Origin of the sequence: Paraburkholderia sp. JHI869, assembly GCF_038900775.1 — a bacterium.
Taxonomy (GTDB): Bacteria; Pseudomonadota; Gammaproteobacteria; order Burkholderiales; family Burkholderiaceae; genus Paraburkholderia.
This window is the reverse complement of the sequence record NZ_JAYMSC010000002.1, coordinates 227770-343112: the sequence shown is the minus strand read 5'-3', so window position 1 is coordinate 343112 and position 115343 is coordinate 227770. Positions and strand designations below refer to the sequence as shown.

At 64.6% G+C, this 115343-nt stretch carries 100 protein-coding genes (2 of these 100 only partly in view); 55 read left to right on the top strand and 45 right to left on the bottom strand.

Translation table 11 applies throughout. From position 1 onward, the window contains the following. Nucleotides 1–93: the 3' end of an NADP-dependent malic enzyme gene (locus VSR72_RS04825; RefSeq protein ID WP_342951275.1), read on the top strand. The gene continues 2193 nt to the left of window position 1, outside the view; only the last 93 of its 2286 coding nucleotides appear in the window; its start codon lies beyond the left edge, outside the window; the stop codon is at nt 91–93. Between the two features lie 85 nt (nt 94–178). Here the strand turns inward: VSR72_RS04825 and VSR72_RS04820 are convergent, their stop codons facing one another. Beyond that, nucleotides 179–448: a hypothetical protein gene (locus tag VSR72_RS04820; RefSeq protein ID WP_342951274.1), complete on the bottom strand. Its 270-nt coding sequence runs from the start codon at nt 446–448 to the stop codon at nt 179–181. 354 nt (nt 449–802) lie between these two features. Between VSR72_RS04820 and VSR72_RS04815 the strand changes: the two genes are divergently transcribed. Then, on the top strand, nt 803–1156 hold the full coding sequence (locus VSR72_RS04815; protein ID WP_342951273.1) for a hypothetical protein: 354 nt from the start codon (nt 803–805) through the stop codon (nt 1154–1156). 21 nt (nt 1157–1177) lie between these two features. Here VSR72_RS04815 and VSR72_RS04810 read toward each other — a convergent pair whose 3' ends face one another. From VSR72_RS04810 to VSR72_RS04795, 4 genes are all read right to left on the bottom strand, one after another. Further along, the gene (locus tag VSR72_RS04810; RefSeq protein ID WP_342951272.1) at nt 1178–1726 is read right to left on the bottom strand and encodes an N-acetyltransferase family protein; all 549 of its coding nucleotides are present in this window, start codon (nt 1724–1726) and stop codon (nt 1178–1180) included. Between the two features lie 53 nt (nt 1727–1779). Next, nucleotides 1780–2370, bottom strand: a complete 591-nt coding sequence (locus VSR72_RS04805; protein WP_342951271.1) for an XRE family transcriptional regulator — start codon at nt 2368–2370, stop codon at nt 1780–1782. A gap of 101 nt (nt 2371–2471) precedes the next feature. Next, nucleotides 2472–3863 carry a uracil-xanthine permease family protein gene (locus VSR72_RS04800; protein ID WP_342951270.1) on the bottom strand — a complete coding sequence of 464 codons (1392 nt, stop codon included), beginning with the start codon at nt 3861–3863 and terminating at the stop codon, nt 2472–2474. Nucleotides 3864–3943: 80 nt separating this feature from the next. Beyond that, the gene (locus VSR72_RS04795; RefSeq protein ID WP_342951269.1) at nt 3944–4384 is read right to left on the bottom strand and encodes a hypothetical protein; all 441 of its coding nucleotides are present in this window, start codon (nt 4382–4384) and stop codon (nt 3944–3946) included. 86 nt (nt 4385–4470) lie between these two features. Here VSR72_RS04795 and VSR72_RS04790 point away from each other — a divergent pair, with 86 nt between their 5' ends. The 9 genes from VSR72_RS04790 (at nt 4471) to VSR72_RS04750 (ending at nt 14753) form a co-directional block, all read left to right on the top strand. Further along, nucleotides 4471–5250, top strand: coding sequence for a DeoR/GlpR family DNA-binding transcription regulator (locus tag VSR72_RS04790; RefSeq protein WP_342951268.1), 780 nt, complete (start codon nt 4471–4473; stop codon nt 5248–5250). Between the two features lie 225 nt (nt 5251–5475). Continuing rightward, nucleotides 5476–7026, top strand: a complete 1551-nt coding sequence (gene glpD, locus VSR72_RS04785) for a glycerol-3-phosphate dehydrogenase (protein ID WP_342951267.1) — start codon at nt 5476–5478, stop codon at nt 7024–7026. 91 nt (nt 7027–7117) lie between these two features. Further along, entirely contained in the window at nt 7118–8620 is a 1503-nt protein-coding gene (glpK, locus tag VSR72_RS04780) for a glycerol kinase GlpK (protein WP_342951266.1), read from the top strand. A gap of 111 nt (nt 8621–8731) precedes the next feature. Further along, a complete protein-coding gene (locus VSR72_RS04775; RefSeq protein WP_028203061.1) occupies nt 8732–9448 on the top strand; it encodes an MIP/aquaporin family protein in 717 nt (238 codons plus the stop codon). 219 nt (nt 9449–9667) lie between these two features. Further along, nucleotides 9668–10531 (top strand): fumarylacetoacetate hydrolase family protein, encoded by an 864-nt coding sequence (locus tag VSR72_RS04770; RefSeq protein WP_342951265.1) that lies wholly within the window; start codon nt 9668–9670, stop codon nt 10529–10531. Further along, entirely contained in the window at nt 10528–11280 is a 753-nt protein-coding gene (locus VSR72_RS04765) for an SDR family NAD(P)-dependent oxidoreductase (protein WP_342951264.1), read from the top strand. Before VSR72_RS04770 ends, VSR72_RS04765 begins: the two co-directional genes overlap by 4 nt. A gap of 146 nt (nt 11281–11426) precedes the next feature. Further along, the gene (locus VSR72_RS04760) at nt 11427–12725 is read left to right on the top strand and encodes an MFS transporter (protein ID WP_342951570.1); all 1299 of its coding nucleotides are present in this window, start codon (nt 11427–11429) and stop codon (nt 12723–12725) included. A gap of 24 nt (nt 12726–12749) precedes the next feature. Continuing rightward, complete coding sequence (rhmD, locus tag VSR72_RS04755) at nt 12750–13928, top strand: L-rhamnonate dehydratase (RefSeq protein ID WP_201696319.1); 1179 nt, start codon at nt 12750–12752, stop codon at nt 13926–13928. Nucleotides 13929–13970: 42 nt separating this feature from the next. Then, nucleotides 13971–14753 carry an SDR family NAD(P)-dependent oxidoreductase gene (locus VSR72_RS04750; RefSeq protein WP_342951263.1) on the top strand — a complete coding sequence of 261 codons (783 nt, stop codon included), beginning with the start codon at nt 13971–13973 and terminating at the stop codon, nt 14751–14753. A 16-nt stretch (nt 14754–14769) separates the two neighbouring features. Here the strand turns inward: VSR72_RS04750 and VSR72_RS04745 are convergent, their stop codons facing one another. Next, entirely contained in the window at nt 14770–15762 is a 993-nt protein-coding gene (locus VSR72_RS04745) for a LysR family transcriptional regulator (RefSeq protein WP_342951262.1), read from the bottom strand. Nucleotides 15763–15964: 202 nt separating this feature from the next. Here VSR72_RS04745 and rhaM point away from each other — a divergent pair, with 202 nt between their 5' ends. The 6 genes from rhaM (at nt 15965) to rhaS (ending at nt 21938) form a co-directional block, all read left to right on the top strand. Beyond that, nucleotides 15965–16279 carry an L-rhamnose mutarotase gene (gene rhaM, locus VSR72_RS04740; protein WP_321909459.1) on the top strand — a complete coding sequence of 105 codons (315 nt, stop codon included), beginning with the start codon at nt 15965–15967 and terminating at the stop codon, nt 16277–16279. 20 nt (nt 16280–16299) lie between these two features. Next, nucleotides 16300–17205, top strand: a complete 906-nt coding sequence (locus tag VSR72_RS04735; protein WP_342951261.1) for an amidohydrolase family protein — start codon at nt 16300–16302, stop codon at nt 17203–17205. A 28-nt stretch (nt 17206–17233) separates the two neighbouring features. Further along, on the top strand, nt 17234–18775 hold the full coding sequence (locus VSR72_RS04730) for a sugar ABC transporter ATP-binding protein (RefSeq protein ID WP_342951260.1): 1542 nt from the start codon (nt 17234–17236) through the stop codon (nt 18773–18775). Further along, nucleotides 18772–19827: an ABC transporter permease gene (locus tag VSR72_RS04725; protein ID WP_342951259.1), complete on the top strand. Its 1056-nt coding sequence runs from the start codon at nt 18772–18774 to the stop codon at nt 19825–19827. Before VSR72_RS04730 ends, VSR72_RS04725 begins: the two co-directional genes overlap by 4 nt. Beyond that, complete coding sequence (locus tag VSR72_RS04720) at nt 19820–20839, top strand: ABC transporter permease (protein ID WP_342951258.1); 1020 nt, start codon at nt 19820–19822, stop codon at nt 20837–20839. The genes VSR72_RS04725 and VSR72_RS04720 overlap by 8 nt, the downstream gene beginning before the upstream one ends. Before the next feature lie 91 nt (nt 20840–20930). Beyond that, a complete protein-coding gene (rhaS, locus tag VSR72_RS04715; RefSeq protein WP_342951257.1) occupies nt 20931–21938 on the top strand; it encodes a rhamnose ABC transporter substrate-binding protein in 1008 nt (335 codons plus the stop codon). 580 nt (nt 21939–22518) lie between these two features. Here the strand turns inward: rhaS and VSR72_RS04710 are convergent. Further along, nucleotides 22519–23454 (bottom strand): LysR family transcriptional regulator, encoded by a 936-nt coding sequence (locus VSR72_RS04710; protein WP_342951256.1) that lies wholly within the window; start codon nt 23452–23454, stop codon nt 22519–22521. 275 nt (nt 23455–23729) lie between these two features. Here VSR72_RS04710 and VSR72_RS04705 point away from each other — a divergent pair, with 275 nt between their 5' ends. From VSR72_RS04705 to VSR72_RS04695, 3 genes are all read left to right on the top strand, one after another. After that, nucleotides 23730–25067 carry an MFS transporter gene (locus VSR72_RS04705; protein ID WP_342951255.1) on the top strand — a complete coding sequence of 446 codons (1338 nt, stop codon included), beginning with the start codon at nt 23730–23732 and terminating at the stop codon, nt 25065–25067. A gap of 73 nt (nt 25068–25140) precedes the next feature. Continuing rightward, the gene (locus tag VSR72_RS04700; protein WP_342951254.1) at nt 25141–26457 is read left to right on the top strand and encodes a DUF1214 domain-containing protein; all 1317 of its coding nucleotides are present in this window, start codon (nt 25141–25143) and stop codon (nt 26455–26457) included. A 14-nt stretch (nt 26458–26471) separates the two neighbouring features. Next, entirely contained in the window at nt 26472–27803 is a 1332-nt protein-coding gene (locus VSR72_RS04695; protein WP_342951253.1) for a DUF1254 domain-containing protein, read from the top strand. Nucleotides 27804–27876: 73 nt separating this feature from the next. On the opposite strand, the gene VSR72_RS04690 is transcribed toward VSR72_RS04695, so the two are convergent. Further along, nucleotides 27877–28995 (bottom strand): porin, encoded by a 1119-nt coding sequence (locus VSR72_RS04690; RefSeq protein ID WP_342951252.1) that lies wholly within the window; start codon nt 28993–28995, stop codon nt 27877–27879. A 161-nt stretch (nt 28996–29156) separates the two neighbouring features. Next, nucleotides 29157–29837: an SOS response-associated peptidase family protein gene (locus VSR72_RS04685; RefSeq protein WP_342951251.1), complete on the bottom strand. Its 681-nt coding sequence runs from the start codon at nt 29835–29837 to the stop codon at nt 29157–29159. 80 nt (nt 29838–29917) lie between these two features. Here VSR72_RS04685 and VSR72_RS04680 point away from each other — a divergent pair, with 80 nt between their 5' ends. The 3 genes from VSR72_RS04680 to VSR72_RS04670 all read left to right on the top strand — a co-directional run bounded on the left by VSR72_RS04680 (nt 29918) and on the right by VSR72_RS04670 (nt 31679). Continuing rightward, nucleotides 29918–30244, top strand: a complete 327-nt coding sequence (locus tag VSR72_RS04680) for a hypothetical protein (RefSeq protein WP_342951250.1) — start codon at nt 29918–29920, stop codon at nt 30242–30244. A gap of 205 nt (nt 30245–30449) precedes the next feature. Further along, nucleotides 30450–31295, top strand: coding sequence for an alpha/beta hydrolase family protein (locus VSR72_RS04675; protein ID WP_342951249.1), 846 nt, complete (start codon nt 30450–30452; stop codon nt 31293–31295). Between the two features lie 219 nt (nt 31296–31514). Then, entirely contained in the window at nt 31515–31679 is a 165-nt protein-coding gene (locus VSR72_RS04670) for a DUF1328 family protein (RefSeq protein ID WP_028203076.1), read from the top strand. 139 nt (nt 31680–31818) lie between these two features. Here VSR72_RS04670 and VSR72_RS04665 read toward each other — a convergent pair whose 3' ends face one another. From VSR72_RS04665 to VSR72_RS04635, 7 genes are all read right to left on the bottom strand, one after another. Next, nucleotides 31819–32613 (bottom strand): SDR family oxidoreductase, encoded by a 795-nt coding sequence (locus VSR72_RS04665; protein ID WP_342951248.1) that lies wholly within the window; start codon nt 32611–32613, stop codon nt 31819–31821. A gap of 145 nt (nt 32614–32758) precedes the next feature. Beyond that, nucleotides 32759–34891: a phospholipase C, phosphocholine-specific gene (locus VSR72_RS04660; RefSeq protein ID WP_342951247.1), complete on the bottom strand. Its 2133-nt coding sequence runs from the start codon at nt 34889–34891 to the stop codon at nt 32759–32761. Between the two features lie 123 nt (nt 34892–35014). Further along, nucleotides 35015–35524 carry a PRC-barrel domain-containing protein gene (locus VSR72_RS04655; RefSeq protein WP_342951246.1) on the bottom strand — a complete coding sequence of 170 codons (510 nt, stop codon included), beginning with the start codon at nt 35522–35524 and terminating at the stop codon, nt 35015–35017. Nucleotides 35525–35657: 133 nt separating this feature from the next. After that, nucleotides 35658–35864, bottom strand: coding sequence for a hypothetical protein (locus VSR72_RS04650; RefSeq protein ID WP_342951245.1), 207 nt, complete (start codon nt 35862–35864; stop codon nt 35658–35660). A 255-nt stretch (nt 35865–36119) separates the two neighbouring features. Beyond that, a complete protein-coding gene (locus tag VSR72_RS04645; protein WP_342951244.1) occupies nt 36120–36470 on the bottom strand; it encodes a response regulator in 351 nt (116 codons plus the stop codon). Nucleotides 36471–36625: 155 nt separating this feature from the next. Further along, entirely contained in the window at nt 36626–36916 is a 291-nt protein-coding gene (locus VSR72_RS04640; RefSeq protein WP_342951243.1) for a DUF2795 domain-containing protein, read from the bottom strand. Nucleotides 36917–37018: 102 nt separating this feature from the next. After that, nucleotides 37019–37321, bottom strand: coding sequence for an antibiotic biosynthesis monooxygenase (locus VSR72_RS04635; RefSeq protein ID WP_342951242.1), 303 nt, complete (start codon nt 37319–37321; stop codon nt 37019–37021). A gap of 288 nt (nt 37322–37609) precedes the next feature. Between VSR72_RS04635 and VSR72_RS04630 the strand changes: the two genes are divergently transcribed. Further along, nucleotides 37610–38779 carry a GGDEF domain-containing protein gene (locus tag VSR72_RS04630; RefSeq protein ID WP_342951241.1) on the top strand — a complete coding sequence of 390 codons (1170 nt, stop codon included), beginning with the start codon at nt 37610–37612 and terminating at the stop codon, nt 38777–38779. Between the two features lie 72 nt (nt 38780–38851). Here the strand turns inward: VSR72_RS04630 and VSR72_RS04625 are convergent, their stop codons facing one another. Then, nucleotides 38852–39001, bottom strand: coding sequence for a hypothetical protein (locus tag VSR72_RS04625; protein ID WP_342951240.1), 150 nt, complete (start codon nt 38999–39001; stop codon nt 38852–38854). Nucleotides 39002–39383: 382 nt separating this feature from the next. Here VSR72_RS04625 and cqsA point away from each other — a divergent pair, with 382 nt between their 5' ends. Continuing rightward, nucleotides 39384–40685, top strand: a complete 1302-nt coding sequence (gene cqsA / locus VSR72_RS04620) for an alpha-hydroxyketone-type quorum-sensing autoinducer synthase (protein WP_342951239.1) — start codon at nt 39384–39386, stop codon at nt 40683–40685. Between the two features lie 113 nt (nt 40686–40798). Here the strand turns inward: cqsA and VSR72_RS04615 are convergent, their stop codons facing one another. From VSR72_RS04615 to VSR72_RS04600, 4 genes are all read right to left on the bottom strand, one after another. Further along, the gene (locus VSR72_RS04615; protein ID WP_342951238.1) at nt 40799–41824 is read right to left on the bottom strand and encodes a response regulator; all 1026 of its coding nucleotides are present in this window, start codon (nt 41822–41824) and stop codon (nt 40799–40801) included. After that, a complete protein-coding gene (locus VSR72_RS04610; protein ID WP_321962395.1) occupies nt 41821–43182 on the bottom strand; it encodes a HAMP domain-containing sensor histidine kinase in 1362 nt (453 codons plus the stop codon). The genes VSR72_RS04615 and VSR72_RS04610 overlap by 4 nt, the downstream gene beginning before the upstream one ends. Nucleotides 43183–43468: 286 nt before the next feature. Next, on the bottom strand, nt 43469–44290 hold the full coding sequence (locus VSR72_RS04605; RefSeq protein WP_342951569.1) for an alpha/beta fold hydrolase: 822 nt from the start codon (nt 44288–44290) through the stop codon (nt 43469–43471). Nucleotides 44291–44304: 14 nt separating this feature from the next. Continuing rightward, a complete protein-coding gene (locus VSR72_RS04600; protein ID WP_342951568.1) occupies nt 44305–45888 on the bottom strand; it encodes a benzoate-CoA ligase family protein in 1584 nt (527 codons plus the stop codon). Between the two features lie 168 nt (nt 45889–46056). Here VSR72_RS04600 and VSR72_RS04595 point away from each other — a divergent pair, with 168 nt between their 5' ends. From VSR72_RS04595 to VSR72_RS04575, 5 genes are all read left to right on the top strand, one after another. After that, complete coding sequence (locus VSR72_RS04595) at nt 46057–47013, top strand: helix-turn-helix transcriptional regulator (RefSeq protein ID WP_342951237.1); 957 nt, start codon at nt 46057–46059, stop codon at nt 47011–47013. A gap of 120 nt (nt 47014–47133) precedes the next feature. Next, nucleotides 47134–48810, top strand: a complete 1677-nt coding sequence (boxC, locus tag VSR72_RS04590; protein ID WP_342951236.1) for a 2,3-epoxybenzoyl-CoA dihydrolase — start codon at nt 47134–47136, stop codon at nt 48808–48810. A 27-nt stretch (nt 48811–48837) separates the two neighbouring features. Further along, on the top strand, nt 48838–50265 hold the full coding sequence (gene boxB / locus VSR72_RS04585) for a benzoyl-CoA 2,3-epoxidase subunit BoxB (protein ID WP_342951235.1): 1428 nt from the start codon (nt 48838–48840) through the stop codon (nt 50263–50265). A gap of 52 nt (nt 50266–50317) precedes the next feature. After that, the gene (boxA, locus tag VSR72_RS04580; RefSeq protein ID WP_342951234.1) at nt 50318–51577 is read left to right on the top strand and encodes a benzoyl-CoA 2,3-epoxidase subunit BoxA; all 1260 of its coding nucleotides are present in this window, start codon (nt 50318–50320) and stop codon (nt 51575–51577) included. A 143-nt stretch (nt 51578–51720) separates the two neighbouring features. Further along, entirely contained in the window at nt 51721–52170 is a 450-nt protein-coding gene (locus VSR72_RS04575) for a PaaI family thioesterase (RefSeq protein WP_342951233.1), read from the top strand. Between the two features lie 31 nt (nt 52171–52201). On the opposite strand, the gene VSR72_RS04570 is transcribed toward VSR72_RS04575, so the two are convergent. Further along, a complete protein-coding gene (locus VSR72_RS04570; RefSeq protein ID WP_342951232.1) occupies nt 52202–53113 on the bottom strand; it encodes a 2-dehydropantoate 2-reductase in 912 nt (303 codons plus the stop codon). A 55-nt stretch (nt 53114–53168) separates the two neighbouring features. Further along, entirely contained in the window at nt 53169–54026 is an 858-nt protein-coding gene (locus VSR72_RS04565) for an NADPH-dependent oxidoreductase (RefSeq protein WP_342951231.1), read from the bottom strand. A 265-nt stretch (nt 54027–54291) separates the two neighbouring features. On the opposite strand from VSR72_RS04565, the gene VSR72_RS04560 reads away from it, so the two are divergent. Then, a complete protein-coding gene (locus VSR72_RS04560) occupies nt 54292–55152 on the top strand; it encodes an oxidoreductase (RefSeq protein WP_342951230.1) in 861 nt (286 codons plus the stop codon). Between the two features lie 9 nt (nt 55153–55161). Here VSR72_RS04560 and VSR72_RS04555 read toward each other — a convergent pair whose 3' ends face one another. Both VSR72_RS04555 and VSR72_RS04550 read right to left on the bottom strand, forming a co-directional pair. Beyond that, complete coding sequence (locus VSR72_RS04555) at nt 55162–55803, bottom strand: hypothetical protein (protein WP_342951229.1); 642 nt, start codon at nt 55801–55803, stop codon at nt 55162–55164. Between the two features lie 14 nt (nt 55804–55817). Next, the gene (locus tag VSR72_RS04550) at nt 55818–57212 is read right to left on the bottom strand and encodes a selenium-binding family protein (RefSeq protein WP_342951228.1); all 1395 of its coding nucleotides are present in this window, start codon (nt 57210–57212) and stop codon (nt 55818–55820) included. Nucleotides 57213–57465: 253 nt separating this feature from the next. On the opposite strand from VSR72_RS04550, the gene VSR72_RS04545 reads away from it, so the two are divergent. The 3 genes from VSR72_RS04545 to pbpC all read left to right on the top strand — a co-directional run bounded on the left by VSR72_RS04545 (nt 57466) and on the right by pbpC (nt 66627). Beyond that, nucleotides 57466–57801 (top strand): DUF4148 domain-containing protein, encoded by a 336-nt coding sequence (locus VSR72_RS04545; protein WP_342951227.1) that lies wholly within the window; start codon nt 57466–57468, stop codon nt 57799–57801. A 532-nt stretch (nt 57802–58333) separates the two neighbouring features. Next, nucleotides 58334–64354, top strand: coding sequence for an MG2 domain-containing protein (locus tag VSR72_RS04540; protein WP_342951226.1), 6021 nt, complete (start codon nt 58334–58336; stop codon nt 64352–64354). Beyond that, nucleotides 64351–66627 (top strand): penicillin-binding protein 1C, encoded by a 2277-nt coding sequence (pbpC, locus tag VSR72_RS04535; RefSeq protein ID WP_342951225.1) that lies wholly within the window; start codon nt 64351–64353, stop codon nt 66625–66627. Before VSR72_RS04540 ends, pbpC begins: the two co-directional genes overlap by 4 nt. 12 nt (nt 66628–66639) lie before the next feature. Here pbpC and VSR72_RS04530 read toward each other — a convergent pair whose 3' ends face one another. The 9 genes from VSR72_RS04530 to VSR72_RS04490 all read right to left on the bottom strand — a co-directional run bounded on the left by VSR72_RS04530 (nt 66640) and on the right by VSR72_RS04490 (nt 77991). Continuing rightward, the gene (locus VSR72_RS04530) at nt 66640–68157 is read right to left on the bottom strand and encodes an efflux transporter outer membrane subunit (RefSeq protein ID WP_342951224.1); all 1518 of its coding nucleotides are present in this window, start codon (nt 68155–68157) and stop codon (nt 66640–66642) included. Continuing rightward, nucleotides 68154–69146: an HlyD family secretion protein gene (locus VSR72_RS04525; RefSeq protein WP_342951567.1), complete on the bottom strand. Its 993-nt coding sequence runs from the start codon at nt 69144–69146 to the stop codon at nt 68154–68156. The genes VSR72_RS04530 and VSR72_RS04525 overlap by 4 nt, the downstream gene beginning before the upstream one ends. A gap of 7 nt (nt 69147–69153) precedes the next feature. Next, a complete protein-coding gene (locus tag VSR72_RS04520) occupies nt 69154–69363 on the bottom strand; it encodes a DUF1656 domain-containing protein (protein ID WP_342951223.1) in 210 nt (69 codons plus the stop codon). A 37-nt stretch (nt 69364–69400) separates the two neighbouring features. Further along, a complete protein-coding gene (locus VSR72_RS04515; RefSeq protein WP_342951222.1) occupies nt 69401–71536 on the bottom strand; it encodes an FUSC family protein in 2136 nt (711 codons plus the stop codon). A 17-nt stretch (nt 71537–71553) separates the two neighbouring features. After that, nucleotides 71554–72018 (bottom strand): MarR family transcriptional regulator, encoded by a 465-nt coding sequence (locus VSR72_RS04510; RefSeq protein ID WP_342951221.1) that lies wholly within the window; start codon nt 72016–72018, stop codon nt 71554–71556. Nucleotides 72019–72182: 164 nt separating this feature from the next. After that, nucleotides 72183–72869 (bottom strand): HAD family phosphatase, encoded by a 687-nt coding sequence (locus tag VSR72_RS04505; protein ID WP_342951220.1) that lies wholly within the window; start codon nt 72867–72869, stop codon nt 72183–72185. 237 nt (nt 72870–73106) lie between these two features. Next, on the bottom strand, nt 73107–74150 hold the full coding sequence (locus VSR72_RS04500; RefSeq protein ID WP_342951219.1) for a sugar ABC transporter substrate-binding protein: 1044 nt from the start codon (nt 74148–74150) through the stop codon (nt 73107–73109). A gap of 120 nt (nt 74151–74270) precedes the next feature. Next, the gene (locus tag VSR72_RS04495; protein WP_342951218.1) at nt 74271–76682 is read right to left on the bottom strand and encodes a glycoside hydrolase family 31 protein; all 2412 of its coding nucleotides are present in this window, start codon (nt 76680–76682) and stop codon (nt 74271–74273) included. A gap of 40 nt (nt 76683–76722) precedes the next feature. Then, nucleotides 76723–77991, bottom strand: a complete 1269-nt coding sequence (locus VSR72_RS04490) for an MFS transporter (protein ID WP_342951217.1) — start codon at nt 77989–77991, stop codon at nt 76723–76725. A gap of 414 nt (nt 77992–78405) precedes the next feature. Here VSR72_RS04490 and VSR72_RS04485 point away from each other — a divergent pair, with 414 nt between their 5' ends. Together VSR72_RS04485 and VSR72_RS04480 are read left to right on the top strand one after the other, a co-directional pair. After that, nucleotides 78406–79575 (top strand): porin, encoded by a 1170-nt coding sequence (locus tag VSR72_RS04485; RefSeq protein ID WP_342951216.1) that lies wholly within the window; start codon nt 78406–78408, stop codon nt 79573–79575. A gap of 69 nt (nt 79576–79644) precedes the next feature. Beyond that, complete coding sequence (locus tag VSR72_RS04480) at nt 79645–80400, top strand: class I SAM-dependent methyltransferase (protein WP_342951215.1); 756 nt, start codon at nt 79645–79647, stop codon at nt 80398–80400. Nucleotides 80401–80442: 42 nt separating this feature from the next. On the opposite strand, the gene VSR72_RS04475 is transcribed toward VSR72_RS04480, so the two are convergent. After that, nucleotides 80443–81588, bottom strand: a complete 1146-nt coding sequence (locus VSR72_RS04475; protein WP_342951566.1) for an alanine--glyoxylate aminotransferase family protein — start codon at nt 81586–81588, stop codon at nt 80443–80445. Nucleotides 81589–81934: 346 nt separating this feature from the next. Between VSR72_RS04475 and VSR72_RS04470 the strand changes: the two genes are divergently transcribed. Next, on the top strand, nt 81935–82330 hold the full coding sequence (locus VSR72_RS04470) for a PaaI family thioesterase (protein ID WP_342951214.1): 396 nt from the start codon (nt 81935–81937) through the stop codon (nt 82328–82330). Nucleotides 82331–82434: 104 nt separating this feature from the next. On the opposite strand, the gene VSR72_RS04465 is transcribed toward VSR72_RS04470, so the two are convergent. The 3 genes from VSR72_RS04465 to VSR72_RS04455 all read right to left on the bottom strand — a co-directional run bounded on the left by VSR72_RS04465 (nt 82435) and on the right by VSR72_RS04455 (nt 85280). Next, nucleotides 82435–83229, bottom strand: a complete 795-nt coding sequence (locus VSR72_RS04465) for an ABC transporter ATP-binding protein (protein ID WP_342951213.1) — start codon at nt 83227–83229, stop codon at nt 82435–82437. Nucleotide 83230: 1 nt separating this feature from the next. Further along, nucleotides 83231–84127 carry an ABC transporter permease gene (locus tag VSR72_RS04460; protein ID WP_342951212.1) on the bottom strand — a complete coding sequence of 299 codons (897 nt, stop codon included), beginning with the start codon at nt 84125–84127 and terminating at the stop codon, nt 83231–83233. Nucleotides 84128–84290: 163 nt separating this feature from the next. Further along, nucleotides 84291–85280 carry an ABC transporter substrate-binding protein gene (locus VSR72_RS04455; RefSeq protein WP_342951211.1) on the bottom strand — a complete coding sequence of 330 codons (990 nt, stop codon included), beginning with the start codon at nt 85278–85280 and terminating at the stop codon, nt 84291–84293. Between the two features lie 1011 nt (nt 85281–86291). Between VSR72_RS04455 and VSR72_RS04450 the strand changes: the two genes are divergently transcribed. The 5 genes from VSR72_RS04450 to VSR72_RS04430 all read left to right on the top strand — a co-directional run bounded on the left by VSR72_RS04450 (nt 86292) and on the right by VSR72_RS04430 (nt 91225). Then, entirely contained in the window at nt 86292–87407 is a 1116-nt protein-coding gene (locus VSR72_RS04450) for a branched-chain amino acid ABC transporter substrate-binding protein (protein ID WP_342951210.1), read from the top strand. 144 nt (nt 87408–87551) lie between these two features. Beyond that, complete coding sequence (livH, locus tag VSR72_RS04445; protein ID WP_158760308.1) at nt 87552–88478, top strand: high-affinity branched-chain amino acid ABC transporter permease LivH; 927 nt, start codon at nt 87552–87554, stop codon at nt 88476–88478. A 7-nt stretch (nt 88479–88485) separates the two neighbouring features. Further along, nucleotides 88486–89757, top strand: coding sequence for a high-affinity branched-chain amino acid ABC transporter permease LivM (locus VSR72_RS04440; protein ID WP_342951209.1), 1272 nt, complete (start codon nt 88486–88488; stop codon nt 89755–89757). Then, the gene (gene livG / locus VSR72_RS04435; RefSeq protein ID WP_133180235.1) at nt 89754–90524 is read left to right on the top strand and encodes a high-affinity branched-chain amino acid ABC transporter ATP-binding protein LivG; all 771 of its coding nucleotides are present in this window, start codon (nt 89754–89756) and stop codon (nt 90522–90524) included. The genes VSR72_RS04440 and livG overlap by 4 nt, the downstream gene beginning before the upstream one ends. Beyond that, nucleotides 90524–91225 (top strand): ABC transporter ATP-binding protein, encoded by a 702-nt coding sequence (locus tag VSR72_RS04430; protein WP_342951208.1) that lies wholly within the window; start codon nt 90524–90526, stop codon nt 91223–91225. Before livG ends, VSR72_RS04430 begins: the two co-directional genes overlap by 1 nt. A 97-nt stretch (nt 91226–91322) precedes the next feature. Here VSR72_RS04430 and VSR72_RS04425 read toward each other — a convergent pair whose 3' ends face one another. Beyond that, nucleotides 91323–92534: a helix-turn-helix transcriptional regulator gene (locus VSR72_RS04425; RefSeq protein WP_342951207.1), complete on the bottom strand. Its 1212-nt coding sequence runs from the start codon at nt 92532–92534 to the stop codon at nt 91323–91325. A gap of 360 nt (nt 92535–92894) precedes the next feature. On the opposite strand from VSR72_RS04425, the gene VSR72_RS04420 reads away from it, so the two are divergent. Beyond that, nucleotides 92895–93497: a DUF4337 domain-containing protein gene (locus VSR72_RS04420; protein ID WP_069266055.1), complete on the top strand. Its 603-nt coding sequence runs from the start codon at nt 92895–92897 to the stop codon at nt 93495–93497. Nucleotides 93498–93531: 34 nt separating this feature from the next. Here the strand turns inward: VSR72_RS04420 and VSR72_RS04415 are convergent, their stop codons facing one another. Continuing rightward, complete coding sequence (locus tag VSR72_RS04415; protein ID WP_342951206.1) at nt 93532–94017, bottom strand: hypothetical protein; 486 nt, start codon at nt 94015–94017, stop codon at nt 93532–93534. A 135-nt stretch (nt 94018–94152) separates the two neighbouring features. Beyond that, nucleotides 94153–94620 (bottom strand): DUF2501 domain-containing protein, encoded by a 468-nt coding sequence (locus VSR72_RS04410; RefSeq protein WP_342951205.1) that lies wholly within the window; start codon nt 94618–94620, stop codon nt 94153–94155. A 664-nt stretch (nt 94621–95284) separates the two neighbouring features. Here VSR72_RS04410 and VSR72_RS04405 point away from each other — a divergent pair. After that, entirely contained in the window at nt 95285–96514 is a 1230-nt protein-coding gene (locus VSR72_RS04405; RefSeq protein ID WP_342951204.1) for a transposase, read from the top strand. A 56-nt stretch (nt 96515–96570) separates the two neighbouring features. Here the strand turns inward: VSR72_RS04405 and VSR72_RS04400 are convergent, their stop codons facing one another. Further along, nucleotides 96571–98091, bottom strand: a complete 1521-nt coding sequence (locus VSR72_RS04400; protein ID WP_342951203.1) for a mannose-1-phosphate guanylyltransferase/mannose-6-phosphate isomerase — start codon at nt 98089–98091, stop codon at nt 96571–96573. A 498-nt stretch (nt 98092–98589) separates the two neighbouring features. Between VSR72_RS04400 and VSR72_RS04395 the strand changes: the two genes are divergently transcribed. The 10 genes from VSR72_RS04395 to VSR72_RS04350 all read left to right on the top strand — a co-directional run bounded on the left by VSR72_RS04395 (nt 98590) and on the right by VSR72_RS04350 (nt 111490). Further along, nucleotides 98590–99969 carry an undecaprenyl-phosphate glucose phosphotransferase gene (locus VSR72_RS04395; protein ID WP_342951202.1) on the top strand — a complete coding sequence of 460 codons (1380 nt, stop codon included), beginning with the start codon at nt 98590–98592 and terminating at the stop codon, nt 99967–99969. A 77-nt stretch (nt 99970–100046) separates the two neighbouring features. Continuing rightward, nucleotides 100047–101462 carry a UDP-glucose/GDP-mannose dehydrogenase family protein gene (locus VSR72_RS04390; protein ID WP_342951201.1) on the top strand — a complete coding sequence of 472 codons (1416 nt, stop codon included), beginning with the start codon at nt 100047–100049 and terminating at the stop codon, nt 101460–101462. A 53-nt stretch (nt 101463–101515) separates the two neighbouring features. Then, nucleotides 101516–101965: a low molecular weight phosphotyrosine protein phosphatase gene (locus tag VSR72_RS04385; protein ID WP_342951200.1), complete on the top strand. Its 450-nt coding sequence runs from the start codon at nt 101516–101518 to the stop codon at nt 101963–101965. Continuing rightward, nucleotides 101962–103137: a polysaccharide biosynthesis/export family protein gene (locus tag VSR72_RS04380; protein ID WP_342951199.1), complete on the top strand. Its 1176-nt coding sequence runs from the start codon at nt 101962–101964 to the stop codon at nt 103135–103137. The genes VSR72_RS04385 and VSR72_RS04380 overlap by 4 nt, the downstream gene beginning before the upstream one ends. A 60-nt stretch (nt 103138–103197) precedes the next feature. Further along, complete coding sequence (locus VSR72_RS04375; RefSeq protein WP_342951565.1) at nt 103198–105444, top strand: polysaccharide biosynthesis tyrosine autokinase; 2247 nt, start codon at nt 103198–103200, stop codon at nt 105442–105444. A gap of 40 nt (nt 105445–105484) precedes the next feature. Beyond that, on the top strand, nt 105485–106411 hold the full coding sequence (locus tag VSR72_RS04370) for a glycosyltransferase (protein WP_342951198.1): 927 nt from the start codon (nt 105485–105487) through the stop codon (nt 106409–106411). A 34-nt stretch (nt 106412–106445) separates the two neighbouring features. Beyond that, nucleotides 106446–107591, top strand: a complete 1146-nt coding sequence (locus VSR72_RS04365; RefSeq protein WP_342951197.1) for a glycosyltransferase — start codon at nt 106446–106448, stop codon at nt 107589–107591. A gap of 89 nt (nt 107592–107680) precedes the next feature. Next, complete coding sequence (locus VSR72_RS04360) at nt 107681–109084, top strand: glucose-6-phosphate isomerase (RefSeq protein WP_342951564.1); 1404 nt, start codon at nt 107681–107683, stop codon at nt 109082–109084. Beyond that, nucleotides 109081–110301, top strand: a complete 1221-nt coding sequence (locus tag VSR72_RS04355; protein ID WP_342951196.1) for a glycosyltransferase family 4 protein — start codon at nt 109081–109083, stop codon at nt 110299–110301. Before VSR72_RS04360 ends, VSR72_RS04355 begins: the two co-directional genes overlap by 4 nt. A gap of 31 nt (nt 110302–110332) precedes the next feature. Beyond that, nucleotides 110333–111490, top strand: a complete 1158-nt coding sequence (locus VSR72_RS04350) for a glycosyltransferase family 4 protein (protein WP_342951195.1) — start codon at nt 110333–110335, stop codon at nt 111488–111490. A gap of 87 nt (nt 111491–111577) precedes the next feature. Here VSR72_RS04350 and VSR72_RS04345 read toward each other — a convergent pair whose 3' ends face one another. From VSR72_RS04345 to VSR72_RS04335, 3 genes are read right to left on the bottom strand one after another with little or no spacing between them, the layout of a single operon-like run. Then, nucleotides 111578–112534, bottom strand: coding sequence for a GDP-mannose 4,6-dehydratase (locus VSR72_RS04345; protein ID WP_342951194.1), 957 nt, complete (start codon nt 112532–112534; stop codon nt 111578–111580). Next, nucleotides 112521–113564: a GDP-mannose 4,6-dehydratase gene (gene gmd / locus VSR72_RS04340; RefSeq protein ID WP_342951193.1), complete on the bottom strand. Its 1044-nt coding sequence runs from the start codon at nt 113562–113564 to the stop codon at nt 112521–112523. The genes VSR72_RS04345 and gmd overlap by 14 nt, the downstream gene beginning before the upstream one ends. Before the next feature lie 37 nt (nt 113565–113601). After that, nucleotides 113602–114696 carry an acyltransferase gene (locus VSR72_RS04335; RefSeq protein WP_342951192.1) on the bottom strand — a complete coding sequence of 365 codons (1095 nt, stop codon included), beginning with the start codon at nt 114694–114696 and terminating at the stop codon, nt 113602–113604. A 410-nt stretch (nt 114697–115106) separates the two neighbouring features. On the opposite strand from VSR72_RS04335, the gene VSR72_RS04330 reads away from it, so the two are divergent. Beyond that, nucleotides 115107–115343, top strand: the beginning of a protein-coding gene (locus VSR72_RS04330; RefSeq protein WP_342951563.1) for a hypothetical protein. 1944 nt of this gene lie beyond the right edge of the window; only the first 237 of its 2181 coding nucleotides appear in the window; the start codon lies at nt 115107–115109; its stop codon lies off the right edge, out of view.

Sequence of the window (115343 nt, the reverse complement as noted above, 5' to 3'; positions counted from 1 at the left end):
AACGCGCCGGTGAACGTGCTGACGTCGAGCTCGACGGTGCGACGCATCATCAACATGGCCGCCCTGACCGTGTTGCAGGCGAACCGCGACTGAGCGTAGACGGAGGGCGCACGCAGTGCGTCCTGACGAAAAAACGCGCGATGGCTTCTGGCTGTCGCGCGTTTTTTGTTTTGGTGGGTCAGGTCGGCGTGTCGGAGAGCTGTTCGTCGATCAGGCGGCGCGCCTCGCTGTAGCCGCCCATCAAGGCGTCGATATCGGAGCTGAAGGGAAGGCCGGCGGCGGTGTCGATTCTCAGAGCCGAAGGCAACGCGCGCTCGTCGACGGCCGCGATGCTCACTACGGCTGCATAACGAGGACGTCCGATTTCGGGGCGCTCGAGCGGGACTGTGCCGTTCGCTTCGACGCCAACGCGGATTGCATAGCCGCGATATTCATAGGTGCGATTCATGACTGCTTTGCCGTACGGATTACAACGTGCAAGGGTACGGCGCGCAAGCTTAAGTCAACCTTAGGTAAGCACTGACTGAATGCGAGAAGACCTTCTCACGCTGCGCACGAATTGAGGCAAGGCGAAAGGCGTTGAAAGGCATTGGTTGGTAAGGTGCGAAAAGGATTATCGTCCGATGAAATAAAGCGTAATCGCACGCGCCTTCGCTTAAGGTTCTCTTCAGCTTGGTGCAGGCACGATCTCAAAACTCTGCCCCGCGTCGTGCGTTGCCATGCGCGTGAAATGCGCGAGGCGTAGGGTAGAACCAGTCAGACTGGATATCGTTGTCCGCGCAACTTTCTGGAGTGCAGCCCCATGAAGCCGCCGACCGATCGCCTGCACGCATACCTGTACGTTGCTTCGCTTTCGGCGATCCTCATTCAGGTCGCCGTGTTCATTTCCATTCTGTTGCTTCACGTGCCGGTGCGCGCCTTCGAGTCGACGCCGTTTCGCGTAGCCGTGGTGGCGGCAATCTGCTGTGTGCTCTTCGTGGTGCGCAGGCAAGCGCGGCGCGCCACGCGCGAGGCCGAGTTCCGCAACCGCAGTCAGGCGAAGCTGCGCGCTACGCGCGCAGCGTGCGCCTCGAAGCGCGCGGCCCGCGCTCCGCTGCGCGCACGCCACATCCGCGGTGCCATGACGGCGGCTGCGGCGCGCTCGAGCGCACGCTAAAGCGCGAATCACGTGTGAACTTCAGCCGTCCACAGGCGGTTCGGGCATCTCGAGGTTGAGCTGGTAGAACGCAGCGTCGAGCCAGTGCCCGAACTTGAATCCCGCTTCCTTGATCGTGCCCGAGTGCGTGAATCCCAGCTTCGTATGCAACGCGATGCTTCCGGCATTGGTGGCGTCGATGCAGCCTACGACCACGTGAATCTGCTTTTCACGCGCACGGCGGATCAACTCCACCAGCAAACGCTCGCCGAGGCCACGGCCGCGCTGGTCGCGGTGCACATAGACGCTGTGCTCGACCGTGTACTTGTTGGCGGGAAACGCGCGAAACGTTCCCCAGCTCGCGAAGCCGAGCAGCGTGCCGGCTTCGTCCACGGCGCCCACTACCGGAAAGCCGTTCGCGCGCTTGGTGCCGAACCACGTGGCCATGGCTTCGGGCGGGCGCGGCTTGTAGTCGTAAAGCGCGGTTGAATTGACGATCGCATCGTTGAGGATCTCGAGAATCGCCGACGCATGGTCCGCTTCGTTGCAATCGATGAAGCGCACGCCATCGCTCTGTGAGTTCGAATTCATTGGGAATCCTCTTTAAATGAAAAGGGTGGCAGATTGAGGCGCATTGAGCGGGTTCAGATACCGCTTGCGTCGCAAATAGCAACGACGTAGTGCGCGGCTTCCGAGCCGGGATTGCTGAAGATCAGCGGCTGATCGAGCCGCATGGCGAGGCAATCGCCCGCATGGAGCGAATGCCGTTCATTGCCCAGCTCCACGTCGATGCGTCCTTCCAGCACCCAGACCTGCTGGTGGATCACGTTCTCGCGGCCGCCCGTTTCATAGGCTACGCGCGCGCCGGCGGGGAAATCCACTTCAACGAGTTGAATCGGCGAAGGCCAGTTCGGCGGCGACACGCTCCGGCGCGTATAGCCCGACTGCGGGTCGCGCCACTGCGCCTGCTGTTCGCGGCGTACGAGGGGCTCGGCGGGCGTGCTCTCGCCGCTTGCGCCGAAAAGGCTCGCCATCGTGACAGAAAGTCCCGCCGCGAGCTTTTCGAGCACCACCGCGGTGGGGCTGGCGGCGCCGCGCTCGATCATCGAGATCATCGAGCGGCTCACGCCGCTGCGCGTAGCCAGCGCGTCCAGCGTCAGGCCGCGCGTGGCGCGCAGGTCGCGCACGCAGCGGGCGATGCGCTCGTTGATACCGGCGTCGGTCGGGCTGTCCATTTGACTCGTTTCCAAGATGATGGAGTCATTATCCAGTAAATTGGAAATCGAGGTCAATAAAAAAGCGCGTGGCCCGCCATCAGGGCCGCGCGCTGTGCGCGTTACTTCCTTTCCGGCAGGAACCAGTTCATCACGAGCGCGCAGATGCCGCCCGTCGCAACGCCCGACTCCAGCACGTTCTTGAGCGCATGCGGCAGGCTCGTCAGGATCTCCGGCACCTGCGAGACGCCAAGGCCCAGCGCGAGCGACACCGCGATGATGAGCAGCGCGCGGCGATCGAGCCGGGTGCCCGCGAGGATGTTGATGCCCGAGGCGGCCACCGCGCCGAACATCACCATGGCCGCGCCGCCCAGCACCGGCTCGGGCACGGCCTGCAGCACGCCGGCCACGGGCGGGAAGAGGCCCAGCACGACGAGCATGCCCGCGATCCAGAGGCCCACGTGGCGGCTGGCAATGCCGGTGAGTTGAATCACACCGTTGTTCTGCGCGAACACGGAGCTCGGAAACGTGTTGAAAAAGCCAGCGAGCAGCGAATTGAACCCGTTCACGAGCACGCCGCCCTTGATCCGCTGCATCCACACGGGACCTTCCACCGGCTCTTTCGACACCTTGCTGGTGGCCGTGACGTCGCCGATCGCTTCGAGCGAGGTCACGAGGTAGATGATCAGCATGGGCACGAAGAGCGACCACGAGAAGCCCAGGCCGAAATGCAGCGGGGTCGGAATCTGGAACAGGGCGGCTTCGCGCGCGCCGGTGAAGTCGAGCCGACCCATTGCGCCCGCAACGATATAGCCGATGGCGAGCGCGATGACGAGCGCCGTGCTGCGCACCCAGACAACGGGCACACGGTTGAGCACGATGATGGTGCCGAGCACGAGGCCCGAGAGCGTGAGATTCTGGACGCTCGCGAAGTTGCCCTTGGCAATGGCGCCATAGCCGCCGCCCATGCTGATGAGGCCGACCTTGATGAGCGTGAGGCCGATGAGCAGGACGACGATGCCGGTGACGAGCGGCGTGATGAGGCGCTTGATGAAGGGCAGGATACGCGACACGGCCATTTCGACGAACGAGCCGGCAATGACGACGCCGAAGATCGCGGCCATCACGGTTTCGACGGGCGTGCCCTGTTTGACCATCAAGCTGCCGCCCGCGATGAGCGGGCCGACGAAGTTGAAGCTCGTGCCCTGCACGATGAGCAGACCCGCGCCGAGCGGCCCGACGCGCTTGCATTGCAGGAACGTGGCGATGCCGGAAATGACCAGCGACATCGAGACGATCAGCGTGGTGTCGCGGCTGGAAACGCCCAGCGCCTGGCAGATCAGTAGGCCCGGCGTGACGATGGGCACGAGGATCGCCAGCAAGTGCTGGAGCGCGGCCACGAAAGCGATGGTCGGCGCGGGGCGGTCGTTGGGGCCGTAGACGAGGTCGTGGGTGGGTTCGGTGTCGTCGGCGCCGTGGGTAGCGGCGCGTGGGGTCGATGAGGCGGATTGCATCGGGAGCGGCGGGTGAACAAGGAAAGGGCAGCATTTTAGCGGAAGCTCAGGGGGAACCCTGGGCGCGCTCGCCGCCGTCATTACTTGCCGTTGCGCGCGCGTGCCTCTTCGGCAAGCGCCTTGTAGTCGTAGGTGGGATAGAACTCGGTGTGATAGCCGCCCCACGCGGTTTGCTCGATCGCGCGATTCACCTCGCGCAACCGGTCGGCAGGCACGCGCAGCGTCACGACCTGGCCGATCCCCATCATCACGTACCACGAGACCACTTCGATGCCGGGCGGCGGAAAGGCCTTGTAGAAGCCCTGTTCCGCGAGTTGCTGATTGATCTTCGGCAGCGGTTTCGACTCGTCGTGCTTCAGGAAGATCGTCAGGAGGAAGGTGCCGTCGCCAGCGGGCCGGGCGGGAGCGGCTTGGGGCGTATCGCCTGGGTTCGTTTGCGCGGCGGCGGGAAGCGGGGTTAACAGCGGAACCAGCACAGCGATCACGGCAGCGCCTGCCATCCATTTGCGTACGGCATGCATCGGCTTTCTCCTGAATCGGGTGGGCAAGCCCTTACAATAGGTCGGTCTTCACTTGCCTGCCAAACGCGCGAATGACCCGAGAGCCAATGACACGAGATCCTCGCCTCACCCTGAACGCGCGCCAGCAGGAAATGCTCGAATGGGTGCAACGCGACGGCTTCGTCACGGTCGACGATCTCGCCTCGCATTTCGACGTCACGCCGCAAACCATCCGCCGCGACGTGAACTGGCTCGCCGACATGAATCTGCTGCGCCGCTATCACGGCGGCGCGAGTCTGCCCACGAGCGCGGAAAACGTCTCGTACAGCGCGCGGCAGCACATGTTCCACGAGGAGAAGCGCCGTATCGCGGCGCTGGCGGCCCAGCACATTCCCGATCAGGCATCGCTCTTCATCAACCTCGGCACCACGACCGAGGAAGTCGCACGCGCGCTCAATCATCATCAGGGTCTGCGCGTCGTCACGAACAATCTCAACGTGGCGAGCGTGATGAGCGGCTATCCCGACTGCGAAGTGATGATCACCGGTGGTGTCGTACGGCCGTGGGACAAGGGCATCGTCGGCGAACACACCATCGACTTCATCCGCCAGTTCAAGGTGGATTACGCGATCATCGGAACCTCGGCCATCGAAACCGACGGCACGCTGCGCGACTTCGACACGCGCGAGGTGCGCGTGGCGCAGGCCATCATCGAGCATGCGCGCACGGTCTACCTCGTGGCCGATCATTCGAAAGTCGGCCGCCCGGCGCTCGTGCGCCAGGGGCATCTGAGCCAGGTTCACGCGCTCTTCACCGACCAGCCGCTGCCCGAGGACATGAACGAGGCGGTTCTCGCCGCGGGCACGCAGGTTCACGTCGCCGCGTAAGCCGCGCGGTTTCTCCATTTCCGGTCTGAAATCGGGCGCGTTCCCTCGCGGATACGCGCTCTCGCCCCGTTTTCATTCGCGCATAACGAACGTTCGATACCGGTTCGTTTACGCACTGCTTTCGTTCCTTTTCCCGTAAACCGAACCTTTACTTTTTCGTTCATGTTCGATAAATTTCGAATTCGAACATTTTGAGGTTCGTTTCTCTTTCAGGGACACAGCAGGGTGACTCAACAGAACCGGTACGATCTGCTCGTCGTGGGCGGTGGGATCAACGGCGCGGGCATCGCGCGCGACGCGGCCGGCCGCGGGTTGTCGGTGCTCCTTTGCGAGCAGGACGACCTCGCCTCGCATACCTCGTCGTCCAGCACCAAGCTGATTCACGGCGGGCTGCGCTATCTCGAGTACAAGGAATTCGGGCTCGTGCGCAAGGCGCTGCAGGAGCGCGAAACGTTGCTGCGCGCGGCGCCCCACATCATGTGGCCGCTGCGTTTCGTCATGCCGCACATGCCGAACCTGCGTCCCGCATGGCTCATTCGCATGGGCCTGTTCCTCTACGATCATCTGGCGAAGCGCGAATTGCTGCCGGGCTCGCGCGGCATCGACATGCGCCGCCATGCGGCGGGTGAGCCGCTCATCGATTCGATCCAGCGTGGCTTCGTGTATTCGGACGGCTGGGTCGACGACGCGCGCCTAGTCGTGCTCAATGCGCTCGACGCGCAAGAGCGCGGCGCGCAAATCCTCACGCGCACGAAGCTCGTTTCCGCCGTGCGCACGAATGCCACGAACGCTGCGGATAGCGAATGGCAGGCGCTCCTGCGCCGCCCGGACGGCAGCACCTTCGACGTGCGGGCTCGCGCCATCGCCAACGCGGCTGGCCCGTGGGTGGGCGAGGTGCTGCACGGTGCGCTCGGGCGCGGCGCGCAGCATAGCGTGCGGCTCGTGAAGGGCAGTCATATCGTCACGAAGCGCCTGTTCGATCACGACCACGCGTACATCTTCCAGAACCCGGACAAGCGCATCATCTTCGCGATTCCGTACGAGCACGACTTCACGCTCATCGGCACGACCGACGTGGAGTATCACAACGACCCCGCGAAGGTGTCGATCGACAGCGACGAAACGCGTTATCTGTGCGAGTCGATCAACCGCTATTTCAAACGCAAGATCTCGCCCGCCGACGTGCAATGGACCTACTCGGGCGTGCGTCCGCTGCTCGAGGAAGAGGGCGCGGAGAATGCGTCCGCCGTCACGCGCGACTACAAGCTCGAACTCGACGAAACCGCTGGCGCGCCGCTGCTTTCGGTGTTCGGCGGCAAGATCACGACTTTCCGCAAGCTCGCGGAAGAGGCTTCGGACATGCTGTGCCGCGTGCTCGGCCACGCCGCGCCTTCGTGGACCGCTGGCGTGCCGCTGCCCGGCGGCGATATCGCGCACGCGCGTTTCGAGCCCTTTGCACAGGACTTCGCGAAGCGCCATGCGTGGCTGCCTGCCGCGCTGGCGCGCCGCTACGCGCGTGCGTATGGCACGCGCGCCGAGCGTCTTTTGGGCAATGCGCAATCGCTCGCAGGCCTCGGCGCCGAAGTCGCACCTGGCATCTACGAAGCCGAATTGCGCTACCTGTGCGCCGCCGAATGGGCCACGCGCGCTGAAGACGTGCTGTGGCGCCGTTCGAAGCTGGGCCTCCATGTCGAACCGGGCACGCTCAATGGCGTGGCCGCCGCAATCGATCACTGGTTTGCCGCAACAAGCGCGACGGCGACCGCGCAGCACTGAAGTTCGCCGGCATCAAGCAACTTGAAGTACCCCCCCACGCGCTGTCCCCCGCGGCGCGTCATCACAACTAGTACAGACGGAGATGAGAGACATGCAGGAACAGTACATTCTTGCGCTCGACCAGGGCACCACGAGTTCGCGCGCCATGCTTTTCGACCGCCAGGGCAACATCGTTTCGATCGCCCAGAAGGAGTTCGAACAGATTTATCCGCAGCCGGGCTGGGTCGAGCACGATCCGCAGGAAATCTGGTCGACGCAGGCCGGCGTGGCCGCCGAAGCCGTCACGCGCGCGGGCATGAACGGCACCAACATCGCCGCGATCGGCATTACGAATCAGCGCGAGACGACCATCGTCTGGGACCGCGAGACGGGCCATCCCATCTATAACGCCATCGTGTGGCAGGACCGCCGCACGGCCGACTTCTGCGACGCGCTCAAGGCGCGCGGCCTCGAAGAGAAAGTGCGCGCGAAGACCGGCTTGCCGATCGATTCGTACTTCTCGGCCACCAAGATTCGCTGGATTCTCGACAACGTGCCCGGCGCGCGCGAAAAGGCTCGGCGGGGCTTGCTCGCGTTCGGCACTGTGGACAGCTGGCTCGTGTGGAACTTCACGAAGCATGAGCTGCACGTGACCGACGTGACGAACGCGTCGCGCACCATGCTTTTCAATATCCACACGCGCCAATGGGACGACGAGCTGCTCGACGCGCTCGAAATTCCGCGCAGCATGCTGCCCGAAGTCCGTTCGTCCTCCGAAATTTACGGTCCGACCAAGACCACGGTGTTCGCCTCGAAGATTCCGCTGGCCGGCATCGCGGGCGACCAGCAGGCCGCGATGTTCGGCCAGATGTGCACGAGCACGGGCATGGTGAAGAACACGTACGGCACGGGCTGCTTCCTGATGATGAACACGGGCACGAAGCCCATCGAGTCGAAGAACAACCTCGTGACGACGATCGCCTGGCAGATCGGCGACGAGGTGAACTACGCGCTCGAAGGCAGCATCTTCATTGCGGGCGCGGTGGTGCAGTGGTTGCGTGACGGCATGGGCATCATCAAGAGCGCGCCGGAAATCGAAGCGCTCGCCGCGAGCGTGCCGCATACGGATGGCGTGTACCTCGTGCCGGCCTTCGCGGGCCTCGGCGCGCCGCACTGGAACGCGCACGCACGCGGCACGCTGTTCGGCGTGACGCGCGGCACGACCTCGGCGCATCTCGCGCGCGCGGCGCTCGATTCGATCGCATACCAGTCGCTCGACGTGCTGGCGGCGATGGAAGCGGATGCGGGCATCAGCGTGGGCGAGTTGCGCGTGGACGGCGGCGCGAGCGCGAACAATCTGCTCATGCAGTTCCAGGCAGACTTGCTCGGCGTGGATGCGGTGCGCCCGAAGATCACCGAAACCACGGCGCTCGGCGCGGCCTACCTCGCAGGCCTCGCAACGGGCTACTGGCAGAACGTGGGCGAACTGCAGAGCCAGTGGAAACTCGACCGCCGCTTCGCTCCGTCAATGCCGGCCGCGCAGGTCGACGCCTGCCGCGCGGGCTGGCAGCGTGCGGTGCGCGCGGCCAAGGCCTGGGCGGACGACTCGCACTGAGCGGCGCGGTCAGCTTTTCAATAACCAAGCATAACTAATTAACATAACCCGCATCCGGATTGCATGCGCCTCGTGCGCGTGCACCGCGCGGGCAGAGAGACTACGACAATCATGTCACCCTATATTGCGGAATTCATCGGCACGGCCATTCTCGTGCTGCTAGGCAACGGCGCCGTTGCCAACGTGCTGCTTGCGAAAACGAAGGGCAAGGGCGCCGACCTCATCGTCATCGTGATGGGTTGGGCGATGGCCGTATTCGTGGCGGTCTACGTGACTGCCTCGTTCAGCGGCGCGCACCTCAATCCGATCGTGACGATCAGCCTCGCGCTCGCGGGCAAGTTCGCGTGGTCGAAGGTCGGCGGATATATCGCGGCGCAGATGCTCGGCGGCATGGCGGGCGCACTGCTCGTGTGGCTCGCCTATCGACAGCACTTCGCGAACGAAGCCGATCCGGATATCAAGCTCGCGGTGTTTTGCACGGCGCCCGCCATTCGCAGCAAGCGGCACAACGTGTTGACGGAGGCGATCTGCACCTTCGTGCTGATCCTCGGCGTGCTTTATCTGGCTTCGCCGCAGGTGGGCCTCGGCGCGCTCGACGCGCTGCCCGTGGGCCTGCTCGTGCTCGGCATCGGCATTTCGCTTGGCGGCCCGACCGGCTACGCGATGAGCCCGGCGCGCGATCTCTCGCCGCGCATCATGCATGCGCTGCTGCCCATTCCGGGCAAGCGTGACAGCGACTGGCGCTATGCCTGGATTCCGGTGTTCGGGCCGCTTGCTGGCGGCGCGGCCGCGGCCGGTCTCTATCATTACCTGCACGCGATGCACTGACCGATAGCGCGCTTTCAGCGAAGGCGCGTTGCACTGCACAAAACCCGCGAACGCCAAGGCGTTCGCGGGTTTTTGTTTATCTGAATACCCACGACGCATAACGCTACAAAGGGCGCGATCCGGTTTCGCTATCGCCCCATGCGGCTTTCGGATTGTTCGGCTATCGCGGCGCACCTATATTGGCTGTCAACGATCCATTCCAATATCAGGAGACGCCGCATGAAGCTGGTCCGTTGGGGCAGTAAGGGTGCTGAGAAGCCGGGCGCAATCGACAACGAGGGGCGCGTGCGCGATCTCTCCGGCGTCGCCCCGGATGTGGCAGGCATTGGCCTCGGCGCCGCCGCGCTGCGCGAAATCGCGGCACTCGATCTCGCCACCTTGCCGCTCGTTCCCGCCAATACTCGCCTTGGCCCCTGCGTGGGCAGCGTCGGCAAGATCGTCTGCGTGGGCCTCAATTATTCCGACCACGCCGCCGAATCGAACATGCCCGTGCCGAAGGAGCCCGTGCTCTTCCTCAAGGCAACGAGTTCCATTACCGGCCCCAACGACGACGTGCTGATTCCCCCGGGAGCTACGAAGGTCGATTGGGAGGTCGAGCTTGGCGTGGTGATCGGCGAAGAAGCGCGCAATGTGCCGCGCGAGCGCGCGCTCGATTATGTGGCCGGTTATTGCGTGGTCAACGATGTTTCCGAGCGCGAATGGCAGATCGAGCGCGGCGGCCAGTGGGACAAGGGCAAGGGCTACGACACCTTCGCACCGCTCGGCCCCTGGCTCGTCACGCGCGACGAAGTGGCCGACCCGCAGGCGCTCGACATGTGGCTCGAAGTCGACGGCAAGCGCTACCAGAACGGCAACACGCGCACGATGATCTTCGACGTGGCCACGCTCGTTTCCTATATCAGCCAGTTCATGAGCTTGCAGCCAGGCGATGTGATCTCGACAGGCACGCCGCCTGGCGTGGGCATGGGGCAGAAGCCCGAGCCCATCTATTTGCGCGCGGGCCAGACCATGCGGCTCGGCGTGAGCGGGCTCGGCGAACAACAGCAACGTCTCGTGGCGGAACAAGGAGGGCAGGCGCAATGAATCAACTGGATCTGAAGGGTCGCGTGATGGTCGTAACGGGCGGCGCGCGCGGTCTGGGTTATGCCGTGGCACAACGTGCACTGCGTTCGGGCGCGGCCGTCGCGCTGTGGGACATCGACACCGAGCGCCTCGAACGCGCACGCAGCGAATTGTCGGAGTTCGGCAACGTTTCGGTGGTAAAGGTCGAGTTGACCGATGAAGCCTCGGTCGAGGCCGCCGCGCAGCAAACCGTGAAGACGCACGGCGCGATTCATGCGCTCGTGAACAGCGCGGGCATTACGGGCGGCAACGGTCTCACGTGGGAGCTGCCCGTGGACGTGTGGCGCCGCGTGATCGAAGTGAATCTTATCGGCAGCTACCTTACCTGCCGCGCGGTGGTGCCGCGCATGATCGAGCAGGGGTACGGGCGCATCGTCAATATCGCCTCGGTTGCGGGCAAGGAAGGCAATCCGAATGCTTCGCACTACAGTGCATCGAAGGCCGGGCTCATCGGGCTGACCAAGTCGCTTGGCAAAGAGCTTGCCACGAAGGGCGTGCTCGTCAACGCCGTGACGCCGGCGGCTGCCAAGACTGAGATTTTTGATTCGATGTCACAGCAGCATATCGACTACATGCTCGCGAAGATCCCGATGAACCGCTTCCTGATGCCGGACGAGGCAGCCTCGATGATCGTGTGGCTCACGACGGAAGACTGTGCGTTCAGCACCGGCTCGGTGTTCGATCTTTCGGGCGGACGCGCGACGTATTGAGGCAGGAAGCATGACCCGCGTGCGTTGGCAGTCCGAAGCGCGCGGGATCGCGATAACGGCGCGGTGGTAAAAGAAGAGCGCCGGCACCGGAGACATCGATCTTGACCGAGGCACCCACATTGGCAGAAACCGCCGGCCGCAAGGCCATGCGCCGCCTCTTGCCCTTCCTGCTCCTGATGTACGTGCTCGCGTTTCTCGACCGCGCGAACATTGGCTTCGCGCAAAAGGCGCTCCAGCACGATACGGGCCTATCGGACGCGGCATTCGCGTTCGGCGCGGGCGTGTTCTTCGTCGGCTACGCGCTCTTCGAAGTGCCTAGCAATCTCGCGCTGCACCGCGTGGGCGCGCGGATCTGGATGTGCCGCATCATGGTCACGTGGGGCCTGATCTCCGCGGCGATGGCGTGGGTGCAGTCGCCCACCTCGTTCTACGTGCTGCGATTTCTGCTGGGCGTGGCCGAAGCGGGCTTCTTCCCCGGCATCATCTATTACCTCACGCAGTGGTTTCCGCAGTCCTCTCGTGCGCGTGCCATCGGCGTCTTCTATTTCGGCGCGCCGCTCGCGTTCATCTTCGGTGGGCCTTTGTCAGGACTTCTGATCGACATGCACGGCACCTTCGGCCTGGCGGGCTGGAAGTGGCTCTTTCTCGTTGAAGGGGCGCTGGCTTCAGCCGTGGGTGTGTGGGCCTTCTGGTATCTCGTCGATAAGCCCGAGGACGCGCGCTGGCTGAGCGCCGATGAACGACGCGCGCTCACCAGTGCAATCCAGCTCGATGCGCGTGAAGCAGCCGAGCACGGCCCGCGCGATGCGCTCGCCGCGTTGTTCGATCGCCGCGTGCTCGCCTATGCCGGCATCTATGCGCTGATCCAGATGAGCGTGTACGGCGTGATCTTCTTTCTGCCGCAGCAGGTGGCCTCGCTCGTGGGCGCGTCCGTTGGGTTGAAGGTGGGCCTGCTCGCGGCCGTGCCCTGGCTTTGCGCTGTGGCGCTTACATGGATCGTGCCGCGTCGTGCAGATCGTTTGGGCGGTCATCGCGCGTGGGCTGCGCGCCTGCTCGTGATGTCGGGTGTCGGCATCGCAGTCTCGGGCCTGGCCGGAGGCCTGGGCGGTACCGCGGGCGCAATCGTCGCGATGATCGGCCTATGTTGTGCGGCGAGCGGCTTCATTGCGGCGCAGCCACTCTTCTGGACCTTCCCGGCGCGCGACCTTGCAGGTGCGGCCTCGGCCAGCGGCATCGCGCTCATCAATTCGCTCGGCGGACTGGGCGGTTTCGTCGCACCGATGCTGCGCGCCGCCGCCGACCGCAATTTTGCTTCACACGCAGCGGGCCTCGAACTGCTCGGCCTTGCGAGCATTGCCGCCGCGCTGCTCATTCTTATCGTCGCGCCGCGCGCCGTTACGCCGGCGGCTCGTTCGTTCGAGCCGACCGTGCGGCGCGCGCGTTAATTCACTACACAGGAGCTACGTCACATGGCCATGCCAACCATCAAACACGTGCGAGCCTTCACCGTGCGCGGCGGCGGCGCCGACTATCACGATCAACCCGACGGCCACTGGATCGACGACCATATTTCCACGCCGATGGCGCGCTATCCCGAGTATCGCCAGAGCCGCCGCTCGTTCGGCATCGACGTGCTCGGCACGCTCGTCGTGGAAGTGGAGGCGAGCGACGGCACCGTGGGTTTTGCCGTGACCACGGGTGGCGAGATTGGCGCGTTCATCGTCGAGAAGCATCTCGCGCGCTTTCTCGAAGGGCAGCGCGTGACCGACATCGAAAAGATGTGGGATCAGATGTACTACGCCACGCTGTACTACGGCCGCAAGGGCGTTGTGCTCAACACCATTTCGGGCGTCGATCTCGCGCTGTGGGATTTGCTCGGGCAGATCCGCAAGGAGCCCGTGTATCAACTGCTAGGCGGCCCCGTGCGCGACGAGCTGATGTTCTATGCGACCGGCGCGCGCCCCGACCTCGCGAAGGAAATGGGCTTCATCGGCGGCAAGCTGCCGTTGCTGCATGGGCCGGCCGAAGGTGAAGAGGGCCTCAGAAAGAACCTCGAACTGCTCGCCACGATGCGCGAACGCGTGGGCGACGACTTCTGGCTCATGTACGACTGCTGGATGAGCCTCGACGTCCGTTATGCCACGCGCCTCGCCCAGGCCGCGAAAGAGTACGACCTCAAGTGGATCGAGGAATGCCTGCCGCCCGACGACTACTGGGGCTATGCCGAACTGCGCCGCAACGTGCCGCGCGGCATGATGGTGTCCACGGGCGAACACGAGGCCACGCGCTGGGGCTTTCGCATGCTGCTGGAAATGGGGTGCTGCGATCTGATCCAGCCCGACGTGAACTGGTGCGGCGGCATGACCGAACTCATCAAGATCTCGGCGCTCGCCGACGCGCACAACGTGCTGGTCGTGCCGCATGGCTCATCGGTGTACAGCTATCACTTCGTCGTGACGCGCCATAACTCGCCGTTCGCGGAATTCCTCATGATGGCGCCGAAGGCCGACAAGGTGGTGCCGATGTTCACACCGCTGCTGCTCGACGAGCCCGTGCCGGTGAAAGGACGGCTCAAGGTGCCGGACGCGCCGGGCTTCGGCGTGCGGCTCAATCCGGACTGCAAACTTTCGCGGCCTTACACGCACTAAGCGCACTAAGCGACGCTCATCGAAAGCTACGAGGAGAAACACGTGCTGCTCAAGGACAAGGTGGTGATCGTCACCGGCGGGTCGCGCGGCATTGGCCGCGCCATAGCGATTGCAAGCGCCCGCGAGGGCGCCGATGTCGCGATCAACTACTGGGGCGACAACGACGCCTCGTACGGCCGCCGCTCGGCGATCGACGAGGTGTTGGGCGAGATCGAGCGGCTAGGGCGCCGCGCGATCGCGCTGGAAGGCAACGTGGCTGCGCCGCAAACGGGCGTGGATCTCGTGCGCCAGACGGTGGAGCGCTTCGGCAAGGTCGATGTGCTCGCAAGCAATGCGGGCATTTGCCCGTTCCATTCGTTTCTCGACATGCCGCCCGCCGTGCTCGAACGCACGATCGGCGTGAACCTGAACGGCGCGTTCTACGTGACCCAGGCGGTTGCGCGGCAAATGAAGGAGCAGGGCACGGGCGGCGCGATCGTGGCGACGAGTTCGATCAGCGCGCTCGTGGGCGGCGGCATGCAGACGCATTACACGCCCACGAAGGCCGGCGTGCATTCGCTCATGCAGTCATGCGCGATTGCGCTGGGGCCCTATGGCATACGCTGCAATTCGGTGTTGCCGGGCACCATCGCCACCGACCTGAACGCCGAAGACCTGAGCGACACAAGCAAGCGCGAGTACTTCGAAACGCGCATTCCGCTAGGCCGGCTGGGCGCGCCCGAGGACGTGGCCGAATGCGTGGTGTTTCTCGCCTCGGACCGCGCACGCTATGTGACAGGCGCGGCGCTGCTAGTGGATGGCGGGCTCTTCGTGAATCTGCAGTGAGCCTTAAGTCAACGTATCAATGAGGAGCGAGCGCGGCTGCGTGCGAACCACCGTGAGCGATATCGTCCATCTTGAAGGGCTGCGAAAAACGCCGCAGCAGGCCGACGAAATGCTCGGCGGGCTCGGCAAGCGGCTCGTTCTTGCGCGTGAGCACGCCGTAGCCGGGCAGGCTCTTGCCAATTTCGAGCGGCAGCACGACGAGCAGCTTGCCGCGCACATGGTCGCGCACGACCGGCTCGGGAAGCATGGCCACGGCGTCGAAGCTTTCGAGCAGTTGCAGCGTGGCGAAGATCGAGGCCGACTCCGTGAGATTGGCGGGCGTGCCGAGACCGGCGCGCGCGAGTTCGCCTTCGAAGAGTTCGCGCGCGGGGCTCGTAATGGGCTGCGCCACCCACGGCCAGTCCATCAGCTCCGCGAGCGTGACGTGCTCTCGCCGCGCAAGCGGATGGCGCGCGCGCACTACGAGCACGAGCGTTTCGCGTGCGATCGGCTCGAAGCTGAAGTCGTTGTGCTGCAGCGGCGTGGTGAGGCGCCCGAGCGCGAGATCGACTTCGCGGCGATGCAGCAACTGCACGACCTGGTCGCTCGTTTCGCCGAGGATGCGCACGTGCAGCAGCGGCCGTTCGGTCTTGAGCGTGGCGACGGCTTGCGCGAGCAGGTCGGGCGCGGCGCCCATGATCGCGCCCACGGTGAGCTGGCCGTGGCCGCCGCGGCGCTTCACGTCGAGGTCTTCGGCAAAGCGCGTGAGTTCGGCGAGCGCGCGGCGCGCGTAGGCGAGCGTGACGACGCCGAGCGCGGTGGGCTGCATGCCGCGCGCGTTGCGCTCGAAGAGGCGGAAGCCGAACGCTTCCTCGATATCGCTCAGCATGCGGCTCGCGCTGGGCTGGGCCACGTTGATGGCATCGGCGGCTTGATGAACGTTGCGTGCGTCGTCGAGCGCGACGAGCAAGGCGAGGTGTTTGAATCTGAGCCGGTTGACGAGTGAGATGACGGCAGTTTGATGATTCATGGAGCGATCCGGTTTGTGCATCGCCCGATCCCAACATCGGATTGGTTGGCTATCGATGCGGGAATTATAGTCGGATCACAACGCAGCTAACTACGTAAAAACGCGTGCCGTTGTGTGCTGCGAAGCCAGGGCAAATACCGAGGCAACGCAGGCCACAACCCCAAAAGCGCACGCTGAAACAAGGCTGGACGGAGACACGATCATGGAGACAATTGCGTTTCGCATGCAGCTCGATCCCGGCAAACGGGACGAATACGAGCGGCGTCACCGCGAAATCTGGCCCGAGCTTGCGAGCGCGCTACGCGATGCGGGCGTGAAGAACTACCGCATCTTTCTCGACGAAGCGACACATCATCTTTTTGCCGTGCTCGAACGCCGCGACGATCACACCATGGACGCGCTGCCCGAGTTGCCCGTCATGCGTAAATGGTGGGATTACATGGCCGACATCATGCAGACGGATGCACACAACGTGCCGCTGCAACAGCCACTCGTGCAGGTCTTTCATCTGCCTTGAGCACACGCGAGGAACATGCCATGCAGGTCGTCGATCCGCACGTCCACTTCTGGAACCTCGATACGCATCATTACCCGTGGCTCGCGAATCCGGGTACGTCATTCGTATGCGATGCGCGCGAACTCAAGCATAACTATCTGCCCGCCGACTTGCTGCGCGAGGCCGGCGACATCGACGTGCTCAAGGTCGTGCACGTCGAAGCGAATCACGATCCGGACGATCCGGTCGAGGAAACGCGCTGGCTGGAGTCGATCGCGGACAACGCAGCGAACGCGGGCGAGGCGCGCGCTTTGCCGGATGCCATCGTCGCGGCCTGCGATCTGAGCGCACCCAACGCCGCAGCGGTACTCGAAGCGCACGCCGCGTTTGCGCGCACGCGCGGCATTCGCCAGATTCTTAACGTCCACGAGAACAAGCTCTACGACTATGTGGGGCGGCACTACATGCGGGAGGCCACGTGGCGTGAAAATTTCGCGCTGCTGGAAAAGCACGGTCTTTCATTCGACCTCCAGCTTTATCCCTCGCAGATGGAAGAGGCCGCCGCACTCGCCCGAGCGCATCCCGGCATTCAGATCGTGATCAACCATGCGGGTATGTTCGTCGACCGCAACAGCGTGGCGGGCTACCGCGCATGGCGCGAAGGGCTGCGCTTGCTCGCGGCATGCCAGAACGTGACCGTGAAAGTTAGCGGACTGGCGATGTTCGACCATGAGTGGAGCGTCGAAAGTCTGCGCCCTTATGTTCTGGAAACGATCGACGCATTCGGAGCGGACCGTGCGATGTTCGCCTCGAACTTTCCGGTGGACCGCCTGTTCGGCGGCTATTCGAAGCTTTGGCATGCGTACGCGCAGATCGTGAGCGGCGCAAGCGAGAGCGAGCAGGCGGCGCTATTTCGCGGCAACGCTGAACGTATCTACCGCATTTGAGTGTGCGCGCAACGACATGGAGACAGGCGTGGAAGCAGAAGCAAAATTCAGGGCCGGCGATACTCCGCGGCTCGAACTGCGTAACGCGAGCAAATCGTTCGGGCGCGTGCGCGCGCTCATCGACGGCAGCTTGAGGCTAATGCCCGGCGAGGTGCACGCGCTGCTCGGCGAAAACGGTGCGGGCAAGTCCACGCTCGTGAAGATCCTCGCGGGCGTACACCGGCCCGATGGCGGTGAAATGCATATCGACGGTGTGGCGTGCGAGTTCGCGACGCCCGCCCAGGCACGCGACGCCGGTATCGCGGTGATTTATCAGGAACCCACACTGTTCTTCGATCTGTCGATTGCGGAGAACATTTACATGGGGCGTCAGCCCGTGGATCGCGTGGGCCGCATCGACTACGCCACAATGCATCGCGAAGTGGCGGCGCTGCTCGCATCGCTCGGCGTCGATCTGAAGGCCGAGCGGCTCGTGCGCGGCCTTTCGATTGCGGACCAGCAGGTGATCGAAATCGCCAAGGCGCTTTCGCTGAACGCAAACGTGCTGATCATGGACGAGCCCACGGCCGCGCTTTCGCTGCCCGAAGTCGAGCGGCTCTTCACGATCGCGCGCACGCTGCGCGACCGGGGCGTGGCGATTCTCTTCATCACGCACCGGCTCGAAGAAGTGTTCGCGCTCACGCAGCACGTGACGATCATGCGCGACGGCGCCAAGGTGTTCGACGCGCCCACGGCCACGCTCAAGACCCAGGACATCGTCGCGAAGATGGTGGGGCGCGACCTCGCCACGTTCTACCCGAAGGCCGAGGTGCAGCCGGGCGAAGTGATGCTGCGCGTGCGCGGCCTCACGCGGCGCGGCGTATTCAAGGACATTTCGTTCGACGTGCGCGCGGGCGAGATCGTCGCGCTCGCGGGACTCGTGGGTGCGGGGCGCAGCGAAGTGGCGCGCGCGATATTCGGCATCGACCCGTGCGATGCGGGGCAGGTCCAGATCGCGGGCAAACCGCTCGCCTCAGGCATGCCCGCCGCCGCCGTGAAAGCAGGACTCGCGCTCGTGCCCGAGGACCGGCGTCAGCAAGGTCTCGCGCTCGAGCTGAGCATTGCGCGTAACGCGTCGCTCACGGTGCTCGGGCGGCTCGTGCGCTTTGGCCTCATCTCTACGGGGCGCGAAGTGCAGCTTGCCGGGCAGTGGGGCACGCGTCTGCGCTTGAAGGCGAGCGATCTGAATGCACCCGTGGGCACGCTTTCGGGCGGCAACCAGCAGAAGGTGGTGCTCGGCAAGTGGCTCGCCACGGGGCCGAAGGTGCTCATCATCGACGAACCGACGCGCGGTATCGATGTGGGCGCGAAGGCGGAAGTCTACGGCGCGCTCGCGGAACTCGTGAAAGAGGGCATGGCCGTGCTGATGATTTCGAGCGAGTTGCCTGAAGTGCTCGGCATGGCCGACCGCGTGCTCGTCATGCATGAAGGCCGCATCACCGCCGACATCGCACGTGCCGACGCCAACGAAGAGCGCATCATGAGCGCCGCGCTCGGCGAAACCAACATTCACCTGGGGCACGCCGCATGATGCGCCATTCCACTTCTCCTCATCCGCTGCACGGCGGCGAGCCGCGCCCGCAGCGGCGCAACGCGGGCGCGTTGGCCGAAGCGCTGGCGCGCAGCCGCGAGACCACGCTCTTCGTCGTGCTGCTGCTGATCGTGGGCGGCACGGCGCTCGCGCGGCCGCAATTCCTCAACCTGCAGAATCTGCGCGACGTGCTCCTCAACGTCTCCATCGTGAGCTTGCTCACGGCGGGCATGACGATCGTGATCTTGATGCGCCATATCGATCTCTCGATCGGTTCGACGGTTGGCATCAGCGCCTATGGCGTGGGCAGTCTCTACGTGGCGTTCCCGCATATGCCCGTGCTCGTGGCGCTGGTCGCGGGACTCGTCATCGGACTCGTTGCGGGCGCAATCAATGCGCTGCTCGTGGCGGTGGGGCGCGTGCCGTCGCTCGTCGCGACGCTCTCCACGCTCTACATCTTCCGGGGCGCCGATTACGCGTGGGTGCACGGCGGCCAGATCAACGCAACGAGCTTGCCCGACGCGTTTTCGCGTCTCGCCACGGGCTCCGTGTTCGGCATTCCGGTGCTGGCGCTCATCGCGCTCGTGTTGCTCGCCGCGCTCTCCGTGTATCTCAAGCAGTTCCGGCCGGGGCGAGAGTACTACGCGATCGGCTCGAACCCGGAGGCGGCGCGGCTTGCCGGTATCAACGTGGAACGCCGCGTAGCGACGGGATTTTTGATCAGCGGCGCGATTGCGGGCCTCGCGGGCGCGCTGTGGCTCGCCCGCTTCGGCACCGTGGATGCGAGCACCGCGAAGGGCATCGAACTGCAGGTGGTCGCGGCGGCCGTGGTCGGCAGCGTGGCGATCACGGGCGGCGTGGGCACGATACTCGGCGCGACGCTCGGTGCGCTCGTGCTGGGCGTGATCAGCATCGCGCTCGTGGTGCTGCACGTCTCGCCCTTCTGGGAACAGGCGATTCAAGGCGCGCTGATCGTGGCCGCCATCGCCGCCGATACGCTGCTCGCCCGCTCTGTGGCAAAACGCATGATGAGGAAACGCGACCATGGCTAAGAACGCCCCGAAACCCGACGCCGCGCTGCTCACGCGCAAGCCTGGCTTGCCCCTTGGCTGGGAAGCGCTGCTCGTCGTCATACTCATTGCATCGCTGGTCGTGGGGCGCGTGCTTTCGCCTGTGTTCCTCACGGGCGCGAACATCAGCAACGTGCTTGCGGACCTCACAGAAGTCGCGCTCATGGCCTTGCCGATGACGCTCATCATCGTCGCCGCCGAAATCGATCTTTCGGTGGCATCGGTGCTAGGCGCATCGAGCGCCTTGCTGGGCGTGCTCTGGCACATGGGCTTGCCGATGCCGGTTGCGATGGCGCTCGTGCTCGTGGCGGGCGGCCTCGCGGGCCTCTTCAACGGGCTCGTGATCGTGAAGCTCAATCTGCCTTCGCTCGCGGTGACGATCGGCACGCTCGCACTCTTTCGCGGGCTGGCGTACGTGCTGCTCGGCGACCAGGCGATTGCCGACTTTCCGCCGGGCTATACGCTCTTCGGCATGAGCAACCTGGGCAGCACGTTCATTCCGCTGCCGTTCCTGATCGTGGCGGCGTGCGCCATCGTGTTCACGATCTTGCTGCAAGCCACGGCTTTCGGCCGCAGTCTCTTCGCGATTGGTGCGAACAGCACGGCCGCGTCGTTCTCGGGCATCGACGTGCCGAAGATCAAGCTACGCCTCTTCGTGCTGTCGGGCGTGATGAGCGCGCTCGCGGGCATTGTCTATACGCTGCGCTTTACGAGCGCGCGCGGCGACAACGGCGAGGGCTTCGAGCTTTCGGTAATCGCGGCGGTGCTGTTTGGCGGCGTGAGCATTTTCGGTGGGCGCGGCTCGATGTATGGCGTGCTGCTCTCGCTCCTGATCATAGGTGTGCTGAAGAATGCGCTCACGCTCGTCGACGTGTCGAGCGAGACGCTCACGATCGTGACCGGGGCGCTGCTGCTCGCTTCGGTGCTGATCCCGAATCTCGCGGCGCGCTGGCGCACGCTGCGCGACCGGCGTGCGCTTGCGCGGGCCGCATGAACGTGGTGTGAAAGAAGGCAAGGAAGTAGAAGGGAAAAAAGCAGGCAGTCAATCGACCGGATGCGTCCGGTACCCATCGAGGAGACGATTCATGAGAAAGCCAGTACGTCACGTGTGCACGGCCTTGCTGTGCGCGATGCTAGTGGGAGGCGGTGTCGCGGCGCACGCCGCAGGCATCAAGGAGGGGCTGAAGATCGCGTTCGTGCCCAAGCAGATTAACAATCCCTATGAGGTGATCGCCGATAACGGCGGCATGGACGCCATCAAGGAGTTCAAGGGCGAGGGCAAGGTGGTTGGGCCATCGGACGCGGGCGCGTCCTCGCAGGTTTCGTACATCAATACGCTCACCACGCAGCACCAGAACGCCATCGTCATCGCGGCCAATGATGCGAACGCGCTCGTGCCGTATTTGAAGCGTGCGATGGACCAGGGCATCAAGGTCGTCACGTTCGACTCGGACACCGCGCCCGAAGGGCGGCAAATCTTCGTGAACCAGGCGAACGCGGAGAGCATTGGCCGCGGCCAGATCCAGCTCGTTTCGAAGCTGATGGGCGGCGAGGGCGAATTCGCGATTCTTTCGGCTACGCCCAATGCGACGAACCAGAACACCTGGATCAAGTGGATGCAGGAAGAATTGAAGAAGCCCGAGTATTCGAAGATGAAGCTCGTGAAGATCGCCTACGGCAACGACGACGATCAGAAGTCTTTCGTCGAAACGCAAGGCTTGCTGCAGGCGTATCCGAACCTGAAGGCAATCGTTGCGCCCACATCGGTCGGCATCGCGGCGGCGGCGCGTTATATCTCTTCTTCGCCGAGCAAGGGCAAGGTGGCGGTGACGGGCCTCGGCACGCCTAACCAGATGCGCGCGTTCGTGAAGAACGGCACCGTGAAGGCGTTCCAGCTTTGGGATCCGGGTGCACTCGGTTATCTCGCTGCGTATGCTGCGGCCAATCTGGCTTCGGGCACGATCACGGGCAAGGAAGGCGAGTCGTTCGAAGCGGGCAAGCTGGGTAAGCGCACGATCGGCAAGAGTGGTGAGGTGATTCTTGGGCCGCCCACCACGTTCGATGCTTCGAATATCGATAACTTCAACTTCTGATTCGCGTTGCTTGTCTGATTGGCGTGGCGTGCAAAACGACCCGGCTTTGCCGGGTCGTTTAAAGCCGACGCTTTATACGTTTTACTTTGCAACAGAGTTGGCCAGACAAAATAGAGGATTGCCGGGTAGCCATCGGTGCGATCCGGCGCTGCTTGCAATGGCAGCGCTGTTCCACGATATCGGAAAGCTCGATGTGCCCGAACGCATCCTGGATAAGCCGGCGCGTTTGACGCACGAAGAATTCCGCATCGTTCAAACACATACCGTTGCGGGCGCTGAGATGGTTTCGCGAATGACGCTGGATATGTCATCTACGGCGAAATGCATGCTGGAAGAGATCTGTTGCTTCCACCACGAAAGGTGGGACGGCTCCGGTTATCCGCAAGGTCGCAGGGGGGGCGATATACCGTATGGCGCGCGCGTTGTCGCGATCTGTGACGCCTACGATGCGATGGTCCATGATCGCGTGTATGCCCACGCACATTCGCATGAAGCGGCGCGCGAGATTATTGCCCGGGGCCGCGGCGTGCTGTTCGATCCGTATCTCGCGGACGATTTTCTTTCTATCCTTCCCAGCCTTTCAATCGTGTCGTGGACCGACGGCATTGGCCTCGTTGAGCATGCGTTCGGTGAGCGCCAGCGCGACTTCTCCGGCCGGAGACATGGTCCGCTCCGCAAGCGAGACGAGCGCGAATTCGAGGCCGGTACGCAACGCATCGGCCAGGGGCACGGCAGCGAGCGTCCCCGCTTCGAGCTCGCGCCGCGTCACCGACGCCGTAGCGAATAGCAAAGCATCGCTGGTTTCGACGTAGCCCTTCAGTACGCGAACGTCATTGCACTCGAGCTGGATCGGAACGGGCTCGTGTGAACGGATCTTCAGTAGCCGGCGCATTGCGTTGCGCATGTACTGCGGCAAAGGCACGGTCACGATCGGATAGTCGCGCAGCGCGCTCGACGCAACCGGTCCGCGCTGCATCAGCGGATGGCCGGGTCGCGCAAACCAGTTGCCGTTGTGCCGCGGCAGACGCCGTATGCACAGTGACGTGTCGTCGGGCAGCACACGCCGGTCGAGCACTAGGAAATCCAGTTGCTCCCTGAGCAACATGTCGATCATGACGTGCGCGTGATTGAGTTCGGCTTTCATCTGCACGTTCGGATAACTGGTTGCGAACGCTGTCAGCAGATCGGGCAACAGCAACGCCGCCGGATAGGGTCCCAGCCCGATGCGGACTTCACCGGCCTCATGTGTCTTCAGCAATTCGACGTCGCGCACGAGACAGCCGGCTTCGAACAGCACGCGGCGCGCGCGTTCGATGATCAGCTTGCCCGCCTGCGTGACCACGACGCCGCGCGTCGCGCGATCGAACAGGCGCAGCCCGAGTTCTTCCTCGATCGCCTGCACGCTGCGGCTGAGCGCGGGCTGGCTCAGATGGATGCGTTCGGCCGCGCGCGCGAAGCTGCCTTCCTCGGCGAGGACGACGATATGGTTCAGCCGGCGGACGCTGATTTCGCGCAACGTGAAGGGTCTCCGGAAAATGTCGACGTTCTGGGTGATGCCGCGGCAAGACGCGACACCGCAAGATAACGAAGATCGCGATCGCTGGCAACGCGGAGATTGCCCGAAATCGCGGCGCGGATGCGGCCCCGATATCGATGCACTTCATGCATCGATTCGATGCAAAGAATGCAGTGGTGTAATCGGTCGGCACGTCGTTCAATGTCGGGCACGCGGCAGCGGGGCGGCGATCGGTGTCGGCCGGCGCGACGACAAAGGCCGCGACAGGAGACACCATGACGTGTGACGCGAGCGGTAAGGGCCGGCGATGGATGATCGTCGCCGGACTGTTTTTCTTCCTGGCGATCAACTTCGCCGACAAGTCGCTCATCGGGCTCGCTGCCGGACCGATCATGCGCGACCTGCATCTCACCCACGCAGGATTCGGGCGCATCGCGGCAAGCTTTTATGCGTTTTTTTCGGTTTCCGCATTGCTGGTCGGGTTGCTCGCCAATCGCGTCAAAACGCGCTGGCTGCTGTTTGGCATGGCTGTGATCTGGTCGCTCTCGCAGGCGCCGCTGCTGGTGTACGCGACGCCCGCCACGCTGCTCGTGTCGCGCCTCTTGCTGGGCGCGAGCGAAGGGCCGGCGTTTCCCGTCGCCGTGCATGCGCTCTACAAGTGGTTTCCCGATCGCGAGAGAATGGTTCCATCTGCACTGCTGACGATTGGCGCGGCATTCGGAGCAGGCTTCATCGCGCCGGGAATCACGGCGGTGATTGCTGCCTACGGCTGGCATGCCGCTTTTAAGTTGCTCGCCATCGTCGGACTCGTCTGGAGCGCGGGATGGCTCTGGCTCGGCAAGGAGGGACCGCTCGATATGCACGCCGGCCACAGCGACATCGAATCACGCATCGAGAGTCCTGCGCTGCCAAAACGCGTTCCGCTGCGTGCGCTGCTCCTCGCGCGCACCTGTGTCGGCTGCGATCTCGGCGGATTCGCCGCCTACGCGATTCTCGCGGTCGCGACGGTCTGGCTGCCGAGTTACCTCGTGCGCGTGGGCGGCTATTCGATGGAGCAGGTTGGCTGGATCGTCGTGCTGCCCGCATTCGGTCAGATGATCGCCTCGCCGGCGTTGAGCGGCTGGTCCCAGTGGCTCTTGAAGCGCGGCGTTTCCAGCCGCCATGCGCGCGGAACGCTCGGCGCAGCCGCGGTCGTTGTGTCCGGCGCGGCGCTGGCGCTGATGCCGTTCGTGCCAGCCGGGCCGCTTCTCGTCGCGGCCGTGACTGTCGCGTTCTCGCTTGCTTCGTTCACGTTCGTCACCGGCGTCACGCTCGCCGGTGAAATCGTGCCGGGCGCGCAGCGCGGCGGCGTACTCGGCATCAACATCGGCATCACGACGCTCGCTGGTTTGATCACGCCTGCCGTGATCGGCCTCGTCATCGACCGGTCTGCGGACGTTGTCACGGGGTATCGCGTCGGCATGATGCTGGCCGGTGGATTCTCCGTGATCGCAGGTTTGCTTGCCGCCTGGCTGATCCATCCCGAGGCGGACCGTCTCCGCTTCATCGCACACGCCACGCGCGATGTCCAGACTTGCCATGGGCCGCATGGCGCGCGGCAAACCATCCAGTAACGCCGCACGGCGTCCTTGCGACGCTGCGGTTCCGGGCGGGCTTGCCGGGCCGCCGCCACACTCAGAAACCGACATGTACAACCCTACGATGAGCCTTGCCGAGGCAATGCCCGAACCCGTCGACGACCCGGTCGCGGCGCTGGTCAGTATGGCGGCCGGACCGCTTGCGCTGGCGCGCTATCCGGTGGTCGAAGTCATGCGCACATGCGCGTTGCACACGCTGGCGCAGTCGACAAGTCCGCTGCGTTCGTCCTTCAATACGATTCATGCGAGCGAGCGTTGCTGGACCCACGAAGATCGCGACATCGTCACGCCGGCGAACGACTTCCTTTATCTCAACGGCTGGATCGATCTCGGCGACGGTCCTGTGGCGCTCGAGATTCCGGAAGTCGAGGCGGACCGCTATTACGTCATCGAACTGCTCGACGCCTTCACGAACAACTTCGCCAATCTGAGCGTGCGCAATCCGCTCGCGTGCGGCGGCCGTTTCGTCCTGCACACGCATGGCCAGCGAACCGGCGAGTCCGGCATTCCGGTGGAATGTCCTACGCAACTCGTGTGGCTGCTCGGCCGCGTGCTAGTGCAAGGCGACGACGATCTGCCCGCTGCCCGGCGGATTGCGCGCTCGTTCAGCCTGCATGGTCCGCAGAGCACAGGGCCCGCGTGCGTCAGCCAATGGCCCGAGCGCGGAGATCGCGCGCTCGACTTCTTCCAGCGCGTGTTCGACTCGCTGGCCGATTTTCCGGTGCGCGAGGATGAAGCGGCGCTCGTCAGGATGCTCGTGCGCGCGGGCTTGCGCGAACGGGGGCCGAACGACGTCATGTTGCTGCCCGCGGCCTTCCAGCACGGCTTGCGCCAGGGGTACGTCGACGCCCAGCGCTTGATCACCGCGTTCACGACGAGCCGTACGCGGCGTGGCTGGGTCTATAGCCTCGGGCTCGGCCGCTACGGAAGCGATCATCTGCTGCGCGCGTGCATCGCCATGAAAGGCCTGGGCGCGCTGGCCGCCGACGAAGCGGTCTACGCCACCGCCGATTTCGACGAGACAGGCCAGCCACTCGACGGAACCCGTCGCTACGAACTTTACTTCCCGCCGGGCCAGTTGCCGCCCGTCGATGCGATGTGGTCGCTCTCGCTCTATGGCGAGGACCGTTTTTTCGTCGACAACGCGATTCGGCGTTATGCGATCGGAGACCGCACGCGAGGGCTGCAATACGATGCGGATGGCGGGCTGCGCATCCAGATCCAGCACACTCAGCCGTCTTTGTCGACGAACTGGTTGCCAGCGCCCGAGGGCGGTTTCTATCTGATTTTGCGTCTCTATCACCCGCAAACGTCCTTTCTCGAGGGGCGTTACGCAATTCCCCCGGTTCGCGCCGTCATTGACTAACGCTGTTTGTAAACATGAAATCCACTCCTGAATCTGACCCGCTGTTCGAACTGGCAGTCGAAGCGGTGCAGTTCGCGCTGCCGCTGTACGAAATGGCGCGCATGCGCTCGGCGACCTGTCCACGTACCGACGCCGCCGGGCGCCTCGCCGGCTCCGGACCCGAAGCGCCGCAACGCTGGGCCAACCAGTGGCTCCATGTGCGCGAACTGCTCGGTCCGCAACATCGGCGCGTTGTCACACCAAACAATGACACGCTGTACTCGAATGCATGGCTGGACCTGAGCGCGGGCCCCGTCGTGATCCGCGTGCCCGCGATGCAGACGCGCTACTACGTGCTCGGTCTGCTCGACATGTACACGAACCCGTTCGACTGCATCGGCACGCGCACGACCGGCAACGATGCGGGCGCGTTCCTGTTGCACGGTCCGGGCTGGCAGGGCGCGGTGCCCGACGGCATGCGCGCCGTGGCGTGCCCGACGGATACGGTATGGATCATCGGCCGCATACTCGTGGACGGCGAAGCGGACCTCGCCGAGGCGGTGCAGTTACAGGACCGGTTCGTCATCGAGCCTGCGCCCGGGAGCGGCGCTATGGCGCCATGCCGGATCGACGCTGCCGTGCACCCGAACGAGAGGCTCGGCGATCCCGTCCGGTTTGCTGAGGTCGTCAATGCGGTGCTTGCCGGGAATCCGCCGCCCCGCGCCGAAGCGCAAGCCGTGGCCGCGTTCGCGCGCGTAGGCATCGGCGCCGGCTGCGCAGGCAAGCCGCCCGGTCCGGAGGTGAACGAGGCACTGGAGCGCGCCATTGCGCACGTCACGAAGACGCTCTCGGGTGCGCCTGCGCTTGCATTGGGCGGCGGGTGGGCGTTGCCCGTGGACGTGCGCGAATCGTTCGGTACCGACTACGGCAAGCGCGCGCAGGTCGCGCTCAACTATATCGGCGCGCTGGGCATCGATGAGGCGATGTACATCACCGCTGACTTCGATTCAAGTGAGGCGTGCCTCGACGGACGCTTCACGTATGTCGTTCATTTTCCTGCTGAGCACGGTCCGCAGGTCGACGCATTCTGGTCGCTTACGGCGTACGAGAAGGAGACCTGCATGCTAGCGAAGAACGCGATCGATCGTTATTCGCTGGGCGACCGTACGCGTGGGCTGCGTCGTGACGCAGACGCGAGCCTGCGCATTGCGATTTCGGCTGTGGAGCCCGCCGATCCGGTCCTGCTCGCCAACTGGCTGCCCGCGCCCGCAGGCCGCTTTTATCTGGCGCTACGTCTTTACGCGCCGCGGACGCCGCACCTTGCCGGGCAATTCGCTTATCCGCCCGTTGTGCGTCAGGCGGATTGATTCGATTCGAAGTGCGAAATGAAAACGGCGACTGTTCAGTCGCCGTTTTCATTTTGCCCGGGGGCATCCGCAATCAGAAGCGGTGCGTCATGCCGACGGCCGCCATGAACTGGTTCGTGCCCGCTTCGGTGACGGAAACACCCGGCCAGCTCACCGTGGCTGTGCCGTTGTTCTTCATATAGCCGACACGTGCATAAAGACTCGTGCGCTTGGACAGGAGGTGGTCGATACCGGCCTGGAAGCCTGGCGTATTGTCATGTGCGCCGCGCACATTGCGATATAGCGCGGCAAGCGCAATGGAATCGGCGGAGGTCGCCTGAATGGTCGCACCGAGTTCGGCGATGCTGAGCGAGTGCGCTGTACCGAGAACCGCAGCGAGCGTACGCGGCGAAGGGTTGTCCGCGCGCTGGTACGAGTAGTTGAACTGCAGATTGACGATGCCGAGGCGATACGCGAGCGCTCCGACGAAGTGTTCGGTGCCGAGCAGCGTGAGCGTTGCCGGCAGGGAAGCGATAGTCTCCGTTCCCGGCCGCTGGTTTGTATAGGCCAGCCCCGCGTAGAGTCCCGCGCCCGTATAGTTCACGCCTACGCCGAGCGTATTGCCCGTTGTCGACGGAACGGGCGCCGTCACGGTGGCCGCGAACGAATACATCGCATAGCCCTGTACACCCGCGATGCGCGGCGTCTGATAAAGCACGCTGTTGGAGAGGCGGCCCGGATCGTACTGCGTCGAGAGCGTGTTTCGATCGACGGCGAGCACCATGGCCGAGAACGGCGACAATGCTTCGTTGACGTTGAACGGTTCAACGGGATAAACGACGCGAAACGCCACATCGTACTGACGGCCGAAGCTCAGCGATCCATAGGTTTCGTCCTTGAGTCCGACCCATGCCTGGCGATAAAACAACACGCTCTTGTCGATCAACAGCGAGCCGTTGTTGAGGTTGAAGCCCGCCTCGACGTCGAATTGCGCGGTGAGCCCGCCACCGAGATCTTCGTTGCCCTTGAAACCTAGCAGCGAGCCCGTCGAACCGCCGCTATACATGCCAGTCGTATGTTTGCCTCCGTTGTCGAGATACTGCAGGTAAGTGTCGGTCACGCCGTACAGCGTGACGCTGGAATCGGCCGCTGCTGCACTGCCTGCGGCAATTGCCAGCGCTATGCCACACGCCCCGTGCTTGCCAACGCGCATAGATGTCTCCTCATGGTCTTTATTGAGCGCCATTCAAAATAGAATGACCGTGCCAATTTGAGGGGCTATGCCAGGTGGTGTCTACTGCATTCTTTTTATGGCGAGATTGCAACTCGTGCATGGCAGCATTGCCGCACGGATGACGGGCCTCGGTCGCGTTGCTATGGCGATGTGGCCGCCTTCGCGACGCGTGGGGGCGCGGGGTCCGCCTCCGCCGCCATCCCTTGTGCCGGATAAAGATTGAGAAACGACCTCGCCTCATCCATTGATCGACTCGCCAGCCAGTTCTCATACTCGGAAGCCGGCACGATTACAACCGAACGCTTTTCATCGCCCGGTTTGTGAAAGCGCTGCATGAGCGGGTGATCGTTCGAATTGACGGTGAGCATCGTGAACGAATACGCCTTTCCGGCCTCGCCCTCGTCCCACTCGCGCCATAAACCGGCAACGGCGAACGGAGCGCCATCGGCAAGACCAATGCGCCAGCGCACCGCCTTGCCGGTCTCGTAGCTCGGCTCGAAAAATGCCGCGCACGGTATCAGGCAGAGTTGCAGCTTTTTCCACGCGCCGCTGAAACTGCGCTTCTCACCCACCGATTCGGCGCGTGCGTTCATCGTGTCGAACACTTTCACGCCGGGCGGAATGTGCTTGCGCGGCACCATGCCGAACGTCGCGAGCAGGGCTTCGCGCGTATCGGGCGAGCCGGCTGCCGCGCTCGCCCGGCGGATCACCGGTGCGGCATAGTCCTTGTAGATCTCGTCGCGCCACGGGTCGTCCGGCGGCATGACGCCGTAATGCCTGAAGAGATAGTCGCGGCGTGCGGCAGCGTAGTTCGTGCACATGGTCGTCTCTCCGTCCCGTCCTTCAGAATCATTCTGACATGTGATAGGCTGTATAAATATACAGTGTTTTGGGGCGGAAAATGGGACGCGATCATCGTCACTTCCCTCCGCTCACCGCAGCGGAACTGGCTGAAATCTACGATCGGCATCCGTTGCCCGTCGTATTGCGGCTGCTATGGGAAATCCACCGGTTGCGCTCCACCATCAGCCGGGCGAACCAGATCCGGCTCACCATCGGCAAGCGCGTCGGCACGGCGAATACGCCTGCGGGCATGTGGGAGCGCTTCGAGCAGGAGCTCGATGCGGAGCCGTGTTTGACCGATCCGCTCACGGCGCGTCAAAAAGGATTGCTGCATGAGGGCGAGCCCGATGGGCGGCTGCGGCGCAGGCGGCGCAACGGCGACTGATCGTGACCCTGCCTGCGCAGCGGAGGCAATGAGATAGAGGGCTCTCTCGAAAATAGTGCATGCGGGGTTTCAACTCCCATCATGTGGGCTCTCACACGTTCGCCAACAAATCGTATGGCACGTTGAAATTTGGCTGTAAGTGGCCCTTGTTAGAGTCCGTGAAAGCAGTTGTCTTTCGTGGCAGTCAACACAAGAGCGACTTCTCATGGCTATTGTCCGCACATGCTGGTTCGTTCTGGCGCTGCTTCTCAGTGCTCCCGTCTGGGCCTACCAGACGCGTGTCGTCTCGATCCCCAGCGCCGCGATGCAGCGCTCGTTCGACGCGACCGTCGTCTTGCCCGACGACTACGCGCGCGGCAACCACGCCGCTCGTTTTCCGGTGATCTACGTGCTGCACGGCTCGGGCGGCAGTTATGCCGACTGGACCTCGAACACCCACATCGGCAAGCTCGCCGACCGCTTTCACGTGGTGCTCGTGATGCCGGACGGCGGTCACGAGAGCTGGTACATCGACAGTCCGTTCGATCGCGACAGTCGTTATGAAACGTATGTGGGCAGCGAGGTCGTGTCGTATATCGACACGCATTTCCGCACGATCGCCACGCGCGAGGCGCGCGCGATCACGGGGTTGAGCATGGGCGGCTTCGGCGCGCTGCGCATCGCGCTGGACCGGCAGGAGACGTTCGGCGCGGCCGGCAGCATCAGCGGCGCGGTCGATCCGCGCAACTGCGAAGACGAGCCGGGTATCGATCACGTTTTCGGCGACCCCGCGCGGCACGCGTCGTTCTGGAACAGCAATGCGATCGTGGATAGCGCGCAGGACTTCGAGCACGCGCATATCGCGCTCACCATCGACTGCGGCGTGAGCGACTTCTTCGTGCAGTCGAACCGCACGCTGCACGAAAAGCTCATCGAACTGGGCGTGCCGCACGATTACGCGGAACGCCCAGGCGGCCATACGTGGTCCTACTGGTCGAACTCGATCCGCTACCAGGTGCTCTTCTTCGCCACGGCGTTCCAGCGCGCTGGCTGGCATCCGCAAGTGGCGTGACGCAACGCGGCTCGCGCGCGTTTGCCAACATCCTGCTAAAACTGGATTGCCGAAAGCGCGCGCCCAGCCTCAGGCACCGCGCTTGCTGTGATGATCCTGCAGGGACGGGCGCGTAGATCCGTCCTGCTCAACCAGATGCCGGGCATCGGGCGACCGCACGCGGCGCCGGGGCGCGGCGACCACCCTTGAGCCGGTTCGCACCGGGTGCAGGAGGACGTCATGCTTCAATACGCTGTCATTTTCTTTATCATCGCGATCATCGCGGCCGTGTTTGGTTTTGGCGGCATCGCGGCGGGTGCGGCATCGATCGCCAAGATCCTGTTCTTCATCTTCCTCGTGATTTTCCTCGTCACGTTGCTGCTTGGCGTCGTGAGAAGGGGATAAATAGCGAGCCACGCCTGTGCCACGCTTGTTACCGTGGTCGAATCGCAGCCCGCCCGCGCGGGCTGCTTTTTTGTGTGCGACGGCTGCGGTCATATCCTTCGTATTACGAATCAAATGCGCGCACTCGCGGCGGCGGACATCACGCGATGGTATCCACCACGCCGCCGTCCACGCGCAAGGCCGCGCCCGTCGTGGCGGATGCCTCCTTCGAACACGCGTAGACGATCATGTTCGCCACTTCCTCCACGCTCGCCGCGCGCCGGATGATGGAGGAGGCCCGATGCGTCTGCACGAACTGCGCGGCGACTTCCTCGACGGTTTTGCCCGAAGCGGCCACTTCGTCCTTGAGCATGTGCGTCACGCCATCGGAAAGCGTCGGGCCCGGCAGCACCGAATTGACCGTGACGCCCGTCCCCGCGAGACGCTTGGCTAAGCCGCGTGCGAGCGCGAGTTGCGCGGTTTTCGTCATGCCGTAATGGATCATGTCGGCGGGAATGTTCAACCCCGATTCCGAAGAAATAAATACAATGCGCCCCCAGCCGCGCTTGACCATGGCATTCGCATAGGCGCGCGAGAGGCGGACACCCGACATCACATTCGTTTCGAAGAAACGCAGCCATTCGTCATCGGGAATCTCGAAGAAGTCCTGCTGCTGGAACACGCCGAGATTGTTCACGAGAATGTCCACCTGCGGGTGCGCTTTCACGAGTGCATCGCATCCTTCTGGGTTGGAAAGATCGCCGACGAAACCCTGCACCCGCGCGCCGGGCGCCGCGGTGCGCAGCGCAGCCTCCGCTTCACGCACGGTTTCGGTGCGACGGCTGCTGACGATCACGTCCGCGCCCGAGAGCGCGAGGCCTTTGGCCGCGGCGAGACCGATGCCAGCGGCCGAGCCGGTGACGAGCGCGAGTTTTCCGGTCAGATCGATTTTCATGCGGGCTCCTGGAGGGGTAAGGCTGGCCACGCTCGTGAACGCGCGTTGAATGTGCGGGACGTGAAGCCGCGCGCGGCCATCGTGAAGGGAACGGGCAGTGTACTGCGCGAGCGCGTTGGAGGTATTCTCGGGCGCCTCTGGCCCCTCACGCACCCATGGCCGGATCGCTCACGCTGTCCTTGCCGGTTTCTACACGGCCGGCGAAGCGCCGCATCACACCGTTCTCCGCGCTCAGCGTGAAGTCGTACCAGCCGCCCGAATCCGCGACTGCGAAGTTCGACTGCACCGGCTCACCGGCGCGCACCGCGTAGGTCCACGGCCCGTCGCTGCGGTAGGCATTAGCCGCTATGGTCACGTTCGAAGTTACGTTTGCACGATTCGCGATGCTCACGTCGAGCGCATTGCTCGCGGCGTCGTAGCGCACGCGCACTTCAGGATTCGGCCCGTGCGCCGCCGCGCGCACGTTGCCCTCGAATGCGCGATGAAAGCCGTTCGGTCCAAGCACCCACAGTCGGTATGCGCCGTCGTCGGCGACGGTGGGTGTCCACGTGTCGCGCAGTGTCTTGCCTGCCTCGACGGTGTAGCGGCGCGGTGACTTGTCGAGGTGAAGCGGGTCGTACACGTGAAATACGGCGCCGGCCGTTCCTTCGTTGCCGAACTCCAGTTGAATCCTGTGATGACGCCCGTCGACGCTCGCATCCACGTTGAGGCGGTACGGCAGTGCGCGCGAGGGCCGCGTCATGCGTGCCTGCTGCGGCATGGTCTGGGTGTCGGGCGGCGGCACCGGCACGGGCTTGAGCGCGTTCTGTTGCTTGCTCAGCGCGTCGGCCGCCGCTTTTGTGGGGGCGGAAAACGTCTGCACGGGTTTTTCGTTCGGTGTGCTGAAGTTGAATGTTGAGGTGAGATCGCCGAATACCGCACGCCGCCACGGGCTGATGTTCGGCTCGCGCACGCCGAAGCGCATTTCGATGAAGCGCAGCACCGAAGTGTGATCGAAGACTTCGGAGTTCACATAGCCGCCCGTGCTCCACGGCGAGACGACGAGCATCGGCACGCGCGGGCCGGGCCCGAACGGCAAGCCGTCGGGCGCGACCGGCTTGCCGTCGCCGGGCGGGTTAGGCATGGTGAAGTATTCGTGGCGCGTGCTGGCGGTGGATTTGCCGGCGTACTCTCCATTTTTGATGGGCGAGGGCGGGCAAGGCGGCGGCATGTGGTCGAAGAAACAATCGTTCTCATCGAAGTTCACGAAGAGCACGGTCTTGGCCCAGATGTCCGGATTGCGCGTGAGCGCTTCCAGCAGTCGCTGGAGGTAGTACGCGCCCTGGCCCGGCGTCGAAACGGCGGGGTGTTCGGAATAGGCCTGCGGCGCGATGATCCAGCTCACCTGGGGCAACCGGTTCGCCGCGATGTCGTCGTTGAGCGCCTGCAGGAAGCCGCCATCGGGCATCGTATTGCCAACGCCCTTATACAGCGGCTCGCGCGCTTCGATCGCTTGAGTCCACGGCACGTTGGGCGAGCCGTCGACGGCCTCGAGAACCTGGCGATAGCTTGCGAACCCGACGAGCGGATTGTCCGTGTAGTTATCGGGCTGATTCTCGTACACCTTCCACGTCACCCCTGCGGCCTGCAAGCGTTCCGGATATGTGGTCCATTTCAGGCCCATGGACGGCGCACCGATGTTGTCCCAACCATTGTTGTTGACCACGGCATAAGGCGAGGCCGTGGGGCCATTCGTGCCGGTGAACAGAAAGAGCCGGTTCGCGTTGGTGCCGCCTTGCAGCGAGCAGTAGTACGCGTCGCAGATCGTGAAGGCGTTGGCGAGCGCGAAATGAAACGGCAGGTCGGAGGCCTGAAAATAGCCCATCGAGACGTCGCCCTTGAACTTGGGCCAGTGCGTCATGCGGCCGTGGTCCCAGGCCGCGTGAGCGTCGGCCCAGTTATGCGCGCCGCCTGCGAGCAATGCGTTGCCCTTGCGGCTGTCCAGGTAGAACGGCAGCAGCGTGCGCGTGCCGTCGCTCTGCTGCCATACATTGGCGCCGTCGGGCAAAGGAATCGTGATGCGGTCAGCAAAGCCGCGCACACCGGGCAGCGTGCCGAAATAATGGTCGAACGCGCGGTTTTCCTGCATGAAGACGACGATATGCTGCACGTCCTCAATCGTTCCGGTTGCGTTGTTGGCCGGGATGGCCAGCGCCCGCTGGATCGCGGGCGGCAGCAGGGTGAGCGTCGCTCCCGCGGCGGCGGCGCGAAGGAAATCACGGCGATCCATCGATGTCATGGTGTGTTCGCGATTTTGTCATTGCGTTGTCGTTGTACTCGCGAGCACTAGCATGACACGTTGGCGCCGCCGTGTGCGCCTGATGAGCGCCTGGTGATGCCTGGTTATGAGCGTGCGCGCTCCTCAGAGCTTCACACCGCCGGCTTCAGGCGGCTCGCGGCCCGGCTCGTCGAGCGGAAGGCTCGTGGCGTCGTCGCCCCGGTACGGCTCGCGGCCGTAGTACTGGTGTACGGAGCTGGCCCAGGTGCGATCGGCCATCGAGGGCCACTCGCCTTTGTCGAAACCCGGTGCGTTCTTCACGCGCTCGGAGTTGAGTGCGATCACGAAGCATTTGCGCGCCGCGTCGAGCGTGAGCGCGTTCCACGGCACCGCGAGCAGCTTGTCGCCAATGCCGAGAAAGCCGCCGCTCGACATCACCATGTAGGCAATGCGGCCGCTTTGCACGTCGAGCATGATCTCCTTGACCTTGCCGACTTCGTCGCCGTCCGAGCTCAGCACGCGGTCGCTGTCCAGTGTGCTGGCCGCCATCACGTCGGGGCCGGGGCCAGGCGTGGCCGAAGGGTCGCGGCCGACAATACGTGCGCCGTCGCTGCTGCGCGGCGTTGACCCGATTGGAGTTTGCGGGTAGGCCATGATGTTCTCCTTGTTCGCGATGAAACACGCACGCCGGGCATCTCCCCGCGCGCGGCGCGCCGTTCATCCATAAGTTGCGCAAGGTGAGGGCGCAACGATACGCTCTGGCGGTCGTGGTGGCTTGAAGAGGGATTCAGCCGCTCTTGCCGCCGCCGTCGAGGCCCGCCCCCTTGCGCCAAACTTCCTTGCCTTGTTCCGAGAGTTCGCCGCTGCTGTGGGTGGCGTCGGGCTCGGTGCCGTGCACGGCCATATCGCCGCCCGGTGGGTCCGTGGCGCCTTTTTTCTCGCGCTTGCGTTGCGCCACGCGCTCGTCGTGCGAGCGGCCTGCGTATTCGCTCATTTCGACCTCCCTAAGATATGCAAATCACATCACGATGCGATTCGGCTTGAGGGTTCGATCCCGTGCCGGCCCGGAATGGACCGGCCACGCCGATTCCACAGCATCGGTCGTGCCCCGGTGTGCCGGGTCCGTCTATCATTCAGGATTGCGAATCAAGGAAAGGACTGTGAATGGGCGCCGTGCGCGCCCCGGTGTCGCGTCAGTCGCTACAACGACGATGTAAATCGTTCATGCGGTGTACGAGGCTCGAGCTTCTCAGGGCGTGGCGACCCGGTGGAGGATGTCGAGCAGTTGCGCAACCGCGAAGGGCTTGCGGAGGAACCCGACGACGTCCGCGTCGGGGGGCGGGGTGACGAGCGCAGAGACGAGCACGAACGGTACGCTCGCGAGCTTGCTGCTGCGCTTCATTTCGCGCATGAGGGCGAGGCCGTCCATGTGCGGCATCATGCAGTCGGAGATCACGACATCGGGAGGGTCGTCGAGCGCGCTTTGCAGCGCATCCGAGCCGTCTGCGGCAGTCCGGACCCGATAACCTTCCTGACCGACCAGTTCCTTGAGCGCGTCGAGTGCGTTGATGTCGTCGTCGACTAGTAATACGGTAGCCATACGTTTCTTGCGTGAGCGGCCCGGCCGATCGTGGCGGCTGTGCCTTTGTTCTTCGCGATCGCGTCGCGGCGGGCCGTAGGTATCCGGCGGCCGTCCCGCAGCGTGCAATTTCCGTTCCCGAGCCGCGCACCCGGTATCGTTTTCAGCCTTGTTCGTCATCCTTGCGTCGCCGCGCCCCCTTGGGCGGAGGATTCATGCTCGCGCAACTGCGCTGCGACGATGAGCGCCGAGACTTCGGGAAAGCTGCCGAACGCCTCGTCGGGCAACAGGCGCAGCGCGTCGATCACGTCGCGCTGCGCGCCGCTGCGCTCGGCGCTTTCAATCAGCGTGGCGGGGTGCGCGGGCCAGGTGACGCATTCGAGCGCGCGCAGCACGCGCTCGGTCAGCGCCTCGGCGTTCGCGCGCACCTGGTCGGGGGTTGCCTCATGAGCGAAAGCAGGCTTCATCGGCTTCTCCTTCGAAGATCGCGACGTCTCCCGCAGATGCCATTCCCGCCGCCTTTTTTACCTGTGCGTGCCCCTTTTACGGACGTAGGAAGGGGTGGGCGCTCAGGCCGGAAGTTTGTCGGCAAGCACGTCGGCGCGGCGAATCTGCGGCGGTGCGGCCAGCAGTTCGCCCGCGCGCGCCATCAAAGCCGCGGCCACCTGGCCGTTCAGATGCGCGTCGCGGCCGGCTTCGTTTTCGAATGCATCGAAGATTGCAAACGTCGCATGATCGAAGCGCACACCGAACCAGGCGGGCGTAGCCGCCTCCGCATCGACCAGCGGCTTCGCGCCCGCGAGAAATGCCGCCAGTTCCTCTTCCTTGCCGGGCTGCGCGTGCAGCTCGACGTACAACGCATGTTGGGTCATGACATGTCTCCTGTGACGTCGTGGCGTCTCAAGCATGGTCGCGGTCATTCAGGCCGTTCGTCAAGCGTCGGGAGGGTGCGGCGGGATTTTCGTGTCTCGTGCGGGACGATTACGGTTCGCAGTCCCAATAGAATCGGGAAGTTTCGTCGATTTTTCCTGCTGCGCCGAGCCACAGCCGCTTCACCCGGCCGACTAGCCGGATTCGAATAAACCCTCTACACGGGGCCGCAGCGAATGTTTTTCAAAATGATGCCGTAAACTGAGGCATATCTTCAGACCACGCCGTACATGCTAGATCCGGTCAATATTCTTCTCGTCACGGTGCTTTCGAGCATCATGAGCCTGGCCATTCTCGGCTCGCTGCGGCCTGCGGGTATTCCCGGTGTCGGGCGGTGGATCGGCGCCTATTTGATGGCGAGCGTGGCGCTCCTGCTCGCGGGCCTGCAACGGCTTGGCTGGCCGATCTTCACCGTGTTCGTTTCGAATACGTTGCTGGCGCTGGCCGTCGTGCGCCTGCTCGAGGGCTGCCGTCAGTTCTTCGGGCTCAAGCCGCGCGTGCCGCTCGCCTACGCGGGAACCGTTGCGCTCGCAACGGGTATTGTGTGGTGGTATTGGGTAACGCCCAGTCTCGGCGCGCGCGTGGCCGTTGTCTCGGCGTTTCATGCGGCCATCTACACGTCGATCGGCTGGCTCGCGCTGCGTTGCCGGCCGCTCGAGCGCCCCGTGTACAGCTACCGTTTCGTGACCCTGGCGGCCTGGCTGGGTGCGTTCGCGCACGCGCTGCGCGGGGCGATGTATGGCAGCGGCTTCGTGAAGCAGTATGGGCTGCTCGACTTCACGCCGCTCAACGTGGCATGGCTTGCACTCGGCATTCTCGTGCTGCCTGCGCTTTCGATCGGCATGGTCCTGCTCGCGCACGATCGCATGGCCGAGCGGCTCGAACGCCTCGCGAACCAGGACGAACTGACCGGCGCGCTCACGCGGCGCGCCTTTCTCGCCCAGGCGAACGCGTCGCTCGAAGCCGCGCGCGACAAGAGCCAGCGGGTCGCGTTCGCGATTGTCGATATCGATCACTTCAAGTCGATCAACGACCGCTACGGACACGCCACCGGTGACCGTGTTCTCGCGCAATTCTGCCGCATCGTGAAGGGCGGTGTGCGTGCGGAGGACGTGTTTGGCCGCCTGGGCGGCGAAGAATTTGCGTTGCTCTTTGTGGGTATGACCCGCGACGACGCCGTGACGCGTCTTGACGAGTTGCGCGTGTTGACGCTCTCCGTGCGCCGCAGCGCCGACGCTCACGCTCGCGAATCCGGGCAGGAGGCGCATGACGGGCTGACGTTCAGCGCGGGTGTGGATGAAGTTCAGGCACAGGACTCGCTCGCCACGTTGATGGCGCGCGCGGATGCCGCGCTCTATGTCGCCAAGTCACGCGGGCGCGACCGCGTCGTGGCCTTCTGACGATTCTGTCGGTCGGTCTCGTGCAATCTATGCGTTGTGAATCAATGCTCGCGCCCTTTCGCGGCGCGACGATCAAACCTTATCGAAACTCCATGCGCTACGCATAGTTGCGCACGCCGAAGATCTTAACAGCGCTGTTTTTAAACGATAATTATCAATGGCGCGACTGACGTTACGTGCAGCGGGAAGGCGCTTTCGCTGCATGACGTTCATGGTCTGCATGACCTCTCGTGGCGCGCCTCAAAAAATTTTCGGGCGGGCGTTTCTTCCCTTGTAACCAGTGACGATCACGCAAAGCGGGATTCGTGCGGATATGAAGGCGCCTGCTCCCGGCGCCCTGCGCCAGCATTGGTTTTCGAATTCGCTCCGAATTCAAGCGCGCTCTGGCGCCGCCGGCCTGGGCTGCTCCCCGCCGCGCGTCGCGACTCACGCGCTAGCCAGTCATTGCATCACCCACATTCAAAAGTCCGCTGCCGAAACATGCACGTCGAGCCTCATCGCGCGTGCCGTTTCGTTGCGGGCACATTACGGGCCTGCCTTCCGGTATCCATCCTGACCAGACAAGTCGCCACCGGGGGCGGCCTTTAACCACAAGGAGCCTGAGATGAAAGTTGGTAGCAACTGGCGTAGCGCACAAAACAACGACGCGGCATTGCCCGCATTCCTCGCAGCACGTGTCGATCGTTACTACACCGATCGCGTGCAGGAAAGCTGGGCCGGGGGCCACATCATGAAGGGCCGCGTTGCGAATGCTGATGCCTTGCACCTTTCGAGTAACGATTACCTTTCGATTGCGCGCCACCCCGAGATTCTCGATGCAATGTGCATGAGCATCCGCTCGGAGGGCAACGGGCTCCTGATGTCGGGCGTGTTCCTGCACGGCGACGACTGCCCGCAACTCGCACTCGAAGACCGCTTCGCTTCATACATGGGGGCCGAAGCGAGTGTGTTGTGCCAGTCGGGATTTGCCGCGAACACGGGGCTGATTCAGTCGATCGCCAACGCGCAGACGCCGGTGTACGTCGACATGATGGCGCACATGTCGCTGTGGGAAGGCATACGCAGCGCGGGCGCGCGCGCGATTAGTTTCTTCCACAACGATGTCGATCACCTCGAGCAGCGCATTCAGCGCTACGGGGCGGGGATCGTGATCGTCGATTCGGTGTACAGCACGAACGGCAGTGTGGCGCCGCTCGCGGCGATCGCCGACGTGTGCGCCGAGCATGACTGCGTGCTGGTCGTCGACGAGTCGCATTCGCTCGGCACGCACGGCCCGCACGGTGCGGGCATGGTGGCCGAACTCGGGCTCATCGACCGCGTGCATTTCCGCACCGCGAGTCTTGCGAAGGCGTTTGCCGGGCGTGCGGGGATCATCAGCTGTTCGCGCCGCTTCCAGGAGTATTTCAAGTGCGAGGCGCTGCCCGCTATTTTCAGCTCGACGCTGTTGCCGCATGAAACAGCGGGTCTCGCGGCGACGCTCGACGTGATCGAGCGCGAAGACTGGCGGCGCGCGCGCGTCGCGGCCAACGCGCGCTACGTGCGCTCACGGCTTGCCGAGCTTGGCTACAACCTGAACGGCAGCGAGACGCAGATCATCGCGCTCGAAGCCGGGCCGGAGCCGCAGACGATCGTGCTGCGCGACGCGCTCGAAGCGCGCGGCATTTTTGGTTCGGTGTTCTGTGCGCCCGCCACGGCGCAGAACCGCTCGCTCGTGCGTCTCTCGCTCAATGCGGCGCTGTGCGAGGAGGAACTGGAGCGTCTCGTGGATGTGTGCGCGGAGATTCGCGACGAGGTGCAGATGTGGAACTGGCCGTCCACGCGCCGCAACGAACGCAACGCGGGCCGTGCGCGCGTGCGTATGCCTCAGAGCGTGGTGAACATGCCGATGGTGGCCGTGGCGGCCTGAGCCTCGCGCAATTGAGCCGGCATGGAGCGAGACAGCGATAACGTGTGGGTGCACCCGATTTACGGCCTGCGGCGAATGTACCGCAAATCAGTACCGCAAATCGCCGCCGTAAATCAGGGTGAGTCCCACGCCGCCTGAATCTCGCGGTCCAGCTGGTCGAGATGCCGGTCGTAGGGCAGCACATTGTCGAGCGCGAGCCCCGCCGGCTTCTTCACGACTGCGTAGAGGTAGCGACGGTCGCCGTGAAATTCCGATGCGGGGTGCATATACGGCTGCCATTCCGCGCACTGTGACGGGTAATAGCCTTCCGTGCGCCAGAAGTAGGGCAGGCTGCGACGGCTGTCGAGCTCCGCCAGGAAGCTGATGGGCGCCCCTTGTTCGACGGCGATTTCGCGCACGCCTCGCAGCGATTCGTCAGTGTGAATGACGAGCAGGTACGCGGTGCCGACTCCGTCGAACATCAGGAGTCCATGTGGTTGGTACGAGAGATAGTGTTCGACGATGCCCAATGAATCGGCAATGCCTTTCACGTGCGCGGCGAGCGCATGATCTTTAAGGAATGCATATTCGGAAACGGCGAGCGCGTCGAGCACTGTGCTGCAGCAGCGGTCGAAATACGCGCGCTGCATATCGTCGATCGCCTGGTTCAGCGTTTCCACCGCGTCGATTTCGTGTTTGCGGATGAAGCGGTCGATCAGCCCTTCGTTGAAGCTCTTCACGGCCACGTGCTCGTCCGCTTTGCCGGTCAGCACGATTTTCTTGATCGACGGGTCGGTAATGCGGCGGCAAAACTCCATGCCGTTGAGTTCGGGCATGTCGTAATCGACCACCACGACCGAAACCGATTCGAAGCGCGAAGCGTTATGTACGAGACTTCGTATCGCATCGACGCGCATGGCGATTACCTGGTGCGCATCGTTTTCTTCGGTACGGTCCAGATAGGGGCTGAAGATGGGCTCCGCCGCGCGGTCGTGCGGCGAACGTCCATTGAGAAACTTCAGCGCCTCGGAGGGCGAGCTGAACAGGCGGAAGGCCAGGTCGGGGTCGAGTTGCAGGCTCAGGTTCGAAAGGAACGCGGCGCTGTCGTCGATGAACGCGACGGTGGTCGGGTAGGAGAACGGCTGAATGGCTTTCGTCATGGCGCAGGGAATGTCAAAACGAACTCGGTATATTCGCCTTTTACGGAAGAGCAGGTAATCGCTCCACCCATCGCTTGCATGACATCGCGGCAGAATGCCAGCCCGATTCCTGCTCCGAGCGTCACGTCATCGGTGGCGGTTGTCGAAGTATAAAAGCGTGTGAAGATGTGCGGCAATACCTCAGGGGAAATACCGGTGCCCGTATCGCTGAAAATCAAACGATTGGCCCGTTGTCCTGATTCAAGACGAATAGAAATCTGCGCGCCTTCGATGCTGCCCATATGCCGGAAGGCATTTTTCAGCAGATTGAAGAGCACGTGAACGGTAAGCATTTCAGATCCGTGGAATTCGAAATCGGGGCGCAGATTGCAGATTACCCGACGACGGTCGCCTTCGCGAAACGGAAAACGCGCGAGTGCGGTTTCCACGCAATGCACGATCGAACATGTTGTTGCGTTTTGCATGTTGCCGCCCGTAAAGCGCGCCGTGGCGAGCAGCATGTCGATGATCGCATTCGAATGCAGGGCTTCCTGTTCAATGCGGCCAACCACGCCTTGCAGTGAATGCAGATGCGCCACGCGTATTTTAGGCACGGGCAAGCGGCTGCGCTGGGCGAGCTGATAGGTGTCGAGCAGCGCGGGCAAATAGCGCATGAGTCCCGCGGCGCCCACGCGTATCGCCACGAGCGGCGTGCGCAGTTCGTGCGCCACGCTGCCCGCCGTGGCCAGCATGGCGCGCTCCTGTTCGATCTGAATGCGGTCCTGATCGTAATTGGCCACCGCGCCGATCGCCACGGCAAACGAAAAGATCGCCAGATGGGTGAGATAGTTCGGGCCGAGCACGATGGGGTACGTGGTGAGGCAGTACGCGATCACCGCGAGGCTGATGCCCACGAGGAACTGCAGCACGAGCATGAGCCAGTCGAGCAGCAGCACCATCACGAACGCCGCGATCAGCGCGCTCTCCACCCACACTTCGTTGCCGTTGTTCTTGAGCAGCATGAACGTGAAAAAGAACGGCAGCGCGTAGAGCGTGCAGAAGTACCAGTACCACGGCAGCAGCTTTTTCAGCGCGGCGGGCCAGCGTTCGAACGCCAGGATCGGCACGAACAGTAACGAGCCGATCAGGCGCAGCGTGAGATTTTCATACGGCTGAGGAAAGAGGTCTTTCCAGACGTAGTAGTAAAGCGGGAAGCCCACGCTCGCCACGACGGCGAGCGGGCGCATGCGGCGCTTCACGTATTGCAGGTTGCGCAGCGCGGGCGCGAAGGCGCGCACGAAGCGCGGACGCATCGACGCCCAGGCTCGCCTCAGTCGCACCGAGGTTCTTGAAACGTTCATCAGGATGGAATCGCTCATCGTTCTGGCCGGCGCGCGCGGTTCGCGCCGGTCTTCTTGCGTCTCGCTTTTTTGGTTCCCCGTGCTGCTTGTTTTCCTGCCGGCGGTCTCGCGTGGTCGGACCCCGTCTCCACCCGGCAAAGAAAGACAATATCACCAAAGGATTGCACCGATGAGGCGGGTTTGGCCCTTAGTTTGGCCTTATACCGGCTTCGGCACTGCGCTTACGAGTGAGTGCTATGCGTGATGCATCGATTCGCCCCTGTTTTGGGGTATTCGGCGGGCGCTGGAGGCGCGCTGTGGCGTGTCAGGCCGCGGGCTTCCGTTGGGTGGAAACGAACTGCTCGATGGCGTCGTCGAGCGGCTGCGGCGCGTCGCGATGCGGAGAATGCCCGCCCTGCGCGAGTGCGTGGATGCGCGCATGCGGCACGGCCGCGCCAATGGCTTCGACTTGCGCCATGGTGCCGTAGTGGTCGTCTATGGCCTGCACGGCGAGCAACGGCGCACGAATCGACGCCAGTTCGCCCACGATGTCCCAGGCACGGAAGGCGGGATCGAGCCAGATATCGTTCCAGCCGTAGAACGCGGAATCGACATCGTCGTGATAACGCCCGAGCCTTTCGCGCAAGCGGGTCGTTTCGTACGCAACCTTCGCCTCGCCGATGCTTGCTACCGAGATGTCCTCGACGAACACGTGCGGCGCAATCGCCACGGCGCCCGCGAGTGCGCCGGGAAAAGCGGCGGCGTAGAGCAGGGCGATGGACGCACCGTCGCTATGGCCGATCAGCCACATCCGCGCGCGTTCAGCGGCGCTTACGCCGAGTACGTCGAGCAGCGCAGGTAAAACGTCGCGCGCCTGTGCCGACATGAAATCGACCGGCCATTTCACGCCATGCGCGCGCGGTGTGGAACGCCCGTAACCCGGGCGCGAATAAACGAGCCCACGCATGCCGAGGCGATCGCAAAGCGCGGCGGGCCAGTCCTTCCACATTGCGATCGAACCGAGACCCTCGTGCAGGAACACGGCGAGCGACGCATCGCTGGCGGCCGCGCCGATCCAGCGATATTCGATGCGCAACGCATCGCGCGTGGAAGTGGCGGGCAGATCGGCGAATACGCTCTCGTTCATGGCGGTGATCACTGTCACGACTGAAACTGCTGACGCAACCGGAAGCGCTGGATCTTACCGGTCGCCGTTTTCGGCAGATCGTCGACGAACAGAATGTCGCGCGGGTACTTGTGCGGCGCGAGCCGCGTCTTGACGAACGCCTTCAACTGCTCGGCCAACGCGTCGTGCGAGTTTTCCTGTGCCGCCTGCTTGAGGACGACGAACGCGCAGGTCTTCACGAGGCCGCCCTGATCGACGCCTATCACGGCCGCTTCGAGCACCGCGTCGTGCTGCATGAGGACCATTTCCACTTCGATGGGAGATACATACTGGCCGCTCACCTTGAGCATGTCGTCGCTGCGGCCCGCATAGACATAGGCGCCGTTCGGCAGGCGCCGGTACTTGTCGCCGCTCTTGACCCAATCGCCGAGGAAGGTCGCGCGCGACTTCTCTCGATTGCACCAGTACATCACGGCCGCACTGGGTCCGCGGATAAAGAGGTCGCCTATTTCGCCGTCGGGCACGAGCGCACCGGTCTCGTCGCGCAGTTCGATTTCGTAGCCGGGCACGGGGCGGCCCGTCGTGCCGTATTCGACAACGCCCGGGCGGTTGGAGAGGAATATGTGCAGCATTTCCGTGGAGCCGAGGCCGTCGAGAATGTCGCTGCCGAAGTGCTCCCTGAAGCGCTCGCCCAATTCACGCGGCAGCGCTTCGCCGGCGGAGGTGCACACCCGCAGCGCGACGTCGGCGCGTGCAGGGAGATTGGGCGAGGCCATCATGCTCGCGTAGAGCGTGGGCACGCCGTAGAACACCGTGGGCCGATGCTTCACGAGGCGCGCGAAAACAGCGTTGGCGGTGGGGCGCTCCGCCATCAGGATCGTGGTCGCGCCCACCGAGAGCGGAAACGAAAGGCCGTTGCCGAGGCCATAGGCGAAGAACAGCTTGGCCGCCGAAAACACGACGTCGGACTCAAGTATGCCGAGAATGGGCTTTGCGTAAGTTTCGACGGTCCAGTAGAGATTGGCGTGCGTATGCACCGTGCCTTTGGGCTTTCCCGTCGATCCCGAGGAGTAGAGCCAGAACGCGATGTCGTCGCAGCCCGTTTGCGCGGCGCGCGGGGCGGGCCCGGCGCGCGCGATCAGATCGGCGAGAACGTGTTGCGGCGCATATGCGGCGGAAGCGTCCGTTTCAGTGGACGCGCGCGCCTGGGGCTGCGAAACGATTAACTGGCAGTCCTCACATTGTGCTTCGGCGAGCGCTGCGCTTACCACCGGCAGTACCGCGCCCGACGCGATCACCACGCGCGCGCGGCTGTGCGTGAGCATATACACATAGTCGGCCGGCATGAGCAGCGTATTGACGACCACCGGCACGATTCCGGCATAGAGCGCGCCGAGAAACGCAACGGGCAGCTCGACGGTATCGAGCATCACGAGCAGAACGCGTTCTTCCGTGTGGACGCCGAGCGCGCGCATCGCGCTCGCGAAGCGGCGAGCCTGCGTTTCGAGTTCGCCGTAGCTGAGCGTGAACGTGTCGTCGATATAAGCGGTTTTCGCGGCGCGCGCGGCGTTGAGCGAGAACAGATGCGTGGCGAAGTTGAATTGCGCGGGCGGCGGCATGGCCGCGGCGTGTTCAGGCGACGCTGCTTGGTTTGGCACGGTCTTGTCTCCGCTCTGTCTGCCTCGATCGGATTTGTCGGCGATCTACCTTTTCGCGGAAAATTAGCGGTTAGCAAAATGCATGTCAAGCACTATAGTACATAAACGCGGGTTCAGAGATTCCCTAAGATGAAGCAAACATACATTGCCGAGCTTCCAGCGGAAGCCGCCGACGACGCCACACGCGGCGAGCGCGCCGAACGCGACCCGTTCCTGACCGCCATGGGCGAGCGCGTGCGCATGCTGCGCGCGCGGCGCGGCATGACGCGCAAGACGCTGGCGGCGGAAACCGGGCTTTCGGAGCGGCATCTGGCGAATCTGGAGTCCGGGGTGGGGAACGCCTCCGTGCTGGTGTTGCGGCAGATCGCGAACACGCTGAGCTGCTCGCTCGCCGAGGTGATTGGCGACGTCACGACCTCGTCGGCGGAATGGCTCCTGATCCGCGAGTTGCTGCAGGGGCGCGACCCGTCCGCCCTGCAGCGCGCGCGCGTGGCGCTCGCCGAGATGTTCTCGCACACGAGCGCCGACCCGCACCGCAACGAGCGCATCGCGCTGATCGGCCTGCGCGGTGCGGGCAAGTCCACGCTCGGGCGCATGCTCGCCCAGGAGCTGAAGGTGCCGTTCGTCGAACTGACGCGGGTGATCGAGCAGCTGGCGGGCTGTCCGCCTTCGGAAATTCATGCGCTGTATGGCGCGAGCGCGTATCGGCGCTACGAGCACCGGGCGCTCGAGGCCGTTGTCGCGGAGCACCCGCGCGCCGTGATCGCCTCGCCGGGCGGCCTCGTGTCCGAGCCCGCCACGTTCAATGTGCTGCTCGCGCACTGCTTCACCGTCTGGCTGCAGGCCGCGCCCGAGGAGCACATGCGCCGCGTTGTGGCGCAGGGGGACCTGCGGCCCATGTCGGGCAATTCGGGCAACAACGAGGCGATGGACGACCTCAAGCGCATCCTGGCTGGCCGCAGCGAGCTGTACGGGCGCGCCGACATGACCTTCGACACCAGCGAAAAAACGCTCGCTGACGCCTACCTGCAACTGCGCGACCGGCTCGCCGCCCGCCTGGCGGCCGAAGCGCCCCGCATCGAGTAACTGAGGGGCATTCCACGGCGTTGCGGGTATACCCGTTACATGCATTAAAATGCACTAATCGGCTTTACATGAGTATTCCATTGCACTATCGTTCAAAGAAACGAAGCGAAGGAGACACTCATGGCCGCAGCCGAAACCGCCGTCGCCCCGCAGCGGGTCGATTACCGCACCGATCCCTCGCAGTACCGGCACTGGAAGCTCACCTTCGACGGCGCCGTGGCGACGCTCGGCATGGATATCGCCGAGGACGGCGGCATTCGCGACGGCTACAAGCTGAAGCTGAATTCGTATGACCTGGGCGTCGATATCGAACTGCACGACGCACTCCAGCGTATCCGCTTCGAGCATCCGCAAGTGCGCAGCGTCGTGCTGACCAGCCTGAAGGACCGGGTGTTCTGCTCGGGCGCCAACATATTCATGCTCGGTCTTTCCACCCACGCGTGGAAGGTCAACTTCTGCAAGTTCACCAACGAAACGCGCAACGGCATGGAAGATTCGTCGCGGCATTCGGGCCTGAAGTTCATTGCGGCCGTGAACGGCGCGTGTGCCGGCGGCGGCTATGAACTCGCGCTCGCCTGTGACGAGATCATGCTCGTGGACGACCGCTCCTCTTCGGTCGCGCTGCCGGAAGTGCCGCTGCTCGGCGTGCTGCCGGGCACGGGCGGCCTCACGCGTCTCACCGACAAGCGCAAGGTGCGCCACGACCGCGCCGATATCTTCTGCACCGTGGTGGAAGGCATTCGCGGCGAGCGCGCGAAAGCCTGGCGCCTCGTGGACGAAGTCGTGAAGCCGAATCAGTTCGGTCAGGCCGTGCAGGCGCGCGCGCTCGAACTAGCCGCGGCGAGCGATCGTCCTGCGCAAGCGAAGGGCATTGCGCTCACACGCATCGAACGCGTGGAACACGACAACGGCCTGAGCTACGCAACCGTGGATGTCACGATCGACCGGGCAAAGCGCACCGCGACGTTCACGGCGAAAGCCCCCGCTTCGACACCTGCTTCGGATATCGAAGCAATTGTCGCGGCAGGCGCATCGTGGTGGCCGCTGCAGTTCGCGCGCGAGCTCGACGATGCGATTCTCTCCATGCGCACCAACGAACTCGACATCGGCACGTGGATTCTCAAGACCGAAGGCGACGCGCGCACCGTGCTCGCCGCCGACGCCGCGGTGCTCGCGCACCGCGACCATTGGTTCGTGCGCGAGACCATCGGCATGCTGCGCCGCACGCTGGCGCGCATCGATGTTGCTTCGCGTTCGCTGTTCGCGCTGATCGAGCCGGGCTCGTGTTTTGCGGGCACGTTTGCCGAACTCGCGTTCGCCGCCGACCGTACCTATATGGCCGCGCTGCCCGCGAACGAAGACGAAGAACCGGCCATCACGCTCTCGGAAGCGAATTTCGGTCTTTACCCGATGGTCACGCATCAATCGCGGCTCGCGCGTCGATTTTATGAGGAAACCGAACCACTCGACGCCGTGCGCGAGAAGATTGGCGTAGCGGTCAAGCCGGTCGAGGCGGAGCGCCTGGGCCTCGTGACGGCCTCGCCCGACGACATCGACTGGCCCGACGAAATCCGCCTCGCGCTGGAAGAGCGCGCGGTCATGTCGCCCGACGCGCTCACGGGCCTCGAGGCGAACCTGCGCTTCAACGGCCCGGAGACGATGGAAACGCGCATCTTCGGGCGGCTCTCCGCGTGGCAGAACTGGATATTCAACCGCCCCAACGCCGTGGGCGAGAAGGGCGCGCTCAAGGTGTACGGCAAGGGCAGCAAGGCGCAGTTCGACGTCGCCCGCGTTTGATATCCGCATCGGCCGTAAGGAACCCAAATGTCCACGATCAACTACAGCGAAAAGATCCCGAACAACGTCAACCTCGCCGACGACCGCGCGCTGCAGCGCGCCCTCGAGCAGTGGCAGCCCAACTTCCTCTCGTGGTGGGGCGACATGGGCCCCGACGGCTCGCATGGCTATGACGTTTACCTGCGCACGGCAGTAAGCGTCGACGCGGGCGGCTGGGCGCACTTCGATCACGTGAAGATGCCCGACTATCGCTGGGGCATTTTCCTCACGCCGGGCGACGCGGATCGCAAGATCCATTTCGGCGCGCACAAGGGCGAGGCGGCATGGCAGGACGTGCCGGGCGAGCACCGTGCGAATCTGCGCCGCATCATCGTCACGCAGGGCGACACGGAGCCGGCTTCGGTCGAGCAGCAGCGTCATCTCGGCCTCACCGCGCCTTCCATGTACGACCTGCGCAACCTGTTCCAGGTGAACGTGGAGGAAGGCCGCCACCTGTGGGCGATGGTGTATCTGCTGCATCGCTACTTCGGCCGCGACGGTCGTGAGGAAGCCGAAGCATTGCTGGAGCGCCGCTCGGGCGATGACGACAATCCGCGCATTCTCGGTGCATTCAACGAGAAAACGCCCGACTGGCTGGCGTTTTTCATGTTCACGTACTTCACCGACCGCGACGGCAAGTTCCAGCTTTCCGCACTTTCCGAATCCGGCTTCGACCCGCTCGCGCGCACGACGAAATTCATGCTGACCGAGGAAGCGCATCACATGTTCGTCGGTGAGTCGGGCATCTCGCGCGTCGTGCAGCGCACCGCGCAAGTCATGAACGAGCTGAAGACCGACGACGTGAACCGCCTGCGCGCCGCGGGCGTGATCGACCTCGAAACGATCCAGCGCTACCTGAATTTCCACTACTCGGTGACGATCGATCTGTTTGGCGCAGACCACTCGTCGAATGCCGCGACGTTCTACAGCTCGGGCTTGAAGGGCCGCTATGAAGAGACGAAGCGCGACGACGACCACCAGCTCGAAGGCCAGCAGTACCGTCTGCTCGACGTGCAGGACGGCAAACTCGTGGAGCGCGAAGTGCCGATGCTCAACGCCATGAACGAAGTGCTGCGCGACGACTACATCAAGGACTCGATTGCGGGTGTGAACCGCTGGAACAAGGTGCTGGAAAAGGCCGGCGTCGATGCGCGTCTTACCGTGCCGCACAAGGCGTTCAACCGCCAGATCGGCACGTTCGCGGGCGTGCGCGTCTCGCCGGACGGGCGCGTGATCGGCGAAACGGAATGGGCCGCGAACGAAGCAAAATGGCTGCCCACCCCGGAAGACCGTGCCTACGTGGCCTCGCTCATGGGCCGGGTGGTCGAGCCGGGCAAGTTCGCCAACTGGATCGCACCGCCGGCCATGGGCATCAACCGGCAGCCGATCGATTTCGAATACGTGCGCTTTAACTGAGCGTAGCGGCGGCGCGTAGCAACGCGTTCGCGCGCCGCGGTGGGAGACAATCATGAACGGTCCGCTACCCGTGGAAATTCTCAGGCAGCACCTGATCGATCCGGAAGTCTGCATACGCTGCAATACGTGCGAGGAAACGTGTCCCATCGACGCGATCACGCACGACGGCACCAACTATGTGGTGAAGGCCGATGTCTGCAATGCGTGCATGGCCTGCGTGCCGCCCTGTCCGACCGGTGCGATCGACAACTGGCGCAACGTGCTCAAGGCCGAGGCGTACAGCATCGACGAGCAGTTCACGTGGGACGAACTGCCCGCGCAGAATGCATCGATTGGTGCGCCGGTCGTCTCGCAGGAATCCGGCGATGGGGCGAGCAAAGCGCCAGCGTCGCCGAATGCCGCCGATGCGCCCGTCGGCGGCTCCGACATGCTGCGCGGCTCGACCGTGCCGCCGTGGTCGGCGGCACGCCCCTATGTCCAGCTCTACACGCACAAGGCGCCCACCACGGCGGCCGTGGTCGGCAACTATCGCCTCACCGACGACGCCACCGAAAGCGACATCCATCACATCGTGCTCGACTTCGGCGCCATGCCGTTCCCGGTGCTGGAAGGCCAGTCGATCGGCATCCTGCCGCCGGGCGAGACCGCGGAGGGCCGCGCTCATCACGCGCGCCAGTATTCGATTGCCAGCCCGCGCGACGGCGAGCGCCCCGGCTATAACAACGTCTCGCTCACAGTGAAGCGCGTGACGCGCGATCACAGCGGCAACGCAACCGACGGCGTGTGCTCGAACTATCTCTGCGATCTGAAGAAGGGCGACGTGGTGACGGTAATCGGGCCGTTCGGCAGCACCTTCCTCATGCCGAACCATCCGAATTCGCATCTGCTGATGATCTGTACGGGCACCGGCTCCGCACCCATGCGCGCGATGACCGAATATCGCCGCCGGCGCAGGCTCAAGGGCGCAACCGGAAAGCTCATGCTTTTTTTCGGCGCGCGCACGCAGCAGGAATTGCCCTACTTCGGACCCCTGATGAATCTGCCGAAGGATTTCATCGACACGAACCTGGCTTTCTCACGCACGCCGGGCCAGCCGCGGCGCTATGTGCAGGACGCCATGCGCGAGCGCGCCGTGGACGTCGCGCAACTGCTCAAGGACGGCAACACGCATGTCTATGTCTGCGGGTTGAAGGGCATGGAAGACGGCGTGCTGCAAGCGCTTCAGGAGATTGCCGAGAAACACGGCATGGACTGGGAGGCACTGTGGGATCGCCTCAAGCGGGAAGGGCGGCTGCATCTCGAGACGTATTGAAACATCCACCATGCAATGAATCGAGGCCTGAATCGAAACACGTGAGAAGCCCGCGATAATTTAAGCACGATCGTTCGAAAAGCGTTACGATGCGGAATCGCACAGGCGCGCACTGCCGCGCAACATGGACGGAGACCGTTTCGATGAACCTCGTTGCTGAAATGCCCGCCGGCCTGACCGGCGTCGAACAGTTGCAGCACATGCTGCACGGGACCCGTGGCCCGGCCATTGGCGAAACGCTTGGCTTCAGGCTGGTGGAAGTCGAGGAGGGGCGCGTCGTATTCGAAGGCACGCCCGGTTTGCACGTGTACAACCCCATCGGCACGGTGCACGGCGGCTATGCCGCTACGCTGCTCGATTCCGCTTGCGGTTGCGCCGCGCACTCGCGCCTGGGCACGAATCAGGGCTATACCACGCTGGAATTGAAGGTCGCGTATCACCGGCCCATGACGGCCGACACCGGCCTCGTGCGCGCGGAAGGGCGCGTGCTCAGCATGGGCCGCCGCGCTGCCTTCACGGAGGCCAGCATCACGGATGCGCAGGGCAAGCTCTACGCATCCGCCACTTCCACCTTGCTCGTGTTCGACCGCTGACGCGCCGTGACCGGCTCCTGACCGGCGCGAGCTAGATCGCCGCGCGGGCCTTGTCCTCGATGAGCCGCACGAGCGTTTGCAGCATGCGGTTCGCAGGCGTGGGTACGCCAAGCGCCGTGCCGCGCTGCACGACATAGCCGTTGAGGTGATCGATCTCGCTGAGCTTGCCGCGTGCGAGATCCTGCGCCGTGGACGAGTATTGGCCCGGCATGGTCTGCGCGATGCGCGGCACTGAGCTGTCGATGTCCGGCGGCAGCGTCACGCCGTCGGCTTGCGCGACGGCCACGCATTCGCCGACGATATCGCGCATCGTCTCGCTCACGCCCGCGCCCTTCACGAGACGTCCATAGGGCAACTGCGTGATCGCCGAGAGCGCGTTGTACGCGCAGTTCACGATCAGCTTCGCCCAGAGCGCGCCGCGCACATTGGGTGAGATTTCCGTGGGCACGCCCGCGTCGATGAGCGTGCGTGCGGTCGCGTCGCTCGCGCGCGAAGGTTCGATCACCAACTCGCCGCGCCCGTGATGGCGCACGTGGCCCGGGCCGGCCATTTCAGTCGCAACATAGACCACGGCAGCCGCCACGTCTTGTGGAATGACGGTGCGCAGGCGCTCCGCGTTATCCGCGCCGTTTTGCAGCGTGAGCACGAGCGTGTCGGCGCCCAGATGCGGTTTGATCGCGTCGCCCGCGCTTTCGGTGTCGGTCGACTTCACGCAGAACAGCACGAGGTCCGCGCCCGCGACGGCGGAGGCCTCGGTGCTGGCCGTGAGATGCGGCGCGCCGATGCGCTCGTCGAACTGCTGCGCTTCGAGACGCAGCCCGTCGCGCGTAATGGCCTCGACATGCTGGGGCCGGCCGATCAAGACCACATCGTGTCCCGCGCGCGCGAGCATGCCGCCGTAAAAGCAGCCTACTGCGCCTGCGCCCATGACGGCGACTTTCATTTGCGTTTCTCCTGTGTGGTGTGCGGACTTCCTTGCCTGTGCCGACCGGCGGCGTTCAGCGCAACTCGAAGCCGAGCGCGTTGAGTGCGTCGCGCAAGCGGTCGCGGCCGTGCAGTGACTCGCGGCTGCGCCAGCGCGCGAGCGAACGTGCGGTCCAGCCTGCCGCGCTCAATCCCTGGGCGGTCTGGAAGCCGCCTATTACTTCGTCATACTGTGCAATTGCGGCGGCTTGCGAAGGCGCATCGTATTGCTCGCGATGAAGCACGACCTCCTGCGGCAAGCGCGGTTTCACATCCGCGGGGCGCGTTTCGTCCGGATAGCCCACGCACAGGCCGAACACGGGGAGCACGCGCGGCGGCAGCCCCAGCTCCGCGGCCACCTGCTCAGGCTGATTGCGGATGCCGCCGATATACACCGCGCTCATGCCGAGCGATTCGAGCGCGACCACGGCGTTTTGCGCCGCGAGCGCCGCGTCGATCATGCCGACGACCAGCGTCTCCATGTAGTGCAGGCCCTCGACGCTCGCGCCGCTGCGCGCGCCAGCCGCTTCGAGGCGCGAGAGATCCGCGAGCCATACGAGAAAGAGCGGCGCTGCGCGAACGTGCGACTGGCCGCCCGCGAGCTCGGCGAGGCGTGCCTTGCGCTCGGGATTCTCGATAGCAACCACGCTCCACGTTTGCAGGTTCGACGACGTCGAGGCCGATTGCGCCGCGGCGATCAGCGTTTCGAGTGTGCCATCGGGGAGCGGGCGGTCCGCGTAGTTGCGCACCGAGCGGTGCGCGAGCAGCGTGTCGAGCGTTTCGTTCCAGGCCGGCAGCGGCGCGGACCACGGCGTGCCATAGCGCGCTTCGAGGGCGCGCATGGCATCGGCGATATCGGCAGCGGGTTGTGCGGGCGTGGTGACGGTGGACATCGGGTTTCTTCTCCGGCAGATGACTGGTTGAATCGGGACGCTGAAATTCGGGGCGCCAGGCGCCGTATGTTACATGGGGCGCGAGATCGGCGCAGGCGTTCATCGCCGCGGACCCGCGAGCGCTTCAGCAGAGTTCGTGCGTGACCGGTATCATCTGAGACTGCGCCTGCGCTCGCATAGTGACCTGCTCCGCGCGGTGGCGCCATCTTCCGCTTTCCCCTGTCTTCGGCAGCCTTGTCTGCCCCTTCTTCCGGGAGGCCTTCCCATGTCCGTAGATTCCCAGAATGCGTCGCCGGTCTGGTTCGTGACCGGCTGTTCGACCGGCTTCGGCCGCGAGCTTGCGCGTGCGGTGCTCGCGCGCGGCTGGCGTTGTGTGGCGAGCGCGCGCAACAAGGCGTCGCTCGACGATCTCGCGCCCGAGGCCGGCGATCGCCTGCTGCCCGTCTCGCTCGACGTGACCGACGCCGCGCAGATCGACGCCGCCGTCGCCGCCGCGCAAAAGCAATTCGGCGCAATCGATGTGCTCGTCAACAACGCGGGCTACGGCTATCAGAGTTCGATCGAAGAGGGCGAGGAGCACGAGATCCGCGCGCAGTTCGATGCCAACGCATTCGGCCTGTTCGCGCTCACGCGCGCGGTGCTGCCGGGAATGCGCGCGCGCCGCAAGGGTCACGTGATCAACATTACGTCGGTAGCGGGGCTCGCGGGATTTCCGGGCTCTGGCTACTATGCGGCCTCGAAACACGCCGTGGAAGGGTTTTCCGATTCGCTGCTGGCGGAAATTGGGCCGCTCGGCATCAAGGTGACCTGTGTGGAGCCTGGGCCGTTCCGCACGGACTGGGCCGGCCGCTCGCTCGTGCAGACGGAGAGCCGTATCGACGACTACGCCGAAACGGCGGGCGCGCGCATGAAGCGCACGGCAGAAGGCAGCGGGCATCAGCCGGGCGATCCGGTGCGCGCGGCGCAGGCGATGATCCGCATCACGGAAGCCGAAAAGCCGCCGCGACATCTCGTGCTGGGCGCATTCGGCGTGGATGCGGTGGCGAACCGCTTGCGCGCGGCGCTTGCCGATATCGAGGCGTGGCGCGAGTTGAGTCTTGGCACGGATTATCCGGCGGGGAGTTGAGCGAGCGGCTCACGCCGTCGCGATCATCAACGTGCCGGTCGCCACGAGCGCCCCGCGCCAGAGCCAGTCGAAATTGATCCAGCCGCGCCGCAGCACGCCAAGGCCGAGATACTCGTAGGCGAGCAGCGCGATGACGGCAGTGGTGGCGAGCGTCGTGACCGTATGCAGCGCGGTGAACGCAAACGAGAGCGTAAGCGGGTTCGCAAGGCCCGCCACGCCGCCCGCGCCACTGCACAGCGGCAGCATGGCGGGCATCAGCATGAGTCCCGCGCCGTGCAGCGTGGCCATCAACGCCGACCACGCCGCGAGCCCGACAAAGCCCACAGTCATCCCCACGCGCACGCGGTGCCGGTGCCCATACGCGTGCTGCCATGCTGCCCACGCAATCAACAGCGCGCCCAGCGCCCAATGCAGCGCGGCGCCTGGCAGGTGCAGTCCCAGCACCGCAGTGGAACTCGTGAAGAGGAAAATCGATGCGGCATGACCGAGCGCGATAGGCGGCAGAGCGAGCAGCAGCGCCGCGCGGCTGCCGCGCTGCAACCCGAGCGCGGTCGCAAAGAGCCAACCCATCGCCGGGTTCACGCCGTGAAAGACGCCGCTGCCCACCACGGCCGCCCAGGCGCCCCAGTGCGCGCCGAAGACTTCCTCCATACGTTGCTCCGCGCTTATGGGTAGCAGTACGAATCAGATGAACAGTCGCCGCCTTCGAGACGGATCTGATGTGGCCGGTGCGACTTCGGCCATTCGACAAAGAAGCGCTCGTCGAATTCGAGGCCGCCATCGGGCGCGGCGTCGAGTTTCACCATCCAGCCGTCGATGCCTTCGGGATAGAACTGCGCGTCGATCGCACCATAAAGCGAGTTGCTGAAGTAAACGCGCCGGCCGTCACGGCTCACTTCCACCATTTGCGGGCCGCCGTTCAGCGCCCGTTGGGGCGCAAAAGGATGCGCTGCGCGCGCTGCGATGCCGCCAATGCGCACGCAACCGGTCAGGCGCGCATTCTCGGGGTCCGACACGTCGTACTGGCGCAAATCACCTGTTCCCCAGCACGCCGCGTAGAGGAAGCGGTCGTCGAGCGAGAGCGCGATATCGGTGACGAGCGGCGGCACGGCCGCGAAGCCCTTGAGCATGGGCGGCAGATGATCGGGATCGGCAGGCTCCGCCGGGATCTCGATGATCTTGCGCGCGGCCCACTGGTCGCCGTCGAGGTACCACTGCCAGATCGAGGCCGAGAGGTCCTTCAAGCTGATCACTGAGTTCACGAAGCCATAGGGCCGCGTGGGGTTGTGCGCGGGGCGCAGCTCGAACACGAGCTGGTTTTCCGCGCCAAAGTCGAGCACCTGTTTGTGCTGGCGTGTGTGCAGATCCCAGAAGTGCAGGCGATGGCCGTACTGGCCGCCCAGCAGGACCTCGGGTACGAGGCCGTTCTCGAAGGTCGCGGGCAGGCCCCATTCGCTCGTCACGAGCGTGTCATAGCCGAGGTGCCACCAGCCGTCGTAGGCGAGCTGTTGCGGGCCGCGATCGATCTCCCACTGGCCGAGAATGTCGAAGCTCTCGTGGTCCATCAGGAAGACGCCGCCGGGCGCCTCGCCCTGCGCGTTCGCAAGGGATGTCACATAAATGCCATCCGGCCCGCAATGCACGGTGTGCGGGCGCGTGTAGCCCGCGCGCTGCGCCACGCTTTCGGGTTCGTGCACGCGCGCGATTTGCGGACGGCGCGGGTCGGGCTTCGTGTCGACAATATGAATGCGCGAGGAGCGTAGACCAGGCACGACGAGGTAGCGGCGCTCGGTATGCGCGTGAGGCGCGTTGGGGCACAAGCACGAACTGCAGGCATTCCAGCCGAAGTGATGAAGCTCGTCGCCGACGTTGGGCATCGCCAGCCGGTGCACGATGCGACCGAATTCCGGCGAGCGCGGGTCCAGATCGACCACGTCGAGCGAATCGGGCACGCTGCGCGTGGGGTCGAAGCTCGCGACGTACGCCAGCGTCTCGGGCGGGGCATCGCCTGCCATGCGCGCAGACGGGTAGAAGGTCGGGTCCGGTTGCCACGTCGCCATTGCTGTCCCCTCATCGATGATTCGGAAGATTCCCTATCATGCATCAGAGTGAAACAGTGCGTTGCACACCTGTTCCATATTCCATTTGGATAGAAGCTTATGCATTCGAGCAATGAGAGCCGATTATCCGCTCTGCGAGAATAGTAAATTCGCGTTTGCGGCATTTATTCGCAAGGCCAACATTCCTAGACTTGTACTCAACGGATGCAGACAAGCCACTGCGCCGATTCGATCAAGATACTGGAGGTTAGTCATGAGAACGCTTATCAAGGCCGTTGCGATCGCTGCCGTGCTTGCAGCGCCGGCCATTTCATTCGCGCAGTCGCAAGGCAATAATGGTCCCGTAACGCGTGCGCAGGTACGCAGTGAGCTGGTGCAACTCGAAGCCGCCGGTTATCGTCCTTCGGTGAACGACCTGTATTACCCCGACGATCTGCAACGAGCCCAGGCGCGCGTGAACACGCAAAACGGCGCGGCTGTTGCGCAGGCAACGGGCTACGGGCCGGCCACGAGCGGATCGTCGGAAAGCGGCTCGCGCACCGACGGCGCGGTTAGCAGCTATTCGCCGCCGGTGTACAACGCCCACTGAGATTGACGACGTTACACGGTTGGTTAGTATGACGTAGTAATACTGGGCCCGCGAGCGCGTGAAGACGTGCCGCGGGCCGAATCGCTTTTTATTCCCGTGGCATTGCCTTGCGCTCGCCGTTGACGCAGCGCTTATGGGCTTTGACCGGCGCGAGACGGTGGCGATGCCGCCGCTCACCGACGCGCAGTAGTGTGCCGGCTACGCAGCCGCGATGTTCGCGAACATCGAACGCGGCAGCCCCCCCTGTGCACCTTCAGCACGCGCCTTCACCCCGTCTTCTCCCCATCTCTCACCGGCTCGCGTTTAGAGGCCCGGTTCGCGTATTCCCCCGCGGTCCTTCCTTCGCCTTAACCCGCTCGCAAATTCAGCGATTTCCGATAGCGGCAGTAGCCCGGTCGCGGCATGCTGCGCGCCAGCGCTCGCATGCCCGTGGCCGGCCATTCCCGGCGCGCGGGCGCGCAGCGCCCTGTACCATTCACCGCACGCCGAGCGGTAATTGCCCCGCGGCGCGCGCGCAAACGAGGACCGGTCGATGCAACGAATAACACGAAAAGCTGGCGGTTGGTGGACGTTGGCGCTTGCCCTGGTGCTGGGCTTATGCATGCTGTGGGCGTGGCGCGCCTACGCCGCGCGTACGGTGAGCGTATCGCCGCAGGGGACCGTGGCGCAGGTGCGCCAGGTGGTGGTGAAGTTCGACGAGGCCATGGTGGCGTTCGGCGCGCCCGATGCGAAGGACCCCGCGCGCCTGCAATGCAGCAACGCGGCGGCCAGCGCCGGTCAGGGCCGCTGGATCGACGGAAAAACGTGGGCCTATGATTTCGCCGCCGACCTGCCGCCCGACGTGCAATGCAGCGTGACGCTCTTCGACGGGCTCAAATCGCAGGCGGGCAATGCCGTGATGGGCGCTCGCCGCTTCACGTTCTCGACGGGCGGTCCGTTTCCGGTGAGCGTGCGGCCCTATGGCGGGGAAGTTGAGGAAAACCAGGCATTCGTGCTGAAGCTGAACGGTCCCGCCACGCCGGCTTCCGTTCGCGAACACGTATGGTGCGAGTCGGGAGGACTCGGCAACCGCATCCCGGTGCAGCCTGTCGATGCGTCCACGCGCGCCGCGCTGCTCAAGCATTTCCGGCTCGAAAAAGAAAGCGCGAGCGTGCTCACGCTCACGTGCCAGCAAACGTTGCCCTCCAGCGCGAAAATGCAGCTCGTGTACGGCAAAGGCGTGCAGGGACCGAACGGCACGCCCAACGACGTGGAGCGCCGCTTCGATTTCACGGTGCGCGCGCCGTTCACCGCGAGCATGAGTTGCGAGCGCGAGAATGCGAAGGCGCCGTGCACGCCGCTGCGGCCCGTGCGCATCGATCTGAGTTCACCCATTGCGCGCGCCGACGCGCAGAAGTTCCGTCTGCAAGGGCCGAAGGGTGAAGTCGCGCCGACTTTCCGCACAGATGACAAGGACGCCGAAGTCAGTTCGATCTCGTTCGCCGCGCCGCTGCCCGATCACACTACGCTCACGATCACCGCGCCCGCCGGCCTCAAGGACGTGAGCGGGCGAGCGCTCGCGAACGCCGATCTGTTCCCGCTGCATACGGCCACTGCGCCGATGCCGCCGCTCGCGAAATTCCCGTCCTCGACGTTCGGCATCATCGAGCGCTATGCGGAGCCGGGCACGCCGCCGCTCGTGCCGGTCACGCTGCGCAACGTCGAAGCCGACATGCACGTGCAGGGGCTCAACGCGGGCGAGGCGAAGTTCGCGAAGCTCGCGGTGCAGTCCGATGGCGACATGCGCCGCTGGATGCGCCTCGTCGATCAATTCGACAATTTCGGCATGAGCGAAACGTCGATCGACAAGCGGATGCCGGGGCTGCTCGCGCGCGCGAAATCGCCTGTGGTGATTCCGCGCACTGCGGGTGAGGGGGACGACGACGCGAAAGAGCGCATCATCGACGTGCGCTCGCTCTCGCTGCTGGAAGGCCAGCCCGGCGTGCAGACGCTCACGCTGCCCAAGGCCGACCCCAAGGCGTTGCGGCCGTTCGAAGTCGCGGGCATTCCCGTGCCGAAGCCGGGTTTTTACGTGATCGAGCTCGCTTCGCCTTCGCTCGGGGCATCGCTGCTCGGCAAGCCCGCGCCCATGTACGTGCGCACGGCCGTGCTCGTCACCAATCTCGGCGTGCACTTCAAGCAGGGCCGCGAGAACAGCGTGGTGTGGGTCACGTCGCTCGACAAGGGCGAGCCGGTGGCGGGCGCCGACGTGCGCGTATCGGACTGCAATGGCGAGACGCTCGCCACGGGAAAGACGGATTCACACGGACTGCTGACGATAGCCGGGCCGCTTTCGAACCGCCGCGACTGCGGCGAAAACAGCTATAGCGGGCTATTCGTTTCGGCGCGCGTCGACGACCCGAAGACGGGCCCCGACATGGCGTTCGTGCAGTCGGACTGGAATCGCGGCATCGAATCGTGGCGCTTCAACGTGCCGACCGATACGAGCGTTGCGCCCACGGTGCGCGCGCATACCGTGTTCGACCGCACGCTGCTGCGCGCGGGCGAGACGGTGTCGATGAAACACTTTATCCGCGCCCAGACGATGCAGGGCTTCGCGTTGCCGAAGCAGTACCCCACGCGCGTGACGATACGTCATGCGGGCAGCGGGCAGACGTGGCATCTGCCGCTCAAGTGGGCCGCCGATCATACGGCCGATTCGACCTTTGCGTTGCCGCCCGAAGCGAAGCTCGGCGAATACGACGTTTCGCTCGACGACGGCGACGCGAGCGCAACGGGCGAAGGCAGCAACGACGCCGACAACGGCGGTGACGCGATCCACATGAGCTACGACAGCGGCAGCTTCCGCGTAGAGGCCTTCCGCTTGCCGGTGCTCAAGGGCACGATCGCCGTGCAAAACGAGAAAACGTCGCCGCTCGTTGCCGCCACGCAGGCGAGCGTCGCGGTGCAGATCGATTATGTGTCGGGCGGCGCGGCGTCGAATCTTCCTGTGCAGGTTTCGGCGCTCGTGAAGGACACGACGCCTTCGTTCGCCAGTACCTATAGCGATTTCAGTTTCGCGCCGTACGTGAGCTCAAGCCCGGCCGACAACGCATCCGAAGATGAGGAAAGCGGCCCGCAAGAGGACAACGAGGTCGCGAAGCTCGTGGCCGACAAGGAGCCGCTTACGCTCGACCGCAACGGCGCGGGCACGCTCGTGCTGAAGAACCTGTCGAGCGTGGAGGCGCCGAGGCGCCTCGCACTCGAAGCGACCTTCGCGGACCCGAACGGCGAAGTGCAGACCATCAGCGGCGCGGCCACGCTCTGGCCCGCCGCTGTGGTGGCGGGCATCAAGTCGGGGCATTGGGTATCCGTGGGCAAAACGGTTCCGGTCACCGCGATCGCGCTCGACCTGCAAGGCAAGCCGCACGCGGGCGTGAAACTCGAAGTGCGCGGCGTGGCGAAGATCACGACTACCTCGCGCAAGCGCATGGTAGGCGGCTTCTATGCCTACGACAATCACACGGAAGTGCGCGATCTCGGGACGCTGTGCAGCGGCACGAGCGACGATCACGGCTTGCTCACGTGCGACGCGAAGCTCAAGGAAGCGGGCAACATCCAGCTCGTGGCCACGGCGCGCGACGGCGACGGCCACGCGTCCACGGCGACGACGTCGGTGTGGGTCACGCGCGAAGACGAACTCTGGTTCGGCAGCGAAAACACGGACCGCATCGATGTGCTGCCCGAGAAAACGAGCTACGAACCCGGCGAAACCGCGCGCTTCCAGGTGCGCATGCCATTCCGCTTCGCAACGGCGCTCGTGGCCGTGGAGCGCGAGGGCATCATCGAAACGCACGTGGTTCAGCTCGATGGGCGCGATCCGACCGTCGAGTTGAAGGTAAGCGATACGTGGGGGCCAAACGTCTACGTTTCGGTGCTCGCGCTGCGCGGGCGCATTCACGAAGTGCCGTGGTATTCGTTCTTCACCTGGGGCTGGAAAGCGCCGCTCGAATGGGCGCGTGCGTTCTGGTACGAAGGCCGCCAGTACGAGGCGCCCACGCCGCTCGTCGATCTGTCGAAGCCCGCCTTCCGCTACGGGCTCGCGCAAATCCGCGTGGGCGACGCTGCGCACCGTCTAGCGGTGAACGTCACGCCCGATGCGAAGCGTTATCCGGTACGCGGCACTTCGCACGTGCAGTTGCGCGTGCAACTACCGGACGGTCAGCCAGTGCCAGCGGGCACGCAGATCGCAGTCGCAGCCGTGGACGAAGCGCTGCTCGAACTCATGCCCAACCGCAGCTGGGATCTGCTCGACGCCATGCTGCAGCAACGCGCCTATGGCGTGGAAACGGCCACGGCGCAGATGGAGATCGTCGGGCGTCGGCACTTCGGGCGCAAGGCGGTGCCTGCGGGCGGCGGCGGCGGGCATGGCGCGACGCGCGAGCTCTTCGACACGCTGCTCTACTGGAACCCGCGCGTCACGCTCGATGCGAAGGGCGTGGCGCAGGTGGACGTGCCGCTGAACGACTCGATTACGCGTTTTCGCATTGTCGCCATTGCGGCGAGCGGAGTGGCGCGCTTCGGCACCGGCAGCGCGACGATCGAGAGCACGCAGGACCTGCAACTGATCTCGGGCCTGCCGCCCCAGGTGCGCGAAGGCGACACCCTCCGTGCGCAATTCACGTTGCGCAACACGACCGCGCGCGCGATGAAAGTGCTGGTCACGCCGAACGTGCCGCCGCTCGCGCTTGCCGCGCAGACCGTGGACCTCGCACCCAATTCGTCGCGTGAAATTGCGTGGACCGTTGCGGTTCCGGACGATCTCGCGGAAGCGGAGCGGCCCGCGCTCGTGTGGAACGTGAGCGCGGCAGAGCAGGGCGGCGCGCATGCGGCGGATGCGGTGAAGCTCGCGCAGCAGGTGAGCGCAGCGATACCCGTTACGGTGCAACAGGCCACGCTCGCACAGGTGGACGGCACACTCGCCATTCCCGTTGCGCCGCCCGCCAATGCGAGCGTGACGCAAGCAGGCAAAGTGCGTGGCGGCATCGCCGTGTCGCTACAGCCGAAGCTCGCGGACGGCCTGCCCGGCGTGCGCCGCTGGTTCACGCGCTATCCGTACTCGTGCCTCGAGCAGCAGACGGCGATTGCAATCGGCCTGCGGGACCCCGTGCGCTGGCAGGCGGAGCTTGCGCGCATGCCGGTGTATCTGGATCGCGACGGCCTCGCGAACTACTTCCCGCCTGCCGACGACAGCGCGAGCCATGGCAGCACCGCGCTCACCGCGTATCTGCTCACAGTGAGCGACGAGGCGTCGAAGCTCGACCCGCGCTTCGCGCTGCCCGACGCCTTGCGCAGCAAGATGGTGGAGGGCCTTACGCGCTTCGTGGAAGGCCGTATCGAGCGCAATTCGTGGGCGCCGCGCCGCGACCTCGATCTGCGCAAGCTCGCCGCCATCGACGCGCTGTCGCGCTACGGCGCGGCGAACGCGCGCCAGTTCGGCTCGATCGAAATCGCGCCGAACCAGTGGCCGACATCGGCGGTGATCGATTATGCGGAGAGTCTGGCGCGCATGCGCGACGTGCCGGATCGCGCGGAGAAACTGGCGCAACTCGACCAGATCCTGCGCTCGCGTCTCACGTGGCAGGGCACGCAGCTTACGTTCTCCACGGCCGCCGAAGACGATTTGTGGTGGCTCATGACGGGCGCGGAGGTCAACGCAGCGCGCCTTGCACTGGCCTTTGTCGATAACCCCGCGTGGAAGGATGAAATGCCACGGCTCGTTGCCGGCCTGCTCGCGTTACAACGCAACGGCGCATGGAGCACGACGACAGCGAACGCGTACGGCTCGCTCGCGGTCGAGCGCTTCTCGCGCGTTTTCGAGCACGATCCGGTGACGGGCGCGACGAAGATCCAGCTCGGCGATACGTCTCGCGTCGTAGGCTGGAGCGCGGCGGCGCAAGCGGCGTCGGGCGCCAGCGGGGCCACAGCGGCGACGCGCAACGCGCCCGCGCGCAGCACGCTGCTCGCCTGGCCCAGGCAGAACGCGGGCGCGACGCTCACACTCACTCAGGAAGGAAGCGGCAAGCCGTGGGCCACGGTCGAAAGCCTCGCGGCGGTCGCGTTGCGTGCGCCGTTCGCGGCGGGCTATCGCATCGCGAAGACCATCACGCCGGTGAGCGCCGCAGTCAAGGGCGTCTACACGCGCGGTGACGTCGTGCGCGTGCGCCTCGACATCGACGCGCAGACCGACATGACGTGGGTCGTCGTGAACGATCCGATTCCGGCGGGCGCGACGATCCTGGGCTCCGGGCTCGGACGCGATTCGGCCGTGGCGACGCAAGGCGAGAAGCAGGACGAGAACGGCCCGTGGCCAGCGTTCATCGAGCGCGGCTTCGACGGCTATCGTGCGTACTACGAGTTTCTGCCGAAGGGCAAGGTCTCGGTGGAGTACACGGTGCGGCTCAACAACGTCGGCACGTTCGGGTTGCCGCCCACGCGCGTCGAGGCGCTCTATGCGCCCGCGACGTTCGGTGTCGCACCGAACGCACCGGTGGTCGTGAAGGCAGCGCAATGAGCGGCCCATTCGCGCAACGGCATCGCTCGACGCGGGCACTCGGCGTTGCCGCGCTGTGCCTCGCGCTGCTGCCGCTGCCCGCGTTCGCGCTTCCCACCTTCGACGACGTGCGCGGGCAGTGGCAAAGCTCGGACTGGGTGCTGCTCGCGCGCGATGGCACGCCGCTGCAGCGCACGCGGGTGGAACGCACTGCGAGGCGCGGCGACTGGGTCGCGCTCGCCGACGTTTCGCCGGCGCTGCGGGAGGCGATCGTCGTTTCGGAGGACAAACGATTTTACGAACACAGCGGCGTGGACTGGCGCGGCGCGGCGGCTGCCGCCTGGGCTAACCTATGGAATACGCGCACGCGGGGGGCATCCACGGTCACGATGCAGCTCACAGGTCTGCTCGACGACGACCCGAAGCACTCGGGCCAGCGCTCGCTGGCGCAAAAGGCCGTGCAAGCCGTCGACGCGCTGCGGCTCGAACGCAATTGGCGCAAGGACCAGATTCTCGAAGCGTACTTGAACCTCGTGCCGTTCCGCGGCGAGTCAGTGGGTCTTTCCGCGCTCTCGCAAACGCTGTTCGGCAAGGCGCCATCTGGGCTCGACGAACGCGAATCGGCCGTTGCCGCTGCGCTGATCCGCGCGCCCAATGCGCCCTATGCGAAGGTCGCCACGCGCGCGTGCCGCATCCTGCACGACATGAGCGCTGTGAATGCCGATAGCGGCTGCGCGAATCTCGATGCCTTCGTGCAGATGGCCTTCGCGCGTCCATCCATCGCCGCCGACGATCCCTCGTTCGATGGCCGCAGCGAAAACTCGCCGCAGCTTGCACCGCATTTCGCACGCCAGATCGCGAACGCCGTGCATCCCGCGCCCGGCATGCGCGTGCGCTCGACGCTCGACGCGAACCTGCAGCGCTACGCGCGAGACACGCTCACACGCACGCTCATCGAGCTCAACGCGCGTGCGCATCCGCGCAACGTGCAGGACGGCGCGGTCGTCGTGCTCGACAACGCAACGGGCGAAGTGCTGGCGTGGGTCGGGTCATCAGGAGGACTATCGAAGGCGCGTGAGGTCGATGCGGCGCTCGCGCTGCGCCAGGCGGGCTCGACGCTCAAGCCTTTTCTCTACGCGGAAGCGATCGACGAGCGGCGCGTGACGACCGCTTCGCTGCTCGACGACGCGCCGCTCGATCTCGCAGCGGGCGGCGGCCTCTACATGCCGCAAAATTACGACAAGGGCTTCAAGGGCTGGGTGAGCGTGCGCACCGCGCTCGGCTCGTCGTTGAACGTGCCGGCCGTGCGCACGCTCGTGATGGTCACGCCGCATCGCTTCGCGAAGACGCTCACGGCGCTCGGCCTGCCGCTCACGCAGGCGGGCGACTACTACGGCTTCAGCCTCGCGCTGGGCAGCGCGGACGTGAGCCTCGTCACGCTCACGAATGCGTATCGCGCGCTGGCCAATGGCGGCGTCGTGAGCCCGATCGCCGAATTGCCCGCGCCCGCGAAGGCCGCATCGAATCAGGCGTCAAAGCGCGTATTCAGCCGCGAGTCCGCGTTCATCGTCACCGATGTCCTTGCCGATAACAACGCGCGCACGCGTACCTTCGACTTCGACAGTCCGCTCGATACGCGCATGTTTTCGGCCGTCAAGACAGGCACGAGCAAGGACATGCGCGACAACTGGACCGTGGGCTTCACGTCGCGCTATACGGTGGGCGTGTGGGTCGGCAACGCGGATGGCTCGCCCATGTGGGACGTTTCGGGCGTGACGGGCGCGGCGCCGGTGTGGGCCGCCATTGTCGGCTATCTGCATCGGCGCGTGCCGAGTGTCGCGCCTGCCGCGCCGCCAGGCGTCGAACGCGTGCGCGTGCAGTTCGCCGACGCGGTAGAGCCCGCGCGCAACGAGTGGTTCATCGCGGGCACGGCGACGCCGCAAGTGGGCCTCGCCTCGAACGCTGCCGATCTCGCGCGCGGTCCCGCGCAGATCGGCAGCCCGGTGGACGGCACGATCTTCGCGCTCGATCCCGACATTCCCGCGCAGCGTCAGCGCGTCTGGTTCGAGCGGGCGACGGGCTCGAGCGCGCGCGTGAGCTGGCGGCTGGACGGGAAGGGGTTGGGCGGCGCCGCGCGCGTGGCGTGGCTGCCCTGGCCGGGCAAGCACACGCTCGAACTCGTCGACGCGCGAGGGCAGGTGACCGATACCGTGCGCTTCGAGGTGCGCGGCGCGATGGCGAAGCCGCAGAAGTCGATGCGCGCCGACGCCGCGCAAGGCGGCGTGGCGCGCTGAACAAGAGGCGATTTAATTCGCGGGCGGAGGTGCCGACGCTGCGGCGGCTGCGGCCGGCGCGGGTTGCGTCCCCTGCGCCCCTTGCTGCTGCAGCGTTTGCCGATTCCCTTCCCAGCCGCCGCCGAGCGCGAGGAACAACCGCACCTGGTCGAGCGAGACCTGGCCTTCTGCCGCCGCGACCTGCGCGTGCACGCTGGTGAGCGTGCGCGTAGCGTCGAGATCGGAGAGGAACGGTTCGCGCCCCGCCGCATAGAGACGATGCGTTTCGTCCGCCGACTGCTGCGCGGACGTGTAGGCCGTGCGCAGCGCATCGGCGCGCTGGTCGTCGGCGGCATAGGTCGCGAGGCTCGACTGGGTTTCGCGCAGCGCGTTGAGCACCACGCCGTCGAAGTGCGCGAGCGCGCCGCCTGTGGCCGCTTCCGCAGCACGCACGCGGTCGCGCTGCCCGTTGACCGGGAAGGTCCAGCTGATCAGGGGTCCGAATGACCACGCGTTGGTCGCGGGGGTGAACAGATCGCTAGTCAGGCCGATCGTGCCCACGCCCGCGCCGAACGTGACGTCGGGGTACATCGAGGCGATCGCCACGCCAATGCGCGCCGTCGATGCCGCGAGCTGGCGCTCGGCCTCGCGCACGTCGGGGCGGCGCTTGAGGAGCGCGGCGCCGTCGCCCACGGGAATCGGCTGCTTGAGTTTGGGCAGGCGTTTGCACGCGAGCGCGGCGGGCGGCAGGTCCTTGGGCGCGCGCGCGAGCAGCATGGCGAGCTGATACTGCGCCACGCGGCGGCGACCCTCGAAGCGCGGGATATCGGCGGCGATCGTGTTGGCCTGGGTCTGGCCGCGCGTGACGTCGGGCTGGTTGCCGCGGCCCGCGTCGCGCAGGCGCTTCGTGAGCGCCACGCGCTCTTGCTGCAGCTTGAGCGATTCCTTCGCGATCTCCAGTTCCTCGGCGGCCGAGCACGACTCCACATAAGCCTGCGCCACGCTGGCGACCACGGTGATGCGCGCGAGATCGGCCGCGGCTTCCACGGCCGCGTCGTCCGCGTTCGCGGCTTCCACGCCGCGCCTGAGCTTGCCGAACAAATCGAATTCGTACGACACGTTGATGCCGAGGTCGCCCAGGGTCGCGACAGGCACCTTTTCGAACAGGAGGAACTGCTCGCCCGACACCTGCGCGCGCTCGACGGCGGCATGCGCATTGCCCGAGAAGCCGCCCTGAGCGTTCGCGATGTCGACCGCCGCACGCGAGCGCGCGAGGTTCGCGGCTGCTACGCGCAGGTCCGTATTCGACTTCAGCGCTTCCTGCACGAGCTCGTTGAGCGCGGGGTCGTCGTAAAGCTGCCACCAGTTGGCGGGCACGCCCAGTTGCGAGACCGGCGCGCGGTCCGCGCCGTCAATCGGCCCTTGGGCGAGCGGCGCATTGACCACGGCTTCTTGCGGCACGTGGTAGTTCGGCCCGAGCGTCATGCACGCGCCCAGCGCGAGCGTGAGCGGTGTAACGGCAAAGCTGCGCCAGAGACTGCGGCGTGTCATTGCGAAGCTCCGGCAGCCTGGGACGCAGTCTCAGAAGCGGCGGGGGCGCTCGCACCCACTGCGGGCTGCGAGGCGAGCGCGCCGCTTGCATGGTTCGCGCCTGCGGCCCGGCGGTCGTTCGTCGCCTCCGTGCGCACGGCCACGGTAGCCGTGCGGCCCGCGATCATGCGGAAATCCGCGGGCACTTCGTCGAGCGCCACGCGCACCGGAATGCGCTGCGCGAGACGCACCCAGCTGAACGCCGGGTTCACGTTCGGCAGCAGATTCGGCGCCGCCTGGCGGTCGCGGTCCTCGATCGCCGCGACGATGCTTTGCACATGACCGCGCAGCGGGCGCGTCTCGCCCATCACCGTGATCTCCACGGGCTGGCCGATCTGAATGCCGTGCAGGCGCGTTTCTTCGAAGTAGCCATCCACGCGGAACGAATGCATGTCGACGACGGCGACCACCGCGTGGCCCGCCGTGACGTACTCGCCAACGCGCGGCGCGCGGTCGTTCAAATAGCCGTCCACGGGGCTCACGATCGTCGTGCGCTGAAGATTGAGCCTGGCGGTGTCGACCTGGACCTGAGCGTCCGCCGCCGCCGCTTCGCCCTGATCGACACGCGTGCGGCTTTCTTCGAGTGTTTCCGCCGCCACGAGATTGCCGAGCCCGATATTGCGCGCGTATTCGCGCTTCGCCTGCGCGAGCGTGGCCTTGCGCTGCTCGAGCGTGGCCTGGGCGAGGCGCAGTGCGAGCGAGTAGCGCGCCTGGTCGATCACGAACAGCACCTGGCCTTGCTTGACCTGCTGGTTGTCGACGACGTCGACGCCGGTGATGAGGCCGCCCACGTCGGGCGCGACCTGGATCACGTCGGCGCGCACGCGGCCGTCGCGCGTCCACGGCGAGAACATGTAGTAGTTGACGATGCGCCACAGCACGAGGGCGGCGACCACGACGACGATGAGCGTCAGCAGGATCTGTCCTGCGGAGAACCAGGTTTTTTTCACGTTCACGTTATTTCACGAAGCGATGCGACACGATGACGACGGCAGCCAGCACAAACACATAAATGCCGAGATCGAAAATGGAACGATGCCACACGAGCCGGTAAAAGCCGACGCGCGCGAGCACCCTGGTGATCACGGCATTGATGAGGTATGCGATGAACATTAGCACCAGCACGGCGGGCACGAACACGCCAAAGATATCGATTTCGCCGATCATGATGCGGGTTTCGAAAAAGGATAAGAGGGATGCGCGCTCATACCGTGGCCTCCGGGTTTGAAGGCGACTGCGCCGACATAGCCGGGTAGAGCGCGAGCCGCATGCCCACGAGCGCGTGCAGCGTGTTGCTCAGCCAGCGCTGCGAGACGAGCGCACGCGGCGCAGGCTGCACATCGGCGTCGGACGCGGTGGCGGGCGGCAGTTGCGCGCGGGCATGGGCCGCGACGCGCCGCATGGCGTCGTCGATGTTCTCGCGCAGGGCGAGCGGCGCGTCCTGGCGCACGCTTTCGCGCGCGCAACGCGCGTAGTGGTCGCTCACGCCGGTAAGCACGCGGTCGATCGAATCGGTCACTTCGCTGTCGAGCTTGCGCAGCGAGCGGCGCAAATCGAGTGCATTGAGCGCGATGCGCAGATCGCGAAAGCTCTCGACCGACGGATGGCGATGCTCGTCGGAGGCTGCGAGTCGCGGAATGATCTGCATGAGCCGGTCGAGCATGCGCGAGGTGAGGTTGCGCTGATCCGCGATGGCCGTGTGCGAGGCCGAGAGCGCGACATCGCTCCAGCTCGAGCGCAACAGGCGCTTCGCTGCGAACTCGGCGCCGAACGGGCGGGTGGCGCGCGTCCACAAATAGGCGAACAAGAGGCCCGCCACGCCCGCGATATTGCTGTTGAGGAACACGAGGAAGTCGGCCTCGTAGGCGCCTTGCACGCTGATGAAGGTCGCAGTGTTCACGGCCACGAGCATCGTCACCATATTGAAAGCCGGGCGCGGGATGAGCGTGCCGATCAGGATGAACGGCCCCGCGAACAGCAGTACGAGCATGGCGAAATCGTGCACCTTGGGCAGCGCGACGAACAGGTACAGGCCCGCGAACACCACGCTCGCCGCCGTGGCAAGGAAGAAGCGGAACACGAGCGGCGCGGGCTCGTCGGACGCCGCAAAGAAGCAGCAGGCCACGGCCGCGAGCGTCACCGCGCCCGCGCCGTCGTGCCAGCCCGAACTCACCCACAGCCAGCAGGCCACGAGGATCGCACTCACGGGCACCAGGCACGAGAACAGCATGAGGCCGCGGTCGTAGAAGCGCTCGGTGCCGCCCATCCGCCAGTGGCGATAGCGCGGCCGCCATGTGCTGCCCGCTTCGTGCGCGATGAGCGCACGCAGCGCGCGGCAGTCCTGCCAGACATCGATCACCTGGCCGAGGCGCCAGAGTGCGTTGGATAGCAGTGCGCCTTGCCAGCTCGCGAGCGCGTCGCGCGCGGGCTGGAGCGCGGCGATGCGTTTGCGGAGGGTTTCCGCCGTCGCGTCGCCCGCGTCGTCGTGCATCTCGGCGGCGCGGGTGGGCAGCGGCTCGCTGAACCAGCGGGCCGCATCGTCCAGCAGGCTGTCGAGGCCTTCGGGCCAGACATTCAGGTCGCGGCGCAGCGCGATGAGCGGGTCGGCGAGCGCGGAAATCATCGGCAGAAAGAGCAGCATGCGCCCGCGCAGCGACTCGGCGCGCGCGAGGATTTCCGGGTGCGCGTGGTCGTAGCTCAACTGGCTCAGCAGGAATTCGAGCTGGTTCACCGTGGCCGCCATGCGCTGGCGGCAGGCCGAAAGCGCCTTGCCGACGATATGGCCCGAGAGCGTTTCGCTGCCGTACCAGGCGGCGTCGCGGAACCACGCGTCGGCGCGTTCGATCAGTGTGGGCGCGAGGCGGCTCGGCAGGATGTTGCTGCCCACCACGCTCGCGCAAATGATGCCGAGCGTGATTTCCTGCGTGCGCGCGATGGCCACATCGAAGATCGTGGTGGGATCGGTCACGGTGGGCAGCGCGATGAGCGGCATGGTGTAGCCCGCGAGCATGAACACATAACTGCGAGCGGTACGATCCGAGATTGCCAGATAGAGCAGCGTGCCTGTCCACGTGGCGACGATCACGCTGAAGAGCAGCGGCGTTTCGACGAAAGGCGGCACGAGCGCGATGGCGGCGGCCGCGCCGAGCGCCGTGCCGAGCGCGCGATACAGCGCCTTCGAGCGCGTGGCGCCCACGAAGGGGTTCGAGACGATGTACACGCTCGCCATCGCCCAGTAGGGACGCGGCAGCTGGAATATGAGCGCGATATAGAGCGCGAGCATCGACGCGGCGAAGGTCTTGACCGAAAAGAGCCAGTCGCGGATGGAGGGGTAGGTCATGGGGCCGCTTTCTGCTTTCAGTCGTGTAAGGCTCGGTCGGCCTGGTCTGCGGCCGGTGCTTCATTGAACGCGTTGAGCACGCGCAGCGTGGCTTCGAGGTCGGCGCGGCTCACGCCCTTGAGCACGCGCGCGCGCAGCGAACGCAGTTCGTCCTCCATGCGCTCGGTTACGGCGCGGCCTTCGCGGGTCAGCGAGATTGTCTTGGCGCGGCGGTCGTCGGGGTCCTCGTCGCGGCGCACGAGGCCGGCGGCGCAGAGCTGGTCGAGCAGGCGCACGAGCGAAGGGCCTTCTATGCCCACGTGCTCTGCGAGCGTCACCTGACGCACGGCTTCGCCAAGGCGCCCGGCGGTGAGGAGCGGCGCGGCGCACGCCTCGGAGACGTTGTATGCGGTGAGGGCGCCGTGCGTCGTGCGCCGCCATTTGCGTGCCGCCAGGACGAGCGAGCTGCTAACCGCAAGGCGTAAAGTATGAAGATTCGACATCGGCGGATGATAGCCCAAAGCGATTCGATAGCAAACTATCTTTTTCTTTCGCAGCGCCACGACTCGGATGGTATGCGAGTCGTGCGCGGCCTGCTTTCTATGTGGTGCGCGGTGATGCGCAGGGCCAACAGTGCGGGAGGAACGCGCCGCTGTTTAATAGGCGCTTAACTATTTGACCAGCGGGAAAGCAGCGCGGGAAGCTGCACCATGTCGGTGAATACGTGCGCGACGCCTGCATCGACCAGCGCCTGTGCGCTGCTGTGGCCGGGCTCGGGCGGGCTGTAGCCGAACACGGTGGCGCCCGCGGCGAGGCCCGCGCGCGCGCCCGTGACCGTATCCTCGATCACGGCACAGCGCTCGGGCGCCACGCCAAGACCGGCAGCCGCCGCGAGATAGACATCGGGATGTGGCTTGCTGCGCGGGGTTTCGTGGCCGCTGTAGACGTGACCTTCGAAGCAGTCGAGCAGGTTCACCTTGCGCAGTTGCAGTTCGACCTTGCGCCGGTCCGCGCCCGAGGCGACGGCGATGCGCCCCTGCATGGCCCCGTGCACCGCGCGCACGGCGGCGGGCGCGCCGGGAATCTCGACGAGATCGCGCTCGAGCGCCGCGTTGCGGCGCGCGCGAAAGCCTCCGAGCCAGGCATCCGTAATCGCGAAGCCCGTATGCGCCTCGATGCGCGCGGCTTCGTCTTTCACGGCCTTGCCGACGAAGATGCCCATGGCTTCGTCCACGGAGAGCGTCCAGCCAAGTTCGCCCAGCATCTGCGTGAGCACCACGTGCGTAATGCGTTCGGAGTCGACGAGAACGCCGTCACAGTCGAAGAGGATGGCGTCGAAAGGGATGGAGGACATCGTTTGCCTGCGGTTGCTTTCAGTTACCGGCGAATTGCCTGCGGATGCGGTTGCGTCATGCGGCGCGCATCCGGATCGCAGTCGGAGGACGGAAAGCGGGAACGCGCACGCAAGAGCGCGATGATAACCGGGGTCGCGTTTGCGTGGGCTTTTCGCGGGCAAATGGCTGAAGGCGCGCAGGGGCGTACAAGGGCATGCAAGGGCGGGCAAGGGCGGCCCGCCATGCGGGGTGGGGTATCAGCGGTACTGGCCGGCGTATTTTTCGACGAGCGCCACGTTGCTGCGCGTGACGAAACCGGGGCCCGTGTCGACGCCGTCGGGCGTGAAGCGCGGGGTCAGGCCGTACATCTTGATGCGCTGCTGAAATTGCGCGTTGGCCTGCAAGGCTGCAACGGCCTTGTGGATGTCGTGCGTCTTCTCCTGCTTCATGATCGCCAGCAGCGCGACCGGGATATAGCCTTGCAGGTAGGGCTGTTGATCGATCGCGAAGGCGACCGTGCCCGCCTCGATTCCCTTGTCGATCTCGGGCGTCAGGTCGAACGTCGCGAAGAAGATCTTGTTGCTGAGTCCGAGTCTCGCGATCGCGCGCATGGCGGGCACCGCCGACGTGGGCCCGAGCGCGAGCACGGCCTGCGTGCCCGGACGCTGGCGCAGCGCGGCGGAGACCTTGTTCTCGACTTCGGTCGGGTCGTTGCCGGAGTCGAGCATCGAGTCCTTCGCGTTGGCGCCGATCGCTTCGGCAAAACCGCGGCAGCGCTCGAACGACAGGGGATTGGTCACATTGTTGTTCACGCACAGAAACGACTTGATGCCGGCCGCACGGGCGCGCATGCCGGCTTCCTTGCCCGCTTCGTATTCCGGCTGGCCGATGTGCAGCAACGCGCCGAGCGCTGCGTTTTGCTGCGCGGTCCCCGAGTTGAACGTGATGACGGGAATGCCCTTGTTCACGATGGTTTTGACGCGGCTCTGAATCACGTCGAAGTCGGCAATCGTCGTCGCCACGCCGTCGTAGTTGTGGGCGGCGGCCTGCTCGAGCATGCGTACCATGTCGGAGAGGTCGCCGTTCTGCGGATTGCGATAATCGACCGTGACGCCGAAATCCTTCTGGGCGTCGGCGATGCCGTTCTTCACGACGTTCCAGAACGGATCCGCATCGGGGGCATGCGATATCACCACGAATTTGCCGTTCGCCGCCATGGCGCCCGCGCTGATTGCCACGAGCGCCATGGCGGCGATTGCGCGCGCCACTCGCTGTGTCAGTCGCTGTGTCAGTCGTCTCATGCTCGTCTCCATTGATGTTTTCGACGCCCGATCAAGCGGTCCGGGCGTATCTGCATCGTAGGGCCGAGCGGCGCGAGCGCCATGGCGCGAAAGTGTCCAGTCTGGTTATTTCCCGGTACATCAACAAAGTTCGATGACGATACGGCGCCAGCCGGCCGTCAGTTCGTTCTCGACGATGCGCCCCGCGGCCACGGCCACGCTGCGCGCCTCGCTTGCGGGCAGAAGGATTTCGGCCGTGCTTTGCTTGTGCGGCATTGCCCCGGCCACTTCGACGGCGAGCGTGAGAGTGATCGCGTCCCCTTGCGCGCTGACGATCCACTCGCCGAACGCCCCTTGCCGCCACGCCTCGGTTTCGCCATCGTCCTCCACGTAGCCGCGGCACACGCGCTCGCTGCCCGCGAAAGGCACGACGATGAACGCCCGCCGGTCGGCGCGATGCCCGAACTGCTGCTCGGCGACATTCAGCGCAATCACGCTGCCTTCGCGCACCAGCATGACGGGCCGGTCCCACGGCGCGCGCAGCGTCACGCTCTGGCCGCCCTCGAACTGGTCGCCGCTCCAGTAGCAGGTCCAGCGCGCACCGGTTGGGAGCCACACTTCGCGCTCCGTTTGCCCCGGCTCGACCACGGGCGCCGCGAGCAGCGCAGCGCCGACCATCATGTCGTCGGATTCGGCGTAGCAGCGCGCGTCAGCGGGAAACTCGGCGAAGGTCGGGCGCAGCACGGGCTCGTAGTGCATCGTCGAGTCCCAGAGCAACTGATACAGATACGGCAGCAGACGGTAGCGCAGCTTGATGAGCGCCGAAACCTGGGGCGTGAGCTGCGGGTACATCCACGGCTCGTTGACGGTGGCGTCGTCGTTCCAGGAGTGAATGGAAAAGCGCGGCATCCACACGCCGAACTGTATCCAGCGGATGAACAGTTCGGGATCGGGCGCGGGGCCCGAGAAGCCGCCGATATCGTGGCCGATGTTCGACACGCCCGAAAGCGCCAGCCCCAGGCCCATTTTCAGGTTGTAGCGCAGCGTTTCCCACGAGGTGGAGTTGTCGCCCGACCAGGTCTGCACATAGCGATGCATGCCCACGCCGCCCGAGCGCGAAACGAGGAAGGGGCGTGTATTGGGCGCGTGCTCGCGCTGCGCGTCGCGCGAGGCACGCATCATCAGCAGCGTTTGCAGGACCTTCGTTTCACGCGCGGGCCACGGCGTGCCGAAGCCGTGGACCATGGCGCGGGGCGACCAGATCTCATACTCGTTGTTGTCGTTCCAGGTGGCGGCGATGCCATAACGCAGCAGCGCGTCCTTCACGTGCTGCTTCCACCAGAGAGCGGCGGCGGGGTTCGTGAAGTCGATATACGCGCCTATTTCATCCCAGAACTGGACCCACGCCGGTTCGCCATTGCGCTCCGCGATCAGCAAGCCGTCGCGCGCGGTTTGTTCGAACTCTGGATGATCGCGCAGCAGACACGGCTTGATGTTCGCGCAGAGCTTGACGCCATTTTCCAGGTAGTCCTGAACGAAACGCGATATGTCAGGAAACTTCTCGTGATTCCAGTTGAAGACGTAGCGCTTCGCGCCGATCGACGTATAGCCCGACGACAGGTGAAACGAGTCGCAAAGCATGTCGTGCTCGCGGCAACGCTCGAGGAATTCGCCCATGCGGCGCTGCGCGTCGGGCGCGTCGGTGTAGCTCATGGTCGAGCCCGAGTAGCCGAGGCCCCACTTCGGCATGAGCGCCGGGCGGCCCGTGAGCCACGTGAAGCGCCGCACGGCCCCGAGCGGCGTTTGCGGCGAGGCGATGAAGTAGTAGTCGAGATCGCCGTGATCGGCGATGAAATGGCGGTAGGGGCCGTGATAGTTGTCCAGCTCGCGGCCCATGTCGAAGGTGCAGTCCGCGAGCGTGTCGTAGAAGAGCCCGAAACCGAGGCGCGTTTCGCGCTGCCAGGTCAAATAGAAGGGGATGTGCTTGTAGAGCGGATCGGTGGTCTCCGCGTTGTAACCCATCGCATCGACGTTGGTCATGCGGTAGCGCTGGTTCGCGCGGTCGAGCGAGCCGGCGCGTTCGCCGAGCCCCATGTACATCTCGCCCGGCAGGCGGCGCACGTAATGGTAGATGCGCTCGTCCCACCAGCCAAAGTTGCCGGCCTGCGTCGCGCGGTCTTGCAACACGCAGTGCCAGTCGCCGTCGCGACGCATCTCCCACGTGCAGTGGCCACCGGCCAGCGCAATGGTGAGCCGGATCTGCGAGGTCTCGACGCGGATCTCGTCCGGGTTGGAAAGGAATCCGAATGAAGGCAGCGTGAAGCCGCTCGCGTCGAGCCGGTCGCGGCCTTCGTAGGGAACGTCGTCGAGCCCCGGCGCAATGGCCCACGTGCGCGGCCCATGCGCACGGCCGTCCGGCAGCACGCGTACGCGCACGATATCTTCTTCGAGCACGAAGACGTCGATTGCGGCGCCCTGCGCGCTTTCGAGGCGCAGATGGTGCGCCTCATGGTTTGCGAGCGCGAACGTGGGGGGATGGAGGAGCGTTGTCATCGGTATTCCTTGTTTGTCCTGGCCGGTGCTGTATGGGGCGTCAAGCGCGCGCCAGCTTGTAGTCGCTGCGGGACTGCCCGCGGATGAGCCACACGAGCAGTGCGGCGCCGATCAGGTCGAACGCGCCGAGACTCGCGAACAGCGGGCCGTAACCCACCTTGTCGGCGAGCGCGCCGACCACCAGCGAGAAGCTCAGGCCGCCAATCCAGGCGGCCATGCCCGCGAAGCCGCTTGCCGTGCCGACTTCGCGCGGATCGAACACGTCGGCGGCGAGCGTGTTGACGAGTGCGGAGATCATCTGGTGGGCGAAGCCGCCGACGCAAAAGAGCGCGATCGCCATATACGGTGAAGCGACGAGCCCGATGCACGCGGGCCCGATCATCATGAACGCGCCGAGCACCACGCCCGCCACGCGCGACCACAACAGCGGCAACCGGAAGTGGCGCATCAGGAAGGGCGAGAGATAGCCGCCGAGAATGCCGCCCAGATCCGCGGCGACGAAGGGCAGCCATGCGAACGCGGCAATCTGCTTGAGATCCATATGGCGTTCAGTGGCCAGATAGAGCGGGATCCAGAAGCTGAAAGTCTGCCAGGCGGGTTCCGCGAAAAAACGCGGCAGCGCGATCGCCCAGAAGCGCCGCGAGGCGACGACCTCGCGCGTGCTTGCCTTGCCATGCGTGGGAGGGCGGTGTTGTCCCTTCGTGATGAACGTGCGTTCGCCCTCGCTAATGCGTGGGTGGGCGCCGGGCGCGCGATAGAGCGCGTACCAGGCGGCGGCCCAGATGAAGCCGACCGCGCCCGTCACGATGAAAGCCGTTTGCCAGCCATAGCGCAGCGAAAAGAAAATGACGACGGGCGGTGCGAGCACGGCGCCGAGCGACGTGCCCGCATTGAAGTAGCCGACTGCCACCGACTTTTGCCGGTCCGGAAACCATTCCGCCACGGCCTTCATGCCCGAGGGAATGGCGGCGGCTTCGAACAGTCCCAGCAGGCCGCGCATGGCGCCAAGCGAAAGCCAGCCCGTGGCGAAGCCATGCATGACGCCCGCCGCCGACCACAACGCGGCAAACAGCGTGAAGCCGATGCGCAAGCCCAGCAGGTCGACGATGATGCCGCAAACCGGCTGCATGATGGTGTAGCCAATCTGAAAGGCCGCGACGATATACGAATACTGCTGCGTGCTGAAGCTCAACACGTGACGGAGTTCGGGCGCGAGCACCGCCAACGAATTGCGCGCGAGGTAGTTCAGGATGGTGCCCGCGCAAACGAGGGCGATGATCCACCAGCGCAGGCCTTTGACTGTTTTCAAGTTTTGTCTCCTCCTGTTTCTCGGCGCGGTGAGGCGTTGCGCTTCGAAATCAGTTCACTGTACTAATTAAAGATGGCTTTGCACGCGGGCAATTGGTGCCGGTGCTCGTCTCCAGTTATACGATGACGCACATCTATGGATTCGCCGATGCTAAGTTTGCGCCCAACAGGTGTCAAGATGCGCGGGCAAGGCGCGTAACGTCAGCGCGCGCCTCAAGCGCTTTATATTTCTCCAGCTTGAGCGAAATCACGCCTTTGTTATGAAATGCCCGCGTACCACGGGCGGTGCGCTTGACGGCATCCAGGCGCAAATCTACGATGGCTGCGCCTTTCTGTGATGTCGGTTGTCGGATGACGTGATCGATCGGTTGCCCCGGTTGGTGGGCCAGTCCATTCAATAACATAAGGAGACCTGATGAAAGCGCACGACAAACTGCGCGGCGCCCTGCTTGCGGCAGCACTCTGCGAGATGGCGTCCGTTCAAGCGCAATCCAATGTGACGTTATACGGCGTGGTCGACGATGCAATCAGCTACGTCAACAACCAGAACGGCAGCTCGAATGTCTATCTGCGGCAGGGAAACCTTTACGCCTCCAAGTTTGGACTTCGCGGCAGTGAAGATCTGGGCGGCGGCACCCGCGCGATCTTCGATCTTCAGGCGGGCTTCGATGCGAACACGGGCGCCGCATCGTCGGCCGGGCTGCTCTTCAACCGGCAGGCCTACGCAGGTCTCGCCAACGACACCTACGGTACGCTCACGATGGGCCGCCAGTACACGCCCTACATGCTTTTCGTCGGGCCGCTCGCCTCGAGCAACTGGACCACGGGCGCGACCGGCGCCCACCCCGGCGACTATGACAGCCTCGACACGACAGTGCGCATCAACAGTGCGCTCACCTATACATCCCCCATGTTCAAGGGCGTGAGCGCAAGCGTGCTGTACGGCTTCAGCGGCATAGCCGGCAGCCCTGGCGCGGGGCAGAGCCTGAGCGCCGCGCTGCGCTATACGGGAGGCCCGCTGAGCCTCGCGGCCGGCTATCTGCGCCTCAATAACACGGGGCGCACGCAAAATTTCGATCCGAACGCGTCGGGCTCGTTTGCCGTTTCGGCGGTGAATCGCGGCTACGCTTCGGCGCGCGCGGTGCAGAACATCGCCGCGGCGGGCAACTACACGCTGGGCGACTTTACGTTCGGCTTGAACTACACCAATGTGCAATACCTCGCGGGCGGCACCGCCGGGTTCGCGAATACTGCCGTGTTCAATACCTATGGCGCGCTGGCGGCATGGCGCGCGACGCCTGCGTTCGATCTAGCGGGCGCGTTCTCGTACACGCTCGCCGCGAAGGCGAACGGCATCACGAACGCGGCGCGCTATCGGCAATACTCGTTGCGCGAGTCGTGGCATCTTTCGAAACGCACCACGCTCTATGCGTTGCAGGCGTATCAGCGCGCGAGCGGGCAGACGCTCGGCGCAACGGGCGCTATAACTGGCGCCGCGGCAACCGTGGGCGACTCGCAGAACGCGACGCCTTCGTCGACGAACGCACAGTTCGTCGGCATGGCGGGGATTTCGGTGCTGTTCTAGAGAGGGGCGTTGGTGGGCGAGCGAGAAACGGTGGACAATAGCGTACCCAATCGCCATCCAGCCGCTCTGATGTCCACCGACGACAAGAACCCCACCGCATCCAATGAACCTCCCGGCCGCGCCAGCTACACGCAGTTCGCGCAACGCTACGCCGAGCAGGCTCCCGTCAAGCCGCACAACGCGCTCTATGAACGGCCCGCCACGCGCTCGCTGCTAGGCGCGGTGGCGGGGCTCGACGTGCTCGACGCGGGCTGCGGGCCAGGCATCGTGAGCGCGGAACTGGCGGGCGAAGGGGCGCGCGTGCAGGCCTTCGACGTCACGCCCGCCATGGTCGACCTGGCGAAGACGCGTTGCGCGGGACTCGCGGTCGAGATCGTACAGGGCGACCTCGCGCGGCCACTCGACTGGCTCGCGAGTGCTTCGGTCGACCGCATCGTGTGCTCGCTGGCGCTCGACTACGTGGAGCACCTCACGCCCACTTTTCAGGAGTTTCATCGCGTGGCGCGCCCCGGCGCGGTACTGGTATTTTCGATGTCGCATCCCATGCGCGACTGGATCGACACGCGCACGCGCGGTTCGCGCACCTACTTCGAGACGACGCGATTCGGCCTGCACTGGGGCGGCTTCGGCGAGCCGAAGCCGTGGGTGGAAGCCTTCAGGCGCCCGCTTGCCGATATCTTCAACGCACTCATGGAAACGGGCTGGGTCATCGATCGCGTGCTGGAGCCCGTGCCTCAGCCGGAAATGAAGGCAGTGTCGCCGGCGCTGCACGCAGAACTGGTGCAGGCCCCGGCGTTCATCTGCGTCCGCGCGCGGCGCGTTTGAGTTGTTGAGCGGCCGCGCGGTGCGTCAAGCCGCTTGAAGCGCTTAACGTCGCGCTTCGCGTGAGTTCGCCGAAAGCGACTCTTCGAGCGCGGCAACCCCGGCGGGCAGATCGACCTTCACGCCAAGATCGCTCATCGTGCGGCCTAGCGCGTGCACGGTGCGAAAGAGATTGTGCTCGCGGCACTGCTCGCCCATCTGCCCGATGCGAACGATCGGGAGACCGAACGATCCGGCAATCTCCACCTGGTATTGCTGCGAGATGTGGTTGCACACCTCGCGCGCGCTCACGCCCTCGGGCAGCCCGATGCCGACCACGGAGTTCAGGCGGCACGTTTGCGGCGTATAGAGTGCGAGGCCCAGCGCGCTCACGCCGCTTTGCAGCGCGAGCGAGCAGCGCAGGTGGCGCGCAAAGCGCTTTTCGAGCGTTTCCGTGCACACGAGGCGCAGCGCCTCGTGCAGCGCCAGCACGCCCGAGACGGGCGCGGTGTAGTGATAGCCGGCGTTGTGCCAGAAGTTTTCGGCGAGCATGGCGTCGAGACACCAGTGGGTGTTCGGCGCGGTGCGCGTGCGCACGCGTTCCCATGCGGCGTCCGAGAAGGCGATGAGCGAGACGCCCGGGATCGACGAGAGGCCCTTTTGGCCGCCCGTGATCACGACGTCGATGCCCCAGGCGTCCATTTCCAGCGGCATGGTGCTGAGCGTGCAGACGGCGTCCACGACCACGAGCGCGCCGGCGGCCTTGGCGAGCTGCACGATTTCCTTGAGTTCGCGGTTCCATACCGTGTTCGACGTTTCGCCGTGCACGATCGTGACGACCGCCGGGCGCGTGCGCTCGATGGCCTGCGCCACGGCGTCGAGCGAGGCGATCTCGCGGTCGGCTACGTCGAGTGTGGTGACCTCGGCGCCCACGCGGCCCGCCATTTCGGCCATGCGCTGGCTGAAGAAGCCGTTGACGATGGAGAGCACGCGGGTGCCTGGCCACGCGAGGTTCGAGATCGCCATTTCCATGGCGGCCGAGCCTGGGCCAGCCACGCCGAGCACCCAGTTTGAGCGTGTCTGGAACACGTAGCGCGCCATCGTCTTCACCTGGTGAATGACGCGCGCCATGGTGTCGCCGAGGTGATTGATGACGACGGTATTGGCCTTGGCCACGGCGTCGGGAATCGGCACGGGGCCCGCGCCCATCATGAGGAGCGGCTCCTCGGGCAGGATGCGGTCGAGCGTATCGACAGTGGGGCAAGGCACGGGCGCGGCCTCGGCCGCCGCCGCCGCGGCGGTGCGCGAAGGGGTCAGCGGATCGGGGCGGAGCGCGTTGTCGTTCATCTTGGGTACCTTGATTTACCGGAAGTGGTTGTATGAGAAGGCGCGCTTGGGGCGCCATCAGGCAGTGTTGTGCGGCGCGGCAGCGCTGGCCATGTACAGTTGCGCGGAATTTCGCTGAACAGTCGCACGGCCGGCCACGCGGCCCGCTGCGGCATTGCGGCAGCCACCCTATAATCGAACGCATCGCCAGATAATGCAAGGAAGGCAGCGTATGTCGCAATTCGCCGTGGACAATCCGTTTCTTGAAACGCTCGGTGTGAGCGTCGCGCAGTGGCGCGAGGGCTACGCGGAACTCGTCATGCCCATCGACGCCTCGAAGCTCAATCGCCAGGGTGTGCTGCAAGGCGGCGCGATTGCCACGCTGCTCGACGCCGCGGCCGGTTATGCCGGGCTCTTCGCGCCGGTCGGCGAGCCGCCGCGTCATGGCTTCACGCTCTCGCTCACGACCAACTACCTCGATAAGGGGCTAGGCCAGTTCGTGCGCGCGAAGGGGTTTCTGGAGCGTGGCGGCCGCTCGATCTTCTTTGCGCGCGCGGAAGCGTGGGTGGACGACCGCCTGCTGATCGCGAGCGCGCAGGGGACGTTCAAGTATTCGAAAACGTCCTGACGCCAGCGGTGATCTATTAAGTCGGAATCCGAATTAATCGGATGGAAAAGAAAGCGCCCGCCACCTCGAACGAGGGGCGGGCTTTTTAGTGCCTCTTTGTCTTTTTACCCCAGCAGCAGCGCGTCGTCGTCGAGCTTCTCGTGGCGGTTCTGCTCGAACATGCGCAGCAGGTCCGGCACGTCGAGGCCGCGGCGTGCCTCGCCCGACACGTCGAGCACCACCTGGCCCTGATGCAGCATCACCGTGCGCTGGCCGTAGTCGAGCGCCTGGCGCATGCTGTGCGTGACCATCATGGTCGTGAGCTTCGCCTCTTCCACGATACGCGCAGTCAGTTCCAGCACGAACGCAGCCGTTTTCGGATCGAGCGCCGCCGTGTGCTCGTCGAGCAGCAGGATGCGCGAAGGCTGCAGCGACGCCATCAGCAGACTCACCGCCTGACGCTGGCCGCCAGAGAGCAGGCCGATACGATCGGTCAAACGATTTTCCAGACCCAGATTCAAGAGGCGCAGCTTCGCGCGAAACAGCTCGCGGTCCTGCTTTTTCAGCGCGGGTCCGAAGCCGCGGCGCTTGCCGCGCGCCATCGCGAGCGCCATGTTTTCTTCGATGGTGAGCGCCTCGCAGGTGCCGGCCATCGGGTCCTGGAACACGCGTGCGACGAGATGCGCGCGGTCCCATGCCTGTTTCTTCGTGACGTCCTGGCCGTCGATGGTGATCGTGCCGCCATCCACCCTCTGGTCGCCGCTGATCGCGTTGAGGAAGGTGGACTTGCCCGCGCCGTTCGAACCGATCACGGCCACGAACTGGCCGCTCGGGATTTCGAGCGTGAGGCCGCGCAGCGCGCGCGTTTCGATCGGCGTGCCGGGGTTGAAAGTCAGTTTGAGGTCTTTGGCGCTGAGCATGTCATGCCCTCCCGTTCTTGCGGCCGAACAGCTTCTTGCGCGTGGCAGGCAGCACGAGCGCGAACGTCACGAGCACGGCGGTCACGAGGTTCAGGTCCTGCGCCTTGAGGCCGATGAAGTCGCTATTGAGAGCGAGCGCAATGAAGAAGCGATAAAGAATCGCGCCGAGCACGGCGGCGAGCGTGGTGAGCATGAGCCGGCGCGCGGGCAGGATGCTCTCGCCGATGATCACGGCCGCAAGGCCGATCACGATGGTGCCGATGCCCATCGAAATGTCCGAGCCGCCCTGGGTTTGCGCGAAGAGTGCGCCAGCCAGCGCGACGAGCGCGTTGGAGAGCGCCATGCCGGCGAGCGTCGCGCGGCCCGTGGCGATGCCCTGCGCGCGCGCCATGCGCGGGTTCGCGCCCGTTGCGCGCAGCGCGAGACCGTATTGCGACGAGAAGAACCAGTCCAGGCCGAACTTCGCGGCCAGCACGACGACCAGCAGCGCGAGTGGGCGCAGCACGTAGTCGGGCAGCCACGCGGGCTGGATGATCGTGAATACCGTGGCTTCGGAAATGAGCGGTACGTTCGGCGCGCCCATCACGCGCAGGTTGATCGAGTAGAGCGCGATCATCATCAGGATGCTCGCGAGCAGATCCATGATTTTCAGGCGCACGTTGAGCCAGCCGGTGATGAAGCCGGCGATTGCGCCCGCAACGATCGCACAGGCGGTAGCGAGAAACGGATCGTGACCGGCGGCGATGAGCGTGGCCGCCACGGCGCCGCCCAGCGGGAAGCTACCGTCGACGGTGAGATCGGGGAAGTTGAGGATGCGAAACGAGATCAGCACCCCGAGGGCCACGAGACTGAAGATCAAGCCGATCTCGAGCGCGCCCAGAAGCGAGTAGAGGGACATGGAGAAGGATCCTGTTGCGGTCTGCGGCGGCGGTGCGCCGCAGTCGACGCGCGGCGCACCGCCCGGTTGGGGCGGTGCGCCGTCGCATACGTAAGCGGCCTTTATCGGGCCTGGCAGTGTGACTGCGTGCGATGCGCCGTGTCGGCGCCCACCTGTGCGGTGCTTACTTCACGACCGTGGTCGCGTCCTTGAGCAGGTCGGCCGAGAGCGTCACGCCTTGCTTCTGCGCGGCGGCCGGATTCACGAACAGTTGCAGCTTGCTGCTGGTTTCCGAGGCAATCGCGCCCGGCTTCTCGCCCTTGAGAATACGCACGACGACCTTGCCCGTTTGATGGCCGAGGTCGCTGTAATCGATGCCGAGCGCGGCGATGGCGCCGCGCTTCACGCTGTCCGTATCCGAGGCGACGAGCGGGATCTTCGCGTCGTTGGCGACCTTCACGAGCGCTTCGTACGCCGAAACCACGTTGTTGTCGGTGTTCGTGTAGATCACGTCGACCTTGCCGATCAGACTCTTCGCAGCGGCGCCGATGTCCACGGTGCGCGGCGCGGCGGCTTCCTTGAGCGTCATGCCCTGCTGCGCGAGCAGTGCCTTGAGCGCCTTCACGACCACGACCGAATTCGCTTCACCAGGGTTGTAGACCATGCCGACGGTTTTCGCGTTGGGCACGACACGCTTGATGAGCGCGACCTGCTTGTCGAGTGGCAGCTTGTCGGAAACGCCGGTTACGTTCGTGCCGCTCGGCGTCCACGTCTTGACGAGTTGCGCGGCCACCGGGTCGGTCACGCCCGAGTACACCACGGGCACGGACTTCGTTGCGGCAACAACGGCTTGCGCCGAGGGCGTGGCGATGGCGACGATCGCGCTCGGGTTGTCGCCCACGAACTTGCGCGCGATCTGCGCGGCGGTGCCCGTGTTGCCCTGCGCGCTCTGGTATTCCCACTTGAGGTTCTTGCCGGCGTCGTAGCCCGCGGCCTTGAGTTCGTCGCGCACGCCGTCGCGGATCGCGTCGAGCGCGGGGTGCTCGACGATCGACAGCACTTCGACGGTCGCGGTTTCGGCGGCGCGTGCGGCGCCCGAAGTCAGCGCGAGTGCGGCGGCGCTGGCGATCAGGGAAAGGGTGGCGGCAACGGCTGCCTGCTTGAAGGTCTTCATTCTCTTTGATCTCCCCCGAGTGCTGGGTTCTTGCGGTTTTTTCGGATCTGCACGGTGCGGCGTCGCCGGCTTCACGCGTGGCGCGAGAGCACGCGGCATGCGCCGTGGTGGTGCATGCGGGCGCGGCGAGGGAGCGAGGATACCACCGACTCTTGCGGGGCTGGAACGCGCTAGCAGGTCAGTGAGGCGGGCGCGCGACGGTGTCGCAGGGATTAATTCGAGATTGCGCGATCCGATTATGGGAAAACTTTCCGCTTAGGCGAAAGTTTTCTCGTTTTCGGATTGGAAAGGGGAGTGCGGAGACGGTGAAATATTTATGGGGTCGGTACAGTAATCACGAAAAATCATTTTAAGATGAATGTAATATTTGTCTTTGTAAATCAACGATTTGGCGCATTTTGCATTTAGGGTATTCCCGGTATGTGGATAATATGCTCGGCGCCTTTTGGGTGAAAATTAGTTAATTTCAGATTTTATAAATCGATATGATTCATCGATGAGATTTCGCTTAAAATTAAAATAGCAATCGGGTGCATGTAAAAATCAAAAAAACCGTTGTTCCACACACCCGCACCAGCTGGTCATCTCAGCGGGAAGTGCGCACTGTAGCCCGCCAGGAAGGCCATTTTCCCGAGCCTTTTCAAGCGCTTTTCCAAATTACCCTCAATTGACCGATGTCAAAACTCAAGTCGATATCCGAAAAAACCCTTAGTTGCCGTTAAAACGGATTATTGATAGCATCCGCGGGTCGCTGATTCAGGCCGGTCCACCTTACCGGTACGAATTGCAGCGAACGGGGCAGGCGGATCGCTTGCGCAACAGAGTCTGTAACTCAGCAGTCTCTCCGAACTCAGCCGCCTACCAGGGCGCTGATACACGCCGGGCCCCGTCACGTCTTTTTCTCTTGGTGCTCGTCGTGGTTGTTCCCCATTGAATGTCATTGGGGCGCTGTTCGTTTGCGCAGGTCATTCCGTCTGACCGGTTGACCCGAAAACAATCGAGGAGCTCCTGATGACGTTGTCCCGCCTTACCGCTGTTTCTCTCGCCGCCGCGCTGCTCGCTTTTGGTGCATCCGCAAACGCCGACACCGTGAAGATCGCCATTGCCGGCCCGTTCAGCGGCCCGGTCGCCCAGTACGGCGACATGGTCAAGGCGGGCGCGCTGACTGCCATCGAGCAGATCAACGCCGCTGGCGGTGTGAACGGCAACAAGCTCGAAGCCGTCCTGATGGACGACTCGTGCGAGCCGAAGCAGGCTGTCGCCGTCGCCAACAAGATCGTGTCGCAGCACATCCAGTACGTGGTCGGCCACGTCTGTTCGGGCTCGACGATTCCCGCTTCGGACATCTACGAGAACGAAGGCGTCGTGATGGTCACGCCGTCCGCCACCGCGCCGCAGCTGACCGAAGGCAAGAAGCGCCAGTTCATCTTCCGCACCATCGGCCGCGACGACCAGCAAGGTCCGGCTGCCGCTGCCTACATCATCAACAAGGTCAAGCCGAAGAAGGTCGCGATCCTGCACGACAAGCAGTCGTACGGCCAGGGCATCGCCACGTCGGTGAAGGCTGCGCTCGACAAGGCGCACATTCCTGTTGTCGTGTTCGAAGGGATCAACGCTGGTGATTCGGACTACTCCGCAGTTGTCACGAAGCTCAAGTCGCAAGGCGTGGATTTCGTCTACTTCGGCGGCTATCACCCGGAAATGGGCCTGCTCATGCGCCAGTCGCGTGAACAGGGCGTGAAGGCCACGTTCATGGGTCCGGAAGGCGTGGGCAACAAGGACGTGACGGCCATCGCCGGCCCGGCTTCGGAAGGCATGCTCGTCACGCTGCCCGCCGACTTCGCTTCGGACCCCGCCAACGCCAAGCTCGTGAAGGCATTCGCCGACGCCAAGCGCGACGCGAACGGCCCGTTCCAGATGCCGGCTTACGCCGCGGTTGAAGTGATCGCCGACGGCATTGCCGGCGCGAAGAGCACGGACCCGACCAAGGTCGCGGCCTACCTGCACAAGAACGCGTTCAACACGCCGATCGGCAAGGTCGAGTACGACGCACAGGGCGACCTGAAGTCGTTCCGCTTCGTCGTCTACACGTGGCACAAGGACGCCACCAAGACCGCCGCGAACTGATTCCGGCGCTGCACGCTGCATACGCCCCGCCTTTTCGCGGCGGGGCGTTTTTATAGCGGTTGTGCGCGCAACGAAAGTAACAGGTCAGTTTCAAAGGTCCCCTCAAAGGTCTCTCATCGGCTTCACGGCCGCGGGGCTTAAAGCATGAATGATTTTCTTCCGCAGTTCACCCAGCAGCTCGTCAACGGGCTCACGCTGGGTGCGATCTATGCGCTGATCGCCATTGGCTACACGATGGTCTACGGCATCATCGGCATGATCAACTTCGCTCACGGCGAGATCTACATGATCGGCGCCTATGTGGGCCTCGTCACGCTCACGGCCATCGGCACCTCGGCGGGTTATCCGCTGCCGCTCGTGCTGGGCGCGGCGCTCATCGTCTCGGTGCTCGTGACCGGGCTCTACGGTTTTGCGGTCGAGCGCGTGGCGTATCGGCCGCTGCGCGGCGGGCCGCGCCTCGTGCCGCTCATCTCCGCCATCGGCATGTCGATCTTTCTGCAGAACTACGTGCAGATCGGGCAGGGCGCGCGTGACGTGTCCGTGCCGATGCTCATTTCCGGCGCGCTCGACTTCAACATGGGCGGCAACTTCGAAGTGACGATTCCGTACGCGCGCATGCTGATCGTCGGCGTGACGCTCGTGCTGATGATCGCGCTCACGCTCTTCATTTCGCGCTCGCGCATGGGCCGCGCGTGCCGCGCCTGCGCGGAAGACATGAAGATGGCCAACCTGCTCGGCATCGACACGAACCGCGTGATCTCGTTCACGTTCGTGCTCGGCGCGATGCTCGCGGCCGTCGGCGGCGTGCTGATCGGTCTTACGATCGGCAAGCTCAATCCGTATATCGGCTTCATTGCGGGCATCAAGGCGTTTACGGCGGCGGTGCTAGGCGGCATCGGCAGCATTCCGGGCGCGATGCTCGGCGGCGTGCTGCTCGGCCTCGCCGAAACCTTCGCCTCGGGCTACATGCCTGCGGAGTACAAGGACGTCGTGGCCTTTGGCCTGCTCGTGCTCGTGCTGCTCTTCCGTCCCACCGGCCTGCTCGGCAAGCCGGACGTCGAAAAGGTGTGAGGTCGAAATGAGTCAGACTGTTTCGGTTCGTGTGGCCTCGCAAGGCCAGTCCTCCTCGCAAACGGTGAAGGGCGCGCTTGCCGCCGCCGTGGCGACCATCATCCTCACGGCGCCCATTCTCGGCCTGCAGCTCACGCTGGATGGCTATCAGGTCGTGCTCCAGCAGCACTGGCGCCCCGTGTGGATCGCGGCCGCCGTGGTGTTCGTGTTCCAGCTCGTCAAGCCGATGTTTGTGCGCGCAACGAGTAACGTGCGCTTGCCTAAGGCGCCCGCGCTCGGCGCGCGCCAGCAGCGCGTGGCGATCTGGGTGCTGCTCGCGTTCGGCGCGGTGTTCCCGTTCATGGGTTCGCGCGGCTCGATCGACGTGGCCACGCTCGCGCTCATCTACGTGATTCTCGGCCTCGGCCTCAACATCGTGGTGGGCTTCGCGGGTCTGCTCGACCTCGGCTACGTGGGCTTTTACGCGGTGGGCGGCTATACCTATGCGCTGCTCAACCAGTACTTCGGCTTCACGTTCTGGGAATGCCTGCCGCTCGCAGCGCTCGCTGCTGCGACGTTCGGTTTCGTGCTCGGCTTCCCGGTGCTGCGCCTGCGCGGCGACTATCTCGCCATCGTCACGCTCGGTTTCGGCGAGATCATCCGCCTGTTGCTCAACAACCTCACGAGCATCACGGGCGGCCCGGACGGGATCTCCAGCATTCCGAAGCCCACTGTGTTCGGCTTCGAAATGGCCCGCCACGCGAGCGTGGAAGGCGCGAAGACGTTCAACGAGCTGATCGGCATCGAGTACAGCGGCGAGCACATGGTGATCTTCCTGTATCTGCTCGCGCTCGTGCTGGTGGCGTTCACGCTGTTCGTCACGAGCCGCCTCTTGCGCATGCCGATGGGCCGCGCGTGGGAAGCGCTGCGCGAAGATGAGATCGCATGCCGCTCGCTCGGTCTGAACCCTACGCGCATCAAGCTTTCCGCGTTCACGCTGGGCGCGTCGTTCGCGGGTCTCGCCGGTGCGTTCTTCGCGGCGCGCCAGGGCCTCGTCACGCCCGAGTCGTTCACCTTCATCGAATCGGCGCTCATTCTCGCGGTGGTGGTGCTGGGCGGCATGGGCTCGCAGTTGGGCGTCGTGCTTGCCGCGATCCTGCTCACGGCCCTGCCCGAAGTGGCGCGCGGCTTTGCCGAGTACCGCATGCTGATCTTCGGTCTGGTGATGGTGCTGATGATGATGTGGCGTCCGCAGGGCCTGTTGCCCGCGAGCCGTCCGCACGTGGAGTTGCCGCAATGAGCGCACAAGCGTTGTTGAAAGTAGCAGGCCTGCAGATGCGCTTCGGCGGTCTGCTGGCTGTGGACGGCATCGACTTCGACGTGCGTCCGAACGAGGTGTTCGCCATCATCGGGCCGAACGGCGCGGGCAAGACCACGGTGTTCAACTGCGTGGGCGGTTTCTACAAGCCGACCGCGGGCGACATCGTTCTGGAAGGCCACGCCATTACCGGCCAGCCGAGCCACCAGGTCGCACGCCGCGGCCTCGTGCGCACGTTCCAGAATATTCGTCTCTTCAAGCAGTTGACGGTGCTGGAAAACCTCATGGTTGCGCAGCACCTGAAGGTGAACCGCAACATGCTGAGCGGCCTGTTCGCGACGCCTGCGTACCGCCGCGCCGAACGCGCTGCGCTCGAGCGCGCTGCGTACTGGCTCGAACGCGTGGGCCTGAAGCAGGTCGCGAACCGCGAGGCGGGCACGCTGTCGTACGGCCATCAACGCCGGCTCGAAATCGCGCGCTGCATGATCACCGACCCGCGTCTTTTGATGCTCGACGAACCCGCGGCAGGTTTGAATCCGCAGGAGAAGGTCGAGTTGCAGCAGATGGTGGACGGCTTGCGCAACGAGTTCGGAATCTCCGTACTCCTGATCGAGCACGACATGAGCCTCGTGATGGGCGTGTCGGACCGCATCCTGGTGATGGAGCACGGCAAGCCGATCATGATCGGCAAGCCCGATGAAGTGCGCAACGACCCGCGCGTGATCAAAGCCTATCTCGGAGAGGACTGATGCTGAAGCTGGAAAAGGTCCATACCCACTACGGCGCGGTCGAAGCGCTGGCGGGCGTGTCGATCGAAGTGAACAAGGGCGAGATCGTCACGCTCATCGGCAGCAACGGCGCCGGCAAGACCACGCTCATGATGACCGTGTGCGGCACGCCGCGCGCTTCTGCGGGGAAGGTGACGTTCGAAGGCGAGGACATCACGCGCATGCCCACGCACGAGATCATGCGCAAGGGCATGGCGATTTCGCCGGAAGGCCGCCGCGTGTTCCCGAGCCTCACGGTGCTCGAAAACTTGCAGATGGGCGGTTTCTTCGCCTCGCAGCACGAGATCGACGCAGGCGTCGAGCACGTGTTCGAGCTGTTTCCGCGTCTGAACCAGCGTGCGAAACAGCGCGCGGGCACGATGTCGGGCGGCGAGCAGCAGATGCTCGCCATTGGCCGCGCGCTCATGAGCAAGCCGCGTTTGCTGCTGCTCGACGAACCCACGCTCGGTCTCGCGCCGCTCGTGATCGCGCAGATTTTCGACATCATCCGCACGATCCGCGAGGAAGGTGTGACGGTGTTCCTCGTCGAGCAGAACGCGAACAAGGCGCTGCACGTGGCCGATCGCGGCTATGTGCTGGAGACGGGGCGCGTGGTGCTCGCCGATAGCGCCGACAATCTGCTCGCCAACGACAATATCAAGCGCGCCTATCTGGGCGGTTGATCGTCGCGGACAAGAGTGTGCTGCGGCCCGCGCAATCCGCGTTCATCGAACGTAGGAAGCGCGGGCCGCTTCTTTTTTGCGTCGACGAAACATCCAATCAATCGCCCCGTGCAATCGCAAGCTGCGCGATCAAACGCATCAACTCCGCCTGGCGGTGCGTGGCTGTTTTCGCGAACACGTGATGCAGATGCGTGCGCACGGTCGAGGGCAGCACCTGCAGCGCTTCGGCCACCTCTTTCGGGTTGAGGCCACGGCCGACTTCGCAGGCCACGCGCGCTTCCGCCGGCGTGAGGCCGAACAGCGCGACGAGACGCGTTTCCACGCCGCGCCGCGACGACTGTGGATCGATCACGATGAGCATGGCCGTACCGGCGCGCGCGCCATGCGTGTAATAGTCGGCATGACTGTGCGCGCCTAGCGGCGAGATGAGCGCCTGGAGCGGCTCGTCGGGCGGCTGGCGGGCAATCAGCATCGCGCCGCCTGTGCGGCCGCGCACTTCGCGCCCGGCGGCGCGCGCGATCAACGCGCGCAACTGCTGCGTGGCGGCGGCCGTGGCGGCGCTGAGTGCGGCGTGTTCTGTGCGCAGGCCGTTTGCGCGTGCGAGCTGCGCCGTGGCGGCGCGATTCGCGAACACGATGTGTGCATCGGCGTCGACGATCAGGACGCCGTGCGCGAGCGCGTCGAGTGCATCCGCGGGAGCGTGAGCGCTATCGTCGTGCGAAGCGACGGTGCGGGCCGTGTGCCGCTGCACGCGCAAGGCATTGCGCAGATGCGGCAGCAGCGTGCGCAGCGCGTCCAGTTCGTCTTCGCTATAGAAGCGCGTTTCGTGGCGTAGCGCGCCGAGCACGGCGGCCATGTCGCCCTCGCGCAGCACGTTTGCGAAGGCCACTGTGTAGAAGCGCTGCGGGCGCACCCACTCCTGCACGAAGGCGCTGCGCTCGTGGCTTCCCTGCGGGCGGATCATTGTGTCGGTTACGAGCGTGCCGGCGGGCCAGCGGCGCACCTGCGGCACGAGCGGATCGAAGGCGCCGTAGTGCTGCGCATACGACTGCGCGAACGAGGCGTCGATGCCGTCCCACTCGGCGAGCGAGAACGTGCTTTCGGGCGGCAGCATGGTGAGATTGACGTGTTGCGCGCCGATGCGCTGCGCAATGCGCGTACAGACATCCGGCCAGCGTTGCGCGTCGAACCCTGCGTCGTAGATCGCGTCGATCAGGCCATCGGTTTCGTCCAGGTCCTCGATCTTCAGACGCGCGCTGTGTGCAACGGTATCGATAGCCGCAGCGTGCGCGGCCGTTGTCGGCCCCATGATGGTCTCCAGGCTGAAATTTATTACCGGCAGAAGGCTTTAGGGCATGCTTCGCGACGTTACATATAGGGCCATGTGGCACTGCAACGATGCGGGCCGCGTTCAGGGCGCCAATCCACGTTTGCAAACGGCAGGCGGGAGGGGATGCACTGCAACATCCCGGGATACCCATATTGAATGAATAGACGATAAAACCTACGATTGGCTTTCGTCAGAGGACATTTTCGGTTTCGTTACATCCGATGCATTTCGAGTACTGGACAAGCGCGCCGCGCTCACGATAATTGAGCGTCCGATATAAGGTGCGCCGCACGGGGAAAAGGCGGCAGGATAACGAGTTAGCGAAACCGGAGTCTTTGGATGTCTGAAGAGTACGAAGTGCATGGGCCGCACGACCACGCGGTCGAACACGCCGCGGCGGGCCATGGCGGGCACGGCGAGGGCGATCCGTTCCCTGGCCGCATGGCGGTGATGACGGCGATCCTCGCTTCGATTGGAGCGATCTTTGCCTACCAGAGCGGCAACAGCGAGAACCAGGCGCTCTACTACAAGAACGAAGCGGCGATTCGCAAGACCGAAGCCGCGAATCAATGGGCTTATTATCAGGCGAAGGGCGAGAAGCAGAATCTCGCGGAGCTGGGCGCGCAACTCTCCGCGCTCGCACCGAATTCGGACGCCGCGCAAAAGCGCTTTGCCGCCGACGCCGACCGCTATCGCCAGCAAAAAGAGCCGATCCGCGCGAAGGCGGAGGCGCTCGAAAAAATCGTCGAGCAGGACGATGCGCTAAGCGAGCACGTGCTGCACGGCCATCATCGCTGGGCGCAGGCCACGACGCTCATTCAGATTTCGATCGCGCTCACGGCGATTACGCTGCTCACGCGGCGGCGCTGGCTGCTCAATACGTCGGTGGGCGTGGCGATTGTGGGCGTGGGTTTGGGCGCGTTGGCGTTCTTCGGCGGCTGAAGGCCTGGTTGCGCGCAGTGCGCTCCGTTGAGTTCTATCCGCCGCACACGATTGCCGTGAGCAGCAGCGGCACGACCGATTGCACGGTGGCGTCGCTGTTGGCTTCGCGCACGCGCGAGCGCACCTTCTCCGCGGGCGCGGACACGACGACGCCATAAAGCGGCGAGGCGATCTCCTTGCCCGCGCCTCGCTTGAAGAGCGTGTCGTCGCTTTCGTAGCCGAGCACCACGTAAATGGGAAAGCCGAACGCACTCAGGCGGGTGCCGCGCACGGGGCTGAACGCGTTGACCGAATTCGCTTCGACGCGGCTCGGCTCGGGCTCGATGGATTTTTCGTCAATCAGCGACGAAATGAACGTGTGGGGATCGGACTTGCAGTCGAACTGCTGATCGCGCGTGCTGGATTGCGCATGCGCGGCCATTGGGACGAGCAGGGCGGCGAGCGCGGCAAGGCCGCTAAGCGCGCCCCTCAGCGCAGTGGCCGGGAACGCGAATATCACGGGAATTTGTCGCTTGGTCATGGCTACGAGCAGCAATGCCGAGAGAAGACCGGTTGATTCCATTCGACAGCCAGTCTTCGTTCGTGTTCAAAGCTTACGGCACACAGATTGCGCGGGCCGTGCGCCCGCGCACATCCACATTCGGGCCAGTTGCCGCTACAGCATCGATTTCGCCTGGCTCAGGATCTTGTCGCAGACCTGCTTCGTGGCCTCCTCCTTGAGGCCGCTGCCCGTGAGGTCGAGCTTCTGCCCATTGCCGGCCGTGAGGATGCCGCTCGTGCCCTGCGTATAGCCGCTATCGGACGTGTTCGCGCCGCCGGGCAGCTTGCTGAGCAGCGAGTCCTTCACGTTGCTCGCGGCGTCGGCGTTCAGGTAATTGTTCTTGATGCAGTACTGCAGCACGCCGGTGACATTGCCGAGACTGTTCGAGGTGAGCGAGGGCGCCGAAAGCGAGCTGCCGAGGCCCCCCAGATTGCCGAGCGCACCCTGTGCCGAACCGCTGCTGTTGCCGCCCTGGTTGAGCAGGTTGCCGAGCTGCGCCTGTGCGGCGCCCCAGGGGGCGAGCAGCGCCAGGGTCAGGGTGGTCATCAACGCCGTGGCGACGCGCGGAACAGAGGTTTGCATACACGAAGCTCCGTGGTGGTTCAGTGCGCCCTTACTATAGACGGATTCGTTTGCGCGGCTTCGCTACGTGACGCCGCACGAGCGTTCGGTGAGCGGAGGTGCAACCTGAGCGAAGCGCCGAGTCTCGCCGTGAACGTTTCATGATGCATCTGACGATTTCATCGCCATGTCATTTGTTGCGGGCACAACGATAACGCTGCAGGAGCATGGATTGGCAAACGCACGAGGTCGGACGAGCTCGCTGTGTCTCAAGTGGTATGCATGCATTCGGAATCGTGTAGGGCGCCGGTCACGCGTCGGCTACGCAACGAATGAACCTGTTACAAGTGTATCCACGCTGTAAAACACCGTGTTTTCAGGCCTTTTTCGACGATGTTTCCGATGATTCAAGGTGGAGATTGTTTCTAACCGTAACACTTATTACGGCCCTCCTCATCGGCTGGTTTCAGGTGGTATGCTTCCTGCACAAATTCTCCCTTGCACGAGTGAGACCACGTGTATTGCGTCAATACAGTGAAAGAACGCACTGCCAGAGTGCGCGTCGGGACGCAAATGAACACGTCATACAAGCATATGGTGCAACCGAGCTAGCCAACGCGGACAACAAGATCCGCAAGCCAGTGCTCCGTCACTGCAGCCCCGGTCCGGCTGCGTGGAGAACAGCATGAATTTCGAAGAACTGAGCGACGACGAGTGGATGCAGGTGTCCTCGCTCGTGTCAGATGAACCTCCTATTAGACTCAACCGGCGCGGCCGCCCTCGTGCCGAGCCACGCGTCGTGGCCAATGCCGTCCTCTGGATTCTCACCACCGGTGAGTCGTGGTCGCGCCTGCCCGCGCGTTATCCGTCCGGGCCCACCTGCCGTCGTCGTTTCGAGGAATGGCACGGTAGCGGCACGCTGATCGAACTGGTCGAGCTGCTCTCGCAGCGCGGGCGCAAGTTCATTTATGTGCCCCAGCCCGCGCAGGCCGATACGCAACCCGTTGCAGTGGCAGTCGAGGAAGTCGCCGAGGACGACGGCCAGCCGGCCGTGTTCTGGAAGAGCCCCGAAGCCTGGCAGGCGCCCGCCGCGCTCGCCGACGCGCCGCTTGCCGACCCCATGGAAAGCATGATGCGTCAGCTCGCTGGCGGCGAACCGGTATTGCCCGATTCGCTCGGCGCGCCTGTCGTGCCCAATGCTGCAAGCGCTCCGAGTGCAACGACCGTTGCGAGTGCGACGCGTTCACAAAGCGACGCACCGTTCGGATCGTTCTCGCCTTCGCGCGTGAGCAAGCCAGTTGCGACTCGCGCGATGCCGCGCGACGCGTCGCATCGCAGCGCGCACCCGGCGGGTGGCGTGGTGCAGGTGGCGGAATGGCGCGGCTATACGATGAGCCTGACTGTGCAGCCCGTGCGCAACCGCATGTACCGCGGGGCCGTGGAAATTCTCAAGGATGGCAAGCGCATCGAGCGCTCGGGCCTGATCGGGCCGCCGTTCCAGGATCGCGAATCCGCGAGGAATTTCGCCTTCGACTGGGCGCGCGAATGGCTCGATCGCGAAGGCTCCGAGTCCACGTCCGGCGTTTCCTGGCCGGGTTCGCATACTGCCAAGCTCGCCGCCTCGCATGGCGCCGCGCAAAGCGGTTCGAAAACGGCGTTGCCGCACGCGCCCATGCAAGGTGTAAGCGTGACGCGTGGCGATCCGTCGAATGCCGCCGCCGCACGCGCGTTGCCTCCGGCCGTGCCGGGCAGCGCGCGCCTTGCACCGCTGCAAGCGCCGGTACAGCGTTACACCGCCACGGGCGCATTGCTCAACGGCAGCGAAGCTCGCGAAGCCAATACGTCGTCGTCCGGCACTGCCGAACGGCGCACGGTTGGCACCACCGGTACGCGCTACCGCACGCTTTCTCGCTGATCTTGCAAGGCCGCGCGCGCGGTGCGCGCAGCCTTCCTGCCTTTCTACTGCTCTCTTCACTGCCTGCCGTACTGATCGTCGAGACGTACGATATCGTCTTCACCGAGATACGAGCCCGACTGCACCTCGATGATCTCGAGCGGCATCTTGCCCGGATTTTCCAGTCGATGCGACACGCCAAGCGGAATGTACGCTGACTCGTTTTCCGAAACGATGAAGCGTTCTTCCCCACGCGTGACGAGCGCCGTGCCGCGGACGACGACCCAATGCTCGGCGCGATGGTGATGCATCTGCAGCGAGAGGCGCGCGCCCGGTTCGACCACGATTCGCTTGACCTGGAAGCGCTCGCCGCTGTCCACGCTGTCGTAGTGACCCCACGGACGATGCACGAGGCGGTGCGCCACGGCTTCCGTGCGGCGTTCCTGCTTCAGGCGTTGCACGATCTTCTTGACGTCCTGGGCGCGCGAGCGGTCGGCGACGAGCAGGGCGTCCGGGGTCTCCACGACCACGAGGTCCTTCGTGCCGAGGCAGGCCACGAGCCGTCCGTCCGAATGCGCGAAGGTGTCGCTGGCGCCTTCGAACATCACGCGGCCGTGCGCGACGTTGCCTTCATCGTCCTTCGGCGAAACTTGCCAGACGGTGTCCCATGAGCCGAGATCGGTCCAGCCGGCGGTGAGCGGCACGACCACGCCGCTTGCGACTGTCGGGTCGCCGGCGAGCGGTTCCATCACGGCGTAGTCGATCGAGTTCGAGGGCGAACGCGCGAACGCTTCGCTATCCACGCGGAAGAAGTCGCCGTCTGCCTTGCCGTGCTCGATCGATTCCGCGCAGGCGGCGTAGATGGCCGGATGGAAATGGCGAATCGCCTTGAGCCAGGTCGATGCGCGCACGATGAAAATGCCGCTGTTCCACCAGTAGCGCTGCGAAGCGACGTATTGCTGCGCCAGCTCGAAATAGGGCTTTTCGACGAAGCCGTTCAGGCGCCGCGCACCGTTGGGTTCGGCGTTCGCGAGCGGCTCGCCCACGTGAATGTAGCCATAGCCCACTTCGGGATGCGTGGGCACGATGCCCATCGTCACGATCTGGCCGTTCGCCGCATGACGCACGCCTTCGGCCACTGCGTTCTGAAACGCTTCGAGGTCGGCAAGCGCATGGTCGGCCGGCATCACCACGAGGATGCCGTCCTCGTGCTTCGCCACCACCGACATCGCGGCGATCGTAAGCGCGGGCGCCGTATCGCGGCCCACGGGCTCGAGAATCAGACGTGCCTGCTTGCCCGCCACGCGAACCTGCTCGGCGGTGGTGAATCGATGTTCTTCATTGCAGACGATCAGCAATTCCTCTGCGAGCGTCACGCGCTCGGCGAGCGCATCGAGGCGGCCCGCGGTGTTGGCAAGCAGCGACTGCTCGCCTACGAGGTTGATCATCTGCTTCGGATATTGCTCGCGCGACAAAGGCCACAACCGCGAGCCCGCGCCGCCCGCGAGCACCACAGGGCACACCTGCAATGCACTGCGCGTTTCGGCACGCGTCTGGGACGCTTTTGCCGATGCCGTAGCGGAACCCGTATCCGTCATCTCGCTCTCCTGTAAAAGGTATCGGTGATGCAATTTGTAGCATGCTTAAAATCGTCATAAATCGAGTCGTAAAGAAGAAAACGGAAAATATTCGAATTAAATTTAAATCGCATCCGTTTCGCATCGGAATATCGATAAAAAAATCAATAAAAATTCCTCTTCGAGCCACCGTAATTTCTTGTCAGAACCCAAAATCAGGTGTCCCGGCAGGAAAAATCTGCCGGAATGACCGGGGTCGTGAGCCAATGTGGGCATGGATTCCGGCAATCTTTGCCGACAAAATTCAAGAAAAAATGACCCGAAAGGGGCGAAACAATTGGAGATACTTTTGAGGCTTGCGGCCGGAATTTTTATCGCGCCTTATTAGGGTTTATTCGGATCAGAATTCGCATCGCCACCCGTATTTCGCGGCGACGCAGTCCCAGAAACTTTTGAAGCGACCGGCCATGATTTGCAGAGCGTGGCCGCGATTCATTTTTTTAAACCGAGGTGCCGGACATGCTCAGCGTTCTAGCCAGAATTTTCGACGTTGCCGCCATTGCCGCTGGAGCGCTGCTCGCGGCCGCCTTGCACCGTGGCCAGTTCGTGCCGCTCACCGACGCGGAGAGTGTGGCGCTCGCGTTCAACTGCGTGCTGGCGATCTGGATGTTTCCGGCATTCGGGATCTACAAGTCGTGGCGCGGCAAGTCGCTGTACGCCCTCTTTGCGCGCGTGTGCGCCGCCTGGCTCGCCGTGGAGGGCACGGGGATCCTGCTGAGCTTTAGCCTCCACCGCGCCGATGCGCTCTCGCGCCTGTGGCTCGCGTACTGGGTCGTCGCCTCGGTGGCGTTGCTGATCGTTTCGAAGGCGCTTGTGCACATGGTGCTGCGTGGCATTCGCCGCGAGGGCTACAACCAGAAAGCCGTGGCCGTGGTGGGCGGCCCGCGCTATGGCCGCTTCCTGATCGAACACATGCGCTTTCACCCGGAAGCGGGCTTTCACCCGGCGCTCGTGTTCGACGAGGACAGCGACGCCGACGGCGCCGCAGCGATCGACGGCGTGCCCGTGGAGCGCAACCTCCAGGCCATGCTCGAATTCGTGCGCGAAAACGAAGTGCGCGAACTGTGGCTCGCCTTGCCGATCACGAAGGAGCGCACGATCCACCGCATCGTCACGGCCTTGCGCAATGACTTCGTGAACATCCGCTTCATTCCGGACGTGCGCAGTCTCTCGTTCTTCAGCCAGCCCGTGGTCGATCTGCTCGGCGTGCCGGCCATCAATCTCGCGGCTTCGCCGGTCACGGACCTGCGCGTGCTGCCCAAGCGCGTGTTCGACATCGTGTTCGCGGGCGCCGTGCTGGTCGCGCTCGCGCCGCTGCTGTCCGTGATTGCGCTCGCCGTGAAGCTCACGTCGAAGGGCCCGGTGTTTTTCAAGCAGCGCCGCAAGGGGCTGGATGGCAACGAGTTCGAGATCTACAAGTTCCGCTCGATGAAGGTCCATGCGGAAGTGGCGGGGCAGATCACGCAGGCGCGCCGCAACGATCCGCGCGTGACGCGCGTGGGCGCGTTCCTGCGCCGCACGAGCCTCGACGAACTGCCGCAATTCATCAACGTGCTCAAGGGCGAGATGTCGGTGGTGGGCCCGCGTCCGCACGCGCTTGCGCACGACGACATCTACAAGGACCTCGTGCGCGGCTACATGGCGCGCTACCGCATCAAGCCGGGCATCACGGGCTGGGCGCAGGTCAACGGCTTTCGCGGCGAGACCGATCGCGTGGAGAAGATGCGCGACCGCGTGCGCTTCGATCTGCACTACATGCAGCACTGGAGCTTCGCGCTCGACCTGCGCATCGTGGCGATGACCATGTGGAAGGGCTTCGCAGGCCAGAACGCATATTGAGGCGAAGCGAGTGCGCGCGATGCTTGTGTGCGCAACGTTTCGCATGAAACGAAGAACCATTCACTTTTGAGGTGGGCATGAATCTGACGATCATTGGCAGCGGTTATGTGGGTCTCGTGACGGGCGCTTGTCTTGCCGACATCGGCAACGACGTGTTTTGCCTCGACGTCGACGAACGCAAGATCGACCTGCTCAATCAAGGCATCGTGCCGATTCACGAGCCGGGTTTGAAGGAAATCATCGAGCGCAACGTGCGCGCGCGCCGGCTCAAGTTTTCGACCGACGTGGAAGCGGCGGTCGCGCACGGCGACGTGCAGTTCATCGCCGTGGGCACGCCGCCCGACGAAGACGGCTCCGCCGACCTGCAATACGTGCTGGCGGCCGCGCGCAATATTGGCCGCCACATGACCGGTTTCAAGGTGGTGGTGGACAAGTCCACGGTGCCGGTGGGCACGGCCGCGCTCGTGCATGACGCAATCGCCTCCGAATTGCGCAAGCGCGGCGAGAGCCACATGTTCTCGGTGGTCTCGAACCCCGAGTTCCTCAAGGAAGGCGCGGCAGTCGAAGACTTCGCGCGGCCCGACCGCATCGTGCTGGGCTGCAACGACGACGTGCCCGGCGAGCGCGCGAAAGAGGTCATGAAGCGCCTCTACGCACCGTTCAACCGCAATCACGAGCGCACGCTCTACATGGACGTGCATTCGGCCGAATTCACCAAGTACGCGGCCAACGCCATGCTTGCCACGCGCATTTCGTTCATGAACGAACTCGCGAACCTGGCCGACCGCGTGGGCGCCGATATCGAGGCCGTGCGCCGCGGCGTGGGCTCGGACCCGCGCATCGGCTACGACTTTCTCTACGCGGGCTGCGGCTATGGCGGCTCGTGCTTCCCCAAAGATGTGAAGGCGCTCATGCGCACTGCCGAGGATTTCGGCGAGCCGCTGCAGATCCTGCGTGCCGTGGAGTCCGTCAATGAAGCGCAGAAGCAGGTGCTCGCGCAGAAGATCGTCACGCGCTTCGGTTCCGACCTCACGGGCCGCACGTTCGGCGTCTGGGGTCTCGCGTTCAAGCCGAACACCGACGATATGCGCGAGGCGCCGAGCCGCACGCTCATCGCCGAACTGCTTGCGCGCGGCGCCACGGTCAAGGCTTACGACCCGGTCGCGACCGCCGAGGCGCAGCGTGTACTTGCGATCGATCTCGCGCACGCGCCGGAACATCAGGCGCGGCTGTCGTTCGTGAGCGACGCCATGGAAGCGGCGGGCGATGCCGATGCCGTTGTGGTCGCAACCGAATGGAAGGTCTTCAAGGCCCCCGATTTCGAAACGCTCAAGTCGCAACTGAAGATGCCGATCGTGTTCGACGGCCGCAATCTCTATGAGCCGTCCGCGCTGCAGGAACTCGGCATCGAGTATCACGCCGTCGGCCGCGCGAGCGCGACGCAGGCAAGCCGTGCGCGCGCCGAAAGCGTCGCGACGCAGGCGCTGGCCTGAGCGTTGCGGGGCTTGGTGCATAGCGTTATGTCAAGGAAGGGAGTCACGCGATCATGATCAAGAACGTGCTCATCGTCTGCCACGCCAACGTCTGCCGGTCTCCGGCAGCGGAGCAGCTCTTTCGCGAACGTTTGAGCGAACAGAAGGGCTCACGCCCGGAATCGTTTCAATCGGCGGGCCTGCGTGCGCGCGAAGGCGACGACATGGACCCCGTGATGCAGTGGCTCCTTGCCGAGCGCGGCATGAAAGTGGGCGAGCATCAGTCTCGCCGCATCACCAGCCGCCTCGTGCGCTCGGCAGACCTCGTGCTCGTGACCGAGCGCCGCCAGGTCGCCGCGGTCGAGCGCATTGAACCCACCGCGCGCGGCAAGGTGTACGCGCTCGGTAATTGGGAGAACTCTGATGTCAGCGATCCGCATGGGCACCATGTGTCCGCGTATCGCCAGAGTCTTGAATTGATGGATCGTATGGTAAAGGGATGGTTGAGCCGAATATGCCAATGACAAAACTGAAACTGACGGCGGTGGTCGCGTTGAGCGTCTTCGTTTCCGCGTGCGCTACGGCGCCCGGCAACTATCTCGACACGTCGAGCCTGAAAGAACAGCCGAACAACCAGCCGCAGCAGAAATTCGACGTGACGCTCATCACGCAGCAAGTCGTGCTGCAGCAGGCGCAAGCGGCCGCAGGCCAGCCTAAGGCGCCGCTGCCGCCCTCGAAGTTCTCGAGCGCTGCCGACTACACGTATCACATCGCGCCGCAGGACATTCTGGGCGTGACCGTGTTCGACCACCCCGAGCTCTCGACGCCGCAGGGCTCGACGTTCTCCACGGGCGGCAACACCACGCAGACGGTGGGGCAGGCGCTCACGCAGCCCTATACCAACGCGCTGCCGGGACAGGCCGACCCGTATGGACAGACCGTGTCCAAGGACGGCACGATCTTCTTCCCGTTCGTGGGCCGCATCATGGCCGCGGGCAAGACGCCCGGCCAGATCCGCGACCAGCTCGCCTCCGGCCTCGGTCCCTACGTGAAGAACCCGCAGGTGGACGTGCGCGTGCTCGCGTACCGCAGCCAGAAGGTGCAGATCACGGGCGACGTGAAGACGCCTGGGCCCCTTTCCATGAGCGACGTGCCCCTCACGCTGGTGGATGCCATCACGCGTTCGGGCGGCACGACCGACAGCGCCGACATCAACCGCGTGCGCCTCACGCGCAACGGCAAGCTGTACATCCTCGACGCGAATCGCATGCTCGACGGCGGCGACGCGACGCAGAACGTGCTGCTGCAGGACGGCGACGTCATCAATATTCCAGATCGTTCGGACAGCAGAATTTTCGTGATGGGCGAAGTGAAAACGCCCACGCAGACGAGCCTCATTCGCGGCAACCTCACGATCGCCGACGCGCTCACCCAGGCGGGCGGCATTCTCGATACCGACGCGAACCCGCGCCAGATCTTCGTGATGCGCGGCATGAAGGACAACCCGACGCAGCCCGAGATCTACCGTCTCGACATGACCAAGCCCGACGCGATCATGCTTTCGTCGCAATTCCAGCTCAAGCCGCTGGATGTGGTGTACGTGGGCACGGCCGCTTCGACGACCTTCAACCGTGTGTTGCAGCAGGTGCTGCCGACCATCCAGACCGTCTTCTATCTGAAGCAGATCGCGAAGTAATTGCGCGATCAACAAGCTTCAAGAGAAGACGCAGGAGCAACACCTAAACAACGGGATTGAATCGTGAACCTACAAGCCAATAGCCAGGCGGCCCCGGCGGCCCGCACCGAGGAAGAGGACGTCGTCCTCGGCCAGTTGCTGCGCGTCATCATCGACGACATCGGCTGGCTCATCGCGATCGCAGCGGCCGTGATCGCCATGGCCGTGTTTTACTGCTTTATCGCCAAGCCGGTCTACACGGCCGACACCCAGGTTCGCGTGGAGCCGTCCGACTATACGTCGCAGGCCCTCACGCAAACGCAAACGGGTGCGAACATCAGCTCGGGATCGTCGGCGGGCAGTCTGCCCACCGACGCCGAGATCCAGATGATCAAGAGCCGCAGCGTGGTCGAGCCGGTGGTGAAGCAGTTCAAGCTGAACACCACCGTCACGCCGGTCTCGCTGCCCTTGATCGGCAGCCTCTCCGCACGGCTCGCCACGCCGGGTACGCCCTCGCGTCCGTGGTTCGGCTTCAGCAACTGGCTGAGCAACTATGCGTGGGGCGGCGAAGTCATCAACATCGACTCGGTCGAGGTGACGCCCGAGCTCGAGGGCAAGAAGCTCACGCTCACGGCGCTCGACCACGACCGCTATGTGATCTCGACACCGGACGGCGCGCGCCTGCTTGAAGGCAGCGTCGGCCAGGTCGAGCAGGGCGGGGGCGTGAAGCTGCTCGTGAACAAGCTCGTGGCGCGTCCGGGCACCCGCTTCAAGGTGGTGCGTCTGAACGACCTCGACGCGGTCAGCGGCTTCCAGAACGCAATCAATGTGCAGGAGCAGGGCAAGCAAACGGGCGTGATCGACATCTCGCTCGAAGACAACGACCCTGAGCACGCGGCGGCAATCGCGAACGCGGTGGCGCAGTCGTACCTGCGCGAGCACGTGGCGACCAAGCAGGCCGACGCGAGCAAGATGCTCGACTTCCTGCGCAGCGAACAGCCGCGCCTGAAGTCGGACCTCGAGAAGGCGGAAGCGGCGCTCACGGCTTACCAGAGCAAGTCGGGTTCGATCAACGCAAGCGACGAAGCGAAGATCTATCTCGACGGCAGCGTGCAATACGAGCAGCAAATCTCGGCGCTGCAACTGCAGATCGCGTCGCTTCAGCAGCGCTTTGGCGACCAGCATCCGGTGCTGATCGCGGCGCGCCAGCAGCTCGCGCAACTGCAGGGCGAGCGAGCGAAGTACGACACGAAGTTCCGCGACTTGCCGGCCACGGAAGTGAAGGCCGTGCAGCTCCAGCGTGACGCGAAGGTGGCCGAGGACATCTACGTGCTGCTGCTCAACCGCATTCAGGAGCTTTCGGTGCAGCGCGTGGGCACGGGCGGCAACGTGCATATCGTCGATCCGGCCCTGCGCCCCGGCAGCCCGTCGAAGCCCAAGAAGCTGCTGATCGTCTCGGCGGCGTCGCTGCTCGGCATCATTCTCGGCACGGGCTTCGTGCTCATGCGCCGCAACATGTTCAAGGGCATCGTCGATCCAGACCAGATCGAGCGCTCGTTCCAGCTGCCCGTGTACGGTCTCGTGCCGCTTTCGCCGGAACAACTGGCGCTCGAAAAGCGCGCGCCGGTGCGCGGCGGCACGCGTCTGCGTGAAGTGCTCGCGAACTCGCGCCCCAAGGACATCACGGTCGAAAGCCTGCGCAGCCTGCGCACCTCGCTGCAGTTCAGCGTGATGGACGCGCGCAATCGCGTAGTCATGCTGACGGGCTCGGTCCCCGGCGTGGGCAAGAGCTTCCTGACCGCGAACCTCGCCGTGCTGCTCGCCCATTCGGGCAAGCGCGTGCTGATGATCGACGGCGACATGCGCCGCGGCGCGCTCGAACGCTATCTGGGCGGCCCGCAGGAAAACGGCTTTTCCGAGCTGCTCTCGGGGCAGATTTCGCTGGACGAGGCGATTCGCGCGACCGAAGTGGACAACCTGCACTTCATGTCGTGCGGCCGTCGTCCGCCCAACCCGTCCGAGCTGCTGATGTCGCCGCGTCTGGGGCAGTACCTCGAGGGCCTGTCGAACCGCTACGACGTGCTGCTCATCGACACGCCGCCGGTGCTCGCCGTGACCGACGCCGCCATCATCGGCGGCCATGCGGGCTCGACGTTCCTCGTGCTGCGCTCGGGCATGCACACCGAAGGCGAAATCGCCGAGGCGCTCAAGCGTCTGCGCAATGCTGGCGTGCGTGTGCAGGGCGGTGTGTTCAACGGCGTGCCGGCGAACACGCGCGGCAACTACGCCTATGGCTACGCGAACGTGCGCGAGTACCTGAGCGCATGACGCATACGCACTCATCCAGCCCAGCAAAGGAGAACACGCGATGAAAGTGACCGTGCTCGTGCCGACGTATCGGCGTCCTGACGATCTGTCGCGCTGCCTTTCGGCGCTGCTGCGCCAGGAGCGCGCGCCCGACGAAATCGTGGTGGTCGCGCGCGCCGATGACGAGGCGACGCACGCGTGCCTCGCCGAACACGTGACGCCGCGCGTGCTCAACGTGCAAGTCGCGACCGTCGAGGAGCCGGGGCAGGTGGCGGCGCTCAATCGCGGCATCGAGGCCGCGACGGGCGATGTGATCGCCATCACCGACGACGACGCCGCACCGCGCGCCGACTGGGTGGCGCGCATCGCCGCGGCCTTCGAGTCCGACCCGAAGCTCGGCGCGCTGGGCGGCCGCGACTGGGTGCACGAAGGGGGCCGCATGATCGACGGCGAACGGACGCTCGTGGGCAAGCTGCAACGCTCGGGCCGCATCATCGGCAACCATCATCTGGGCGCGGGCGGCGCGCGCGAAGTCGATCTGCTCAAGGGCGCGAACATGAGCTATCGCCGCGCGGCCATCGGCGACCTGCGCTTCGACCGGCGCCTGCGCGGCACCGGTGCGCAAACGCATAACGACATGGCGTTCAGCATGAGCGTGAAGCGCTCGGGCTGGAAGCTCATGTACGACCCGCTCGTGGCGGTGGACCATTACCCCGCGCCGCGTCCGGGCGAAGACCCGCGCAACGCGCAGACACTCGCCTCGATCCGCAACGCCGCCTACAACCTGCATCTGATCCTGCTCGGCCATCTCACGCCGCTGCACCGCGAAACCGCGTGGTGGTGGTACGCGCTCGTCGGCACGCGCGTGTATCCGGGCCTCGTGCACACGGGCCTGAGCGCCGTGCGCGGCGATTCCGCGCTTGCGGCGTTCGCACGCTGGCGCGCGGTGCGCGGCGGCGCACGAGAGGCGCGCCGCGCGCTCGTTTGAGCGGCGCGGCCAACGACTACACGGAGGACCCCGAATGAGCGGTACGCAAGTCCACGTCCACCTTTTCTATGGCGCCGATCCGAGCCGCTATCGCAAAGGCGAGAACATCGGCAGCCTGTACGGCTACCATCACGCGGAATCTGCGGAGTTCGCCCTCAACTACGCGCAGGATGCGAGCGAGAGCACGCCCATGCGCTTCGTGCGGCGCGGGTTGAAGGCGGCGTTCGGTTTCGATTTCATTCACGCCTGGCGCAATCGTCGAGCCATTCTGCAGTCCGATGTAATCTGGACGCACACCGAGCAAGAGCATCTGGCCGTGGCGCTGGTGCTGCTGATGAACGCGAAGAAGGGCGGCGCGCGCCCGCTGCTGCTCGCGCAAAGCGTTTGGCTGCTCGACCGCTGGCCGGGTTACGGCGCGCTGCGCCGCGCGATTTACAAGCGCCTGCTCAAGCGCGCCGATCTGCTCACCACGCTCGCGAGCGAGAACGCAGCGCTGTGCGGCGAGTATTTCGGGCGCGAGGCGCGCCACGTGCTCTATGGGCTCAATACCAACGACTTTCCGCTGCGTCCGCCTTCGGAGTGGACGCCGCATACACCTGTGCGCGTGGCCGCGATCGGCAACGACCGCGACCGCGACTGGACCACGCTCGTAAGTGCGCTCGGCAACGATTCGCGCTACCAGGTGCGCATCGCCACGCGCCGGCGCATGCCAGCGTCGGCGCGCGCGGACAACGTCGAAATCGTGCGTGTTTCCGGCATCAAGCAGCAGCATGCGCTCTATGACTGGGCCGACATCATCGTCGTGCCGCTGCGTCCCAATACGCACGCATCGGGCATCACGGTGATGCTGGAGGCCGCTGCGCTCGGCAAGCCGATGATCGCGACGAAGGTGGGCGCGCTCGAAGATTACTTCGACGAAAAGGCCGCCTCGTATGTCGAGCCGTTCAACGCGCAGCAGTTGCGCGACGCCGCGAATGCGCTGGTGGCCGACCCGGCGCGTGCGCTCGAACAGGCGCGCGAAGCCTGCGAGCAGTTGCGCACGCGCGATCTCACGACGCAGCACTTCGCACGGCAGCATGCGCAACTCACGCGCGAGATGCTGCACGAGCGCGACGCGCTCAATGGCGAGTCGATTGCGGGCGAACCCCAAGGCCGGGGCGTCGCTGCGCGAGGGATGTGACTATGGATTTCATGACCGCTATCCCCGCACCTGCGCAGCAGCAGCCTGCAAACCAGCAACCTCGCCGCCGCGGCGGCCTGCGCAGCCTGATGGGCCGCGATACGCTGCCGCCGCTCGCCCTGTGGGTGTTCACGGTGCTCCTGATCGGCGCGCATCAGGGCACGGTGCTTACGCTCGCGTTCCCGGTGCTTTCGATCGCTGTGGGCTTCTGGCTCTATTTCGTGAACCCGGTGCGCTATATCGGCTTCATGTGGTGGCTGTGGTTCCTGAGCCCCGAAGTGCGGCGTCTCGCCGACTACGGCAAGGGCGGCTTCACGCCGACCAGCCTCATTCAGGTCGCGCCGCTCGCCGTGACGATGATCAGCGGCATTTCGCTGCTGCGCTACTACCCGATCCTTGGGCAGCGGCGCGGCCTGCCGCTGCTGCTCGCGCTGCTCGGCATTGGCTATGGGTTCGCGGTGGGCGTGGTGAGCAGCGGCCCGGCAGCGGCTGTGTACGACCTTGCGAACTGGATCTATCCGTTCCTGATCGGCTTTCACATCATGGTGCTCACGCGGCAGTATCCCGAGTGCAGCAAGACCATCATCAACACCTTCATCTACGGCATGCTCGTGATGGGCGCGTACGGCCTCGTGCAGTTCTTCATCATGCCGCCGTGGGACGCCATGTGGATGATCGGCTCGGACATGAACTCGCAGGGCGACCCCGTGCCGCTCGGCGTGCGCGTGTTCAGCACGATGAACTCGTCGGGCCCGTTCGCGTTCGCGATGATGGGCGCGATGGTGTTCGTGATGGCCGCGAAGCATCGCGTGCGCTGGGTCGCGGCGGCGTTCGGCTTCTTCTCGTTCGCGCTCTCGCTCGTGCGCTCCACGTGGGGCGGCTGGGCGATCGCCATGGTCATCCAGTTGATGAAGTCGAGCAACAAGGTGCGTATTCGCATCGTCGTGAGCGCGCTCGTGCTTGCGGGCGTGTGCGTGCCGCTGCTCACGTTCGGCCCGGTGGCGGACCGCATGCAGCAGCGTCTGAATACGCTCGTGAACCTGAAGGACGACCAGAGCTACGAGGCGCGTAACCAGTTCTATGCCGACTTCGCGAAAAAGGCCTTCACCGACGTACAGGGCGAGGGACTTGGCGCCACCGGCGCATCGACCAAGCTCTCCAGCAATAACGGTCAGCTCGGCCAATACGGCAGCTTCGACAGCGGCGTGATGAACATTCCGTTCGTGCTCGGCTGGCCCGGCACGCTGCTCTATATGTCGGGCGTGCTGTGGCTGCTCGTGCGCGCGGTGCGCGTGTCGCTTCGGTTCCCTGAAGACCGCTACGTGTGCGCGTGCCTGAGCCTCGCCATATCGATCTTCGCCATGCTCGTGTTCACCAACTCGCTCGTGGGCACCGGCGGCCTGCTGCTCTTTTCGAGCGTGTTTTCCATTCTCAGCGCGGGGCATTGGGCGAAGCTTCAACGCCAGGCCCCTACCACGGAGGTCTCCGATTGAGAGTCGCAATCGTCACGCATGTCGTGCGCCACAATGACGGCCAGGGCCGCGTCAATCATGAAATCGCGCGCGCCGCGCTCGACGAAGGGTTCGAGGTGACGCTGGTCGCCTCGCACGTCGCGCCCGAACTGCTGGCTCACCCCAAGGTGAAATGGGTGAACGTGCAACCTTCGCGCGCGTGGCCCACCAACCTGCTGCGTCAGCAGGTATTCGCGCTGAAGAGCGCGCTGTGGCTGCGCCGCAACCGGCGCGCATACGATGTGCTCCATGTGAACGGCTTCATTACCTGGGCGCACGCCGACGTCAACACCGCGCACTTCGTGCACGGCGGCTGGGCGCGCAGCAAGTATTACCCGTTCGGTCTCACGCGCGGCGTGTGGTCGGCGTATCAGTTCGTCTACACGCGCGCCAATGCGGTGCTGGAGCGCTGGGCGTACCGCCGCTCGCGCGTGATCGCAGCGGTGTCGCGCAAGGTCGCCGATGAGATCCGCGCGTCGGGCGGCAACCCCGTTGAGCGACTCGATGTGATCTACAACGGTGTGGACACGCGCGGCTTCTCGGCCGCAAGCGCCGACCGCGCGAAGTTCTCGCTGCCCGCGGATGCATTCCTGATGCTCTTCGTCGGCGATCTGCGCACGCCGCGCAAGAATCTCGGCACGGTGCTGCACGCGCTTAAGCAAATGCCCGATAACGTGCATCTGGCCGTGGCCGGCTACTTGCCTGGCAGCCCGTACCCCGATCTTGCTCGCGAGCTTGGCATCGAGAAGCGCGTGCATTTTCTCGGCCTCGTGAGCGATATGCCCACGCTGATGCGCTCCGTCGATACCTATGTCTTTCCTTCGCGCTACGAAGCAATGAGCCTGTCGCTGCTCGAAGCGATGGCGGCGGGCTTGCCCGTCGTCACGGCGCGCACGGCAGGCGGCGCGGAAATCATCACGCCCGAATGCGGCATCGTGCTCGAAGATCCCGACGACGTGCCCGCGCTCGCCAACGCCGTGAAAACGCTGGCGACCGACACGCCGCGCCGTCTCGCGATGGGCGAGGCCGCGGCGGAACTCGCCACGCAGTTTGGCTGGGCGCGCATGGCCGCGCAGTACATCGCGCTCTACCGGCAACTGGCCGGTGACACGAGTGCGGCCGTGCATCGCGAAGAACCCGCGTTCGCCGCTGCGACGCTGCCGGGCGGGCAATCGCTCCAGCGCGCAGAAACCCCCTGATAACCGCATACGTGCAGAATAAGGACACGCGATGACCACACAATCCATTCAATCGCTACAGATCGGCATGCACTGGTTTCCCGAGCGCGCAGGCGGGCTCGATCGCATGTACTACTCGCTGGTTGGCGCGCTGCCCGGTGCGGGCGTGCGCGTGCGCGGCGTCGTGGCCGGCTCGCCCAAGGTGGCCCAGGACAGCGGCGGCGCGATTCACGGCTTCGGCTCCGCCTCGCGCTCGCTGCCGTTTCGCCTCATGGACGCGCGCCGCGCGCTGCGCAGCGAGATTCGCCGCCATCGTCCCGATGTCATTTCCTCGCACTTCGCGCTTTACACCTTCCCCGGACTCGACGTCACGCGCGGCATTCCGCAGGTTTCGCACTTCCAGGGACCGTGGGCCGACGAAAGTTTCGTGGAAGGCGCGGCCACGCTGAGCCAGCGCATCAAGCACTCGCTGGAGCAGTCGGTGTATGAGCGCTCGTCACGGCTCATCGTGCTTTCGAAGGCTTTTGGCGACATTCTCACGCGCCGCTACGGTATTTCGCCCGAGCGTGTGCGCATCGTGCCTGGCTGCGTGGATACGGCGCATTTCGACCCGGCATGCACGGTGGCGGAAGCGCGCCTGAAACTCCAGTTGCCGCAAGGGCGCCCGATCATCCTCGCCGTGCGCCGCCTCGTGCGCCGCATGGGCCTGGAAGACTTGATCGACGCGATCAAGATGGTGAAGCAGCGCCACCCGGACGTGCTCCTGCTGATCGCGGGGCGCGGCCGTCTGGAGTCCGAACTGCAGCAGCGCATCGACGAAGCCGGCCTTGTCGACAACGTGAAGTTGCTCGGCTTCGTGCCCGACGCGCATCTGCCTTCGCTGTATCGCGCTGCGACGCTGAGCGTGGTGCCGACGGTTGCGCTGGAGGGCTTCGGTCTGATTACGGTGGAGTCGCTTTCTGCTGGCACGCCGGTTCTGGTGACGCCGGTTGGCGGCTTGCCGGAAGCGGTGGCGGGTCTTTCGCAAGATCTCGTGCTGCCGAGCACGGGCGCGAACGCGATCGCCGATGGCATCGACGGCGCGCTCTCGGGCCGCATCAAGCTGCCGGACGAAGAGACGTGCAAGGCGTATGCGCGCGAGCACTTCGATAACGCCGTGATCGCGAAGCGCGTGGCCGGCGTTTACGCGGAAGGCATCGCGGCCCACTGAGGTGTTTAGCTAGACCAAAAGAAAACCGCCGCTCGGAAGAGCGGCGGTTTATTTGTGCAGCAGAGAAAGAAACAGCGCGAACGATCGCTATTGCGTTTCGACCACACGTTCGCGGGCTTCTTCGTACATCCAGCGCAACGTGTCTTCGAGGTGCTTGCGCGAGCTGTCGCCGACGATGGAGCGCAGCTTCGCATTCGACCCGATCAGCTGACGCACTTCGTTGGCGCGCACGAAACGCGGATCGACGTGAACCTCGATCTCGTAGCCGGCGATGCGCGCGAGCATGCCGAGCAGGGCGCCCAGCGTCTGGCCGCTGCCGGAGCAGACGTTGACGGTGGCGCCGCGCGGTGCGGCTTCGATGAGCTGGGCATAGGCATGCACCACGTCGCGCACATCGGAGAAGTCGCGGGCCACGTGGAGGTTGCCAAGCGAGATCCGCTTTTCGCCGCGTGCGTAGTGATCGACGATCTTCGGGATGAGGAAGTCCGGCGACTGGCCCACGCCCGTGTAGTTGAACGGACGCGCGATGATGATCGGCAATTGCACCTGAAAGCGCTTCGCGACGTATTCCATCGCGAGCTTGCTCACCGCGTAGTCGTTGGCCGGCTGGGGCTCGACTTTCTCGTCGATCACGCCGTTCGTGGCGTTGCCGTAGACATTCGCGCTGCTCGCCAGCAGCACGGCGCGCGGCACGTGCTTCTGGTGCGCGAGCGCCTCGAGCAGATTGCGCGAGCCGACCACGTTCACGACGTAGGTGCGCGCCACGTCGCTGTCGGCCACGTGGGCCACTGCGGCGAGATGCACGACCACGTCGGGCTGCACGGACTCGATCGCATGGGCGATCGCGCCGCGATCTAGCAGGTCGGCTTCGATCGCGGTGGCGCCGAACGGGAAGCACTCCGCGCTCAGCGATTCGCCGGCCCGCACGGTGCCCCACACGCGGTAGCCGTCCGCCGCGAGGCGGGCGGCCATATAGCGGCCCGTAAAGCCGCCAATGCCTGTGATGAGCGCGCGCGGACGGCTAGCGGAATCAGAATGTGTCATGGCGTTCGTTGCGCGCAAGGTCGGCCGTGACCATCATCTGGCAGAGCTGCTCGAGCGAAGTCTGCGGCTTCCAGCCGAGTTTTTCCTGCGCTTTGGTCGGGTCGCCAATGAGCAGATCGACTTCGGCGGGGCGGTAGTAGCGCGGGCTCACGCGCACGAGCGTGCGGCCCGTGGCCACGCAAATGCCGGTTTCGCGCTCGCCCTTGCCCGACCATTCGAGCTGGATGCCGGCCGCCGTGAAGGCCATCTTCACGAAGTCGCGCACGGTTTCGGTGCGGCCCGTGGCGAGCACGTAGGTGTCGGGTTCGTCGGCCTGCAGCATGCGCCACATGCCTTCGACGTATTCGGAGGCGTAGCCCCAGTCGCGCTTGGCGTCGAGGTTGCCGAGTTCGAGCATGTTGAGCTTGCCGAGCTTGATCTTCGCGACGCTGTCCGTGATCTTGCGCGTGACGAACTCGCGTCCGCGCAGCGGCGACTCGTGGTTGAAGAGAATGCCGCTCGTCGCGAAGATGTCATAGGACTCGCGATAGTTCACGGTGGACCAGTGCGCGAACAGCTTGGCCACGCCATAGGGGCTGCGCGGATAGAACGGCGTCTCTTCGCATTGCGGAATCGCCTGGACCTTGCCGAACATTTCGGAGGTCGAAGCCTGATAGAAGCGCGCTTTCGGATTCACCACGCGAATCGCTTCGAGCATGTTCAGCACGCCGATGCCGGTGACTTCGGCGGTGGTGGCGGGCTGGTCGAACGACACGCCCACGAAGCTTTGCGCCGCGAGGTTATAGACCTCCTGCGCTTGCGCGCGCTCGACGAGACGCAGGGTCGAACCCGCATCCGTGAGGTCGTGCTCGACGAGTTCCAGCGACGGATGGTCGAGGATCCCCAGCTCGTTCATGCGCCAGAAGTTGACGGAGCTGGTGCGGCGATAGGTGCCGGTGACGTTGTAGCCCTTGTCGAGCAGAAGGCGCGTGAGGTAGGCGCCGTCCTGGCCGGAAACACCGGTGATGATCGCTTTGCGACGTTCGTTCATGTGATGTGCCTTTGAAGTAGCGAACGGGATTCAGGAATTACGATTGCGGGCTCGACTGGCTCACGCGCGCGGTGATGTCCACCGGCTCGGCCGCCGGGCGGCGGCGCGGGCCGCGCGTGAGGCGGCGTTCGAAGAGGAACCAGCTCGCGCTCGCATAAGCGAGCGTGAGGACGAGCGCAATCGCGGCGCTCTCGATGCGGCCGTAATGGAGCGGCCACACGGCGTAGAGAATCGTGAGGTGAATGAGGTAGATCGTGTAGCTGATCGTGCCGATATACACGAGCACCGGATTGGACAACAGGCGCCGCACGATGCCTTTCGATTGCAGCGCGAACACGACGATCGAGGTGCAGAGCACGAGCGAAACGCTATAGAGCATTGCGTTCGAAAGCGGCGTGTTCATGGCGCGAAAGCGCGGGTAGTGCAAATGGAGCCAGGCCAGCACGCCGAGCGCCGCGAAAAAGAGCACGGCGGCGGGCCACTTGTAGGGCTCGAGCGCGTTGCGGTCGCGGCGTACGAGCACGGCGAGCAGCGCACCGGTGGCCAGCAGGTCCATGCGGAACGGCGTGAGGTAGTAGATCGGCCAGTACGTGTCGAACCACGGCGTCGCGACGGCGCGCAGCACGGGCACGAGAAAAATGAGCGCGGCGGCCACCACGGCCATGAGCCGCTGCGGCAGCAGCAGCACGACGAAGGGCCACACGATGTAGAACTGCTCTTCCACCGCGAGCGACCAGAGAATGTTGAGGCTGTCGTGGCCGCTTTGGCCGAGCGCGTCGCCGATATTGGTGGCGAAGAACGCGTACCACGGCCAGTAATGTGCCCAGCCAAAGCCGAACAGCAGCGACGAAACGATGAGCAGCAGCACGTACGGCGGCAGGATGCGGCGCACCCGGCGCGCATAGAAATAGCTGAAATACGATTGCCCGCGCGCCTTGCGCTCAAGCAGGATGCCGGTGATCAGAAAGCCGCTCAGCACGAAGAACAGGTCGACGCCCATCCACAGCGGCGCGTGCAACGCGTGCTGCGCGAACACGGCGAGCACGGCGAAAGCGCGCAGACCGTCCAGCTGGACGATGCGGTGGGAATGGTCGGCGGGGCCTTGTTGATTGACTAGGCGGCTAACGGTCATCGGTTCTCCGGTGGGTTCATGCATACGCGATTGCTTCGCGGTTCATTCTAGAAAGAATTAAATGTTCAAAAAGCCAAAATATATTGATTCTCGATTTTTTAAATTGAATGCCGGAATTTGCGCAATATGAAATTCGCATTGCGTTTTGAAATACCGTTGTGACCCCGCCAAACATGGTGCTGCATGGGCTTTTCGGCTCGCTGTCGGCGTATGAGAATTTATTTCCGCCTCATTCAGAAACGGGTCATAAATGCTGAATTTTTTTGAATTATTTTCCCTTTTTTGGGGGTGATTTTTCACCCGGTTTGTACGGCATGATCCTGGCTGATTGCCGTTCACAGACCGGAGGAATTGCCTTGCCGTTATCGAATCCCGATCGCCGCTTGCGCAGGACGCTGGCACTGGCCGCGATGTGCACGTTTATCTGCACGTCGTCGGTTCAGACCATCGCCGCGCCGCAACTCAACGTGACGACCTCGTGGATCGGCAATAGCTTCGGTAACGGCCAGGGTACGTGGATGCAGATCAACGTCACGGCTATCGCCGTCACGCCCGAAGGCAAGGTGTTCACAAACGCGCCGTGGGACGAGAGCGGCGCCGAGATCAGCGCGTATCAGGACGGCAAGCCGCTCGGCTTTGCCGGCGGC

Coding starts and splice junctions, on each gene's coding strand:
- VSR72_RS04820 (WP_342951274.1), bottom strand. CDS start 448: ATGAATCGCACCTATGAATATCGCGGCTATGCAATCCGCGTTGGCGTC.
- VSR72_RS04815 (WP_342951273.1), top strand. CDS start 803: ATGAAGCCGCCGACCGATCGCCTGCACGCATACCTGTACGTTGCTTCG.
- VSR72_RS04810 (WP_342951272.1), bottom strand. CDS start 1,726: ATGAATTCGAACTCACAGAGCGATGGCGTGCGCTTCATCGATTGCAAC.
- VSR72_RS04805 (WP_342951271.1), bottom strand. CDS start 2,370: ATGGACAGCCCGACCGACGCCGGTATCAACGAGCGCATCGCCCGCTGC.
- VSR72_RS04800 (WP_342951270.1), bottom strand. CDS start 3,863: ATGCAATCCGCCTCATCGACCCCACGCGCCGCTACCCACGGCGCCGAC.
- VSR72_RS04795 (WP_342951269.1), bottom strand. CDS start 4,384: ATGCATGCCGTACGCAAATGGATGGCAGGCGCTGCCGTGATCGCTGTG.
- VSR72_RS04790 (WP_342951268.1), top strand. CDS start 4,471: ATGACACGAGATCCTCGCCTCACCCTGAACGCGCGCCAGCAGGAAATG.
- glpK (WP_342951266.1), top strand. CDS start 7,118: ATGCAGGAACAGTACATTCTTGCGCTCGACCAGGGCACCACGAGTTCG.
- VSR72_RS04775 (WP_028203061.1), top strand. CDS start 8,732: ATGTCACCCTATATTGCGGAATTCATCGGCACGGCCATTCTCGTGCTG.
- VSR72_RS04770 (WP_342951265.1), top strand. CDS start 9,668: ATGAAGCTGGTCCGTTGGGGCAGTAAGGGTGCTGAGAAGCCGGGCGCA.
- VSR72_RS04765 (WP_342951264.1), top strand. CDS start 10,528: ATGAATCAACTGGATCTGAAGGGTCGCGTGATGGTCGTAACGGGCGGC.
- VSR72_RS04760 (WP_342951570.1), top strand. CDS start 11,427: ATGCGCCGCCTCTTGCCCTTCCTGCTCCTGATGTACGTGCTCGCGTTT.
- rhmD (WP_201696319.1), top strand. CDS start 12,750: ATGGCCATGCCAACCATCAAACACGTGCGAGCCTTCACCGTGCGCGGC.
- VSR72_RS04745 (WP_342951262.1), bottom strand. CDS start 15,762: ATGAATCATCAAACTGCCGTCATCTCACTCGTCAACCGGCTCAGATTC.
- rhaM (WP_321909459.1), top strand. CDS start 15,965: ATGGAGACAATTGCGTTTCGCATGCAGCTCGATCCCGGCAAACGGGAC.
- VSR72_RS04735 (WP_342951261.1), top strand. CDS start 16,300: ATGCAGGTCGTCGATCCGCACGTCCACTTCTGGAACCTCGATACGCAT.
- VSR72_RS04725 (WP_342951259.1), top strand. CDS start 18,772: ATGATGCGCCATTCCACTTCTCCTCATCCGCTGCACGGCGGCGAGCCG.
- VSR72_RS04720 (WP_342951258.1), top strand. CDS start 19,820: ATGGCTAAGAACGCCCCGAAACCCGACGCCGCGCTGCTCACGCGCAAG.
- rhaS (WP_342951257.1), top strand. CDS start 20,931: ATGAGAAAGCCAGTACGTCACGTGTGCACGGCCTTGCTGTGCGCGATG.
- VSR72_RS04705 (WP_342951255.1), top strand. CDS start 23,730: ATGACGTGTGACGCGAGCGGTAAGGGCCGGCGATGGATGATCGTCGCC.
- VSR72_RS04700 (WP_342951254.1), top strand. CDS start 25,141: ATGTACAACCCTACGATGAGCCTTGCCGAGGCAATGCCCGAACCCGTC.
- VSR72_RS04695 (WP_342951253.1), top strand. CDS start 26,472: ATGAAATCCACTCCTGAATCTGACCCGCTGTTCGAACTGGCAGTCGAA.
- VSR72_RS04690 (WP_342951252.1), bottom strand. CDS start 28,995: ATGCGCGTTGGCAAGCACGGGGCGTGTGGCATAGCGCTGGCAATTGCC.
- VSR72_RS04685 (WP_342951251.1), bottom strand. CDS start 29,837: ATGTGCACGAACTACGCTGCCGCACGCCGCGACTATCTCTTCAGGCAT.
- VSR72_RS04680 (WP_342951250.1), top strand. CDS start 29,918: ATGGGACGCGATCATCGTCACTTCCCTCCGCTCACCGCAGCGGAACTG.
- VSR72_RS04675 (WP_342951249.1), top strand. CDS start 30,450: ATGGCTATTGTCCGCACATGCTGGTTCGTTCTGGCGCTGCTTCTCAGT.
- VSR72_RS04670 (WP_028203076.1), top strand. CDS start 31,515: ATGCTTCAATACGCTGTCATTTTCTTTATCATCGCGATCATCGCGGCC.
- VSR72_RS04665 (WP_342951248.1), bottom strand. CDS start 32,613: ATGAAAATCGATCTGACCGGAAAACTCGCGCTCGTCACCGGCTCGGCC.
- VSR72_RS04660 (WP_342951247.1), bottom strand. CDS start 34,891: ATGACATCGATGGATCGCCGTGATTTCCTTCGCGCCGCCGCCGCGGGA.
- VSR72_RS04655 (WP_342951246.1), bottom strand. CDS start 35,524: ATGGCCTACCCGCAAACTCCAATCGGGTCAACGCCGCGCAGCAGCGAC.
- VSR72_RS04650 (WP_342951245.1), bottom strand. CDS start 35,864: ATGAGCGAATACGCAGGCCGCTCGCACGACGAGCGCGTGGCGCAACGC.
- VSR72_RS04645 (WP_342951244.1), bottom strand. CDS start 36,470: ATGGCTACCGTATTACTAGTCGACGACGACATCAACGCACTCGACGCG.
- VSR72_RS04640 (WP_342951243.1), bottom strand. CDS start 36,916: ATGAAGCCTGCTTTCGCTCATGAGGCAACCCCCGACCAGGTGCGCGCG.
- VSR72_RS04635 (WP_342951242.1), bottom strand. CDS start 37,321: ATGACCCAACATGCGTTGTACGTCGAGCTGCACGCGCAGCCCGGCAAG.
- VSR72_RS04630 (WP_342951241.1), top strand. CDS start 37,610: ATGCTAGATCCGGTCAATATTCTTCTCGTCACGGTGCTTTCGAGCATC.
- VSR72_RS04625 (WP_342951240.1), bottom strand. CDS start 39,001: ATGCAGACCATGAACGTCATGCAGCGAAAGCGCCTTCCCGCTGCACGT.
- cqsA (WP_342951239.1), top strand. CDS start 39,384: ATGAAAGTTGGTAGCAACTGGCGTAGCGCACAAAACAACGACGCGGCA.
- VSR72_RS04615 (WP_342951238.1), bottom strand. CDS start 41,824: ATGACGAAAGCCATTCAGCCGTTCTCCTACCCGACCACCGTCGCGTTC.
- VSR72_RS04610 (WP_321962395.1), bottom strand. CDS start 43,182: ATGAGCGATTCCATCCTGATGAACGTTTCAAGAACCTCGGTGCGACTG.
- VSR72_RS04605 (WP_342951569.1), bottom strand. CDS start 44,290: ATGAACGAGAGCGTATTCGCCGATCTGCCCGCCACTTCCACGCGCGAT.
- VSR72_RS04600 (WP_342951568.1), bottom strand. CDS start 45,888: ATGCCGCCGCCCGCGCAATTCAACTTCGCCACGCATCTGTTCTCGCTC.
- VSR72_RS04595 (WP_342951237.1), top strand. CDS start 46,057: ATGAAGCAAACATACATTGCCGAGCTTCCAGCGGAAGCCGCCGACGAC.
- boxC (WP_342951236.1), top strand. CDS start 47,134: ATGGCCGCAGCCGAAACCGCCGTCGCCCCGCAGCGGGTCGATTACCGC.
- boxB (WP_342951235.1), top strand. CDS start 48,838: ATGTCCACGATCAACTACAGCGAAAAGATCCCGAACAACGTCAACCTC.
- boxA (WP_342951234.1), top strand. CDS start 50,318: ATGAACGGTCCGCTACCCGTGGAAATTCTCAGGCAGCACCTGATCGAT.
- VSR72_RS04575 (WP_342951233.1), top strand. CDS start 51,721: ATGAACCTCGTTGCTGAAATGCCCGCCGGCCTGACCGGCGTCGAACAG.
- VSR72_RS04570 (WP_342951232.1), bottom strand. CDS start 53,113: ATGAAAGTCGCCGTCATGGGCGCAGGCGCAGTAGGCTGCTTTTACGGC.
- VSR72_RS04565 (WP_342951231.1), bottom strand. CDS start 54,026: ATGTCCACCGTCACCACGCCCGCACAACCCGCTGCCGATATCGCCGAT.
- VSR72_RS04560 (WP_342951230.1), top strand. CDS start 54,292: ATGTCCGTAGATTCCCAGAATGCGTCGCCGGTCTGGTTCGTGACCGGC.
- VSR72_RS04555 (WP_342951229.1), bottom strand. CDS start 55,803: ATGGAGGAAGTCTTCGGCGCGCACTGGGGCGCCTGGGCGGCCGTGGTG.
- VSR72_RS04550 (WP_342951228.1), bottom strand. CDS start 57,212: ATGGCGACGTGGCAACCGGACCCGACCTTCTACCCGTCTGCGCGCATG.
- VSR72_RS04545 (WP_342951227.1), top strand. CDS start 57,466: ATGAGAACGCTTATCAAGGCCGTTGCGATCGCTGCCGTGCTTGCAGCG.
- VSR72_RS04540 (WP_342951226.1), top strand. CDS start 58,334: ATGCAACGAATAACACGAAAAGCTGGCGGTTGGTGGACGTTGGCGCTT.
- pbpC (WP_342951225.1), top strand. CDS start 64,351: ATGAGCGGCCCATTCGCGCAACGGCATCGCTCGACGCGGGCACTCGGC.
- VSR72_RS04530 (WP_342951224.1), bottom strand. CDS start 68,157: ATGACACGCCGCAGTCTCTGGCGCAGCTTTGCCGTTACACCGCTCACG.
- VSR72_RS04520 (WP_342951223.1), bottom strand. CDS start 69,363: ATGATCGGCGAAATCGATATCTTTGGCGTGTTCGTGCCCGCCGTGCTG.
- VSR72_RS04515 (WP_342951222.1), bottom strand. CDS start 71,536: ATGACCTACCCCTCCATCCGCGACTGGCTCTTTTCGGTCAAGACCTTC.
- VSR72_RS04510 (WP_342951221.1), bottom strand. CDS start 72,018: ATGTCGAATCTTCATACTTTACGCCTTGCGGTTAGCAGCTCGCTCGTC.
- VSR72_RS04505 (WP_342951220.1), bottom strand. CDS start 72,869: ATGTCCTCCATCCCTTTCGACGCCATCCTCTTCGACTGTGACGGCGTT.
- VSR72_RS04500 (WP_342951219.1), bottom strand. CDS start 74,150: ATGAGACGACTGACACAGCGACTGACACAGCGAGTGGCGCGCGCAATC.
- VSR72_RS04495 (WP_342951218.1), bottom strand. CDS start 76,682: ATGACAACGCTCCTCCATCCCCCCACGTTCGCGCTCGCAAACCATGAG.
- VSR72_RS04485 (WP_342951216.1), top strand. CDS start 78,406: ATGAAAGCGCACGACAAACTGCGCGGCGCCCTGCTTGCGGCAGCACTC.
- VSR72_RS04480 (WP_342951215.1), top strand. CDS start 79,645: ATGTCCACCGACGACAAGAACCCCACCGCATCCAATGAACCTCCCGGC.
- VSR72_RS04475 (WP_342951566.1), bottom strand. CDS start 81,588: ATGATGGGCGCGGGCCCCGTGCCGATTCCCGACGCCGTGGCCAAGGCC.
- VSR72_RS04470 (WP_342951214.1), top strand. CDS start 81,935: ATGTCGCAATTCGCCGTGGACAATCCGTTTCTTGAAACGCTCGGTGTG.
- VSR72_RS04465 (WP_342951213.1), bottom strand. CDS start 83,229: ATGCTCAGCGCCAAAGACCTCAAACTGACTTTCAACCCCGGCACGCCG.
- VSR72_RS04460 (WP_342951212.1), bottom strand. CDS start 84,127: ATGTCCCTCTACTCGCTTCTGGGCGCGCTCGAGATCGGCTTGATCTTC.
- VSR72_RS04455 (WP_342951211.1), bottom strand. CDS start 85,280: ATGAAGACCTTCAAGCAGGCAGCCGTTGCCGCCACCCTTTCCCTGATC.
- VSR72_RS04450 (WP_342951210.1), top strand. CDS start 86,292: ATGACGTTGTCCCGCCTTACCGCTGTTTCTCTCGCCGCCGCGCTGCTC.
- livH (WP_158760308.1), top strand. CDS start 87,552: ATGAATGATTTTCTTCCGCAGTTCACCCAGCAGCTCGTCAACGGGCTC.
- VSR72_RS04440 (WP_342951209.1), top strand. CDS start 88,486: ATGAGTCAGACTGTTTCGGTTCGTGTGGCCTCGCAAGGCCAGTCCTCC.
- livG (WP_133180235.1), top strand. CDS start 89,754: ATGAGCGCACAAGCGTTGTTGAAAGTAGCAGGCCTGCAGATGCGCTTC.
- VSR72_RS04430 (WP_342951208.1), top strand. CDS start 90,524: ATGCTGAAGCTGGAAAAGGTCCATACCCACTACGGCGCGGTCGAAGCG.
- VSR72_RS04425 (WP_342951207.1), bottom strand. CDS start 92,534: ATGGGGCCGACAACGGCCGCGCACGCTGCGGCTATCGATACCGTTGCA.
- VSR72_RS04420 (WP_069266055.1), top strand. CDS start 92,895: ATGTCTGAAGAGTACGAAGTGCATGGGCCGCACGACCACGCGGTCGAA.
- VSR72_RS04415 (WP_342951206.1), bottom strand. CDS start 94,017: ATGACCAAGCGACAAATTCCCGTGATATTCGCGTTCCCGGCCACTGCG.
- VSR72_RS04410 (WP_342951205.1), bottom strand. CDS start 94,620: ATGCAAACCTCTGTTCCGCGCGTCGCCACGGCGTTGATGACCACCCTG.
- VSR72_RS04405 (WP_342951204.1), top strand. CDS start 95,285: ATGAATTTCGAAGAACTGAGCGACGACGAGTGGATGCAGGTGTCCTCG.
- VSR72_RS04400 (WP_342951203.1), bottom strand. CDS start 98,091: ATGACGGATACGGGTTCCGCTACGGCATCGGCAAAAGCGTCCCAGACG.
- VSR72_RS04395 (WP_342951202.1), top strand. CDS start 98,590: ATGCTCAGCGTTCTAGCCAGAATTTTCGACGTTGCCGCCATTGCCGCT.
- VSR72_RS04390 (WP_342951201.1), top strand. CDS start 100,047: ATGAATCTGACGATCATTGGCAGCGGTTATGTGGGTCTCGTGACGGGC.
- VSR72_RS04385 (WP_342951200.1), top strand. CDS start 101,516: ATGATCAAGAACGTGCTCATCGTCTGCCACGCCAACGTCTGCCGGTCT.
- VSR72_RS04380 (WP_342951199.1), top strand. CDS start 101,962: ATGACAAAACTGAAACTGACGGCGGTGGTCGCGTTGAGCGTCTTCGTT.
- VSR72_RS04370 (WP_342951198.1), top strand. CDS start 105,485: ATGAAAGTGACCGTGCTCGTGCCGACGTATCGGCGTCCTGACGATCTG.
- VSR72_RS04365 (WP_342951197.1), top strand. CDS start 106,446: ATGAGCGGTACGCAAGTCCACGTCCACCTTTTCTATGGCGCCGATCCG.
- VSR72_RS04360 (WP_342951564.1), top strand. CDS start 107,681: ATGGGCCGCGATACGCTGCCGCCGCTCGCCCTGTGGGTGTTCACGGTG.
- VSR72_RS04350 (WP_342951195.1), top strand. CDS start 110,333: ATGACCACACAATCCATTCAATCGCTACAGATCGGCATGCACTGGTTT.
- VSR72_RS04345 (WP_342951194.1), bottom strand. CDS start 112,534: ATGACACATTCTGATTCCGCTAGCCGTCCGCGCGCGCTCATCACAGGC.
- gmd (WP_342951193.1), bottom strand. CDS start 113,564: ATGAACGAACGTCGCAAAGCGATCATCACCGGTGTTTCCGGCCAGGAC.
- VSR72_RS04335 (WP_342951192.1), bottom strand. CDS start 114,696: ATGACCGTTAGCCGCCTAGTCAATCAACAAGGCCCCGCCGACCATTCC.